A 114,992-nucleotide genomic window follows, 5' to 3' on the forward strand; every position below is an offset into this window, starting at 1 on the left:
GACAACCTCTACTCGATCGAGGACCCGGCGGCCTACACGTACTCGCTCGGCGTCGGCGTCGAGTCCCGGATCTACGCGGAGAACAACTTCTTCCGCGTTCCGGCCACGCTGCCGCTGGGGCAGCTGGTGCACTACTGGAAGGGGACCGTGCTGCACGCGACCGGGACCCTGGTGGCCCAGGGCGGCCAGTGGCCGCGCGCGGTCGACCTGCTGGCCGAATACAACGCGGCCAACGACCCGGATCTGGGTGCCGACGTCGGCTGGAAGCCTGCCCTCGTCGAACGCCTCGACCCCGCGTGGGCGGTTCCGGCGCTGGTGCTCGCCGCGGCCGGGCCCGGTCGCTGAAACCTTCGACAGTTTCGGCGTTTTCTGAAAACGCACGCCGGCGGCGACCATCCGGGCGACATGCGCGGCGCTGCGGCGAACGACATTGACACTACCTGCCCGCAACCCGAAACTCAGGGTCGAGAAAGCGCTTTCACAACCCGGTCGGACGTTTTCCGTCAGCGCCGATTGAAGCTCAAGACCAGGGAGTGACGAAATGATTCCCCCAGCAATGTCCCGGATCGTCCGGGTGGCGGCGGTGGCCGCGCTCGTGGTTTCGGCGGCGGTCGGCACCGGCGCGACGGCGTCGGCCGCCTCCTGGCCGACGCCGAGCAGCAGCGTGCCGGTGGGCACGACGATCAAGGTCACCAGCGGCACCTACGACGGCGGGCTCAAGCGGTTCTACGGCACCGGCGACCTCGGCACCGGTGGCCAGGACGAGGACCAGGGCCCCCTCTTCCAGCTCGCCAACGGCACCACCCTGAAGAACGTCGTCCTGGGCAGCCCGGCCGCCGACGGCGTGCACTGCCTCGGCACCTGCACGCTGCTCAACGTCTGGTGGGAGGACGTCGGCGAGGACGCCGCGACCTTCAAGGGCACCTCCGCCTCCCAGACGATGACCATCGACGGCGGCGGCGCGCGCAAGGCGTCGGACAAGGTGTTCCAGCACAACGGGCCCGGCACCATGTACATCCGCAACTTCCAGGTCAACGACTTCGGCAAGCTGTACCGCTCCTGCGGCAACTGCAAGACGCAGTACAAGCGCAACGTCGTCGTGGACAACGTCACCGCGACCGTGCCCGGCAAGGCGCTGGCCGGCATCAACACCAACTACGGCGACACCGCGAAGCTGACGCGGATCACCATCGTCGGCGACTCCAGCCGCAAGATCGAGCCGTGCCAGAAGTACAAGGGCGTGACCAGCGGCGAGCCGACGAAGATCGGCAGCGGGCCGGACTCGACGAACTGCCTCTACACCGCGGCCAACATCACCTACCAGTAACCGACTCGCGCCGGGGGTACCGGCCGCCGTCCGGTGCCCCCGGCGCGTTCCACCGTGGAGGCGTCATGTTCAAGACCCTGCTCGTCGCGTCGGTGCTCGCCGGGGCCTCGCTGGCCGCTCCGCCCGCCGGGGCCGCGGCGGCCAACGTCGTCGTGGCCAAGGACGGATCCGGGAACTACACCACCGTGCAGGCCGGGATCAACGCGGTTTCGGCCGGCGGCACCATCTCGGTCAAACCCGGTACCTACCGCGAAGTCGTCTCGGTGCCGTCCGGCAAGACCGGGATCACCCTGCGCGGGACCACCGGGAAGGCCGCCGACGTCGTCATCGACTACGACAACGCCAGCGGGACGAAGAAACCCGACGGCTCGACGTACGGCACGTCCGGCAGCGCGACGGCCACGATCGCCGCGAACGGCTTCACCGCCACCGCGCTGACCTTCCGCAACTCCTTCGACCGCAATGCCCACCCGGAGATCAAGGACACCCAGGCGGTCGCGGTGAAGACCACCGGCGACAAGATGGTCTTCGACAACGTCACCTTCCTCGGCCACCAGGACACGCTGTACGCCGACACCGCGGCCGTCGGCACGATCGGCCGCCAGTACTACCGCAACTGCTCGATCAGCGGGGACGTCGACTTCCTTCTCGGCCGCGCGACCGCGGTGTTCGATCGGGCCACGATCACCGCGCTCGACCGCGGTTCCAGCAGCAACAACGGGTTCCTGACCGCGGCCAGCACCCGCCGGTCGAACCCGTACGGCTTCCTGATCGTCGGCAGCCGCGTGCTCAGCTCGGCGGCCAACGCGAGCTTCTACCTCGGGCGGCCGTGGCACCCGAGCGGGGACGTCGACGCCGTCGCCCAGGTCCTGATCCGCGAGACGTCGCTCCCGGCGGCGATCAAGCCGGCGCCGTGGACGGACATGTCCGGGTTCTCGTGGAAGGACGCGCGGTTCTCCGAGTACCGCAACACCGGACCGGGCGCGGGAACCGGAACCGACCGGCCGCAGCTGCCCGCCGCGCAGGCCGGGAACTACACCGCGCAGAAGTACCTCGCCGGTAGTGACGGGTGGAACCCCGTGCACTGACCCCGTCGTGAGTGGTAAGGCGGGTTCTAACCCGCCTTACCACTCACGACCGTCGCCGGGGCCGGTGCGGGGAAACCTCCGTCCGGCCCTTGACGCACCCGCCCGCGACCGCCGACCATGTGCCCGGCAGACCTTGTTAGCGTTAACAGCTTCCCGGATCAGCGCCGACCCCGAGGACACCCCATGAGCCTGCGCCGTCTCCCGGCCATCATTGCCGTCGCCGTCGCCGCCGCCCTGCTGAGCGCCCCCGCCGCGCAGGCCGCGACCTACCCCGACCCCGGTTACGTCACCGGGGACATCGAGGCGGTGCACGACCCGGCGATGATCCGCGCGGCGGACGGCAGCTACCTGCTCTACTCGACCGACCAGTACCTGCAGATCCGCCGCTCGACCGACCGGATCCACTTCACGAAGATCGGCTCGGTCTGGCCGAACGGCGCCCCGTGGACCGCGCCCTTCACCGACCCCGCCAAGCCGGAGTACCTGTGGGCGCCGGACATCTCGTTCCACAACGGCAAGTACTACCTGTACTACGCCGCATCGTCGCTGGGCTCCCGCAACTCGGCGATCTTCCTCGCCACCAGCCCGACCGGCCTGCCGGGCAGCTGGACGAACCAGGGCATCGTCATCCAGACGAGCACGAGCAACGACTACAACGCGATCGACCCCAACCTGTTCGTCGACTCCTCCGGCCGCTGGTGGCTGAGCTTCGGTTCGTGGTGGACCGGGATCAAGATGATCCGGCTCGACCCGGCCACCGGCAAGCGCAGCACCTCCGACACCGCGCTGCGCGGCATCGCCCAGCGCACGGGCAGCACCTCGGCGGAGGAAGCGCCCTTCATCATCCAGCACGGCAGCTACTTCTACCTGTTCGTCTCGTGGGATCTGTGCTGCCAGGGCACGAAGAGCACCTACCGCGTGATGGTCGGCCGCTCGACGTCGATCACCGGCCCGTACACCGACTCGGGCGGGGTCCGGATGACCGCCGGGGGCGGCACGCAGATCCTGGCGAGCCACGGCGCGGTCCACGGCCCCGGCCACGTGGCCGTCGTCCACGACTCCGACGCGGACGTGCTGGTCTACCACTACTACTACTCGGACGCGACGCCGCTCACGGGCAAGCTCGGCATCAACCTCATCGGCTACGACAGCGCCGGCTGGCCGTACGTGTACTGACTTCGGTATAACGATCTATACCCCGCCGATCGGAAAGTGTCGTCCATGCGCCGGTTCCTCTCGTTCCTCCTCGCACTGCTGGTCGCCACCGGGCTGGGTGCGGCACCGGCGTCGGCCACCCCGGCGGCGCGGCCGAAGCACCAGGTCACGTTCGACAAGTACTCGCTCATGCTGGACGGCAGGCGGCAGATCGTCTGGTCCGGCGAATTCCACCCGTTCCGGCTGCCGAGCCCGGACCTGTGGCGGGACGTGCTGCAGAAGATGAAGGCCACCGGCTACACGGCGGTCTCGATCTACTTCGACTGGAACTATCACTCGCCGGCGCCCGGGGTGTACGACTTCACCGGCGTGCGCGACATGGACCGCGTGCTCGACCTCGCCGCCGAAGCGGGGCTGTACGTCATCGCCCGGCCCGGTCCGTACATCAACGCCGAGGTCACCGGCGGCGGCTTCCCGGCGTGGCTGAGCACCCAGGCCGGCCGGGCCCGCAGCGACGCCCCCGACTATCTCGCCGCGTCGGACGAATGGCTGTCGCGGATCGACCGGATCATCGCCCGGCACCAGTACACCGACGGCCGCGGGCCGGTGATCCTCTACCAGATCGAGAACGAGCTGGCCGCCACCGGCACCGCACAGCGCAACTACATCGCCCACCTGTACGACAAGGTGCGGGCGGACGGGATCACCGTCCCGGTCTTCCACAACGACAAGGGCCGCAACGGCATCTGGGTGCCGCCGGGCTCCGGCGTGCCCGGGACCGTCGAAGGCAAGGTCGACCTCTACGCCTTCGACGGCTACCCCGGCGGCACCTGCCGGACCGACGCGACGCCGGGCACCCCGAACGCCGCCCCGGACTGGGGCACCTACGGGCCGGGCGGCGCCAAGGGCGGCGCGAGCGCGTCGCCGAACACGCCCGGGTTCGTCGCCGAGTTCGGCGGCGGCTGGTTCGACTACTGGGGCAGCAACGGCACCTACCCGTGCACCGCGGTCCGGCAGGGGCCGGGCTACGAGCGCGTCTTCTACGGCACGAACCTGGCGAACGGCCTGACCATCCAGAACTTCTACATGACCTTCGGCGGGACGTCGTGGGGCGGCCTGCCGGCGCCGGTCGTCTACAGCTCCTACGACTACGGCTCGGCGATCGACGAAGGCCGTCAGCTGCGGCCGAAAGCGCTGACGATGAAGGAGATCGGGTCGTTCCTGGCCACCGTCCCGGATCTGGCCAAGATGGACCGGGCGGCGCCGGTGACGCCGTCGTCGGCCGCGGTGAAGGTCTACCACAACGTCAACCCGGACACCGGCGTGCACTTCTACCTGCCGGTGCACTCGCCGTCGAACGCGACGACGGACGACTCCTTCACCTTCCCGCTGTCCACACCGGACGGTGACTACACCGTTCCGCTCCGGCTGACCGGGCAGGACGCCAAGTACCTGGTGGCGAACTTCGACGCCGCCGGCCAGCACCTGGTGTACTCGACGTCGGAGCTGATGGCCCAGGCCGCGGGCACCGTGCTGCTGCACGGACGGCCGGGCGAGGACGGCGAGACGGTGCTCCGGTACGCGACGCAGCCGCGCGTGGACGTCCTCGCCGGGAACGTCACGACCACGTGGTCGGGCCACGACCTGCGCCTGGACTACCGCCACGACGGGCTCGCGCGGGTCCGGATCAGCGGCGGCGGCCGCCCGGCCGTGACGCTGCTGCTCGCCGACGACCGCACGGCGGACACGTTCTGGGCCGTGGGCGGTCTGCTCGTGCGCGGGCCGGACCTGGTGCGGACCGCCCAGGCCGGGTTCGTGCTGACCGGCGACACGAAGGCGCCGAGGGACCTCGAGGTGTGGGGTGCCCGCGGCCCGCTGCTGTGGTGGAACGGCGCCCCGGTCCCGGCCCGGCCCACCGCGTCCGGCAGCCTGCTGGCGCTGCGGCCGCTGCCCGGACCCGCCGACCCGCGCCTGCCCGAGCTCACCGGCTGGCGCTCGGCGCCCGGCTCCCCGGAATCCTCGCCGCGGTACGACGATGCGGCGTGGCCGGCCGCGGACCGGACCACGACGAACAGCACCACCCCGCCGCCCGCCGGGCAGCCGGTGCTGACCGCGGACGACTACGGCTTCGGCGTCGGCGACGTCTGGTACCGCGGCCGGTTCACCGGGACGCCGGGGGAGCGGGTCAGCCTGCGCTACGGCGGCGGGGGCGCCGGGATGCTGCAGGCGTGGCTGGACGGGCAGTACCTCGGCCAGCACGTGCTCCCCGCCGCGCTGGCGGCCCCGCCGACGACGGGGACGGCAGAGTTCGCCGTGCCCGAAGGCCTGCGCGGCGACGGGCCGCACGTGCTGTCGGTGATGGTCCGCAACAACGGCCACAACGAGGACGGCGGCGTCAACGACGCCCACAAGGAAGGCCGGGGGCTCGTCTCGACGTCCCTGACCGGGGTGGCGTGGAAGCTGCAGGGCGGGACGGCGGATCCGGTGCGCGGCCCGCTCAACAACGGCGGTCTCGAGGGCGAACGCGCGGGCCGGCACCTGCCGGGCTTCCCGGACCGCGCCTGGGCACCGGCGGAAGTGCCCGCACCGGCGGCCGACCCGGGGACGACGTGGTACCGCACGACGTTCTCCCTGCGGGTGCCCCGGGACCAGGACACGTCGGTGGGCCTGACGATCGGCGACCCGGCCAAGCCGCGGTCGGGTGGCCGGTACCGGGTGCTGGTGTTCCTGAACGGCTGGAACGTCGGCCAATACATCGGGGACGTCGGGCCGCAGCACACGTTCGTGCTGCCGAACGGGATCCTCGACCCGCACGGCCGCAACACCCTGGCCCTCGCGGTGACCAGCGACGGCGGCCCGGGCAACGGCCTGGAGAAGGTGGTCCTGACGGACCTGGGCACGGCGCGCGGCGGGGTGCCGGTCCGGCCGGTGCCCTCACCGCCCTGGCGGCCGTGAGCGGGCCCCGGTCTTCGCTGCCCACGCCTTGAATGACTCATTCCTGACTGGGCTTGACCCGTTTGGGCGGACAGGGTTGATGAGTGGGGTCAGGCTAGCGCAGGTGTGGTAGCTGGCCGGGCTGTTGCTTCGTAGGCGGTGGGGCTGCGGTAGCCGAGGCTGGAGTGTCGGCGGCGGGTGTTGTACCAGCCTTCGATGTAGCTGAAGATGGCCTGGTGGGCCTGGGTTTTGGTGGGCCAGGGGCGGCGGTTGAGCAGTTCGGTTTTGATGGTGGCGAAGAACGACTCGGCAACTGCGTTGTCCCAGCATTGGCCTGTGCGTCCGACCGAGAGCCGGACTCCGCCCTGGGCGGCGGTGCGGGCGAACTGGGCTGAGGTGTACTGGCAGCCGCGGTCGGAGTGGAAGATCACTGCGGGGTCGGGGCGGCGCTGGGCGAGTGCGGTGCGCAGGGCTTGGTCGATGAGGTCGGTGCGCAGGTGATCGGCGGTGGCCCAGCCGACCACCTTGCGGGAGGCGATGTCGATCACGGTGGCCAGATACAGCCAGCCCTCCCCGGTGGGGATGTAGGTGATGTCCCCGCACCACCGCGTGTTGATGTTCTCGGGGTGGCAGGTGAAATCGCGGGTGATCAGGTCCGGGCGGCCCGGCGCGGCCGGGTCGGCGACGGTGGTGGTCCGCCATCGCTTCGGTGCCCGCCCGGCCAAGCCGGCCTGGCGCATCAGCCGGGCGATGCGTTTGCGGGAATGCCGATGGCCCTGGGCGTGTAGTTCGGCGTGGATGCGGGGTGCGCCGTAGGTGCCGCGGGACTCCTCGTGCACCCGGATGATGTTGGCGGTCAGCACGGTGTCGGCGCGGTCACGTGCCGACGGGCTGGGGTTGCGGTGGGCGTAGTAGGCGGCACGGGAGACCTCAAGCAGGGCGCAGGCACGCTTGACGGTGCCTGCGCCGCTGGCGTTCTCCGCCTCAATGAACGGGTAGACGTTCACCGGGTCTCCTTCGCGAAGAAAGCCGTCGCTCGCCGGAGGATCTCCACGTCCTCCTGCAATCGTTTGTTCTCCCGCCGCAGCGCGGCGAGCTCGGCCTTCTCGTCGCTGGTCAGCCCGTCGGTGCGGGTGCCGGCGTCACGCTCGGCCTGGATGATCCATTTCCGGACCACCGAGTCGGTCAGCTCGAAGTCCCGGACCACCTCCGGCACCGTCCGCTCGCCGCGTTGCACCAGCCCGACGATCTGGGCTTTGAACTCGGTGGTGAACACCCGCCGAGGCCGCTGCTGGGCACGAGGCTTCTTCTTCGCCATGCGATCCATGATGAGCGACATCCCTTCCAGGAGCTCCCGCCCCTGATCAGAGGTGTCCGCCAAACCGGGTCAAGCCCATGACGTCAGAAGCCAGGAATGAGTCATTCACTGCGTGCGGGCCGTTGGCCGGGGACGTGCCGCTTCAGCTCTGTGGCCGCGAGTCCGCCTGAGCGAGGCGCACTCACCGGCCCGGCGGCACGGAAAGAGCCCCGGACCGGTGGACGACGTGGCCTGCCTTGACGACCAGGTCGCGCGGCGGCCGCGTCACCACGGCGTGGGCCGTCGTCTCCGCGTCGAGGACCACGAGGTCCGCGGGCGCGCCCTCGGTGAGCCCGTAACCGGCGAGGCCGAGGGCGCTCGCGCCGCCGTAGGTGACCGCTTCCAGGGCGAGCTCGATGTCCTCGTCGCGGCGGAACGTGCTGCGGTAGGCCAGGTGCATCGCCCGGTCCAGGAGGTCGCCGCTGCCGTACGGGCTCCACAGGTCGCGGATGTCGTCGTGCCCGCACGCCACGTTCACCCCGGCCGCGCGCAGCTTCTTCACCGGCGGGACCGGGAAGTCGAAGACGGCGGCCGTGGTGATCGTGATGCCCGCCTCCGCGAGCTCCGCGGCCAGGCGGTCCTGCGTTGCGGCGTCGGCTTGGCCGAGCGCGTAGGCGTGGCTGACCGTCACCCGCCCGGCGAGACCGGCAGCCCGGGTCCGCTCGATGATCAGCTCCAGTTCGAACACGCCGAGCGTGCCGGGATCGTGCAGGTGCAGGTCGATCCGCACGCCGTGGCGTTCCGCGAGGCCGAAGACGACGTCGAGGTGGCGGACCGGGTCCCGGTCGAGCCCGGCCGGGTCGATGCCGCCCACCGCGTGCACCCCGAGCTTGATCGCCTCTTCGAGCAGCGCGGCCGTGCCCGGGTCGGTGAGGATGCCGCTCTGCGGGAAGGCGACCTGCTCGACGGTGATCCGCCCGGCCAGCCGGGCGGCCGTGTCGCGGACCACCTCCACCCCGGTGAGACCGGTGCCGGAGTGGACGTCGGTGTGCGTGCGGACGTGCGTGGTGCCGGCGGCGACCATGGTTTCCAGCAGCGCGCTGACGCGGGCCGGGTCGGGCAGTCCGAGTTCGGCGCGGCGGAGGCGTTCGTCGGCGATCCGGTCGGCGAGCGCGGGCCCGGCCGAGTGCGGCCGCCACGGTCCGCCGTAGAGCGTCTTGTCCAGGTGGCAGTGGGCTTCGACGAGGCCGGGCAGGACGAGCCGGCCGCCGAGCTCGACCACCTCGGCGTCCCCGGCCGCGATGCCGGGCCCGACCTCGGCGATGACCCCGTCCGAGATGAGCAGGTCGGCCGGGCCGCCGGTGTTCCAGGGACGGCCGTCGCGCAGCAGAAGTCCGGGCATCGTCGCTCCTCACGGTCGGTTCCGAGCTTCACACACTTCGGGCCGTTTGGTGTCCGCGGCGATGGGGTAAGAGGTGATCATTCACCGCTGATTTCCGTGGAAGGAGCACCTCGATGAGCGCCCTCGACCTGTCCGCGATGCTGCTGACGGCAACGACCGCGGAAACCGGCCCGGGAACGCTGCGGGTCACGGTCACGGGCGAAATCGACATGGCGACGCGCCCGCGCCTGGACGGGGAACTCGACCGCGCCGTCGCGGCGTCGCCCCGGCGGCTGGTGGTCGACCTGCTGGGCGTGGGGTTCTGCGGCGTCACCGGGGTGGCTTCGCTGGGCCGCCTGCGGTCCCGCTGCTCGGAAGCGGGGATCGACCTGGTGCTGAAGCCCTCCGGCGTGGTGCGCCGCGCCCTGGATCTCGCCGCGGTGGCCCCGCTGTTCCGGCTGGAAGGGTGGCGGGAGCAGCTCATCGCCCAGTAGCGAACGTCCGGGCTTCCTCGTCGGCCGCGGCCAGTTCGCGGTCCGCGGCCGCCGCATCGCCGGGTCTGCCGCGGCGGAGCAGGGCGTCGGCGTGGCGGCGCCGGGAAAACACCACCGCGGGCCAGTGCGCCAAGGCCAGGTTGTGCCGGACGGCGGCCCGCAGGTGCGACACGGCCCGGTCCGGATCACCGGCGGTGAGGGCCGTGGTCCCGAGCGGGTGGTGGACCGAGCCGAAGCACGCGATGCCCAGGCTCGCCATGGCGGGCAGCTGCGCGAACGGCGCCAGCAGCTCGTGGATCCGCGCCGCCGTCGCACCGTCGTCGAGCAGGTAGGCCGTTTCCGCGGCGCCGCACAGCGAAGTCAGCCAGGTGCTCGACCGCGGCAGCGCCCCCAGGTCTTCGCCGCAGAGGCGCGCCAGCGCGCCCGCGGCCGTGCGGCGGTCGCCCGCCGAGGCCGCCGCGACGGCGAGCGCCGCGTAGTACGAATTGTCGATCGGGCTGAGCGTCGGTGAGTGCATCAGCCCGTCCAGGACCGGCACGAGCTCTCCGAGGCGCCCATGGAACCACCGGATCGCCACCAGCTGCGCGCCGTACCAGCCGAGCGCGTCGAAGTCGCCCGCCGCCCGGCCGAACTCGGCGCAGGCCTGCGCCCCCGCTTCGGCCTCGCGGAAGCGGCCCGCGCGGATGGCCAGCATGACCTTGAGCGCGTCGGCCACGAACCCCGCCGCCAGGTGCTTGCGCTCGGCGAGTAGGTCGTCGAGCTCGCCGAGCCGGCGCTCGGCGTGCGGGTCACCGGCCAGGAACAGGTCGACGGTGTCCCACAGCACCCCCATCACCAGGTCGGTGCGCCGTCCCGAGCGGCCGCTCACCCCGACCAGCTCGGTCGCGAGGCCGTGCCGCAGCCGCGCGTGGTCCGGGCCGAGCAGGCAGTGGTGGGCCAAACTCAGCGCCTCGGCGTGCGCGACGGGATCGCCCGCCGCCCGCGTCCGCTCGGCCGCCGCGAGCACCCGGTCGTGCGTGCCCGCCTCGTAGTCCAGCTCCGCGGCGAGCCGGGCCTGCAGCCGGTGGCCCAGCGTCGAGCCGGGGTCGACCTGGTCGAGCGCGTGCCGCAGCCGGGTCAGCAGCGACGCCGCCGCGGCGGCCGTCCGGTGCTCGTGCACCCACACCCCGCCCAGGCCGAGGGCCGCGCGGGCGAGGGAGGTGGCGTCGCCGGCCCGCTCGGCCCGGACGTAGGCGGTTTCGAAGTGTTCCCGGCTGGTCCGCAGGTCGCCGTCCGCGAGCAGCGCGTGCTCGCCCGCGATGAGGGCGTCGTCGTCGGAGCCGGCCACCACCGCGGTCGCGCGGGTGGCGAGCAGCGCCGGGTGGTGGGCGAGCACCCGGCGGTGCACCTGCGCCAGCACCGGTGACGGCTCGACCCCGGACGCGGTGATCAGGCCGTGCCGGGCTCGGCGGAACGCTTCCAGCGCGTCGCTCTGCCGCCCGGCCCGGTAGAGCGCCGTCATCAGCTGGGCCCACAGCCGTTCGTGGCCGGGGAACGCGGCGGTCAGCGCCTCCAGCTCGGCGATCAGCCCGGTGTCCTCGCCGGTCGCGAGGTCGGCCTCGATCCGGTCCTGCACGGCGTTGTGCCGCAGCCGGTCGAGCCGCATCCCCTCCGCCGCCAGGGTTTCCACCTCGCCGAACTCCTCGTAAGCGGTGTGCCCGCGCCACAGGTCCAGCGCGGCGGCCAGGTGTTTCCGGGCGGCCGCGGGTTCCCCGGCGGCCAGCTCCCGGCGCCCCTCGGCGGTGAGCTGTTCGAACCGCGCGGCGTCGAGGGCCTGCGGCGCGAGGTGCAGCACGTAGCCCGGCGGCCGGGTGAGGATCGCCTCCGCGCCGAGCGTGCCGCGCAGCCGCGAAAGGTAGGTCCGCACCGTGCGGTCCGCGTGCGCGGGCGCCTCCTCGCCCCACAGCGCCCGCCCCAGCGCGCCGACGCTGACCACCCGGCCCGCCTCCGCCGCCAGCACCGCCAGCAGGGTCCGCAGGCGCGGGCCCCCGACGTCCCGCGGCTCGCCGTCCAGCCGCACCTCGAACGGTCCCAGCACCCCGAGGTCCACCCCGCCCATGCCCGCCCCTCCGCGACGCGGGTATCCCGCGCGCTCCGCGTACAGGAGCGGGCCGGGCCGCTCCGGATACGTCCGACGCCCGCCTGAATGTCCGTCGACGAGTTGTCGACGGACTGTCGACGGGCGCTGCGAGGCTCGGCCCGAGCGGACCGGAGGGGTCCGCGGCCACCGGTTCTTCGGGAGGAAGTCCATGAAACGCATGATTCGCGGTCTGGCACCGGTTTTCGCCCTCGCGGCGACGGGGGCGGCGGTGCTGACGGGCGCGCCGGCGGCGACCGCCGCACCGGCGCACAGCGCGGCGGTCCTCGAGGTGAAAAGTGCGACATGGGGCCAGCTGCACGTCGGCGACTGCGAGCAGGACAACGGCACCATGGTGATCCGGTCGGACGGCACGGGGGATTGGAGCGCGACGACGCTGACGTTCCAGACGCACTCCGGCGACGTCTGGCACTCGAGCTTCGACTTCAAGACCACGGCCGGGACGAAGCTGTTCTCCGCGGGCACGTTCGACAGCCCGCGGATGGACGACGGCAACCCGCCGCCGCGCTACTTCTGGACGAAGCACTTCACCTACGACGCTTCGCTCTTCAGCGCGGTCAACATCTTCAAGACGATCCAGCACTCGAGCTGCTGACACGGCGGTGACGAACCGCCCTGGGCCACGGCGTGCCGGGACCCAGGGCGGCGGCCTCGACGCCTAGCTGATCGGCACCGTCGCGGTGCAGGACGCCGCGCCGTTGTCGAACGTCGCCGCCGCGGTGCCCATCCCGGTGACCGGCACGGTCGTGGTGGTCGGCATCGAGAAGCTGGTGTTCCCGGTCGTCGGCAACGACTGCGAGTACACCGTGCGCGTCGTCGTTCCGGTGCGGTACGAAATCCGCAACGAGACCTTGCCCGCGACGTCGCCGATGTACGGTCCCGACGCGCTGTACCCGCCGAGCAAGCGGAAATCGAAGCCGGTGTTCTCGTACCGGAGGGTGAACGTGCCGCTGAATTCGCCGTCGTGGCAGGTGGCCGTTCGCTGGATGATCGTCGTCGCCTGGGCCGGGGCCACCAGCGCCGTCGTGCCGGCCAGCAGCGCCCCCAGCGCCACCATTCCGGCCTTTGCTGCAGTCTTCATATGCTTCCTCCCAGTCGCATTCACCGTCATCCTGCCCGGTACCGCTTCCGTTCCGCTTCCCCGTCACGCGGTGGTGCGGACCAGCTGGGCGGAGCCGCCGGGCTCGAGGAGTTCCTTCCGCGGGTGCGCGTGGACGACGACCTGCTCGACCCCGGCAACGATCGGCAACCCACCGGCGGTCATCCCCAGACTCTAGGCCCGCCCGCCCCCCATTTCCCGCCCAAATTTGCGCCCCACCCCACCAACTCGCGTACCCGAACGGACGACTCGCGTACCTGAAGGGTCGGCCTGCGTACCTGGAGGGTCGGCCTGCGTACCTGGAGGGTCGGCCTGCGTACCTGGAGGGTCGGCTGGCGTACCCGGAGGGATGACACGGCCGGACCCGGCTCGGGTCGCGAACCGACCGTCTGGGTACGCAGGTCGACCGTCTGGGTACGCGGGCCGACTGTCTGGGTACGCGCTGTCCGGTCGCGGGCTGGGCGGGGGTCGGGCAAGATCTGCCGTGGTCGCCCCGGTGCGAAGGAGGCCGATGGTTGTGGTCGTGGCGGCGGCGGTGCTCGGCCTGCTCGTCGGGTCGTTCCTCAACGTCGTGATCCACCGGGTGCCGCGGGGCGAGTCCGTGGTCCGGCCGCCCTCGCGCTGCCCCGGCTGCGGGCAGACCATCAAGGCCCGGCACAACGTCCCCGTCTTCGGCTGGCTCGTCCTGCGCGGCCGGTGCGCGGGCTGCGGCACCCGGATCAGCGTCCGGTACCCGCTGGTCGAACTCGGCACCGCGGTCCTGTTCGCGCTGCTGGCCCTGCGGCTCGACCCGCCGGAGCTGCCCGCCTTCCTCTACTTCGGCGCGATCGGCGTCGCCCTGGCCCTGATCGACCTCGACTGCCGCCGCCTGCCGAACCCGATCGTGCTGCCGTCGTACCCGGTCCTCGCCGTCCTGCTGACGGCGTCGGCCTGGTGGCGCGACGACTGGTGGTCACTCGCCCGGGCCGGGATCGGCGGCGCCGCCCTGTTCGCCTTCTACCTCCTCCTCGCGCTGGCGTACCCGGCGGGCATGGGCTTCGGCGACGTCAAGCTCGCCGGCCTCCTCGGCGGGATCCTCGCCTTCCTCTCCTGGCCGGCGTTGCTGATCGGGGCGTTCGGCGGGTTCCTGCTCGGCGCGGTCGCCGGCGCCGTGGTGCTCGCGTCCGGCAAGGGCGGCCGCAAGACCGCCCTGCCGTTCGGGCCGTTCATGATCGCCGCGGCCCTGGTGGCGGTCTTCGCGGCCGGCCCGCTCGGCGACGCCTACCAGCGCCTGACCGGCCTGGCCTGACCGGTCACCGGTTCCCCGACCAGCTCAGCACCGACACCTGACGCGCCCCCGGCACCGGGTTCGCCGGATCACCGTCCACATAGGCCACCCGTGCCCGAGCTACCGGGGCACCACCCGGGGCGCAGGTCGACGAACCCGGGCACACGTACGCGGACAGGTAGACGCCGAAGACGAACCCGGGGGAGTCGTCCGGCACCTCGATCACCGCCCCGGTGAACGTCACGCTCCCGGTTTCCTTCACCCACAACGACCGCGCGACGACGCCGAAGCGGAAGATCGGCTCGGTCGCGTTGTTCAGCGTGACGTCCAGGACCGCTTTCGGCGCGTACGTCGTCCCCTGCACGTAGAACCGGTTCCCGGAGTTGTTCACCGTCGTGACGAGCGCGCACGCGGCACTGCTCGGGTACATCAGCTGCGTACACCCGCTCTCCGAGCGCAGGGCGGGCGGCGTGTAGGCCAGGTCCAGCTGCAGCGCATCCACCAGTTCCGTGCCTTCGTGCTTGACGTTCACGGTGTACCCCAGCTGGCCGCCGGCGAAGGTGCCGTCGTACACCGCCTGGGCCAGCTGGCTCGTCACGTCGGTGACGTCGGTGACGGCCGAGCCGCCGCCGGGGCTGGACACGGTCAGCGAGATCGGCGAGCTCCCCGTCGGGGTGAACTGCGCCGTGCGGGTGTCCTTGTTCGTGCCCTGGTCGTTCCGGTGGGTCACGCGGAGCTTCGCCGAAGTCAGGATCGTCCCGGCGGGCGGTGCCGCGGCGGCGGCGAAGCCGGTGGCAGTCAGCGTGGCGCTGCCCCCGCTCTTGCCGGGCGAGACCCAGGTGGCGCCCAAACCATCCACTTTGGACAGCGAGGCGGTCGTCCCGCCGGTGAAATCACCCGTCACGGACGCGGGAACCAGTGTCGTGGTCACCAGCGACTCCGCGCCCGACGTCAGCCCGTACACGGCCACCGGCGGCCGTTCCGCGCTGTAGGTCCCGCAGATCTCCGCCTGTCCCGCCTTCACCGCCAGCCGGCTGTCGCCGCCGAAGACGAACTGGACGCCGACCGCCTTCGCGTCGTCGATCGGGTTGTCGCAGGCTCCCGGAATCTGCGCCGGGACCGGGGGCTTGGCGATGATCCGCCCGCTGCCGTCCACCGGCGTGCCCGCGACCAGGTAGCCGTTGTCGACCGTCCACTCGTCGGTGCCCGAGGGCAACGACGGCGGCCGGACCGACGCGCTGTTGTGGAAGTCGAAGTAGTACGTCCCGGGCGTGAACCAGAACGTGCTGTCCTTGCACTTGCTGCTGCTGGACATCATCGCCGACAGCCCGGCCGCGTCGTCGTAGTACCCGGGCTGGAACGTCACCAGCGAAGACGCCTTGGTGCACGGCGGCAGTGCTTGACGCGGCGGCACGGACGTCAGCGCCGGGGCGTACCCCGGGTCGGCGCCGAGGCTCGACCCGCCGAAGCCGCACGACGGCGTGGGCGTGCTCAGGATCGTGCCCGAGCAGGTGCCGCGCGCGTACACCGCGGTGTTCGTGTCGAGCGAGCCGTTGACCACCCGGATGTTCGAGTTCGAGTACACGATGCCGTGCACCTTGAACGACGAACCGGTCGGCTGCTGGATGTTGAGCCCGTCCTCGCCGCCGGTGCCGAGGGTGAGGATCGCGTTGCCCGGCCGGTTGCACACGCTCAGGGACGGACACTGGATCCGCACCTTCGCCGGGTCGGCGGTGCACGACACCGCGGCCGAGCCGGCGCCGCCGAAGTTCGGCAGGCTCAGCGTGTCGGACCCGCCGAAGCAGTGCTCACCGGCCGCGCCGGTGAACGTGCTGGTGCGGATCGCGTTGATTCCCGCCTGCAGCGCGCCGTCGGCCGTGTAGGCGGACGCGGCCTGGTCGCGCAGGTTCACCGTGGTGCGGACGCTGGTGTCGGCGAACGACAGCAGCGCACCGAGCACCACCGCGATCACCGTCACCAGGACGAGCACCAGCGGCAGCGCGGCCCCCGTGTCGTCGCCCTTCCACCGGCGGTTCATGTCTGCCTCCGTTGCCCGAACAGCGTGATGGGGTAGGGGTCGGCGTGGGGCGCCACGGCGGTGAAGGTGAACTTCACCCACAGCGGCACGGCCGCGGCGGTGCACGTGCTCGAGCAGGTGATCGCGGGCGTGCCCGGGTCGACGTGGTGCGCGACGACCGAGTCGGACGACGGCGCGGAATCCAGGCAGCGCAGGCGGTGCAGCTCGGTCCCGGCGAGGTAGTAGGCGACGACCGCGGTGCGCCGGGTCGCGGCCGGTGTGCCGGTGTCCCAGTCGTCGGACAGCAGCCGCACCACCGAAACCGGGGTCGCGGCCGTACCGCAGACCTGGCCGCCGCCGTCGTAGGCGGCGCCGAGCTGGATCGACGGCGAGTACGGGACCTGGCCGTTCGCCACCGCCCCCGAGTAGTCCCGCAGGCCGACCGCGGCGACGTCCTGGGCGAAGAACGCCGAGCTCTGCTGGGCGTCGTGGGAAACGGCCAGCCGGGCCGAGGTGGCGTCGGTGTTGCGGATCGAGACGATCACCGCGTTGGCGATCGGCGCGGCGACCACCCCGAGGATGACGACGACGACCAGCAGCTCGATGAGCGTGAACCCGGCGTCGGACCGGCGGCTCAGCACAGCGCCTCCCCGAGCCCGCACCGCTTGCGCAGCACGACCTCCAGGCGTTCGCTCGCCCGCCCGTCGGTGCTGGCCACCTGCAGGGTCACCTGCTGCAGCCCGCTGTCGGTGCCACAGGTCGCCGACCACGCCGAGCCGGTCCAGTACTTCACCGACGTCACCGAGCCGGTGAACCCGGACGGCACGGTGAACCCGGCGGGCGCGGCGTACTTCGCGGGCGCGGCGCACGGGAAGTACCCGCCCGCCAGGACGGCCTCGCCGAAGTCGCGCACCCCGGCACCGGCCGTGGCCTGCTTGCGGTGGACGTCGGACAGGAACACGCTCACGCCGATCCCGCCGACGATCGCGAGCACGGCGATCCCCAGGATCGTCACCGCGACCAGCAGTTCGAGGAGGCTTTCGCCCCGGTCGTCCGTGCTCATCGGAGGCCGCCCATCAGAGGTGCACCTGGCCGAAGATCCCGTACATCGCCGAGACGAGCGCGACCGCGACGAACCCGACGACCAGGCCCATCACCACGATGACGGCCGGCTCGAACAGCGCGGTGAGCTTCTTCAGCCGGTAGTCCAGCTCGCTCTCGTAGTACTGGGCGGTGACCTGGAGTTGGGTGTCGAGGGTGCCGGTGTCCTCGCCGACGCGGATCATCTGCGCGGCGGTCACCGGGAACAGGCCGGAGCCGGTGAGCGGCCGGGCCAGGCCCTCGCCGTTGAGCACCGCCTGCGCGACCCGGGCCAGCGCGCGCATGAACACGCGGTTGCGCAGCGAGTCCGTCGCCACCCGCAGGGCCTCCGGCAGCGGCACCCCGGCGCTCACCATCGACGACAGGATCCGGCAGAACCGCTCGACCAGCGCGTGCCGCACGGTCGGGCCGATCGCCGGGACGCCGAGCAGCGCGCGGTCGCGGGCGTACCGGCCACCGGGCGTGCGCACGGCGAGGACGGACAGCGTGATGACGGCGAACAGCCCGGCCAGCAGCGCCCACCACCACTGGCCCAGGAAGTCGGTGACGGCCAGCAGCATCCGCGTCGGCAGCGGCAGTTTCGCGTTGAGGCTGGCGAAGAAGGACTTGAACCGCGGTAGGACGAAGGTGGCGAGCACGACGACGGTGACGACCGACATCAGCGCGATCATCGCCGGGTAGATCAGCGCGGCCTTGATCTTGCGCCGGGCTTCCAGGTCGCGTTCGAGGTAGCCGGCCAGCTGGTCGAGCACGACGTCGAGCTGCCCGGTGAGCTCCGCCGAGCGCAGGATCTCGCGGTAGAACTCGGGGAAGATCTTCGGGTGCCGGTCGATGCAGTCCGACAGCCGGTCGCCGCCGCGCAGGCCCTGTTCGACGTCCCGCAGCATCCGGGTCACCGACGAGTTCGCGGCCTCCTCGCCGAGGATGTGGACCGCGTCGATCAGCGGCAGCCCGGCCCGGACGAAGGCGCCCAGCTGGCGCGAGAGGTGCATGACGACCTCGCGCTTGACCCGCGGCGCGGTCAGCTCCAGGCTCAGCACGCTCTTCTTCTCGGTGACCTCGATGTCCCGCAGCTCGCGCTCGTACAGCGCGAGGACGGCCGAATCGGCGTCGGGCGCCTTCTGTACCCCGCGGGTGCGCAGCCCGTCCGGGCCGGTGGCGACGTAGGCGTACCGGTTCATCGCGCCCCTCCGGTGAGGTAGATCGACCGCAGCACCTCGGCCGGGGTGGTGACGCCCTCGGCGACCAGCCGGAGGGCCTCGTCCTGCAGCGTCCGCATGCCTTCCTTGCGGGCCAGTTCGTGCACCTCGCGGTGCGGCGCGCTGTCCAGCACGAGCGTGCGGATGCCTTCGCTGACCGGCATCAGCTCGTACACGCCGGTGCGGTCCAGGAACCCGGTCTGCGCGCAGAAGTTGCACCCGGCCCCGCGGACGAACCCGCCCGCCGGGCCGTCCGAGCCCAGGGCGTCCAGAAAGGACATTTCCTCGGCCGTGGGCTGGTAGTACTCGCTGCAGCGCGCGCAGATCCGCCGCACGAGCCGCTGGGCGAGCACCGCGGTGACCGAGGACGCGACGAGGAAGTTCTCGATCCCCATGTCCAGCAGCCGGTGCAGCGCCGACGCGGCGTCGGTGGCGTGCAGCGAGGAGAGCACGAAGTGGCCGGTGAGCGCGGACTGCACGGCGATGCGCGCGGTGTCGACGTCCCGGACCTCGCCGACGAGGATGACGTCCGGGTCCTGGCGCAGGATGGACTTGAGGCCGTCGGCGAAGGTGACGCCGGTCTGCTCGTTGATCTGGATCTGGTTGATCGAGGACATGGTGTACTCGACCGGGTCCTCGATGGTCATGATGTTGCGCTCGCTGCTGTCGAGCTCGCCCAGCGAGCCGTAGAGCGTCGTGGTCTTGCCGCTGCCGGTGGGCCCGGCGCAGATGACCATGCCGTAGGGCGACTGCAGCACGGACGTGTAGCGCGCGGCCATCTCCTCGGGCATGCCGAGCTGGCGCAGCCGGAACAGCGGACGGCTCTTGTCCAGCAGCCGCAGCACGACCTTCTCACCGCCGACGACCGGCGTGCTGGCCACCCGGATGTCCACCGGCCGGTCTTCGACGTCCATGCTGATCTGGCCGTCCTGCGGGCGGCGGCGCTCGACGATGTTCATACCGGCGAGGATCTTGATCCGGCTGGTCACCGCGGGCCCCATCGAGCCGGGCAGGTCGAGCACGTCGTGGAGCACGCCGTCGATGCGGTAGCGGACGCGGATCCGCTCGGCCTGCGGCTCCACGTGGATGTCGGAGGCCCGGTCGCGGAGCGCCTGCTTGATCATGAGGGCGACGACGTGCACGACGGGGGCGTCGTCGTTCGCGGTGGCCGGCGCCTCGGCGCGGGCCGCGTCGCGCCGCACGGCGTCCCGGGCCTCGAACGCCTTGACCTGCTGGTCGACGCCGGTGAGGGCGCGGTAGGTGCGGCCGATGGTGGCCAGGATGTCCGCGCGGGCGGCGACGGCGACGGTCACCGGGCGGCCGAGCGCCGCCTGCAGCGCCGGGGCGGTGGCCGCGTCGGCGACCGCGACCAGCACGGCGTCCTCGCGAACGGCCAAGGGAATCGCGCAGAGTTCGCGGGCTTTCGCCTCGCCGAGCAGGTCCGCGGCGGCGCGGTCCGGGGTCACCGTGCGGAGGTCGACGGTGCGCGGCTGGGTGCGGAGTCTCATGCCGGCACGCTCCGGGGGAGCGGCCGCGGGTCGATGTCCCGCGGGTGCAGGCTGCGCGCGGCGGCGTCGGCCGGGGTGACCAGCCCGGCGGCCACGAGCTGGGACAGCGACTGCTCCAGGGTGACCATGCCCTCGCGGCGTCCGGTGACGAGGGCGTTGCGCAGCTGGTGCGGCTTGCCTTCCTTGATGAGGTTGCGGACGGCCGTGTTGGCCACGAGGACCTCGAAGGCGGCGACGAGCCCGCCGCCGATGCGGGGGAGGAGCCGCTGGTACACGATCCCGGTGAGCGCGGCGGCGAGCTGCACGCGCACCTGCTCCTGTTGCCCGGCCGGGAAGACGTCGATCATCCGCGCGAGGGACTGCGCGGTGTCGTTGGTGTGCAGGGTGGCGAAGACCAGGTGCCCGGTCTCGGCGATGGTGAGCGCGAACCGGATCGACTCGAGGTCGCGCATTTCGCCGACCAGCAGCACGTCGGGGTCCTCCCGCAGGGCGCTGCGCAACGCGGCGGGGAAGGATTCGGTGTCCGTGCCGACCTCGCGCTGGTTGACCGCGGACCGCCGGTGGTCGTGGACGTACTCGATCGGATCCTCGACGGTGAGGATGTGGCAGGCGCGTTCGGAGTTGATCCGGTCGATGACGGCGGCGAGCGTGGTCGACTTCCCGGAGCCGGTCGGCCCGGTGACGAGGACGAGACCCTGGTGCTGTCGCGCGAAGTCGGCCAGGACCGGCGGCAGGCCGAGGTCGGCCATGCCGGGGATGCGGCGCGGGATCATCCGCAGCGCGACGACGGTCTCGCCGCGCTGGGTGAAGGCGTTCCCGCGGACGCGCGCTTCGTCGCGCCAGCCGAAGGAGAAGTCGAATTCGCGGCTGGTGCGCCAGGCGGCGGCCTGGTCGTCGGTGAGGAGCTCGGCGAGCAGGGCGCGGGTGTCCTCACCGGTGAGGACGGGGTGGCCGGGGACCGCGGAGAGGTCACCGTGCACGCGCAGCTGGGGCGGCAGTCCGGCGGTGAGCAGCAGGTCGGTGCCACGCGCCTGCCACAACGCCTCGAGCAGGCCGTCGACGCGGCTGCCGATCCGGGTGGGCATGGTTTCCTCCGGGCGGGCTGGGTCCGCGGGGTGGGTCGCCCCACCCCGCGGACGGGATCAGTGGGTGCAGGCGCCGGAGGCCGTGACGACACCGGCGGTGATGGCGATCGTGTAGCCGTTGGCGGTCGACGGCTCGTCCTTCAGGTAACCGGCGGACTTCAGCGCGGCCGGGCTCGCGGCGTAACTGCCGGTCTTGGCGTAGAAGGCCTCGTTGGCGGTCTCGACGCTCTTCCAGTCCGCGTTGCACGCGGCGGCCTTGCCGTCGCCGTTGAACGCCTGCACGGCGAACACGACGACCCCGGCCAGCACGCCCAGGATCACGACGACGATGAGCAGTTCGATCAGGGTGAAGCCGTCCTCGTTCGCGCGGGCGGCACGCAGTCTTTCCAGCATGGGTTTTCCTTTGCGTTGCAGGGCTTTCAGGGGTGTTCCGGGATCAGCAGGCGGCCACCTCCGGAGATCGGGGGCCCCGCCAGGCGCCGGCGGTCGCGCGCACGCTCACGTACGTGGTCTTGTTGCTGGACAGGGCGACGGTGGCCGAGGTGGTCGTGGTGGTTCCGGCGCTCGTCACGGGACCGTTCTTCGCGGTCGCGGTGAACACCTCGAAACCGGGCGGAAGGGGCGCCGGGTAGCTCCAGTGCACCGTGGCCGTCGGGCCGGAACCGCCGTTGTTGCACTTCGCGTCGTCGAGAACCGGCTGGCCGGGCGTCTGCAGTTTGGCCGCCACCGCGTAGCCGGTGCCGGAGCCGGACTTCTGCCAAGCCGCCTCCGCGACCAGGCCGCTGATCACGGTGGTCCACGCGGCCGCCACCATCGCGGCGGCGAGGACCACCCGGCGCGTGCTCATCCGCTCACCACCGTGACCGTCACCGGGATCGCGAACAGCGCGCCCTGGCAGCCGTCGTCGGACGCCGTGCTCATCGAGACCGCGCCCGCCAGCGTGAGGGTCGCGCTGCCACCCGCGGCCACCGGTGCGTTCGGCGACTGCGCGGTCCAGCTCACGCCGGTCGTCGTGCAGGTGCCCGTCCCGCCGGAGCCGGCCGGCGTCCCGTTCGCCACGATCGTGCTGACCTTGACCGGGTACGGATTCGGGTTGTTCACCAGGATCTTCGCGTCGCCGGCCGGTCCGCCGGGGTAGAGCAGGCCGCTGGTGAAGGCGGCAGCGGCCACCGTCCCGGTCGTCGGTGCGGCCGCCGTTCCGGCCTTCGCGTTCGCGGCCCCGGAACCGGAGCTCGTCCACGCGGCGACGGCGATCCCGCCGCCCAGCGTCGCGCCGACCACCGTGGTGACCACGAGCACGCGGCGCAGGGTCGGGTTCTTCATGGCTTGACCGCCGTTCCTGTGTACGTCAGGGGAAAGGTGACCGACCGGCACGCGTCGGGTGCGCCGGGCAGCATGTGGCTGGTGAGGGCGATGTCGGCGGTGCCGTTGCCGGGGACGGTCACCGGCCGGGGGAGCGCGTCGACCCGGACCGAAGACGCCGGGCAGGCGGGCACCGGACGGCCACCGCGGTCGACCGGTTTGCCGACCGCGGCCGTCACGGTCTGGACGAGAATGGGGAAGTTTTCGGCGTTGGCCAGCCGGATCCACCGCGTCCCGGTCGCGCCGGGGAACAACGCGGTGGCCCGGCCGGGCACGTCGGCGATGCCGAACTGCTTGATGCCGTTGCCGTTCGCGGTGCTCGCCACCGGCGCGGGGCCGAGCGCGAACCACGTGACCACGACGGCCGCGAGCGTGCCGGCCGGAACGGAGATCCGCCACCTGGACATCGGGGCGCCGTCCGGTGCGGATCAGGCGTTGGACGCGAGCGTGGCGGTCAGCGGCAGCACGAAGGTCTGGCCCTTGCAGGCGTCGGTGGCGCCGCCGCTCATCGTCGCGTGCAGGGTGTAGGTGCCGCTGCCCTTGGCCGCGATGGTGCCCGGGGTGGTCCCGGGAACCGCGCTGGTGACGGTCCCGGCGGCGCAGCCGTTGACCGCGTCCGAGGAACCGGCGCTGATCGCGGTGACGACGACGGGGTAGTCGTTGGGGTTGTTGATGGTGACGGTGAAGTCGGTGCCCCCGCCCGGGTAGAGGGCGCTGCCCGAGCCGGCGGGGGTGATTTTCGAGTCGACCGACGTGGTCGAGGAGACCGAGCCGGTGCCGGCGCCGGAGCTGGACCAGGCGGCGTAGGCGACCCCGGCGACGACGACCACCCCGGCGGCGCCGAGGACGACCGCGGACCGCTTGCTGATCTTGCGCATGTGTTTCTCCTGGGACTGGATCGGGAAGCCGGGGCCGGCCCGGCGTGGTCCGAGCGGACCGTCACGAAGAGTGTGCGAATTCCCGGGCGATCTTTCTCCCGGGCGACCGGCCCGACTGCGAAGGCCGGAGGTCCCTTGCCCATTCCGCCCGGACCTGTTACGCGCGCGGGATCGAGCCACGGCGGCGTCGTTTCACCGGGAAGAAGTTCCGATGCGTGACTGTGACCTGTGGTTTTCTCTACCCGATCGGCCGAATGGCGGAGACTGGCCCGTGATCTTCTTGACGGCTCTTGCCGATCTTGAACGGCCTCGTGTGGTGGCGTTCCGACGTCTCCTTCGGGTGATGACTTTCGGTGATAATTGAACGTGTTCAACTCTTGCGATACCGTGGGAGCGGTGAAGGGGGTGGCCATGAAGATCGTGATTCCGGGCGGCACCGGGCACCTGGGACGGGTGCTCGGCCGGGCGCTGGCCGAGCAGGGGAACGAGGTCGTGGTGCTGACCCGGCGGGAGACCCGGCCGGAGCCGGGAACGCGCCACGTCCGGTGGGACGGCCGCGGCCCGGGCCCGTGGACGGCGGAGATCGACGGCAGCGACGTCGTGCTCAACCTGGCGGGCCGCTCGGTGAACTGCCGGTACACCGAGGCGAACCTGCGCGAGATGCTGAACTCCCGCGTCGACTCGGCGAGGGTGGTCGGCGGCGCGATCGCCCGCGCGGCCCGCCCGCCGCGGGTGTGGCTGCAGATGAGCACGGCGACGATCTACGCGCACACGTTCGCCGCGCCGAACGACGAAACCACCGGCGTCCTCGGCGGCGACGAGCCGGACGTCCCGGCCTACTGGTCCACCAGCGTCGACATCGCCAAGGCGTGGGAGCGCGAGCAGCGGCTGGCGGCCACCCCGGACACGCGCAAGGTGGCGCTGCGCACGGCCATGGTGATGAGCCCCGAGCCCGGCGGAGCGTTGGCGATGCTCCTGCGCCTGACCCGCCTGGGCCTGGGCGGCCCGGTAGCGGGCGGCGGCCAGTACATGTCCTGGATCCACGAGGACGACCTGATCGACGCGATCGGTTTTTTGATCGGGCACGAGGAGCTGAGCGGTCCGGTGAACCTGGCGGCCCCGGAACCGTTGCCGTACCGGGATTTCCTGCGCGCCCTCCGCTCGGCGGCGGGGGTGCCGGTGGGCCTGCCGGCCACGAAGTGGATGGCGGAGCTCGGCGCGTTCGTGCTGCGCAGCGACACGGAGCTGCTGTTGAAGAGCCGCCGGGTGATCCCGGGGAGGTTGCGGGAGGCGGGATTCGAGTTCAGGTACCCGGAATGGCCGCCCGCGGCGGAGGATTTGGTGCGGCGGTCACGGGAGGCGCTGCGGCCGGTCGGGTGAGGACTGAGCAGCGCGAGCATTTCGGGTCCGGGTGCGCTCGGCTGAATCCCGGGCGCCCGAGGGTTTCGCGACCGGGGTTCGGCTGCGGCCAGCCGGAGCCGGTGAGGCCGAACACCCTCGAGTTTCGGGATCGGGCCGCGGTTGCGGTCGGTCGGGGTCGGCTGAGTCTTGAGCACCCCGAGGCTCGGGGGCGGGGCCTGGTTGCCGTCGGCCGGGCGGCTGAGTCCTGAGCGGCCCGCGGGTTCCGCGACCGGCGCTCGGCCGCCGTCAGCCGGGGTCGGTGTTGTCCCGTAGCCGGCGCAGGACCAACGCCAGGTGAAGCCGGAAGCGGCCCGCCGGGGAGTCAACCTCGAAGCCCAGTACCGCTTCCGCCCGCGCCAGCCGGGCCGGCATCGTGCTGTGGTGGCGGTGCAGCGCCGCCGCCGCTTTGCGGGCCGAGCCCGTGGCGCACAACGCGTCCAAGGCCGCCAACGTGTCCGCGCCGTGGGGTTCGGCCGCCAGCCGGTCCAGCGCGCGGACGTCGGCCAGCTCCGCGAGTTCCGCCGGCGCGAGCTTGTCCGCGAGCGCGGCCAGCCCGCCGAGCCGTTCCCACCAGACCACGGGCTCCGCCGCCGAGGTGAATCGCAGGGCCGTCCGGGCCGCGGCCCACGAACGAGCCACCTCGATGGCCGGTCCCTCCGGGCCGATGCCCGCGCGGGCGCCGTCCGGCAGTGACGCCACCTCGCCCGGCAGCAGCACCGCCCGCACCCCGCCCAGCCGCGCCGAACGGCCCGCGAGCGCGTCGACGCCGGTGCCCGCGAGCACGCGTAGCCGGGTCGCCGGGCCGAAGCCGAGCAGGTGCAGGGCCCGCGACCGTTCGACCGTGCCGGTCTCCTCCGACAGCACCAGCTCCACCAGCGCCGGATCCCCGAGCTCGGGCCGCGGCACGCCGGAGTGCTCCAGCAGAATGGCGGCGGCGATGGCGAACCGCTCGAGCAGCATGTCGTCGAGCGGGACGGGCGCGCCCGCCCGGGCCACCCACACGGCCACGCCGCCTTCGAGCGTCCGCGTGGCCGCGCCGAGGGGCGCCGCACCGGTGGTGACGGCGTCGTCCCCCGGCTCAGCGCGCAACGACAGGCCCTGACCGGGAGCGTGCACGCCGACCGGGCAGCCGGCCAGGTCCGCGGTGCTGCGCACGAGGACGTCCAGCCCCGCGCGGCCGGCGATCAGGCGGTCGAAGAACCCGATCACCCGCACGGCGTTCTCGGCGTCGGCGTCGAGCCCGGACAGCCGCAGCAGCAGCCCTTTCATCCCGCCACGATAGGCGCGCCGTCGACCGGATGGCGAGCAGCGCCCGCACCCCGGCGAGGATGAGCGCGGGAAGGCGGTCCGGGCGGTGAACGGTGGCCGGCTCGTGAGTGGTAAGGCGGGTTCTAACCCAATGCCACTTAGCTTGTGTTGATCATGCGGCGGTGGTGAGGGTGATGGTGGCGGGTCCGTTGTGGTGGGTGCCGGTGTCGGTGGGTTTCTTAATCCGGTATGCGGTGTGGCGGGCTCGTTTGACCACGCGTGGGTAGGTTCTGTGCCGGCGTTGCGGGTTGAGGTGACGGCGGGTGGTGATGGCGGTGGTGAGTGTTCTGGTCTGCTGGTTAGGGGGAAAAGGGTCTGCCCAGGGTCTGGTTGACACCTCACCTGTGAGGCTTCAGCCTCACCTGGAAGGATGTCACCGTGCCCAAGCCCTACCCCCGCGAGTTCCGTGACGACGTCATCGCCGTGGCCCGTCGCGGCGAGGCCCCGTTGAAGCAGGTCGCCAAAGACTTCGGGATCTCCGAATCGTGCCTGGCCAACTGGCTGCGCTCGGCCGACGTCGAGGACGGCGCGCGGCCCGGCGTAACCCGGGACGAGTCCGCCGAGCTGCGGGAACTGCGGAAGCGGAACCGGCTGCTGGAGCAGGAGAACGAGGTCCTGCGCAAGGCCGCAGCCTATCTCGCGCAGGGCAACCTGCCGGGAAAATAGCGTTCCCGCTCGTCCGTGAACTGGCCGCGGCCGGCGCCCCCGTGCGGGTGCCGGTCGCGGTGACGTGCAGGGTGCTGGGGTTCTCCCGGCAGGCCTACTACCAGTGGTGTTCGTCCCCGGTCTCGCAGCGCGACTTCGACGACGCGCATCTGATCAACGCCGCCCTGAAGATCCATGCCGATGACCCGGCGGACGGGTACCGGTTCATCGCCGACGAGCTCGCCCGACAGGGCTTCGCCGCGTCGGAGAACCGGGTGTGGCGGATCTGCTCGATGCAGCAGATCTTCTCGCTGCACGCCAAGAAGAAAGGCCGTACACGTCAGGCGGGGCCGCCGGTGCACGACGACCTCGTCCGCCGCGACTTCACCGCCGCCGCACCGAACACCAAGTGGCTGACCGACATCACCGAGCATCCCACCGGCGAGGGCAAGCTGTATCTCTGCGCGGTCAAGGACTGCTACTCCAACAAGATCGTCGGGTACTCCATCGCCGACCACATGCGAGCCTCACTCGCCGTTGGCGCGCTGCGCAACGCCATCGCACTGCGCGAGCCACACGGCGTCGTGGTCCACTCCGACCGCGGAGCCCAATTCCGATCAGCGGCCTACCGGCGCCTGCTGCACGCTCATGGGCTGACCGGGTCGATGGGGCGGGTCGGTGCGTGCGGTGACAATGCCGCGATGGAATCGTTCTTTTCATTGCTGCAAAAGAACGTTCTCGATACCCGGCGGTGGCGCACCCGGGAGGAGCTCCGGTTGGCGATCGTGTCCTGGATCGAGACGAAATACCACCGCAAACGCCGGCAACGCGCCCTGGGCAAGCTCACCCCAGTCGAGTTTGAGACCATCTACACAGCCGCAGCAGCGGCCTGAAAATAGTCAGCTCCGGTGTCAACCGAAGTCTGGGCAGCCCCAAAGGCCGCCGGGCCGGAGGTGGTCTGGCGGCGAACGAGGCGGACGGTGCGCAGGAATTTGACCCGGTCGGGGTCGATGTCGGCTTCGGTGGCGGCTCGGCAGATCAGTGTGCTGATGGCGTAGTGGGTGAGCAGGTAGCCGTAGATTTCCTGGCGGATCATGTCCGGGCTTTTCGATCGCAGGACCCGGCCGGGGCCGCGGAGGTGGGTTTTGAGCTGGTCGTTGCCGGTCTCGTGCTCCCAGCGCTGGTGGTAGGCCTGGGCGAGTATCTCGGCCGGGGCGTCGGCGGGATCGCCGATGGTGGTGATCACGCGGATCACCTCGTCCGGGTCGGGTCCGCGGTCGGGCACGGTGTACTCGATCACGCGCACCACGGTCGCCTCGGCGGGGTCGAGGTCACCGCCGTCGCGGGCGGTCTGCAGGATCTCGGCGCGGCGGGTGGTGCTGCGCACGGTCTTGTTGATCAGTACCGACAGGTAGGATCCGTCGTCCAGATCCATCAGCTTCGGGGTCTTCACCGTGGCGGGCAGCCGCCAGAGCAGGGCCGCGCCGGTGGCGGCCGCCTTGCTCCAGTCCTGGTAGCTGTAGAAACCGGAATCGGCGATCAGCAGCCAGTCCTCGGCCAGTGCGGGCCAGAGCCGGCGGGCCAGGGTCTGTTCGCCCTGGCGCTTCCCGCCGGTCCCGCGCCCGCCGATCCGGGTGGCCACGACTGCGTGGGAGGCGCACTCGGCGATGGTCAGTACCCGAACCTTTGCAAACGCGGATGCTTTCTCGCCGGTGCCGCCGGAATACCCGAACTCGGCGACGTTGGCGTCGGTGTCGGGGGCGTCCCACTCGAATCCGTCGATGCTCATCAGCCGCCATGGCCCCAGAAACGCGCCCTGGGTCAGCTCATCGGCTACCGGGACCGCGACCGTGTCGAACACCTCCGCCAGCGGCTCGGCGCCCAGCCGCTGGCGGGCCTGGGTGATCCCGCCTGTGGTGGGAATGTCCCAGCCCGGATCCCAGCATCCCCACGAGGCCAGCGTGCCGGCGAGGCGGGTCATGACCTCTTCGTAATCGTCGTCGGCGAACAACGACAGCGCCATCGCGTAGTACACCATCACGTGCGGGGGCAGTTTCCCGCCGGAGCGCTTCGCGCCCCGGCGGGTCACCGCGATCGCAGTGTCCACCGCGTCCCGTGGCACCGCCGTGGCCAGCACCCCCACCGACATCGAGTCCGCCCACCCGCCACCAATCCCGCTCACGGCAGCGACACTAACCAGCCAACCGACACCGCCAGAAGCACCACACCGACCAGCACAACATCAACTTAAGCTAAGCGGCATTGGGTTCTAACCCGCCTTACCACTCACGACCGGGGGCCAGGGTCCGGTGGTGTCCGGTGAAGCGGCTGGATGGCCGGGCCAAGCGGCGGCCCGGCAAGTCGGGCCCGCACCCGGCACACGTCCGCCGCCGGATGGCGAGGATTCCGGCGGCAACGCCCGCCGCCTGGCGGTGGCCCCGGTCACTTGACGCGGCCGATGATCGGTCCATGACCTACGCGATCGATCCCGAGCTGCTGCCCTGGCTGGACATGCTCCCCGCCGTGACCCTCACCGACCACGAGTCCCTGCTGGCCGCGCGCTCCTCGATGGCGCAGCTCAGCCAGGTCCTGCCCGCCTACGAACCCGCCCGTCCCGTCGACGTCCGGAACGTCTCCGTGCCCGGGCCGTCCGATGCCCCGGACGTCCCGGTCCGCGTCTACGCCCCCGCGAACCGGACCGCTGCCGTGCCCGGCCTGCTGTACATCCACGGCGGCGGGTTCGTCATGGGTGATCTCGACACCTTCGACGCGCACGTGCTGCGCCTGGTCGACGAGCTCGGCATCGTGATCGTATCGGTGGACTACCGGCTCGCCCCCGAACATCCCTTCCCGGCGCCGGTCGAGGATTGCTACGCGGCCCTGACCTGGGCGGCGGCCAAGGCGGACGAGCTCGGCATCGACCCGGCCCGCCTGGGCGTGGCCGGCGAAAGCGCCGGCGGTGGCCTCTCGGCCGCGGTGGCGCTGCTGGCCCGCGACCGCGGCGGCCCGCAGTTGTGCTTCCAGTACCTCGGCATCCCGGAACTCGACGACCGCCTGGACACCCCGTCGATGCGGGCCTACACCGACACGCCGATCTGGAACCGGCCGAACGCGGTGCACAGCTGGACGAGCTACCTCGGCGCGGAACCCGGCGGCGAGGACGTCTCGCCCTACGCCGCTCCGGCACGCGCGACCGACCTGGCCGGGCTGCCGCCCGCGTTCGTGACGACCTGCCAGTTCGATCCCCTGCGCGACGAGGGAATCGCCTACGCGCAGCGGCTCGCGCACGCGGGTGTGCCCGTCGACCTGCGCCTCTACCCGGGCACCTTCCACGGCTCCAGCCTGGTCGAGACGGCGGCGATCTCCCGCCGGATGTTCGCCGACGAGCTCGACGCGCTGCGCCGCGGCCTGGCCTGTTGAGCGGCGGTGGGCGGCCCGGGAAACCGGGCCGCCCACCCGTCAGTCCGCGGGACCGACGTCGATCAGCACCTTCCCGGTGATCCCGTCCTCCGACGCCGCGTGGGCTTTCGCCGTTTCCGCCAGCGGGAACCGGTGGATCGGCACCCCGCGGTCCTCGCCGAGCCGCAGCGCGCCGTCGGCCATCGCCGCCGTGATGTCCTCGGCGCCGGCGCGGAGCTTGTCCTCGCCCACCGTGTACAGCACCAGGAACTGGTAGCGCGCGTTCAGCCACAGGTTCGTCCCGAAGTCCAGACTGATCGTCCCGGTGCCCCGGTCGTCGCCGTAGGTCGCGACCGTCCCGCGCGGGCGCAGCACCTCCGTGTGCAGCTTCGCGTTGACCCCCATCGCGACCTCGACCACCACGTCCACCCCGTCGGGGGCGATCGAGCGGATCCGCGTGCCCAGCGACGGGTCGGGGTAGCGCAGCACGTGCTGGGCGCCGGCGGCCCGGGCCAGCGCCTCCTTCTCCGCGCTGCTGACCGTCGCGATCACCGTCGCGCCGGCCCAGCGGGCGAGCTGGACGGCCGCGTTGCCGACCGCGCCCGCCCCGCCGCTGACGAGCACCGTGCGGCCGGCCAGCGCGCCGGGGGAGAGCCGGGACGGACCGTCCTCGGCGACCGTGAGCGCGCGGTGCGCGGTCAGCGCCGGGATGCCGAGCCCGGCGCCCTCGTCGAAGCCCGCTGCGTCGGGCAGCCGGACCAGCTTCGCGGCCGGCAGCACCGTGTACTCCTGCGCGGTGCCGGACGCGGGGCCGTAGGTGCCGGCGGTGATCAGCCAGACGCGGTCGCCGGGCGCGAAGCCGTCGACGTCCGGGCCGACCGCGTCGACCACGCCCGCGCCGTCCTGGTGGGGGACCGTTTCCGGGATTTCGGCCCCCGGCTCGGCGCGGAGGCCGCTGCGGGCCTTCCAGTCCGTGGGGTTGACCGCGGACACGACGACCCGGACGCGGACCTCGCCCGGCCCCGGGTCCGCGACGGCCCGTTCCGACAGTTCCAGCACCTCGGGTCCGCCGTGGCGGCGGTAGACGACTGCCTTCATGCCGGGTGCAATCCGCGACCCGCCCGGGATATTCCCGGCGATCGCGGAAATGCGCGCCGGAAATCGTTTTTTCGACGCCGGGAAAGCGGGAAAACGAGATCCCCCGGCCGGGCGATTTTCGGCGCTCGTGTCGGCGAAATCGGCGGCCGTCGCAGAAACTGGGCGCGTGGGAGAGGAAAAGGGCAGCCCGGGGGACGAGCGGCCGAAGCGCGACGACGGTGAGCCGACGCCGATCTTCGACGCTGTGTTCGATGCGACGCGCGCGCAGGCGAATACGCCGAACCCGCCGCCGGAGCCGGGCAAAGCCGAACGGTGACGGACGGCGGGGTGGCCGACGCGGCCACCCGCGCCTAGATCGCGCGTTCCCCCTTGCCCAGCACGACGATGCCGCCTTCGCTGACGTGGTAGTGCCCGCGGTCGCGGGCCAGGTCGACACCGATGTGCGCGCCCGCCGGGACCACGACGTTCTTGTCCAGGATCGCCCGCCGCACCACCGCGCCGCGGCCGACGCGAGCGCCGTCGAGCAGGACCGAGCCCTGCACCACCGCGCCCTGCTCGACGATGACGTCGGGGGAGAGCACCGAGTCGACGACCTGCGCGCCGGAGATGATGCAGCCGTTGCTGACGATCGACTGATTCGCCGAACCGCCCTCGACGAACTTCGCCGCCGCCCGCTGGCCGGGGTGGGCGAGGATCGGCCACCGCCGGTTGTAGAGGTTGAAGATCGGGTGCGTCGAAATGAGGTCGGTGTGCGCCTCGTAGTAGCTGTCGATCGTCCCGACGTCGCGCCAGTAACCGTGGTCGCGTTCGGTTTCGCCGGGCACGACATTCGTGTTGAAGTCGTAGACGGCCGCTTCGCCCGATTTGACCAGCGCCGGGATGATGTCACGCCCCATGTCGTGGTGCGACGCGGCGTTTTCGGCGTCGGCGTAGAGCGCTTCCAGCATCACCTTCGTGGTGAAGATGTAGTTGCCCATCGACACGTACGCCTCTTCGGGCGAGTCCGGTAGGCCCGGCGGGTCCGCCGGCTTCTCCATGAAGGCGTCGATCATGAGCCCGTCGGTGGTCCGGATGACCCCGAACGAGCTCGCCTCCTTCCGCGGCACCCGGATGCCGGCGACCGTGACGCCCGCGCCGGAGGCGATGTGGGCCTCCAGCATCTGCCGCGGGTCCATCCGGTAGATGTTGTCCGCGCCGAACACCGCGATGTACTCGGGGTTCTCGTCGTGGACGAGGTTGAGGCTCTGGTGGATGGCGTCGGCGCTGCCCTGGTACCAGCGCGGGCCGAGCCGCTGCTGCGCGGGCACCGGGGTGACGTACTCGCCGGTCAGCGAGGACAGCCGCCAGGTCGTCGAGATGTGCCGGTCGAGCGAGTGCGACTTGTACTGGGTCAGCACGCACAGCCGCCGGATGCCGCCGTGCACGAGGTTGGAGAGCACGAAGTCGATCAGCCGGTGCGTGCCGCCGAACGGCACCGCCGGCTTCGCCCGGTCCGCCGTCAGCGGCATCAGGCGCTTGCCCTCCCCGCCCGCGAGCACGATGCCCAGGACATGGCATTCGCTGTTCACAGCGACCTCCCGCACGCCTCGTAGAGGGCGACCGTCCGCTCGGCGATCGCCTTCCAGCCGAACTCGCCGACCGCGCGCTCGCGGCCGGTGGTGCCCATGGCGGCGGCCCGGTCCGGGGAGCCGACCACCTCGTTCAGCGCGGCGGCCAGGCCCGCCTCGAACCCCTGCGGGTCCTGTTCGTCGTAGTGCACCAGCAGGCCGGTCCGGCCGTCGTCGACCACCTCGGGGATGCCGCCGACGTCGCTGGCCACCACCGGCGTGCCGCAGGCCATCGCCTCGAGGTTCACGATGCCCAGCGGCTCGTAGACCGACGGGCAGGCGAACACCGCCGCGTGGGTGAGCAGCTGAACGACCTCGGCGCGCGGCAGCATCTCCGGGATCCAGCGGACGCCGGTGCGGGTCTTCTCCAGCTCGGCGACCAGCCCGCGGAACTCCGCGTCCAGCTCCGGGGTGTCCGCGCCGCCGGCGCACAGCACCAGCTGGACGCCGGGGTCCAGCGAAGCGCCCGCCCGGACCAGGTGCGGGACGCCCTTCTGCCGGGTGATCCGGCCGACGAACAGCACGTACGGCCGGTCCGGGTCGATGCCGTGCTTCGCCAGCGCCTCGGTGCCCGGGTCGGGGCGATAGAGCGTGGTGTCGATGCCGTTGTGGATCACATGGACGCGCTCGGGCGGCACCGCGGGGTAGGCGTCGAGGACGTCCCGGCGCATCCCGCCGCTGACGGCGACGATCGCGTCCGCGGCTTCGTAGGCCTCGCGCTCGATCCACGACGAGACGCGGTAGCCGCCGCCGAGCTGCTCGGCCTTCCACGGCCGCAGCGGCTCCAGCGAGTGCGCGGTGACGACGTGCGGGATGCCGTGGGTCATCTTCGCCAGGTGCCCGGCGAGGTTCGCGTACCAGGTGTGGCTGTGCGCGAGGTCGTGGCCTTCGAGGGCGTTCGCCATGGAGACGGCGATGTCCATGGTCGTGAACGCGGGCTGCCGGTAGCCGTGCGGGTCGGTGTGCCCGGTGGCGTCCGCGCGGTCCGCGCCCCAGCAGTGCACGTCGAGGTCGACCAGCGGCCGCAACTCCCGGGCGAGGAACTCCACATGGACCCCGGCGCCGCCGTAGACCTCCGGCGGGTATTCGCGGGTGAGCAGACCGACCTTCATGATGCGAACCCTAGGGCCTGACCGGCCCGTGGCGCAGTCTGGCGGACAGGGGAATTCCGCGAGTTTTCCGTCACTGCCGGGGTGATCGCGTGCTTCCCGGGGACCGCGCCCCCGCCGCCGACCGGACCAGCCGGTGCGTCCGGTCCGCTTGGCGTCCCGCTGATCAGCGGTTTCGCGGTCCGGTCCGCTCCACTGTGGACGACCCGTGGCCCGGCGCGCGGCCGGGCCACGGGCGGAGGTCAGCGCTGGTACCGCAGCGCCCAGTCCTCCCCGCAGTACCAGCAGGTCCCCACGGAAACGGCGCCCTGGTCCGCGTCGACCGCGCGCCAGCCCGCGACCCGCACGCGGTACGGGCCGGCCGGAACCGTCCCGAAGGCCACGTGCCCCTGCGCGTCGGACACGGCGGTCGCGGTGACCGAGCCGTCGACCCGGTCGACCAGCTCGACCGCCGTACCCGAGATGGCCTCGCCCGCGTCGACGGTGTAGTTGGCGTTGTCGTCGTGGTAGACCACGCCGGCGGTGGTGCCCGGCGGGGCCGGCACGCGGGCGGCGGAATCGACCGTGGGCCGTCCGTCGAGGGGACCGGATTCGGGCCCGAAGTCACAGGAGAGGCGGAATCCCCCGTAGGTCGTGGCGGCGGTGGGGACGGTGCCGGTCTCGGTGAAGGTCCGCGTCTCGCCCGCGGCCAGGTCGAACGCGCCGGGCGCGGTGATGTCGTCCCAGGCCTCCCACCCGAGCAGGTGGTCCGGGGACCCCCCGACGCGGTCGCACCCCGCGGAGATCCCGTGCAGGTCGCCGCCGCTGACGTTGGTCAGGGTCAAGGTGACCTGGACCGTGTCGCCCACCTGGTAGGTGCCGCGGTCGAACGAGCCGGTCGCGTGCAGCTTCTCGGAGAACGGCCGGACCGCGCGCAGTGCCACCGACGGCCCGGGGTCGCTCCCGTCGACGTCGAGGCGCTGCTCGGTCGCGGCGTCGTAGATCCAGCCGTCCGGCAGCTTGGTGGTGGAGATCCCGTAGCGCTGGGCCGGTAGGTCGGTGAAGGTGAACCGGCCGTCGGCGTCGGTGGTCGTCTCGATCGGGTTGCCGGAGCTCGTGCCGAACAGGGAGGCGGTGGCGCCCGGTAGGCCCTCACCCGGGTCGAAGGCGCCGTTCTCGTTCCGGTCGCCGTAGACGACACCGGAGCCGGCCCCGTGGGTCGTCGTCGGGTCGATCAGCGGCACGACCAGCTCTCCGCCGGGCGTCCAGTCGGCGCGGAACCGCTCGTGCGGCACGCCGTTCCAGGTCCAGACGGCGGCGGTGATCGTGAACGTCCGGGTGGCACCCGGGTCGAGCGTCACGCCGGCCTGCGGGCTGCCGCCGAGGCCCGCCCAGTCCTGGACCGACAGCCAGGAGCCGGAGAGGTGCTCGTCCCACAGCGTGACCTTCGTCAGCGGCTGGTCGGTCGTGTTGGTGAGCGTCAGCGTGATCGGGAAGGGCTTCCCGATCAGCTGCGGTTCGGCGCCGACCGAGGCGGTGATGAGCAGCGACGGCCCGTCGGCGTGGGCGGCCGGTGTGACGAAGGCGCCGGTGGTGAGCACGGCGGTGAGCACGGCGAACAGCCGTCTCACCCCGCGAAGGGGTGTTCTGGACACGGTGGATCCCCCTGGAACGGCCGGACCGGCGGCTCCCCGCGGCGCCGCCCGGCGATGGCGCAGAAGACTGCGATCACCGTCAAGCTAGCGAACCCGGACGTGCCGGACCAGGGCCGACGGGGTGATCGGCGGCCGCTCGGGGGTTTCGGGTGGCTATCGTGGGGCGAAGGTCACGACCGCCCGGCCGCGACGGCCGCGTGGGCGGTGTCGGGCCGGCTGTGCAGCGGCAACAGCCGGTTCAGCCCGAGGATCTGCAGTGGCCGGGCGACGGCGGCCTGTCCGGCGGCGATGGCGTAGGGCACGTTCCGCGCGGCGGCGTCCCGGTAGGCCTCGACCAAGACGCTGAAGACGGTCGAGTCGCAGAAGGTCGTCTCGGTGAGGTCCGCGACGACCCCGCGGGCACCGGCGTGGACGGGTTCGAGCAGCGCCTTCCGCAAGGCGCGGGCGCTGCTCAGGTCCAGCTCGCCCGCGCAGCGGACGGTCACCACGCCGTCGTCGGTCGTGACGGTGATGTCGGCGGTGTGGTGGTCGGTCATCGCTTCTCTCCTCCTCGGGGCACCCCGGTCGAAAATACCCACCCGGACGCAAGATCACTCGCCGCGGCGGCGGCCACCCGCGTCCGGCAGCGCTGCACAACCGTTGCGGGACGGGTCCGCGGCGGGGGCGATCCGGCTCGCGCGGACGGGACCGCCGACGCCGGTCAGCCCGTCGCCCCCGCGGCCACGGCCTGCGTGTCTTCGGCGTGGGGCCGCCCGTGGGATCGCTAAACTGCGTCGGTTCGCGGTTGGTGAGGCGAAGGGGCACGGTGGAACCCGACAACGACGCGCCGCCCGGCGCCGGGGCCTGGGCGCCCGGCAAGGTGGCCGAGCTGCTCGGGGTGTCGCCGGTGACGCTGCGCAGCTGGAGCGCGCGGTACGGGATCGGCCCGCCCGCCGGTGCCGGGCGCCACCGCCGCTATTCCGACGCGGACGTCCGCCGCCTGCAGCACATGCAGCGCCTGGTCGCCCGCGGGATGCCGGTGCGGGAGGCGGCGGAGGCGGCGTTCGGCCGCTCACCGGCCGGGCTCGAGGTGCCGGCGTCCCGCCGCGCGCGCGAGCTCACGGAGGCCGCGGACGAGCTCCGGTACGCCTCGGTGGCGGGGCTGCTGGACGAGACGCTGGGCACCCTCGGCCCCGCGGCGGCCTGGACCGAGGTGCTGGCCCCGGTCCTGCGCGGCCTCGGTGACCGCTGGCAGCGCGGTGACGTCTGCTTCGCCTCGGAATGGGCGCTGGCGTCGGAGATCTCCCTGGCGTTCGAGCGCTTCAGCCGCCGGTTCCCGGCGGCGGTGCCGGGCCGCCCGGTGCTGCTGGCCTGTTGCCCGGCGGAGCGGCATTCGCTGCCGGTCGAGGCGCTGCGGGCCACCCTGGCCGAGGCGGCGGTCCCGGTGGCGTACCTGGGGCAGCTGGTCCCGGCGGAGACGGTGGCGGACCTGGCGGCCCGGCTGGACCCGGTGCTGGTGGTGCTGTGGTCGACGGCCCCGGCGACCGCCGACGACCTCCTGGCGGCCCGCATCCGCGCGCTGGGGTGCGCGGTGGGCACGGCCGGGCCGGGCTGGGAGCACCTGGGGGACCGCGGCTTCCGGTGGGTGAACGACCTGGCTTCGGCCGTGGAGCTGGCGGTGGAGCACGCGGGCGCCTAAGGGCCGTTGGGGCTGTTGGCGGGTGATTCCTGCGTCGGCGGGTGTTACTTTGCGGCCCCGCTTGCGGAGGCGTGAGGTCTGCCGGCGGCGCGATCCCCGCTCCGGCGAGGCTGGCCGGGCCTGACCCGTTTGCTTTCCCCAGTCCCGCGCTGCGAAATCGCGGCAAGTTCGTTGCGATGCTCTCTTGTACCGCTCACCGGAGCAGGTCGTCGACATCGATGTCATTTCTCCGAATTCTTGTCCTCCTTGTCTTCTTGACGGTGTCGGCGGCCGCGGCGGAAGCTTCCTGGCAACGTTGTCAGCCCCTCGGCGCCCCACCCCGCCAGGTCCGGCTGCCGCTTTTGGAGAACGGAGTCCGCATGGCGGAGAACGAGCGCGTGGAGGCGGCGGCCGTGTCCCGTCGGCACGTCCTGGCCGCCGGGAGCGGCCTGCTGGCCGGGTTCGGCCTCGCGGCCGTCCTGCCCGGTGTCGCGTCGGCTGCCCCGGCCGCGTCCGAGAGCCGCAAGAGCGATCTCGCGCTGTTCCGGCCGGTCCAGGTCTCCTCGACCGCCTACGCCGCCACCCCCGCCGAGTTCGCCGTCGACGGGCTCGCCCAGGTCGGTGTCCGCGGCTCCGGCTGGCGCGCCGCCCAGGGGGACGGCCAGTGGATCGTCGTCGACCTGCAGGCGCCCTGCGCCATCGAATCGGTCGTGCTCACCTTCGAGGCCCGGCCCGGCGACCCGGCTTTCGACGCCGGCGCCTCCCGCTCCCGCACCAGCGGCTTCGAGATCCAGTCCAGCTACGCGACGGCGTTCGACCTCGACGTCTCCGGCGACGGCAAGGCGTGGCGGACCGTGCACCACACCGACACCGGCACCGGCGGTGTCGTGACGATCCCCGTGGCCGTCACCGCGCGCTGGGTCCGCTTCACCGCGAGCCGGCGCTCGACGGCGAACCCCCTGGGCCTCAACGGCTTCCAGGTCTTCGGCACCACCCGCGACGCCCGGCCCGCCGTCCGCGGCTGGACGAGCTTCCCGGTGCGTCCGCACGACGACCCGCCGTCGCTCGCCGTGGCGGCCGACGGCACCGTGCCGCTCGAATCCGGCTGGGTGCTCACCATGGACGACTGGGCACCCACCGGCGACGGCAAGACCCTCTCGGGCGCCACGGTGGACACCCGCGGCTGGCTCCCGGCGACCGTGCCCGGCACCGTGCTGGCCTCGCTCGTCGAGCAGGGGCAGCTGCCCGATCCGGTGGCCGGGATGAACAACCTGCACGTCCCGGAAGCGCTTTCCCGCCACGCCTGGTGGTACCGCCGCCGCTTCGCCCTGCCGCGAGGTCTGGACACCTCCCCGGGGCGGCACGTCTGGCTGGAGTTCGACGGCGTCAACCACGAAGCGCAGATCTGGCTCAACGGCGCCGAAATCGCCACCCAGAGTCACCCGTTCGGCCGCGGCGTCCACGACGTCACCGCCGCGCTGCGCCGCACCGGCGAGCAGGTCCTGGCCGTGAAGATCTCGCCGATGCCGCGGCCCGGCAGTCCCGGCGACAAGGGCGCCGACGGCAGCTCCTGGGTCGACGCGGGCGGCACGATGTTCGACAACTCGCCGACCTACCTCGCCGTTTCCGGCTGGGACTGGATGCCCGCGGTGCGCGACCGCGCGTCCGGCCTCTGGGACCACGTCCGCCTGCGCTCCACCGGCGCGGCCGTGCTCGGCGACGTCCGCGTCGACACGAAGGTGCCCGACGGCCGGACCGCCGAGGTGACGCTGACCGTCCCGGTGCGCAACGCGGCCGCGACCGCCCAGCGCGTCAAGGTCACCGCCGCGTTCGGCCCGGTGAACCTGACGGCCACGGTGACGATCCCGGCCGGGCAGAGCGCCGACGTCGTGTTCCCGAAGCAGCGGGTCGAGAACGCGAAGCTGTGGTGGCCCAACGGCTACGGCGACCCGAACCTCTACGACCTGACGCTGACCGCGGCGATCGGCGCCGCCACGAGCGACCGCCGGACGGTCAAGATCGGCCTGCGCGAGATCGGCTACCGGTACGAGCAGCCCATCGTCATCTCGGACAGCCGGGCCACCCAGACCGTCGAGCTGGGCCCGCAGAACGCCCGGTTCGTCCGGATGCAGGGCCTCAAGCGCGCGACGAGCTGGGGTTTCTCGCTCTGGACGATGTCCGTGCTGAACGGCTCGGGTCCCGACCTGGCCCAGGGCAAGCCGTCGTCGTCGCAGTCGGTGGCCGACGGGAACCCGCCCGAGCGCGCCTTCGACGGTGACCCGAACACGCGCTGGGCGTCGGAGTACAGCGACAACCAGTGGCTGCAGGTGGACCTCGGCGCCGCGACGGCGTTCGACCGGGTGGTGCTGACTTGGGAAACCGCTTACGCCGCGACCTTCAAAATCCAGGTGTCGCAGGACGGTGACACCTGGACCGACGCGGCGTCGGTCGACAACACCCCCAAGCCGCTGACCTTCCTCGTCAACGGCGTCAAGATCTTCGCCCGCGGCGGCAGCTGGGGCTGGGACGAACTGCTGCGCCGGATGCCCGCCGAGCGGGCCGACGCCGTCGTCGCGATGCACCGCGACATGAACTTCACGCTGATCCGCAACTGGGTCGGGTCGTCGTACCGCCAGGAGCTGTTCGACGCCTGCGACAAGTACGGCATCCTGCTCTGGAACGAGTTCTGGGACGGCTGGTCGACCGATCCGGCCAACCACGACATCTTCCTGGCGCAGGCGAAGGACACCGTGCTGCGCTACCGCCACCACGCGTGCGCGGTCGTCTGGTTCGGCTGCAACGAGGGCACCCCGCCGGCGGTGATCGACAACGCGCTGCGCGACCTCGTGCACACCGAAACCGACCTGCTCTACCAGGGCAACTCCGCCGGCGGCGTGATCACCGGCGACGGGCCGTACTACTGGCAGGACCCGAAGCGGTACTTCACCGGCGAAGCGACCGGCGGGAAGGCCGGGTTCTGGAGCGAGATCGGGCTGCCGACGGTGTCGGTCGTGGAAAGCATGCGCAACCTCGTCGGCGCGGGTGATCCGGGCTGGCCGATCGGGGCGCCCTGGTTCCTGCACGACTGGTCCACCAACGGCAACCAGTCGCCGCAGAGCTACCTGGCGGCGATCGACGCGCGGCTGGCGCCGTCGACGAGCCTGGCCGAGTTCTGCCGCAAGGCGCAGTTCGTCAACTACGAGAGCATGCGCGCCATCTTCGAGGCGTGGAACGCGAAGCTGTGGAACGACGCCACCGGCGTGCTGCTGTGGATGTCCCACCCCGCCTGGCACAGCACGGTCTGGCAGACCTACGACTATGACCTCGACGTCAACGGCAGCTACTACGGCGCGCGCAAGGGCTGCGAGGCCACGCACGTCCAGGCCGACCTGACGACGTGGCAGGTGCGGGTGGTCAACCACACGCCGGGCGCGCTGACCGGCGTGACCGCCACGGCCCGGCTGCACGGCCTCGACGGGGCGGCGCTCGGGCCCGCGCAGCAGCAGAAGCTCGACGTGGCCCCGGTTTCGGCCGCGGCCGCGTTCGCGGTCCCGTTCGACGGCGGCCTGCCCGACCTGCACCTGCTCCGGCTGACCCTGACCGACGGCCGGGGCACGGTGCTGTCGGAGAACACGTATTGGCGGTACCGGACGGACACGGCGATGCGCGCGCTCAACCAGCTGCCGGGCGCGCGCCTGACGACGTCGCTGAAGTCCGACGGTGACGCCTACACCGCGACGATCCGCAACGACGGGCGCACGGTGGCGGCGATGATCCGGCTGTCGCTGCGGGAGAAGAACGGCACCGACCGCGTACTGCCGACCCGCTACGGCGACAACTACTTCTGGCTGCTGCCGGGGGAGACCCGCACGGTCCGCGTCGAGCCGCGGCGGCGGGTGCCGAACGCGAAACTGCTGGTCGAGGCGTACAACGTGGCGGCGAAACTGATCTAGCCGCGGTTTTGTCGGACCCCGCCGTTAGGCTCGCGGGGCCTGCGAGCGAGGAGTGCCGGTGCGTGGCTGCGGGTCGCGATCCGGAGCGTGTGGAGGGGCGCGTGCAGCCCCTCACCGTCCACCGACGACCAGCCCGGAGCCGGTCCTGGTCTCGGTTCTCCTCGCTCGCGGGCCCGACGTGGGGGAGGGGCGGTCATCGAAGAGCTGTACCGCACGGTGCTGGCCAGGGCGGCGTACCAGGACGCGTTCTTCGCGTGGCCGGTTCCGGAGCGGGAGAAGTACGTGTCGCTGCTGCGGGCGGCGGATCCGTCGTGGGCGCCGGGGTTTCTGCAGTGGCTCCGGACGGAGACGGGGATGCGCTACCCGGTCCTGGTCGGAGCGGCGGCGTTCGTGGCCGGGCGGCTGGACCGGGGCGAGCACGGGGTGTCGCGGCAGGTGATCGCCTCGGTGCTGCGCCGGGCGCACGACCCGGGGCATCTGCTGGCGTACTGGAGGTTTGCGTATGGGCGTTCGCTGCCGAAGCCGGTGAAGCGCGGCGTGGCGGACGCGGTCACGCGGCTGTACGACGAGCCGGCCCTGCTGGCCTTCGACGACGGCGGCCACCACTTTTCGCTCGGGTTCGTCCGCGCCGACCTCCCGCGGCACGGCGGCATCGGCACCCCGCGGCCACTGCGGTTCGGCGAGGTGATCAGGCTGGTCCACCCGCGCGCCCGCGACCGGGCGCAGGGCGATCTGTTCCGGTACGCACTGGCCCGGCGGCAAGGGAGGGTGGGGGCGGTTCCGGAGACGCTGCCGCTGGTGCGCACCTGGACCGGGGCGGGGGACTTGGGCGGGCAAGGCGCCGAGGTTCCGGGCGTGCCGCCTCGGGAGAGTGTGGTGGCCGGGCAGGCAGTTCCGGAGGTCGGGAAGTCGGCCGCGCACCGGGGGAGTGCGGCGGCGCTGCCAGAGAGCCCGGCCGCTGAAGTGGGGACCGAACCCACCTCACTCGCCGGACCGCTGAAGCTCGTGGCTGCCGCCCGGTCGCGCGGCGGCCACCCGCCACCCGCGCAATGGCTCGCCCAGCTCCGCCGCGCCGGCACCCGTCCGCACGCCGAAACCCTCCTCGCCGCCCTCCCGCTCGTCGACCTGCTCGCCCGGCCGGACGGCCTCGCCCGCCTGGAACCCCTGATCCCGCACCTGCCCCTCACCACCCTCCTCGCCCACCTGCGCCGCCTCGACGCGGCCGGGATCGGGTTCGAGACCGCGATGGCCATCGCCGCGCGGATCGCCGATCCCGCCGAAGTCCGCGCTTCCAGCGCCGGGCCGCTGCGGTTCGCCGCGGCCTGGCTGGGCGTGGACAGCCGTCGGTGGGAACCCGCCCTCGCCGCCGGGGCGCGGCACAGCCTCGACTCCGTCCCGCGGCTGCCCGGACGCACCCTCGTCCTGATCGAACCCGGCAGCGACACCCGGATCGTCTTCGGGCTCGCCCTGGCGCAACGCTGCGAAGACGCCGACGTCGTCCACCCCGCCGGTGGGCGGTTCCCGCTCGAACCGGGTGAATCGCCACTGCACGCGCTGATCCGCTGGCACTCCGCGCACCCGCGCACCCCGGCGCCCACCGGGCACGACCGTGTCGTCGTCCTCACCGAGCAGTACGGCGAGGACGTGCGCACCGAGGCCCCGCTCTACGTCTGGGAGACGCGCCGCCACAGCTCGCACGAGCACGAGCCGGAGTTCCCGGCCGGTTCGCGGGGCCTCTTCCTCCGCGGGCTCGGCGACGCCTCCTTCCTGATCATCCCCTGGTGGGAGGAGTTGGTCGCCGACGACCAAAGGACATACTGAATTCGTCCGCCGCGACGAACCACGCCGGCGGCGGCGCGCCTAGCTTCAGGAGGTGCTCGTTTCCGTGAACCTGCGCTCGCACACCGGCCTGGGCCGCGTCCTCGACGACCTGGGCGGCACGCTCCTGGACCTGGTGCTCGGCGACGGCGACCGCCCGGGCGGCATCGGCGGCGTCGCCATCCACGATCCGCTCGACGAGCCCGCGCTGCCGCAGAACGCCCTGGTGCTGGGCGTCGGCCTCGCCGAACCGGACGAGGTCGTGCGGCAGCTGCGGACGCTGGCCCGCCACGACGCCGCCGGGCTCGTGGTGCGCGCCCCGGTCACGGTGACCGCGGCGGTCACGGCCGCCGTCGAGGAGACCGGCGTCGCCCTGCTGAGCCTCGCCCGGGGCGCCTCCTGGGCCCAGCTCGCCGCCATGCTGCGGTCGCTGCTGGCCGAGGGCGACGTCGGCGACGCGCAGCCGGAGACGCTGGCCGGGCTGCCGTCGGGTGACCTGTTCGCCGTGGCGAACGCGATCGCCGCGCTGATCGACGCGCCGGTCACCATCGAGGACCGGCGCTCCCGCGTGCTGGCCTTCTCCGGGCGGCAGGACGAAGCCGACCCTTCGCGCGTCGAGACCATCCTGGGGCGGCAGGTGCCCGAACGGTTCTCCCGGATGCTGGCCGACCGCGGGGTGTTCCGCGAGCTCTACCGCAGCGACCAGCCGGTCCACGTGGACCTCTCCCCGGACATCCCGGAGGGAATCTCGGTGCCGCGGGTCGCGGTCGCGGTCCGGGCCGGCGACGAGGTGCTCGGCTCCATCTGGGCCGCGGTGCGCGAACCGCTGACCGCCGACCGGACGCAGGCCCTGTGCGACGCGGCCCGCGTGGTGGCGCTGCACCTGCTGCGCGTGCGGGCGGGCGCCGACGTCGAACGGCGGCTGCGCGCGGACCTGCTGAGCACCGCCCTCGAAGGCGGGCCCGCGGCGCGCGAGGCGCTGAGCCGGCTCGGCCTGGCCGACCAGCCGGTCGTCGTGCTGGCCCTCGCGGTGCTCGGCAACGGCACGGCCGACGCGGAGCTCGCCGCCGACCGGCAGCGGCTCAGCGACGGGCTGGCGATGCACCTGAGCGCGGTGCACCCGCGGTGCGCCGCGGCGCTCGTCGGCGACACGGCGTACGGGCTGGTGCCGGTGACCCGCGACTCCGGCGCCGAGCAACGCGCCCTGCGGATCGCCACGGACTTCCTGGACCGCGTCGGCGACCGCGTCCGCGCGGTGGTCGGCATCGGCCCGGTGGCACGCAGCGCGGCCGAGCTGCCCGAAGCCCGCGGCAGCGCGGACCGGGCGTTGCGGGTCCTCCGGTCGGGCAGCGGCGCCGGCCGCCGGGTCGCGCTGCTGGCGGACGTGCACGTCGAAGCCCTGCTGCTGGAGCTGCAGGACCTGGTCGCCGCCCGCGGCGACCGCCCGACCGGCACGGTCGCCCGCCTCCTCGACTACGACGCGCAGCACCACGCCCACCTGGTCGAGACCCTCCGGGCCTGGCTCGACGCCTTCGGCGACGTCATCGCGGCCTCCGCGGCGGTCCACGTGCACCCGAACACCTTCCGCTACCGCCTGCGCCGCCTCGCCGAGGTCGGCGGCTTCGACATGACGGACCCGGAAGCCCGGTTCGCCGCCATGCTCCAGCTCCGCGTGGTCGCCCCATCACCCCGTGAGCAGAAGGCCGACACGCGTGATTGAGGGGTCGACACGCGTGATCGGAGCGACGACACGGCGGAGCCCGGGGCCGCCCGGCGTGTCGTCCCCACTCTCACGCGTGTCGGCTTCCTGATCACGCGTGTCGACCTCCCGCGCACAGCGAAAATGCGTTGGCGGGCGGGGTGAGCGTCGCTAGCCTTCGGCGGAACCTGTCCACCGCGGCGATCGAAGGGAGCCGGACGTGCGTTGTCGCGTTGCTGTCGCTCCCCGGTCGCGGTCCGAGGTGATCCTGGTGTCTCCGCGTTCCCGGTGCCTGCCGCGCGGCTCGCACCGGACTCCGTGACGTCCTCCTGAAAAGACCGTCGCGGGGAATCGCGCCGCCCTGATCACTTCGTCCGCAAAGGACAAGCTCGTGCGCATTCACCTCGTCCGCAACCTCGGCATCCTCGCCCACGTCGACGCGGGCAAGACCACCGTCACCGAACGGATCCTCCACCGCACCGGCGCCACCCACAAGACCGGCGAGGTCCACGACGGCACCACCGTCACCGACTTCGACCCGCAGGAACGCGACCGTGGCATCACCATCTTCGCCGCGGCCGTCAGCTGCACGTGGGCCGGCCACCGGCTCACCCTCATCGACACCCCCGGCCACGTCGACTTCACCGCCGAGGTCGAGCGCTCCCTGCGGGTGCTCGACGGCGCCGTCGCCGTGTTCGACGGCGTCGCCGGGGTCGAGCCGCAGAGCGAAACCGTGTGGCGGCAGGCCGACCGGCACGGCGTGCCGCGGATCGCGTTCGTCAACAAGCTCGACCGCGCGGGCGCCGACCTCGACGCCGCCGTCGCTTCGATCCGGGCGCGGCTGCACCCGGCGCCGCTGGTCGTGCAGCTGCCGATCGGGCGCGAGGACGGCTTCACCGGCGTCATCGACCTGCTGCGCTTGCCGGAGGACGCCTCGGCCGAGGCCCGGCGACGGCGCCGGGTCCTGGAGGAGGCCGTCGCCGAGCTGCACCCGGTGGCCCTCGACGAGTTCTGCGCCACCGGCACCATCACGGCGGAGACCCTCGAAAAGGCGCTGCGGGAGCTGACCCTCAGCGGCGAGGGGCTCGTCGTGCTGTGCGGCGCGGCCTACCGCGACCGCGGGATCGAGCCGCTGCTCGACGCCGTCGTCGCGTACCTGCCCTCGCCCGCCGACGTCCCGCCGGTGCGGCCCGACCGGCCCGCCGACCCGGCGGCGCCGCTGGCCGCACTCGTGGTCAAGGTCGTCTCGACGGCCACGGGACGGCTGACCTACCTGCGGGTGTACTCGGGAACGCTGCGGAAGGGAGACCACGTGACCGATGCGGGACGCACCGAACGCGTCGCGCGCGTGCTGCGGGTGCAAGCGGCTCGGCACTCCGAAGTGGACAGTGCGGTGGCCGGCGACATCGTCGCGGTGGCCGGGCCCAAGGCGGCGCGCGTCGGCGCCACCCTCTGCGCGCCCGGCGCCCCGGTGCTGCTGGAGCCGCCGGTGACGGCGGACCCGGTGGTCTCGGTGGCAGTCGAGGCCCGGCGCGACGGCGACCGGCTCACCTCGGCGCTGGCCCGGCTGGCCGAGGAGGACCCGTCGCTGGTCGTGCGGGTCGATCCGGAGACCGGGCAGACGGTCCTGTCCGGGCTGGGCGAACTGCACCTGGAGGTGGCGGTGGAGAAGCTGCGGCGGGACCGCGGCCTCGAGGTCGCGGTGGGCCGTCCTTCGGTGGCGTACCGCGAGACGGTGGTCAGCGGAGTGACCGGGCTGGTCTACCGCCACGTCAAGCAGGACGGCGGGGCGGGCCAGTTCGCCCACGTGGTCCTCGACGTGGCCCCCTTGGAGGGGGGCTTCGAGTTCGCCTCGGCGGTCGTCGGCGGCCGGATGCCGCGGGAGTACGTCCGCGCGGTCGAGGCCGGCTGCCGGGACGCCCTGGAAGAGGGACCGCTGGGCGGGCACCCGGTGACGGGCCTGCGCGTGACGCTGACCGACGGGGCGACGCACCCGAAGGACTCGTCGGACCTGGCGTTCCGCACGGCGGGCCGGCTCGGGCTGCGGGAAGCGCTGCGGTCGTCGGTGCTGCGGCTGCTCGAGCCGGTGGCCGAGGTCGTGGTGACGGTTCCGCCCGACGCGGTCGGCGGCGTGCTCGGCGACCTCGCGGCCCGCCGGGGCCGGGTGGCCGGTTCGGTGGTCCGCCAGGGCACGGCGGTGGTGACGGCCACGGTGCCGGTGGCGGAGCTGTTCGGCTACGCGACCCGCTTGCGCAGCCGCACGCAGGGCCGCGGCACGTTCACGGCTCGCCCGGTGGGCTTCGCGCCGGTGCCGTGAGCCGAGGGTGGCGAGCTGGAAGTGGGTCCAGTTCGCCACCCGTCCTCAGCCGTGCGCGAGTCACGTCCACGGCTCGCCCGGTGGGCTTCGCGCCGGTGCCGTGAGCCGAGGGTGGCGAGCTGGAAGTGGGTCCAGTTCGCCACCCGTCCTCAGCCGTGCGCGAGTCACGTCCACGGCTCGCCCGGTGGGTTTCGCGCCGGTGCCGTGAAAGCCAGGGTGGCGAGCCGGGAGAAACCCCGGCTCGTCACCCGCCTTCAGCCGCGCGGGAGCGACGCCACCCCGGCCAGCAGCCGGTCCACGTCGTCCTCGGTCGTGTACGGGGCGATCCCCGCCCGCACCGCCCCCGCGTCGCCCAGCCCCAGGTGCCGCGAACACTCCAGCGCGTAGAAACTCCCCGCCGGAGCGTTCACCCCGTGCGCCCCCAGGTGTTCGTACACCGCCTGCGACGCCACGCCGTCCACCGAGAACAACACCGTCGGGGTCCGGTGCCGCCCCGGCGCCCCGTACCGCGTGACCCCCGGCAACGCCGCCAGACCACCGTCGAGCCGGGCCAGCAGCGCGTTCTCGTGCGCCTCCAGCTCCGCCATCGACGCCCGCAACCGCGACCGGCGCGATCCCGTTCCCGGCACGAGCCCGGCGAGAAAGTCGATCGCCGCGGTGGTGCCCGCCAGCAGCTCGTACGGCAGCGTGCCCAGCTCGAACCGCTCCGGCACCGCGTTCGTCGAGGGCAGCAGCTTGTCCGGGTGCAGCGTCTCGAGCAACGCGGGCGCCGCCGCGACCACGCCGAGGTGCGGCCCGAGGAACTTGTACGGCGAGCACGCGTAGAAATCCGCTCCGAGCGCCGTGATTTCCACGAAAGCGTGCGGGGTCAGGTGGACGCCGTCGACGTACAGCAGCGCGCCCGCCGCGTGCACCTCGGCCGCGATCGCCGGGATGTCCGGGCGGGTGCCCAGCAGGTTCGACGCCGCCGTCACCGCGACCAGCCGCGTCCGGTCCGACAGCAGCCCGCCGAGCGGCGCGAGTTCCCCGGTGGCCGAGTCGAAATCCGCCCAGCGCACGGTCGCGCCGGCCGCCGCCGCGGCCTGGACCCACGGGCGGATGTTGGCGTCGTGGTCGAGGCGGGTCACCACGACTTCGTCGCCGGGACCCCACTTCTGGGCCAGCGTCCGGGAGAAGTCGTAGGTCAGCTGCGTCATGCTGCGGCCGAAGACCACGCCGGCCGGGTCGGCGGCGAGCAGGTCGGCGACGGCGTGGCGGGCTTCGGCCACGACCGCGCTCGCCCGGCGCTCGGCCGCCGTGACGACGCCGCGGTTGGCGATCGCCGCGCACAGCGTGCCGGCCACCGCGTCCCCGACGACGTCGGGGACCTGCGAGCCGCCCGGTCCGTCGAAGTGGGCCGCGCCGCCGTCGAGGGCGGGGAAGTGCGCACGGATCGTCTGAACGTCGTAGGTCACGCCGCCAGCATGCCGAACGGCGGCCACCCGCCTCAAGATCCCGGGGTGGTCAGCGGTTGCGCGGGTGCTCCCGCGCCCGGCGCTCGTTGCCGTGCTTGTAGTTGCCGGTCGCCCGGGCCATCAGCAGCTGCTGGTCGTCACCCCGCGCCACCGCCGCGAGGAACCGGGCGGCGGCGGCCCCGCGCAGCGTGCCCGCGGGACGGCCGTGGTGGGTGATCGTCACGGTGCCGCGTTCGTCGCGGTAGGCGAAGCCCGCCGGTGTCCCCATGCGCCCAGGGTGGCACGCGCGGCAACCGGTTTTCCCGGGGTCGCTTCGGGGGTTTCCCGGATGGTGCCCGGGCCGGGACCCGACAGAATGCCAGGGTGACCGGAGGGGGAGCACGGGTGCGGGCGTGGCTGGGGAACAAGTACGTGCCGGCGGGTGCGCAGCTGCTGGTGCTGGCGGCGGTGCTCGTGTCGTACAACGGCGGCCGGTGGCGCTTCCCGGCCTACCGCGTCGACCTGGACGTCTACCGGCTCGGCTCGACGGCGCTGCTGCACGGCCAGGCGCTGTACGGCACACTGCCGCCCACCGGTGACGGCCAGTCGCTGCTGTTCACCTACCCGCCGTTCGCGGCGATCGTGCTGGCCCCGCTGGCGCTCCTGCCGTACTGGGCCGCCTGTCTCGGCCTCACCCTGCTGACGCTCGGGGTGCTCGCGGCGGTCCTGGTGACCGTGCTGCGTGCGCTCGGCGCGCGGTGCGACTGGCGGCGGGTCGCGGCGCTGCTGCTGGCCGCCGAGGTGCTGGAGCCGGTGCTGCGCACGCTGTACGCCGGGCAGCTCGACCTGCTGCTGCTGGCGCTGGTCGTGCTGGACGTACTGGGGGACCACCCCCGCCTGCCACGTGGCCTGCTGATCGGGCTCGCCGCGGCGGTGAAGCTGACCCCGGCGGTGTTCCTGCTGTACTTCCTGCTCCGCCGGGACACCCGGGCCGCGGTGACCGCCGGGGTGACCTTCCTGGCCGCGACGGCGCTGGGCTTCCTGCTCGCCGGCGCCGACTCGGTGCGGTACTGGACGGGCGCGCTGTGGGACACCGGCCGCGTCGGCGAGCCGACCTACGCCGGCGACCAGTCGCTGCTCGGGCTGCTGGCCAGGGCGGGGGTGCCGGCGGAGGCGCGGACGGCGTGGTGGCTGCCGCTGGTGGCGGTCGTCCTCGTGCTGACGGCGTGGGGCATGCGGCGTGCGCTGGCCACGGGGGAGCGGACCGTCGCGCTCGGTCTCAACGCGCTCGCCGGGCTGCTGGTCTCGCCGATCTCCTGGACCCACCACTGGGTCTGGGCCGTGGTCGTCCTGCTCGGCTGGGCGGAGCTGGCCCGCCGCACGCGGCGGCGCGGGCTGGCGGTGCTGGCCGGGACGGGTGCGGTGCTCTTCGTCGCCGGGCCGCAGTGGTGGTGGCCGCGGGGCGGGGAGGTGGAACGGCACTGGAACTCCGTCCAGCAGCTCACCGGCAACGGCTATGTCCTCTTCGGACTCGCGGTGCTGCTCACGGCGGTGCTGGTGCGGTTCCCGCGGCGGGACGAGCCGCTCAGCGACGTCGTGCCGGCCCGCGCCGGAGCCAGCCCCCTCCCAGGATGAGCATGGCCGTGCCGAGCGCCAGGTCGAGGCAGACGCCGGCGGTGTTCCACGGGAGCGTGTCGGTGATCGCCGACGGCAGCGGGAGCAGGCCGGCGAAGCCGGCCACGACGTAGCAGGCACCGGCGACGACCAGGAACCGCGCGGCCCAGCGCGACGAGCGCGTGCAGAACACCGCGGCGGCGCCGGTCAGCAGGTGCACCAGCGTCCACACCCCGGAGACGGCGAGCACGCCGAAGAGCACGCGCGGACCGCCCCCGTCCGCGACCCCGGCCATCAGCTCCAGCGCGGCGAGGACGAGGAAGAGCAGGCCGATCAGCATGCCCATGCCCTGCACGGGGGCGGGGCCCCGCCGGGGTGCCCGGGTCTCGGGTTCGGTGGCCGTCATGCCTTCGGGGTTCCCCGCGCGAACCCTTTTAATGCACCGCATCAGGGGTATCCGGGCACGATTCCGACGACGAGGAGTGAAAATGACCGAGTACCGCCACAGCGCGACCGCCGACATCCCCGCGGACGAGCTGTTCGCGTTCCTGAGCCACCCGGAGAACCTGCCCCGGTACTTCCCGCAGATGAAGGTCGCCGAGCCGCAGGGCGGGGACAGCGTCCACGTCGAGGCCGAGGTGCACGGCCACCGCGTCGCGAGCGAGGCGTGGCTGCACACCGACCCGGGCACCCGGTCGCTGACGTGGGGTGCCGAAGGCCCCGACGACTACCACGGCGAACTGCGCATCCGCGAAGACAGCCCGGCGACCTCGGAAATCACCGTGACGCTGCACAGCGTCCGCGAAGCCGACGGGGACGAGGTCCAGCAGGGCCTCGAGCGCACGGTCGCCGCGATGACGCACGCGGCGTCCGCCGACGCCGACGTCGAGGCCGCCGAAGGCCAAGGCGGCTGGACCTCCTACGACGACAAGAGGGACTCGTCGAGCTGAGGCGGGAACGGTCCGTACGCGTTGCCGCGGGCGCCGCGGGTCCGCACCGCGGGCACGGCGAACAGGTACTTGAGCAGCTTCGGCGGCGCGGTGCCCCGGCCGCGGGCCCTGGCGGCGGCCGCCCGCCGCTCGACCCGCACCTGGTCGGCCTGGACCCGCTCGATCGCGCGGATCCGGTCGGCCTGGACGCCCGCGAGGTCGGCCGGGGTGACGCCGCCGCGGCGGAAGGCCGGGACCAGCCGGTTCGCCGCGGCGACGGCGTCCTGGATCGCCATCAGGATGCCGTTGCCGCCGACCGGGGAGATGACGTGGGCGGCGTCGCCGAGCAGCAGGAGGCCGGGGCGGTGCCAGCGGTCGACGCGCGAGATGTCGACCGACAGCAGCGTCGTCTGCGAGAAGTCCGTGAGCAGGTGGGCCCGGTCGGCCAGCCACGGCACGCGTTCGCGCACGAACGCCCGGATCGGCTCGACCCCGCGTTCGCGCAACGCCGGGTACGAGCCCTTATCGATGCTGTAGCCGACCTGCCAGTCGCGGACGCCGCCGAGGACGCCGATGTAGGCGTCGCGCCCGAAGTAGAGGTCGAGGTCCGCGTCCGGCGGGTCGCCGGGGGAGCGGGGCAGCCGGAACCAGAGCAGGTCGGTGGTGGCGCCCAGCGGCCGGGCTTCGAGCCCGGCCAGGCGCCGCACGGTGGAGAAGCGGCCGTCGGCGCCGACGACGACGGACGCGGTGAGTTCGCCGCCGCGGTGGCGGACGCCGGTCACCACGCCGTCGTCCTCGAGCAGCCCGGTGACCTTGGCGTTGGTCCGCAGCGTGAACGAGGGGAGCTCGCGCGCGCGTCCGGCGAGGAAGTCGAGGAACCGCACCTGCGGCATCAGGGCGATGTACCCGAACGGGGTGCGGAGGCGGTCGTAGTCGGCGGCGCGGTAGACGCCGTCCGGGGTGTGGAAGCGGAACGAGCGCGCCTTGAAGTGGTCGAGGGCCAGCAGGTCTTCGGCCAGGCCGAGGCGGTCGAGCAGTTCGAGGGTGTACGGGTGCAGCGAATCGCCGCGGAAGTCGCGGTCGAAGTCCGACCGCGCCTCCAGCACGGTGACCTCGATCCCGGCGCGGGCGAGCAGGTAGCCGAGCAGCAGCCCGCCGGGACCGCCGCCCGCGATCGCGACGCTCACGAGACCGCGGCCGACAGGCGGAACACCGCCATGCCGGGCAGGTGCTCGAGGATCTGCGCGGGGGTCGCGTCCTGGGGGACCGGGAACGCCCGGATCGCCCACGGCACCGACATCGCGGCGAGGTATGCGGCGACCACCGCGGCCGCCTCCTCGCCGGCGGCCGGGTCCGCCCGGCGCTCCTCGCGGTGGCCGCCGGACAGCAGCGCGCACTCCGGCGTGGCCAGGAGGTTCTCCACCCAGTCGCGGTCCCGGACCGGCGAAACGAGGTACTGACCGCCGTCGTGCGCCACCACGGCCAGGGGTACGCGGCGCGGCTCGCCGGAGCGGCGGCCACGGGTCTCGACGACCCGCAGGGCGTACCCGCCGTCCGGTGGGGTTTCGGCGGGCGCGTCGATCAGCTTCGCGGTCATTTCGGCGTTCATCGCTCGGACGTCCACGAAGTCCACGGTAGCAAAACTAGCTAGATTGTCTAGCTAACTTAAAATGACCGGGTGGAAGACAGTCCCGTCGCCCTGCGGGTGAACCTGGCCCTGCGTGAGCTGCTCGCGCTCGCCCACGACGTGCAGGTCGCCCTGGCCCGGCGGCTCGGTCTCGGGGCGACCGACGTGCAGGCCCTGCAGCACCTGGCGGCCGGCACGCCGATGGGCACCGTGGACCTCGCCCACGCGCTGAAGATCCGGTCCGCGTCGGCGACGGTCCTGGTCGACCGGCTGGAGGCGGCCGGGCACGTCCGCCGCGACCCGCACCCGCGCGACGGACGGCGGGTCACCCTCGTCGTCAGCGAACCGGCGCGGGCCGAGGTCCGGGCCGCGCTGGCCCCGCTCGTCGACGCCATCACCCGGTTGACGGACGGATTGCCGCCGGGGCAGGCGGAGGTGGTGGCGCGGTTCCTCGGTGACACCACGGAGATCCTCCGTGCTTACGCTGCGGAGCCGCCGGAAGCGGGTTAGCGTTCGGCGCATGCGAGACGAGCCCGCGCTGTGGCTGTTCGCCGACCAGCTCGGGCCGCACTTCCACGGCACACCCGGCCACCGGAACCGGGACGTGCTCCTGATCCGGTCGGCCGCGGCCTTCGCCGCGAAACCGTTCCACCGGCAGAAGCTGCACCTGATCCAGGCCGCGCTGTACCGGCTCGCCGCCGACCTCGGCGACCGCGTCACCCTGATCGACGCGCCCGACTACCGCACCGGGTTGCGCCGCTTCGGGCGTCCGGTGGTGGTGCACGAGCCGACGTCGCACGCGGCCGACGCCTTCGTCCGCCGGCTGCGCGACGAAGGTACCGTCACCGAAATCCTGCCGACGCCCGGGTTCGTCCTGTCCAAAGAGGACTTCGCTGCCTGGGCGGCGGGGCGCACCCGGTTCGTCATGGAGGATTTCTACCGCGACCAGCGCCGGAAGTTCGGCGTCCTGCTCGAAGCCGACGGCGAGCCCGCGGGCGGGCGGTGGAACTACGACCACGACAACCGGCAGCCGCCGCCGAAGGTCACTCGGCTCGACGTGCCCGCGCCCTGGCACCCGCGGGAGAACGAGATCGACGAGCGGGTCCGCGCCGAACTCGACGCGGCCGAACGCGCCGGGAGGATCCACCCGGTCGGCGTGGACGGGCCGCGGCAGTTCGCCGTCGGGCACGGCGAAGCGAACCGGGCGCTGCGCCGGTTCCTCGACCACCGGCTCCCCGCCTTCGGCCCGCACCAGGACGCGATGCTGACCCACGACTGGGCGATGGCGCACGCGCTGCTTTCGGTTCCGCTGAACCTCGGGTTGCTCGACCCGCGCGAGGTCGTGCGGCGGGCCGAGCAGCGGTACCGGGCCGGTGAGGCACCCCTGAACAGCGTCGAAGGGTTCGTCCGGCAGGTGCTGGGCTGGCGGGAATGGGTCTGGCACCTGTATTGGCACCAAGGGCCGGACTACCTGCGCCGCAACGCCCTGAACGCCCACCGCGAACTGCCGGGTTGGTGGCGGACGCTGGACGCCGACGCGGTGGAGGCGGCGTGCCTGCGCACCGCGCTGGCCGGCGTCCGCGACCGCGGCTACGCCCACCACATCGAACGCCTGATGGTGCTCGGCAACCACGGGCTGCAGCGCGGGTACGACCCGGCCGAGCTGACCCGCTGGTTCGCCACCGCCTTCGTCGACGGCTTCCCCTGGGTGATGCCGGCGAACGTGGTCGGCATGAGCCAGTACGCCGACGGCGGGCTCGTCGCGACCAAGCCGTACGCCGCCGGCGGCGCGTACATCAACCGGATGAGCGACCACTGCGGCGGCTGCGTCTACGACCCGAAGAAGCGGACGGGCCCGGACGCGTGCCCGTTCACCGCGGGGTACTGGGCGTTCCTGGACCGCAACGCCGGACGGCTGCGGGGGAACCACCGGATGCGCCGGCCGTTGAGCGGCCTCGAGAGGCTCGCGGATCGCGCCGAAGTCGTCGCCCGCGAAGCCGAGCGAGAGCACTTCTGATCGTATAACGGCCTATACGGCCACGGTCGAGCGAAACCAAAGTCGCCAAGGTGAACAAGCCACCGGCAACGGCCGCGGCGGCCTGGACGCTCGCGGTGCAGGCCGCCCGGGCCGCCGCGAGGAGCTCGGCCGCCTGCGCCAGCCCGTGCGACGCCGCCTCCGCCTGGGCCGGACCGGCCAGTGCCAGCCGGTGCACCGCGTCCGGCACGCCGGGCGGCACCACCAGGTGCGCGGCGTAGACGGCGGCGGCCAGCGAGCCGAACGCCGTCGTGCCCAGGCCGGCGCCCAGCTCGTACCCGGTCTTCTCCACCGCGGCCGCACCACCCGCCCGGTCGGCCGGGGCGGCCGACAGGAGCGTGTCCGTGCTCGACGTCACCGCCAGAGCCATGCCCAGGCCCGAGCCGACGAGCGCGCCGCCCAGCCACCACGGCGACGGCAGCCCACCCGCCGCCGGGATGGCGAGGGACGCCGCCGCGAGCGCGAACCCCGCCGTGCGGACGCGGGTGTTGCCGAACCGGTCCAGCAGCCGCGGAGCCACCACGCTGCCCACCGCGGACGCGCCGAGCACGAGCAGCAGCCGTTCCGCGGCGGCCACCGGGGAGAGGCCGAGCACGACCTGCAGGTACTGGGCGAGCAGCAGGCCGAGCCCGACCAGGGTGCTCATCACCAGCAGCACGCCGGCGGCCGCGCCCGGCACACCCGGCCGGCCGAACAGCGTCAGATCCAGCAGGGGAGCTTCGGCTCTCCGCTGGCGCCGGACGAACAGCCCGAGGAGGACGCACCCGGCCGCTCCCGCCGCGAAGCCGCCCCCCGACGGCCCGACGGCGAAGGCGAGGCCGAGCACGCCACCGGCCGCGAGCACCGCGCTGAGCGCGTCCCACGGCTCGCCGCCCCGTGGGCTGCGCGGCAGCCACCGCAGCGCCGCCACGACCGCGGCCAGGATCACCGGCGGGTTGACCAGGAACGTGGCCCGCCAGCCCCACGCCTGGACGAGCAGGCCGCCGAGGACCGGCCCGAACACCGACCCGGTGCCGGCGATGCCGCTGCACACCGCGATCGCCGTGCGCCGCCGCCGCCGGTCCGGGAACAGCTGCCGCAGCAGCGCCATCGTCACCGGCATGATCAGCGCGCCGCCGACGCCGAGGGCCGCGCGGGCGGCGAGCAGGGCCGGGACGCCGGGGGCGAGCGCGCAGGCGAGCGAGGCCACCCCGAACACCGCGTAGCCGGTGACGAGCACCCGCCGCCGTCCGAAGCGGTCGCCGAGCGTGCCGGCCGGCAGGAGCAGCGGCGCCGCGGTGAGCGGGTAGATCGCCACGATCCAGACCTGGGCGGCGGCGCCGGGCCGCAGCTGCCGGACGAGGTCGGGCAGCGCGACGTGCAGCACGGTGGCGTCGACCGCGACCAGGAAGAGCCCGGCGCCGAGCACGGCCAGCAGCGGCCCGGTCCGCGTCACGGCCACAGCCGGTCCGCCAGGTGCCGGGCGACGACGTCGACGTGCGGCGGGTCGACGACCGACAGGTGGTGGGCGGGGACCGGGACGATCTCCAGTCGCGGGCACAGCGGCGCCCACCCGGCCGCGAGGTCGGTGCGGGAGTACCGCGGTTCCATGGCGAGCCCGGCGGCGTAGAGCTCGGTCGCCCGGTACAGCACCACGCGGCCGTCGTAGGGGCGCGGTGTCCCGCGTTCCGCGGCCAGAGTGTCCAAAAAGGACTGGCGCTGGTGGCGGAGGACGCCGGGGCTCAGCAGCCCGGCTTCGGCGACCCGCCGCATGGTGAGTTCGATCTGCTGTTCTTCGGGCAGGGGCGCGAGTTCGTCGTGGCCGAGCCGGACGGTCCGGCCGTAGGTGCCTTCGACGTAGCCGGTGAAGCGGAGGAACCGCCGGGCCGACGACGCGCGCGGGTCGAGGTCCGGTTCGGGCAGCGGCAGCATGGTGTCGATGAGCGCGACGAGCTCGACCGGCTCGCCCTCGTCCGCGAGCCGGGTGGCGAGGCCGTAGGCGAGGGCGCCGCCGAACGACCAGCCGGCGAGGCGGTAGGGGCCGTGGGGCACGCGGGCGCGGACGAGGGGCAGGAGCCGTTCGACACGTTCTTCGATGCCGGCGCCGGGCACCCGTTCGAAGCCGACGCAGGGCACGCCGGCCGGGAGCCGGTCGAGCAGCGGGCGGTAGACGGTGCAGGTGCTGCCACCGGGGTGGAACAGCAGGAGGGGCGCGGTGCCGGCGTCGCCGGGTTTGAGCAGGTGCACGGGCCCGCGTTCTTCCCGCGTGTCGAGCAGCGCACGGGCCACGTCGGCGACGGCGGCGAGGGAGTCGTGCCGGAGCAGGTCCGCCGGGTCGACGGGCGTGTCGAGTTCGGCGGCGAGGCCGTCGGCGAGCAGCCGGGCCAGGCGGTCCGGATCGGCGGTGCCGGTGAGCCGCACGTGCGGGCCGGCGGCATCGGTGCCGGTGTGCTGCCGCCAGAGCCGCAGCACGAGCCGATCGGCGGCGTCCCAGGCCCGGCCGCGAGCGGGCGGTTCGTCGCCCCGGGGAGCGAGATCCCGGTTGAGGTCGGCAAGAGTGGCCCCGCGCAGCACGGCGGCGGGATCGGGTTCGGCGCCGAGTTCCCGGCGGACGGCTTCGCGGATCCGGTTCGCCATGAGCGAGTCGAGCCCGAGTTCGACGAGGGGGACGTCGGGGTCCAGGCGGTCGGGGGCGAGCCCCATGATCGCGGCGACGATGCCGGTGAGCCGCTCGGCCGGGGACGGTGTCGCGGGGGCGGTGGTGCCGCTCGGCGTTGGCGCCTGGGCGGCGGTTGGTGCCGCCGGGGGTGCGGCGGCTTGAGTGGCTTGGCTTGGTGTTGCCGCGAGTGCGGCGGTGTCGCCCGGTGCTGGCGCCGGGGCGGCGGCTTGAGTGGCTTGGCTTGGTGTTGCCGCGGGGACGGCGGCGCCGCTCGGCGTTGCCGCCGGAGGTGCGGCGGTGAGGTGGCTGGCCCGGGTTGGCGTGGCTGCCGGGTCGGCGGTGCGTGCCGCCGTCGGTTGCGTGGCCTGGCCCGGTGCTGCCGCGAGCCCGCTGCGCGCCGCCGTCGTGGCCGGTTCGGGCTCGCCGCCGTCGGCCGTTCCGGTGGGGCGCAGGCCCGTCTCCGTGTACCAGTGCCGCTCGTGGCGCCACGGCATCGGCGGCACGTCCGTGAGGCGGGCGCCGTCGTCCGGGTGCGTCAGCGTGATGCGGGTGCCCGCGCAGTACAGCGTCGCCGCGGCGGCGGCGAAGGCGCGGACCTCGTCCTGGCCGCGGCGCAGGGTGCCGGTCACCACCGCGTCCGCGATCCCCGCCGCTTCCAGCGTCCGGGTCAGCGAGCCCCGCAGGATCGGGTGCGGGGCGATCTCGACGAACACGCGGTGGCCGTCCGCGGCCGCCGCCGTGACGGCCTGCCTGAACCGGACCGGGCGGCGCAGGTGCGCGGCCCAGTAGCCCGCGTCGAAGTCCGGGAGCTCGCGCGGGTCGGTCAGCACGGTGTCGTACCAGGGCACCAGCGGCCGCCGTCCGCCCAGCTCGGCCAGGGCGTCACGCAGGGCACCGAGGACGGGTTCGACGCCCGCGGAATGCCCGGCGACGCCGACCGGCAGCCGTCGCGCGCTCCGCCCGGCGGCTTCGAGCTCGGCCACGAGCCGGTCGAGCACGAGCGCGTCGCCCGCGACAGTCACCTGACCCGGCGCCGAGTCCACGGCCAGCTCGACGCCGGGGTGCGCGTCGAGTTCGCCGGGCGTCAGTTCCACCGCGGCCATCGCGCCGCCCGGCTCGACCGTGCCCAGCAGCCGGGCGCGGGTGGCGACCAGGTGGACGGCCTCGTCCGCGGTCAGCACCCCGCCCACGACGGCGGCCGCCGCGGACCCGAGCGAGTGCCCGAGGACGGCGGCGGGCCGGACCCCGAGCGCCTCCCACCGCGCGGCCAGCGCGACCTGGGTGCCGAAGATCGCCAGCTGCGTTTCCGCCAGCGACCGGGGAGCGGCGCCGGTGAGCAGCGACCGCAGCGACCGGCCGCCGTGCTCGGTGAAGGGATCGCCGAGCTTGTCGACCTGGGCGGCGAAGGCGGGTTCGGCGGCCAGCAGGTGACGGCCCATCCCGGCCCATTGCGACCCGTGCCCGGAGAAGACGAAGACGGGCCCGTCCCCACCGACGGCGACACCGGCGAAGGCACCGGCGGGCAAGGGATCGGCCCCCTCGCCGAGGGCCCGCAACAGCCCGGCGAGCTCCCGATGATCCGCGGCGACGACGGCCGCCCGGTGCCGCCCGGAGTCATCCCGGCGGAAGAGGGTGTGGACGACATCGGCGAGCGAGCTGCGACGCCCGGCGGGCGAGTCCAGCCACGTGGCGAGCTGCGCGGCCCGTTCGGTGAGCCGGTCGCGGGTCCGGGCGGAAAGCACCCCGATCCGAACCCCGTCGGCGGGAGCCGGGATCTCGGCTCCCCGCTCGCCGCGCCCAGCCGGGATGTCGGTCACCTGCGGCCCGGTGTGCCCTGTGGCGCTCTGCGGCCGGGCGTGGTTTGCCGGGGCGGCGGCCCGAGGCCCGCCGCGGCCTGCGGGAGCTGCCGCGGCCAGCGGCGCGCCGTCCCGTGCAGACGCTGCGGTCCCCTGCGGCCCGCCAAACCCTCCCGGGTCCGCGGCAGCGCGCCGCTCGCCGTGGTCCGGGGCCGGGGGTGTCGCCTCCTCCAGCACCACGTGCGCGTTCGTCCCGCCGAACCCGAACGCCGACACGCCCGCCATCGCGCGGCCGGTGTGGCGGGGCCACCGGGTCGGCTCCGTCACCACCTTCAGGCCCAGCGCCTCGAACGCGATGTGCGGGTTCGGCTCCGCGAAGTGCAGCTGCGGCGGCAGCACGCCGTGCTTCAGCGCCAGCACCACCTTGATCAGCCCGGCGATCCCCGCCGCCGCCTCCGCGTGGGCGATGTTCGTCTTCACCGAGCCGATCAGCAGCGGCGCACCGGCCGCGCGGTCCGCTCCCAGCACCGCGCCCAGCGCCCGCGCCTCGATCGGGTCGCCGAGCAGCGTTCCCGTCCCGTGTGCCTCCACGTAATCCACAGTGGAGGGACGCACGCTCCGGTACGCCTCCCGCAGCATCTCCTGCTGCGCCACCGGGTTCGGCGCCGCCAGGCCGTGGGACCGGCCGTCGGAGTTGACCGCCGAGGCGCGGATCACCGCCAGGACGCGGTCGCCGTCGTATTCGGCGTCCGCCAGGCGCTTGAGCACCACGACGCCGCAGCCCTCCGCACGCGCGATGCCGTCCGCGGCCGCCGAGAACGTCTTGCACCGGCCGTCGCCCGCGAGCAGGCCCGCCGCCGCGAACGCCGCCGTCGGGCCCGGCAGCAGCATCAGGTTGACCCCGGCCGCCAGTGCCAGGTCCGCGTCGCCGTCGCGCAGCGCGCGCACCGCGTGGTGCACCGCGACCAGCGAAGACGAGCACGCCGTGTCCACCGCCATGCTCGGCCCGCGCAGGTCGTAGACGTACGACAGCCGGTTGGCGGCGATGCTGCCCGCCGCGCCCGTGGCCGTCCACAGGTCCGGTGCGCCGCCGGTCATCGTGAGGTGGCCGTAGTCGTGGGTCGCGATCCCGGTGAACACGCCGGTCCGGCTGCCGCGCAGCGACGACGGCGCGATGCCGGCGTCCTCCAGCGCCGCCCAGGTGACCTCCAGGAGCATCCGCTGCTGCGGGTCCATCGTCGCCGCTTCGCGGGGCGTGATGCCGAAGTGCTCGGCGTCGAACCCGGTGACGTCGTCGAGGAACCCGCCGAGCACCGGGGCGGCCTCGGCGCTCCAGCGGCCCGGTGGCGCGGTCCGGACGGCGTCCCGCCCTTCGCACAGCAGGTCCCAGAACTCGCCGGGCCCGTCCGCGCCGGGGAACCGGCAGCCCAGGCCGACGACGGCGACCGGGTCGGTCCCGCGGCGGTCCGTGCTCCGCGGGACGTCCGGCTCGGCGGACCCGGTGAGGCTGCGGACGAGGTGGTCGATGGTCGGGCTTTCCCACAGGAGCGTGGCCGGCAGCCGCCGGCCGAGGCGTTCCTCGAGGTCGGCGGCGATGCCGACGGCCTGGCGGGAGGACAGGCCGTAGTCGCCGAGCGGGCGGTCGGGCTCCGCCGTGACGCCGGTGTGCTCGGCGACGGTGTCCAGGAGCCAGCGGCGCAGGGTCTCGTTCATCGCGCCAGTGCCTTTCCGTAGTCGCCGGCGAGGTAGCGGTCGCGGCAGGCGCCGCGCGCGATCTTGCCGCTGGACGTGCGCGGGACCCGCCCGGACGGCACGAGCAGCACGTCCCGCAGCGCGAGCCCGTGCGCGTCGGAGACCAGCCGCCGGATCGCGGCGGTGAGGGCGCGTTCGGCGGGTTCGGCCAGGTCCGCGTGCGCACGGTGTTCGGCGACCACGACGACGGCCTCGGTGTCGCCGCCCGCGACGGCGAAGGCGGCGACGCTTCCGGGGCGGATCCCGGGGTCGGCGGACGCGGCGGTCGCTTCGACGTCCTGCGGGTAGTGGTTGCGCCCGTCGACGATGATCAGGTCCTTGATCCGGCCCGCGATGTACAGCTCGCCGTCGTGGCGGACGCCGAGGTCGCCGGTCCGCAGCCACGGCCCCTCGGGCAGGCCGCCGGCCAGCCGCGCGCCGAACGTTTCCGTGCTGTCCAAAGGTTTCTGCCAGTACCCGTCACCGACGTTGGGCCCGTGCACCCAGATCTCGCCGACCGAGCCGTCGGGCAGCACGGCCGCGGTGTCCGGGTCGACGAGGGCGACGAGCTGCCCGGCCGGGGTGCCGCACGCGACGAGCCGGACGCCGTCCCCGGCCGGGCGTGCCGTGCCGGTCGCGAGGGCGTCGCGGTCGAACGTGGTGATGCGCGGGGCCGCGGCCGGGCCGGTGGTGACGAACACGGTGGCTTCGGCCAGGCCGTAGGCCGGCCGGGTCATCTCCGGCCGGTAGCCGGCGCCGGCGAAGGCGGTGTGGAACCGGTCGAGGACGTCCGGGTTGATCGGCTCGGCGCCGTTGACGATCGCGGCGACGCGGCCGAGCCGCAGCCGTGCGCGGTCGGCCTCGCGGATCCGGCTCGCGCAGTAGTGGAAGGCGAAGTTCGGGGCGGCGCTCCAGCTGCCCGCGTGGTCGCCGAGCAGCTCCAGCCAGCGCACCGGCCGCTCGATGAACGCCAGGGGGTCCATCAGCACCGAGCGCAGGCCCAGCGCCAGTGGCGTGAGCAGGCCGAGGACGAGCCCCATGTCGTGGAACAGCGGCAGCCACGAAACCGTGGTCGCCGCGGCCGGGTCGAGGCCGAGGCCGCGCACGGCCTGGGTGACGTTGGCGAGCACGTTCGCGTGGGTCAGCACCACACCGGCCGGGCTGCGGGTCGAACCGGAGGTGTATTGCAGGTAGGCGACGTCGCCGGGCGCCGGGGTGGGCGCCGGCCACGATGACACCGGGTCCGGGCGGTCGACGGCGACGACGGCGACGTCCCGGCCGAGGAACTCCTCGACGCCCGGCCGGGCGGCCGCGGTGGTGACGACGGCCGTCGGCGCGCAGTCGGCGAGGACCGCGGCGAGCCGGCCCGCGTGGCCGGGCAGGCCGGGGTCGAACAGCGGCACCGCGATCGCGCCCGCGGTGATCGCGGCCAGGAACCCGACGACGTAGTCCGGGCTCTGCGGGCAGAGCACGGCGACGCGGTCGCCCGGCGAGACCGGCAGCGCGCCCGCGGCGGCGTCGACGCGGTCGGCCAGCTGCCGCCAGGTGAGGCTGCGGCGCCGCCCGGCGGGGTCGGTGGCGAAGTCGGCGAAGGTCAGGGCGGGGGCGTCGGGGGTGGTCGCCGCCCAGTGGCGCAGGCACGCGGTCAGGGTGTCGCCGCCCACCGCCGGGAAGGTCTCCTGGGACATGGGGTTCTCCTTGCTAGCGGCCCAGCCGTGGGGCGGCGTGCTGCCACGCGGCGACGGCCAGGGTGTCGAGGTCGAGGTCGGTCGCTCCGGCGTCGCGGAGCAGGACCAGCACGCCGTCGGCGGCGATGGCGACGGTGCGCAGGCGCAGGCCGGGTTCCGGCCGGCCCGGCAGGGTGAGGACCTGCTGGTAGGACAGGGTTTGCGCGCCGGGAACGGCCGGCCCGGTGCCGACGGTCGTTGTCGATTCCGTGGGCAGGTCCTGGTCGTCGACGGTGACGCGCGCGCAGCGGCGTGCCTGCGCGGCCCAGGCGGTGAGGTCGGGCGGGTGCGGGGTGCGCGCGACGAGCTCGGACAGCTGCCCGCCGGGTACCGCCGTCTGGAATCCCTGGCCGCTGACGCCACCCGGGCTCAGCAGCCGGCCGTGGACGACGTCGGTGCAGCCCCCGTCGTCCCGTCGGTCCGAAGTGGACAGCGCGGTGGCGACGTCGAAGACGTCGCGCGCCGCGGGAGGCGCGGGGATCGTCTCGGTGGGCAGCAGCGCGGCCGGGGGCACCGCCGGTGGCGGGGGAGCGGGGACCGCCGTGGCGGGTTTCGCCGGGGAAATGGAGACCACGGCCGCGGCGGCGATCAGGATCGCGACCGGGGGAAAACGAATTCGGGCAGCCATGAATAACCCTTCCGGGAGCATTCTCGAGGGAGGTGCGGCCCCTTGCGCTGGAACCCTTCGCCGGGGCGCCTTTTTGTGAGGTGGTTCACGGCCTTGGCGGCCGCGGGGTGCGTGCTGCCCGGCGCCCCCGCCGCGGCCGCCGTCACGGACACCAGGGCCGACGACGGCTCGCACGTCGTGGCCCAGACCACTGTGGACGGTGACCCGCGAGTGCTGGATCTGACCGTGCGCTCGGTCGGGGTCGGGGGGTACGCGATGGTCCGGCTGATCCTGCCGGAGCACTGGGCGGACCGGCGCTGGCCGGCGATCTACCTGCTCGCCGGGGAGACCCGGCTGCAGGACTACCGCGGCTGGAGCGCGAACACCGACGTCCGGCGGCTCGCCGACGACGCCGGCGTCCTGGTCGTCATGCCCGGATCGGGGTCCGCGGGGTTCTTCAGCGACTGGTGGAACGACGGCAAGGACATCGCGCTCAACCAGTGGGAGACGTTCACCGCCGTCGAGCTGCCGCAGCTGATCGACCGCGGCTACCGGGGAGACGGCCGCCGCGCGGCCGCCGGCCTGTCCCTCGGCGGGTACGGCGCGATCGAGCTCGCCGCGAGACGGCCGGGGGTGTTCCGCTACGCGGCCTCCTACAGCGGCAACCTGAACCCGGCCGGTCCCACCGGCGAGCTGCTGACGAGCGCGATCATCGCGTCGGCCCGCCTCGACCCCGAAGCGCTGTGGGGCGATCGGCGGCGGGAGGCGGCACGCTGGGAAGCGCACGATCCGGTGGTGAACGCGGACCGCCTGCGCGGCACCGAGCTGTACCTTTCGGCGGGCAACGGGCTGCCGGGCCCGCTCGACGCGAAGCTGCCGATCGACGTGCTGCCCGGCGCGATGCTCCTGGAGTTCCTCTGCGGCGCCCAGACGACGGCGATGGCCGGCCGGCTGCGCGCTCTCGGCGTCCCGGCGACGGTGGATCTGTACGGGCCGGGCACGCACCAGTGGGCGTACTGGCAGGAGCAGCTGCACAAGACGTGGCCCAGGATGCTGCAGGTGCTGGCGTCGTGAAACCGTCCTATGTGGTCACGGGCGCGGCGGGCGGCATCGGCCGCGCGTGCGTGGCGGAGCTGGTCCGGCGCGGCGCGCACGTGTGGGCGAGCGTGCGGACCGACCACGACGAAGCGGAACTCTCGCGTGCCTACGGCGAAGCCGTCACGGTGCTGCGCATGGACCTGCGCGACGCGGAGTCGATCGCCCGGTGCGGCGAGCGCGTCGCGGCGGCGGGACCGGTGCGGGGCCTGGTGAACAACGCCGGCCTCGCGCGGCCGGGGCCGTTGGAGCACGTGCCGCTGGAGGCGTTCCGGGAGCAGCTGGAGGTGAACGTGACCGGCCAGCTGGCGGTGACGCGCGCGATGCTGCCCGCCCTGCGGCGCGCGGAAGCGGCCCGGGTGGTGACGATCGGCTCGATCGGCGGCCGGATCGCGGGGCCGATGGTCGGGCCGTACCACACGTCGAAGTTCGCGCTGGTCGGGTTGACCGACAGCCTGCGCGCGGAGCTGGCCCCGGAGGGCATCCGGGTGGTGCTGGTCGAGCCGGGAGCGGTGGCGACGCCGATCTGGCCCCGGGCCCGCGCGGCGGCCGAGCAGGTCCGGGCGGGCCTGTCGCCGGCGGCACTGGAGAGGTACGGAGAGCAGCTGGCGGCGGCCGAGCGCAGCGCGGCCCGGTCGGCGCGAACGGGGGTGCCGCCGAGGCGCGCGGCGGAGACGGTGGTCCGGGCCCTGACGACCCGCCGCCCGGCACCGCGCTATCTGGTGGGTGCGGACGCGCGGTTCGCGGCGGTGCTGGCCAGCCTGCCGTTCCGCTTGAGGTACCACCTGACGGCGGCGAAGCGGTGAACGGGCAGGTCGCGGGCCGCTGGTCGTCCGGGGTCGCGGTGGCAAGTCCGTCGTTCCGGTCGCGGCACCTCCTGAAGGCGGCGAAGCGGTGAGCCGCCTGGTGGTGATCGTCGCGCCCGGTTCGCGCGGTGATGTTCAGCCCTGCGTGGCCCTCGGGCGGGGTCTGGCCGCCGCCGGGGATCGGGTTCGCGTGCTGGCCGCTCCCGGGTTCCGGAGCCTCGCCGAATCGCACGGGCTCGGCTTCGCGCCCCTCTCCGCCGACCCCGCCGCGATCCTCGGCTCCGCTGCCGGGCAGGCCTGGACCGCCGGGCCCCGACGGCGGTTCCTGTCCGGGCTGCGGGCGGTCCTCCGGCCCGTGCTCGACCGGCTCCTCGCCGATGTCCACGCCGGTGCCGCCGGGGCCGAGCTCGTGCTCGCCCCTTCACTCGGCTTCCTCGGCGCGCACCTCGGCGCCCACTTCGGCGTGCCCCATGCCGAACTGCACTACCAGCCCAGCGTCCCCACCCGAGCCTTCGCCCACCCGCTCCTGCCCGGCGCCGCCCGCCTCGGCCCGTGGGGACGCCACCTCAGCTTCACCGCCGTCGACACCCTCGCCTGGCAGGTCCTGCGCCCCGAGATCGACCGCTGGCGCGCCGAAACGCTCGGCCTCCCCAAAGCCGGGCCACGCGGGCCGCAACGACGATCACCCGTGCTGTGCGGGTTCTCCGACGCCGTCGTCCCACGGCCGCCGGACTGGCCCGCCCGCGTGCACGTCACCGGCTACTGGTTCCTCGACACCGCGAACCCGCGCCCGGACCCCCGGCTGCGCGACTTCCTCGCCGCCGGGCCGCCGCCGGTGTACGTCGGCTTCGGCAGCATGCAGCCGGAAAACGCCGAGCGCACGTTCGACGTGGTCCGGAAAGCGTTGCGCCGGACCGAGCTGCGCGGCGTCCTCGGCGCCGGGGTCGACGACGATGACCTGCTGGTCGCCGGGGACGTCCCGCACGAGTGGCTCTTCCCGCGCACCGCCGCCGTCGTCCACCACGGCGGGGCCGGGACCACCGCCGCCGGGCTGCGGGCCGGGGTGCCCACGCTGGTCTGCCCGGTCTTCTCCGACCAGCCCTATTGGGGCGACCGGGTGGCGCGGCTCAGCGCCGGCCCGAAACCACTGCCGCTCGCGCACCTCGACGTCGACGTGCTGACCGCGCGGCTGCAGGAGCTCACGGAAAACCCGCTGTTCCGGCGCGGCGCGCAGTACGTCGGTGCGCGCCTGCGAGCCGAGGACGGCGTCGCCCACGCGTGTTCGGTGCTCGGATAGTCAGGCGAAGAGCGCCAGCGCGAGGCCGCCGCCGACGATGAGCACGCAGGCCGCGATCGTCGTGCGGCGGTAGTGCAGGATCAGGGCGGCGAACTCGCGCAGCAGCGCGCTCGGCAGGAAGTACCGGGCCGTCGGCGAACCCGTGGCCTGGAACGGCAGGCCGAGCCGGCGGCACTCCACCGCCGTGCGGAACACGTGGTAGTTGCTGGTCACCGCCACCACGCGACGTGCGCCCTCGGGCAGCAGCGCGGCCGAGAACCGGAGGTTCTCCTCGGTCGTGCGGGCCCGGTCCTCGCGGCGGATCCGGTCGTCCGGCACGCCGCGGTCCCGCAGGTAGGCGTGCATCGCTTCGGCTTCGGTGACCGTCTCGCCCGGTCCGCGCCCGCCGGAGACGACCAGCAGCGGCGGCACCGGTTCCCGGGCTTGGAGCCGCAGCGCGCGTTCGAGGCGCCCGGCGAGCAGCGGCGGCACGCGCTCGCCGTCCAGGCCGCAGCCGAGCACGATGATCGCGTCGAAGCCGCTGCGGCGCCCGATCCGGCTGTACACCACGGAGTACACCAGCAGCGACAGGAACAGGAACCCGAAGTAGCCGGCCAGCACGGCCGCGATGGCGACGAGCGCCGAGCCCCACCGGCCGAGCGGCGCGAAGGCCAGTGCCTCCAGCGCGAGCAGCCCGGCGCCGAGACCCAGCGAGAGCAGGTTCCCGGCGCTGCGCCCTTCCCGCCGCCACATCCGCACGCCGTTGGCGATGAGGGCGGTGGGCAGCACGAGCGCGACGAGCACCGCCACGACACCGAGTAACCCGGCCAGCACCGGCGTCAGCCACTCCAGGTGCAGTGCCGCGCGCAGCAGCCACAACGCGGTGAGCAGCAGCGCCAAGCCGAGCCAGACGGCGTTGCCCAGCCGCCGCGGTTCGCGCGCCAGCCGGGCGGCGAACACGACGAGGGCCACCCCGGCGGCGACCGGCAGCACCGCACCGGCGACGTTCACCCCGGCCTCCTCCCCATGCGGGCTCCAACCTAGCCGGACGGCCCTCGGAAGGGTGATCTGGCATGGTGGACGGCGTGACCGATCGTCGACCGGCGTTCGTGCTGCACGAGCACTTCCGCCCGCGGCACCACTTCGACCTGCGGCTGGAAGAGGACGGCGTGCTGCGGTCGTGGGCGGTGCCCCGCGGTCTGCCGCCGGATCCGGCGGGCGACCGGCTGGCGGTCGCCGTGCCCGACCACGCCCTCGACCACCTGGCCTACGAGGACGAGACGAAGAAGATCGCCGACACGGGCTGGTGGGAGGAGCACGACCGCACGGCCAAGCGCATCCTGTTCACGCTGCACGGCCGGTCGGGCGCGGTCCGCTACGCGCTGATCCGCACGGCGCGTGACTGGCTCCTGCACCGCACCCGCGACCAGCCCGGCCCGGTTCGCTGACCGGAACCGGCGTGATCCGAGCCGGGACTCGCGTGATCAGACCCGTAACTGGCGTGACTGGAGCCGGAAGTGGACTCCGGTCGGCATCGCCCGGTGGGCCCAGTACCCCAGGACAGCCAGCAGCACGATCTCCAGGACCATCATCAGCCGCTCCACCAGGCCCGTCGCCACCGTCGGGAGGTGGCCGCCGAAGATGACGTTCACCGCGAACGGGACGATGAACGGCAGGTAGAACGGGATCGCCGCCAGCGCCAGCCGCCGCGACCACGTCGCGAACCGCCGCCAGCGCGGGTCGTCGCGGTGGCGGCGGCCGAGCGCCCAGCCGACCACCGGCAGGCTCAGGCACGTCACCGCCGAGGCGTACAGGTGGATCTTGCCCGTCGCGGTGATCGCCCCGCCCTGCGGGTCCTTCGCGAACACCGCGACCGCCAGCAGGCTCACGCACCACAGCGCCTTCGCCGCCACCAGCGCCGGGTTGGCCAGCAGGCCCCGGCGGTGGAGCGCGACCAGCAGCAGCGCCGAGCCGGTGCTCGTGAGCAGGAGCGCGCCGTCCCACAGCCAGCGGCCGCGGCTCAGCGCGTAGTCGCTGAGCATCGTGGTGACCGGGTCGAGGGGCGCGAGCCGGCGGTCGACGTGCAGCACGGCGAGCAGGACGACGGCGCCGAGGAACGCGGTGAGCGCCCCGGGGACGAGCAGGCGGGCGCGCAGGCGGGGACGGACGGGTGCGGGACACAGCATGTAGGGAGACACTCCGGGGCGGTTCGGCTGGTTCAGGCGCAGCCGCGCACGCTACCCGTGACCTTTCCGTGACCATGGCCGACGCGCCCGCGCTGTGACGCAGCACACCGTCAGTGGTCGCCGTCCTGGGGGATTTCGGCCGAATCCGTGAGCCGCAGCTTGCGCCGGGCACGCTGGTAGAACGTCGTCATCCCGAGCCGGACCACCCGCGCGGCGCTGGGCCGGCCGCGCAGGTCGAGCCGTTCGCCGGGGGAGACGTACCCCTCGACCTGGCCGTCGACCTCCACGGCGAGCCGTCCGCTGGTGGGCAGCAGCTCCAGGGTGACCTCGTCGTGCACCGAGAGCACCACGCCCCGGCTGTACGCCGAATGCGGTGCCGCCGGCGTGACCAGCAGCGCTTCCACCGACGGGCTCGTGATCGGGCCGCCCGCCGAGAAGCTGTACGCCGTCGAGCCGGTGGGCGTCGCCACGACCACCGCGTCGGCCGAGTAGCTCACGAACGGCTGACCGCCGACGCGGACGGCGACCACCGCGCTGCCGTCGCCGGGCACCCGCACCACCGCGATGTCGTTGAACGCCGTGATCCGGCGCCCCTGCAGCACCGCGTCCACGGCCAGCCGCGGCTCGACCGTGAACTGGTGGCCGTCGATGGCCGAGAGCGCCCCGGGCAGGTCCGGGACGTCGACCTCGGCCAGGAAGCCGAGCTTGCCGAGGTTCACCCCGAGCACCGGCGCGCGCTGCCCGTCGGCCAGCCGCATGGCCCGCAGCATCGTGCCGTCGCCGCCCAGGCTGACCAGCAGGTCGGCCCGCCGCCCGAGCTCTTCGGCCGACACGCCCTTCGCCGCGCAGTTCAGCCGGACGATCTCGTCTTCGATGCCGAGGATTTCGATGTTCCGGTTGCCCGCCCAGCCGAGCACGGCTTCGACGGCGGCCGCGGAGTCGCGGCGGGGGTGCAGCACGAGTCCCGCGGAGTGCATGTCAGCGGCCCCGGACCGGTGTTGAGAGCGTCATGCGCTCAGTCTGCCCCCTCCTGCCGCCGGTCGCCGCGAGAAGCGCAGCGCGCCGTCGTCGATCCGGCCGTGCCGCAGCTTGACCACGTCGTGCGCGTAGCTCATGCCCAGCTGCCACGGCGCCCGCGAACCCGCTTTCGGGAACTCGTCGATCGACCGCAGGACGTACCCGGCGTCGAAGTCCAGCAGCGGCCGCTCGGTGACCGCCGGGTCGTCGTTGACCGGCACGCACTGGTCGTAGCCGTGGCGGTCGAGATGGCGCAGCAGCCGCACGACGTACTCGCCGACCAGGTCGGCCTTGAGCGTCCAGGACGCGTTCGTGTAGCCGATCGTGAAGGCGAAGTTCGGCACGCCGCTGAGCATCATGCCCTTGTAGGCCATGGTTTCCGGCAGCTTCACCGGGGCGCCGTCGACCGCCAGCTCGATGCCGCCGAAGGCCAGCAGCCGCAGCCCGGTGGCGGTGACGACGACGTCCGCCTCGAGCTCGTCGCCCGATTCGAGCCGGAGGCCGGTTTTCGTGAAGGACGCGATCCGGTCGGTGACGATCGAGGCGTCACCGCGGCGCAGCGACCGGAACAGGTCACCGTCCGGGACGAGGCACAGCCGCTGGTCCCAGGGCTGGTACCGCGGCTTGAAGTGGGTGTCGACGGCGAAGCCGGGCGGCAGCTGCTTCACCGTGGCCTTGCGGATGAGCGCCTTCACCACGCCCGGGCGGCGCCGGCTGAGCTGGTAGATCAGCGTGCTCACCGCGACGTTCTTCCAGCGCGCGATCGGGTACGCCAGCCGGGGGCCGAGGAGCCCGCGCAGCCGGTTGGCCAGCGCGTCCTCCGACGGCAGGGACAGGATGTAGGTGGGGGAGCGCTGCAGCATCGTCACGTGCGCGGCGCGGTCGGTCATCGCCGGGACGAGGGTCACCGCGGTCGCGCCGCTGCCGATGACGACGACCTTCTTGCCGGTGTAGTCGAGGTCTTCGGGCCAGTGCTGCGGGTGGACGACCGTGCCGCCGAAGTTCTCCAGGCCGGGGAACTCCGGCGTGTGCCCGGCCGCGTAGTCGTAGTAGCCGCTGCACAGGTAGAGGAACTTCGCGGTGAACTCGGCGGATCGGCCGTCGTGCTCGGCCTCGACCGTCCACAGTGCGTCCTCGGTGGACCACGCGGCCCGGACCACCTTGTGCCCGAAACGGATGTGGCGGTCGATGCCCGCGTCGGCCGCGGTGTCGCGGACGTACTTCAGGATCGACGGGCCGTCGGCGATGGCCTTCGCGTCGGTCCACGGCCGGAACCGGTAGCCGAGGGTCTGCATGTCCGAGTCGGACCGGACCCCCGGGTAGCGGAACAGGTCCCAGGTGCCGCCGATCGCGTCGCGGGCTTCGAGGATCGCGTACGTCTTGCGCGGGAACGCCGTGCGCAGGTGGTGGGCGGCGCCGACGCCGGACAGCCCGGCGCCGACGATCAGCACGTCGAGGTGTTCGGTCACGTCAAACCGCCTTCGTCCGCCGGGCGCGCCGCAGCACGCGGGTCAGCACGGTGTTGTAGTGGGTGGGGGTGATCCGGGCGAGCGCGTCGAACAGGTGGGCGTCCGGGCCGACCAGGATGCGGGCCTTCCCGCGCTCGACACCGGCGTGGATGATCTCCGCCGCCTTGTCCGGCGACGTCATCGTCATCGCCTCGAACTGCGCGGCCATCTGCTCGTGGCTGCGGCCCCGTCCCTCGGGGTCGCGGCGCACCCGGGCGTTGCGCGCGATGTTCGTCGTGATGCCGCCCGGGTGCACGGTGATCGCGCGGACGCCGGTGCCGCGCAGCTCCTGCCGCAGCGACTCGGTGAAGCCGCGGACGGCGAACTTCGCCGCGCAGTACGCGCTCTGGTACGGCACCCCGAGCAGGCCGTAGACGCTGGAGGTGTTCACGATCGCGCCTTCGCCCTGCTCGACGAGGATCGGCAGGAACGCCCGCGTCCCGTGCACCACGCCGTGGAAGTTGATGTCGTGCAGCCAGTCGTCGTCCTCGGGCACCGCGTCGAGCACGGACGAGGTCACCGCGACACCGGCGTTGTTGAACACCGCGGCCAGCGGCGCCGGGAGCCACTCGCGGACCTCGGCGGCGAACCGCAGCTGGTCTTCGGCGTCGCGGACGTCGAGGACGCGCGTCAGCACCTTGCCGGGCAGCGCGGCCGCGGTGGCCTTCAGGCCGTCTTCGTCGACGTCGGCGAGCGCGACCGGCGAGCCGAGCCGGGACAGCCGGGTGGCCAGTGCCCGGCCGATGCCCGACGCCGCGCCGGTGATCACGACCGGGCGGCCGGTCAGGCCGTGCCGGTCACGGGGTCGTGACATCGCTGCTCCTCGCGTGCCGGTCGATCAGGTCGAGGATCGTCGGCCAGGCGTCTTTCGGCAGGTCGTGGCCCATGCCGCGGACGGTCTCCAGCCGGGCGCCCCGGATGGCGCGCGCGGTGGCCGCGCCGCCGGTGGGGTGCACCATCCGGTCGCGGTCGCCGTGGATGACCAGCGTCGGTGCGGTGATTTTCCGCAGCAGCGGCGTCCGGTTGCCCGACTTCATGATCGCGGCGAGCTGGCGGCCCACCCCACCGGACGTCGGGTCGCGGTCCCAGCCCGTTCCGGCCAGCTCGCGCACGAACTCCTCGTCGAACGGGAAGCCGTGCGAGCCGATGTGGCGGAACATCCGGACGGCGCTTTCGACCGCCTCTTCGCGGGACTTCGGCGGCTTCGCGCCCATCATCCGCAACGTCGAGAGCGCGGGGCGGCCGAGCAGGCGCGACCCGGTCGTCGACATGATCGACGTCAGGGTGCGGATCCGGTCCGGGTACAGCGCCGCGGTGGTCTGGGAGATCATGCCGCCCATGGAGACCCCGGCGATGTGGGCGGTCTCGAGGTCGAGCGCGTCGAACAGGCCGATGGTGTCGGCGGCCATGTCCGTCAGGTCGTACTGCTGCGCGGGGAACCGTCCGGCCAGCATGCCGAGCAGGCTCGGCGGCCGGAACCGCGGATGCGTCGAGCGCCCGGCGTCGCGGTTGTCGAACCGGATCACCTCGTACCCGCGCGCGGCGAGTTCCGCGCAGAAGGCGTCCGGCCAGCTGTGCAGCTGCTGGCCCAGCCCGGCGACGAGGAGCAGCGGCTCGGCGCCGCTGTCCCCGATCCGTTCGTAGGCCAGGGAAATGCCCCGGCCGGCGTCGGCGATCTCTTCGGTCACGAGTTCCCTCCGGTGGTGCGGCGGCGCACGACCGCGCGGCCGCCTTTGGCGGGGGCGTAGGCCACGCCCCGCGAGTGCCAGCGTTCGCCGGGCGCTTCGGTCGGTACCAGCGTGAAGTCCCGCAGCAGGGTCCGCAGCACGACGGTCATCTCCATGGTCGCGAACGCGGCGCCGAGGCACCGGCGGGTGCCGCCGCCGAACGGGATCCACTGGTAGAGATCCGGGCGTGCCCCTTCGAAGCGGTGCGGGTCGAAGGTGGCCGCGTCCGGGAAGACGGCGTCGTCGTCGTGGATGAGCGCGATGCTGACGAGGACCGCGTAGCCCTTCGGCAGCGTCCACCGGCCCAACTGGAAGCCGTCCTGCTTGACCTGCCGGGCGGTGAGGTCGATGACCGGGCGGGTGCGCTGGACCTCGAGGATGGTGGCGTCGAGCAGCTTGGTGTCCTCCGCCTCGGTGAGTTCCGCCAGCAGAGCGGGGTGGCGGCGCAGCCGTTCGACGGCCCACGCCAGCGTGGTCGCCGTGGTTTCGTGGCCGGCGGTGAGCAGGGTGAGAAGCTGGTCGGAAATCTCTTCGCGGCTCAGTCCCGACCCGTCGTCGTAGCGGGTCTGCAGCATCATCGACAGGACGTCGTCTTTGCTTTCGGCGCGGGCCTTGGCGATGAGGCGGTCGACGATGGCGTCGTACTCGCGGCGCATCCGCTCGAAGCGGCGCCACGGGTTGAAGCGGCCCTTCTTGGAGATGGGCAGCACGGCCAGCCGCGACCCGAGGGTGACGAACGGCGGGAGCAGTTCGCGCAGCTCGGCGAACTCGGCCCCTTCGGCGCCGAAGACCGCGCGGAGGATGGCGTTGAGGGTGATCCGCATCATCGACGGCAGCGTGGCGAAGGCGGTGTCTTCGGGCCAGCTCGCCAGTTCCCGCACGGTTTCTTCCTCGACGATCTTCTCGTACGCGGCGAGGCGGCGGCCGTGGAAGGGCGGGACGAGGAGCTTGCGCTGCCGTTTGTGCTCGTCACCGGACAGAGCGAACATCGACCGCGGCCCGAGCACGCGCCCGAGGTTGACCTCGAGGTTGTCGACCAGTTCGGGCCCGGAGGTGAACAGCTGCTTGATCTCGGCGGGGCTGCTGATCACCACGGCGTTGCCGAAAATCGGCACGTTGACGGTGAAGGCATCCCCGTAGCGGTCCTTGAGCCGCCGCATGCCGCGCAGCGGCTGGGTCAGCGCGTAGGCGCCCTGGACGGCGCGGGGCGCGGTCGGCCCCGGCGGCAGCGTCGCGGGGCGTGTCATGGTCGTCATCGACCCTCCCGGAAGGTGGTACGCGAGCGTACCGTCGGTACGGTACGCCGGTGTACCATCCGGTTTCAAGAGGGGAGGTATACCTTGACTTCCGTGGACGTCGACACCCGCCGGCACCGGCAGCGCCTCCTGGACGGGCTGGCCGAGTCGATCACCTCCGGCGGTTTCCGCGACACGACGGTGGCCGACATCGTCCGCCGCGCCCGCACGTCCCGCCGGACGTTCTACGAACACTTCTCCAGCCGCGAAGAGTGCCTCATCGCGCTGCTGGCCGACGCGAACCGCTCGATGATCCGGCAGATCTCCGAGGCGGTCGACCCCCGCGCGCCGTGGGCGGTCCAGGTGCGCCAGGCGATCGAGGCGTGGATCGCCTGCGCCGAATCCGAGCCGGCGATCACGTTGAGCTGGATCAGGGACGTCCCCGCGCTGGGCGCGGCGGCCCGTGATCTGCAGCGTGACGCGATGGAGGGGTTCATCGCGATGACGCAGCGGTTGACGGACACCCCGGAGATGCGCGCGGCGGGGATCAGCCCGCCCTCCCGCCAGCTGTCGATCATGCTGCTGGGCGGCTTGCGCGAGCTGATCGCCACGACGGTGGAAGACGGCGGCCGGGCGGGCGACGTCACGGAGGTCGCGGTCCGGGCGTCGATCGCCCTGCTCGGCCCGGCCTGAACGTCGTGAATGACTCATTCCTGGCATTCGACGCCAGGAATGAGTCATTCACGACGTTGAGCTCAGGCGTCCAGGTCCTGGGCGATCAGTTCCGCCAACGCGTCGACCGAGGTCTGGGCCTGGTCGCCCTCGGCGGACAGCTCGACCTCGTCCCCGAAACCCGCGCCCAGGGTCATCAACCCGAGGACGCTGGCGGCATCGACGGCGTCGCCCGCGACGCCTCCGGTGATCTTCGCGATACGAACCTTCGCGGGCTGGCCGGCCGCGGTGCGAGCGACCAGGCCCGCGGGCCGGGCGTGGAGCCCGACGCTGCTGGCGACGAGCGTGCGGCGTTGGTACACAGTGGACTCCTTCACGCGTTCACGGGCTGACCGGAGACAGCGGCCGAGCGTTCGGCCGCCCGGAACCGCACCTGCTTGAGCGCGATCACCGACCCGGCGGCGACCAGCGTCCCGGCGATCAGCGCGACCAGGAACAACAGCGGGTTGCCGATCAGCGGGACGACGAAGATCCCGCCGTGCGGGGCGCGCAGCGTCGCGCCGAACGCCATCGACAGCGAGCCGGTGACGGCCGAGCCGAGCATGATCGACGGGATCACGCGGAACGGGTCCGCCGCCGCGAACGGGATCGCGCCCTCGGTGATGAATGACGCCCCGAGCAGCCAGGCCGCCCGGCCGTTCTCGCGCTCGGCCTCGGTGAACAGCTTCTTGCGGACCGTGGACGCCAGCGCGAGCGCCAGCGGCGGCACCATGCCCGCGGCCATCACCGCGGCCATGATCTGCAGCGACGCCGTCGCGCCGGTGGTCAGGCCGCCGACCGCGAAGGCGTACGCCGCCTTGTTGACCGGGCCGCCCATGTCGAACGCCATCATCAGGCCGAGCAGCGCGCCCAGCAGCAGCGCGCTGACGCCGCTGAGGCTGTTGAGCCAGCTGGTGAGCCCGGTCGTGGCGGCCGCGATCGGCTTGCCGACCACGACGTACATCAGCACACCGACCACAATGGACCCGAGCAGCGGGTAGACGACCACCGGCATGATCCCGCGCATCGCCTTCGGCACCTGGATCTTCTTCAGCGCCAGGACGACGCCACCGGCCAGCAGGCCGGCGACCAGGCCACCGAGGAAGCCGGCGCCCACGGTGACGGCGATCGCGCCACCCACGAAACCGGGCGCGATGGCCGGGCGGTCGGCCATCGCGAAGGCGATGAACCCGGCCAGCACCGGCACCAGGAAGTTGAACGCCGCGCTGCCGATCTGGAACATCAGCGCGGCCCAGCCGACCACCGAACCGGCGTCGAAGTGCTCGGTGACCTTCGGCGCGTCGACGATCTGGTAGCCGCCCAGCGCGAAACTCAACGCGATGAGCAACCCGCCCGCGGCGACGAACGGGATGAGGTAGCTGACGCCGGTCATCAGCCACTGGCGGATCTTGGTGCCGGTCTTGTCGTTCGCGCCGACCTTCGACGTGAGCTCCGGGGTGGCGGGCGCGGCGGCGACGGGCTCGCGGGCCGCGGCCTTGGCGCGTTCGAACAGCCCGGCGGCGTCGTTGATCGCGGCCTTGACCGGCGCCTCGACGATCGGCTTCCCGGCGAAGCGGTCGCGGCCCTGCACGGCAAGGTCCGCGGCGAAGATGACGGCGTCCGCGCTCGCGATGTCCTCGGCGGACAGCGGCTGGGAGCCCGCCGAACCCTGCGTCTCGACGACGATCTCGTCGCCGTTGGCCTTGGCGGTCTGCTCCAGCGATTCGGCCGCCATGTAGGTGTGGGCGATTCCGGTGGGGCAGGCCGTGATGGCGACGAACTTCATGATCAGGCCACCTCCTGGCGGATGTATGCGGCGAGGGCGGCGGGGTCGGCGGCGTCCAGCAGGTGCTGCTTGAACTCCGCCCGGACCAGCCGCCGGGCGAGGGCGGCGAGGACCTTGAGGTGGTCGCTGCCGCCGCCTTCCGGTGCGGCGATGAGGAAGATCAGCTTCGCCGGGCCGTCCGGCGCGCCGAAGTCGATGCCCGCGTCGCTGCGGCCGAACGCCAGCGTCGGCGCGGTGACCGCGGCCGAGCGGCAGTGCGGGATGCCGATGCCGCCTTCGAGCCCGGTGGCCATCTGCTCCTCGCGGGCGGCGACGTCCTTCAGGAATACCTCGAGGTCGGTCACCCGCCCGGCGTCGACGAGCCGCTGCGCGAGGCCGCGCACGGCGGCCTGCTTGTCGCTCGCGTCGAGGCTCAGGTCGACCAGGTCGGCGGTGATCAGGTCCAGGGTGGTCATGCGGCGGCTCCGCTGAGGGTGAAGGTGGGGTCGGCTGGGAGCACGCGCACCTGGTCGGGGTGCACGTCCTGCGGGGTGGGCATGCGGCTGCCCTCCTGCGTGACCGCGGCGGTGCCGTAGGCGACCGCGGTCCGCAGGGCTTGGGGGCCGGTTCCGCCCGCGTGGAGGAACCCGGCGAGTGCGGCGTCTCCGGCGCCGACGGTGCTGCGCACGGCCACGAGCGGGCCGAGCGCGTGGTGCGTTTCGGTTTCCTCGACGAGCACCGCGCCGCGCGCCCCGAGGCTGACCAGCACGCGGCCGACGCCGCCGGAGATCAGGTCCCGGCAGAACGCGACGACGTCGCCGAGCCGGGGCAGCGGGCGGCCGGCGAGCTCGATGAGCTCGTCGAGGTTCGGTTTGAGCAGGTCCGGGCCGCCCGCGCAGGCGGCGGCCAGCGGCGCGCCGGAGGAGTCCACGGCGACCTTCGCCCCGGCTTCGCGGGCGAGCTTCGTCAGCCGCGCGTAGAAGTCGCCGGGCACGCCGGCCGGGAGACTTCCGCAGCACACCAGCCATTCGCCGCGCGCGGCCAGTTCGACGGCGCGGCGTTCGAGGGTGGCGAGTTCGGCGGGGGAGATCTCCGGGCCCGGCTCGTTGATCTTCGTGGTGGTGCCGTCGGCTTCCACGAGCGTGATGTTGCTGCGGGTCGACCCGGCGATCGGCACCGCGACGACCGGAACGCCTTCGGGCGCGAGCAGGTCGGCCAGCCGCTCGCCGACCGGGCCGCCGGCGGGCAGCAGCGCGACGGTCGGGGTCCCGGCGGCGGCCAGCGCGCGAGCGACGTTCACGCCCTTGCCGCCGGGATCGAGCCGGACGGCCTCGGCGCGGTTCACCTCGCCGCGGCGCAGCTCGGCCAACCGCGCGGTCCGGTCGAGGCTCGGGTTGGGGGTCACGGTGACGATCACGCCAGCACCACCTCGGGGCCCGCCTCTTCGAGTTCGGCCACCGCGCCCGCGTCGATGCCGCTGTCGGTGACCAGCACGTCGATCTCGGCCAGCCGCGCGAAGCGGCTCAGCTGGTCGGTGCCGTACTTGCTGTGGTCGGCCAGCAGCACCCGCTTGCGGGCCGCGGCGACGACGGCCGCCTTCACGGCGGACTCGGCCATGTCCGGCGTCGTGCAGCCGTGCTCGGCCGAAAAGCCGTTGGCGCCGAGGAAAGCGACGTCGACGAGCAGGCCTTCGAGCGCGCGCAGCGTCCAGGCCTCGACCGCCGCGAGCGTCGTCCCCCTGACCCGGCCGCCCAGGATGTGCAGCGTGATGCCCGGGCGGGTGGCGAGGATGGAGGCGACCGGGATCGAGTTGGTGATCACCGTCAGCTCGCGGTCGGCCGGCAGGAGCGTCGCGAGCCTGCTGGTCGTGGTGCCCGCGTCGAGCAGGATCGAGCCGCGGTCGGGCACCAGGTCCAGTGCGGCCCGGGCGATCGCGTCCTTTTCCGCCGCGTTGGTCTGGTCCCGCTGCGCGACCTCGGGTTCGAAGTCGAGCCGCTCGACGGCGACCGCGCCGCCGTAGACGCGGCGGACCACGCCCTGGCGTTCGAGGACGCCGAGGTCGCGGCGGATGGTCTCGGGGGCGACACCGAGTTCGGCGGCGACGTCACCGACGTCGACGCGGCCGTCGCGTCGTGCGCGTTGCGCCAGGAGCTGGTGCCGTTCGGCGGCGTACATGCCCGTTCCTCTCCGATGTTTGCCCGTTGCCGTTTGATTGTGCCCGTTGTTACCGTACTGTCAATCCCCAGTTACGCGATCCCTTGCTCCCGGAGGTCCTTCCATGCAGCTGTCCGGAGTCGGCGTCAGTCCTGGCCGGGTCGACGGTCCCCGCGTCCCCGTGGCCGCTGACCTGCCGGAACCCGCTTCGTCGCCCGCTCCTGCGGATCTCGAAGCCGAAGCGGGCAAGATCGGGCAGGCGGCGGCTTCGGTGGCGGCCGCGTTGTCCGATCGTGCCCGTTCTGTGTCCGGAGATGCCCGGTCAGTGCTGGAGACGACGGCCGCGATGGCGGCCGATCCGGCGTTGGCGGCGTCCGCGGAGAAGCTCGTCCTCGAGCGCTCGCTTCCGGCACCACGAGCGGTGTGGGAGGCGGCCGGGGAGTTCATGGCGGCGCTGCGGGCCGCAGGCGGGTACATGGCCGAACGCGCGCGGGACGTCGCGGACGTGCGCGACCGGATTGTCGCCGCGTTGCTGGGGGTGGCCCCGCCCGGCGTGCCGGACCTGACGTCGCCGAGCGTGCTGGTGGCGCGGGACCTCGCCCCGGCCGACACCGCGGGCCTTGACCCGGACCTGGTCCTGGCGCTGGTGACGGCCGAAGGCGGCCCGACGAGCCACACCGCGATCCTGGCGCGGGCGCTGGGGATCCCGGCGGTGGTGGCGTGCGCCGGAGTTCTGGAGCTGGACAGTCCGGGGCTCGCGGTCGACGGTGCGGCGGGCACGGTGGTCCCCTCGGACGGCACCGTCCGGGCGCCGGCCCGGACCGCCCGGCCGACGTGGGACGGCGTCGGCCGCCTCGCCGACGGCCACCGCGTCAAGCTCCTCGCGAACGTCGGCTCGGCGGCGGACGCCGCTGCCGCCGCCGCGGCCGGTGCCGAAGGAGTCGGGCTGTTCCGCACCGAATTCTGTTACCTCACCGCGGCTTCCGAGCCGACGGAGGCCGAGCAGCGGGCGGCGTACGCGGCGGTTCTCGCGCCGTTCGCGGGAAAGCCGGTCGTGGTTCGCACGCTGGACGCCGGCTCCGACAAGCCCTTGGAGTTCCTGCCGATGGGCGAGGAACCCAACCCGGCACTGGGTGTCCGCGGGCTGCGGGTGGCGTTCGACCGCCCGGAGTTGCTGGACCGCCAGCTCACGGCGATCACGGCGGCGGCCGCGGACACGGGAGTCGAGCTGTCGGTGATGGCCCCGATGGTGGCCACGGCAGCGGAAGCGGAGTGGTTCGCGTCGCGAGCCCGCGCGGCGGGCATCGCCCGGGTGGGCGTGATGATCGAGGTTCCCGCGGCGGCGTTGTGCGCCGACGCGATTCTCGCCGTCGTCGATTTCGTTTCGCTGGGAACCAACGACTTGACGCAGTACGTCTTCGCCGCGGACCGCCAGCTGGGCGCGGTGGCGGCGTTGAACGCCCCGGACCAGCCGGCGCTGCTGCGGCTGGTGGGGATGGTCGCGGAAGCCGGTGCGGCGGCGGGAAAGCCGGTGGGCGTGTGCGGCGAAGCGGCGGCGGACCCCGCCTTGGCGCCCGTGCTGGTGGGCTTGGGCGTGACGTCGTTGTCGATGAACGCGGTGGCGCTGGCGGGCGTGGGATCGGCGTTGCGCGAGGTGGACCTGGCAGCGTGCCGCGCCCGGGCACGGCCGGATCGCGGGTGAGCGCGGTGGCCGGTCCCGGATCCGGGACCGGCCACCAGAATCAGTCCGCTTCGGGGAAGTGGATGTCGGCGACGTGGACGTCGACGACCTCGACGTCGAGCCCCAGGTACTGCTCGACGGCGTCGATCACCGCGACGCGGATCTGCTCGCCCAGCGCCTTGACGGCGTGCCCGAACTCGACCACCACGGGGATGGTGACCCAGGCGACCTCGTCGGCGAGTTCGACGGTGATGCCGTCGCCGGCGACGCTGTGCACGCCCTCGGTCTGCGCCGCGATCCGCGTGACGATCTTGCCGACCACGCCGTCGGCCACGGTGGTGCTGCCGCGGCTGCCCGGCGCGGGGCGGGTCGCGGGCGCGTCGGCTTCGGGCTCGGTCACCGCGACCGGCTCGGCGACGGGCTCCGCCTCGACAGCTTCGGCAACCGGCTCGGTCTCCGCGGTTTCGGCCACCGGGGCGGTTTCGGCGGTCGGCTCTTCGTCCGCCACTTCGGCCACCGGCTCGGTGTCCACAGCTTCCGCAACCGGCTCGTCGTCCGCCGCTTCGGCAGCGTCTTCGGTCTCGTCCGTGTCGTCCTCTTCGGCGTCCTCGGCGACCGCCTCCTCGCCGGCTTCCGCGGTGTCTTCGGCGGTTTCCGTGGCGGTGTCCGCCTCAGGTGCGGAATCGGTTTCCTCGACCACGGCCGCCGCCTCGGTCGCGGGTTCGGGCTCGGCAGTCCCGTAGGAGTACCCGCCCGAGCCGGCGGTTTCGTTCTGGGGGCGGCCGAAGATGCTGTTGATGACGTCGGACATGGTTTCCCTTTCCGGGAGCGACGACTACCTGTGGGGACAGCAGACGGCGACATGGTAGGGGAGAGCCCGTGACGTGCGTCACGGGCCCCCGCCTTCGAGACTCGCTTGTGTCCCAACAGATATCCGGCTGATCACCGTCCGTCAGGCCGCGTTCGGCGGTCGGTGATCAAGCGGGGAATCACGTCCTTGAATTGCCTTCTTTTTGCCCAGTGGACATTTCTAGTCGTTCCGGAAAAGGCCGGCCGGAACGCTCGAGCCCAGTGCCTGGTAACCCGCCGGGTTCAGGTGCAGGTGGTCGCCGACGTCGTACGCGGGCCGCAGCTGGGACGGCTTCGCGGGGTCGCGGGTCACCTTGTCGAAGTCCAGCAGTGCGTCGAAGTGACCCGGCTGGCGGATCCACGCGTTCACCCGCTGGCGGGCCTCCTCCCGCGCCGGGTCGTCGTAGGCGGTGTTGCCGCCGAACGGCGTGATCGTCGCGCCGTACACGCGGATGTCCTGGGCGTGCGCACGGACGATGATCTGGTCGTACGCGTCGATCAGCTGCGCCGCCACGTCGCCGGCGGCCGCCGGGGTGGCCGTGCCGATGTCGTTGACGCCCTCGAACACGATCGCCCACGAAACCCCGCTCGTGGACAGCAGATCGCGGTCCAGGCGGGCCAGCACGTTGGGGCCGAGGCCGTCCTGCAGGACGCGGTTGCCGCCGGCCGCCTCGTTGACCACGGACACGCCGTGCAGGCGCGCGGCCAGCACGTTCGGCCAGCGGTCGTTGCCGTTGGTCGTCGAGCCGCGGCCGTCGGAGATGGAGTCGCCGATCACCGCCACCGCGGACGCCGGGGACAGCACCTCGATGCCGCTGAGGAAGTACCAGTGGTCGACCGGGGTCGCGCCCGGCAGTTCGAGATCGGAGACGTGGTTGCCGGAGAGCAGGTACGACGTCGTGCGGGAGCCCGGGTGCGAGGTGATCGACGTCGAAGCCTGCCCGTGCGCGAGGTACGCCGTCACGGCGATGTTCTCCAGCGACCGCACCGGGAAGGGCAGCGGGTCGGACACGACCTGGGCGCCCTGCGGGACCGTCGTGGACGGCTTGCCGTGGAAGGTCACCGGAAGGACGCTGCCCGGCACCACGGAGGAGACGCCGGCCGCGCCGGACACCGGGCGCGCGACCGACACCGCGGTCAGCGGCAGCGGTGCCCCGCCGAAGGCGTTGGAGAACCGCAGCCGGATCCGCGGGCCGCCGACCGTCACCTGCGCCGTCTCGCGCAGCGACGCGTTGTCGAGCACCCGGTCGGTGCCGGTGAACGGGGCCGGGGGCAGGTTGCCCGGCTCGGTCAGCTGGGGCATCGACGTCCACGTCGCCACCCAGTGCGACGGCGCGGGCCGGGCGGACGCGCCCACGAACAGCACGGTCAGCACGGCCAGGATGGAGATCACCAGAGGACGTTTCATAACGAGAACTCCGGGGTCAGGACCCGGTCGGCGCCGACGACGCGGCGTGGCCCGGTCAGCGTGCAGTGCAGGGTCGCGACGATCTGTTCACTCGAGGTGCCGACCCGCAGCTCGACGTCACCGGGGTCGACCTGGCGCTGCCACGCCCGTCCGGTGTAGGACGTCAGGTCGGCGTGCAGGGCGATCTCCAGGACGCAGGTCTGCCCCGGCGGCAGGGAAACCCGGCGGGCGGCGATGAGCTGACGCTCCGGCCGCGCCACCTCGGCCACCGGGTCGTGCAGGTAGACCTGCACGACTTCGGACGTCTCGCGCCCGTGGTCGTTGCGCAGCGTGACCCGCACCCGGCAGACGCCGTCGGTCGGCCACAGCGACCCCGTCGCGCTGACGTCCAGCCAGGTCGCCGGCGCGTAGGAGAGGCCGTGCCCGAACGGGAACAGCGGTGAGGGATCCACTGTGGACACCTCGCTGCGCCGGCCGAGCGGCGCGGCGAGGTAGGTCGACGGCTGGCTCGCCCCGGCCGCCGGGAAGCTCACCGGCAGCCGTCCGGCCGGGTTGATCCGTCCACTGAGGACGTCGGCCAGCGCGCCCGCGCCTTCTTCGCCGGGGTAGAAGCCGCAGACGACCGCGGCCAGCCGCGGCAGCTGCCGGGACAGCTCGTACGGCCGCCCGGAGAGCAGGACCACCACCACCGGCTTGCCGGTGTCGAGCAGGGCGTCGAGCAGCTCCTCCTGACGGCCCGGCAGCCGCAGGTCGGCCGCGTCGCAGCCTTCGCCGGACGTCCCGCCGCCGAACAGCCCGGCCCGGTCGCCCAGCACGGCCACGCACACCGACGCGTCCGCGCAGGCCGCCACCGCTTCGGCGATCCCTTCGTCGTCCCCGCCGGTGACCGGGCAGCCCAGTGCGTAGGTCACGTCGTAGGCCGAGCCCAGCGCCTCGAGCACGGTCGGCACGGAGACGCCGAACGGGACGTCGGGGTGGTGCACGCCGACGTGCAGCGGGAAGGAGTAGCAGCCGAGCATCGCGCCGGGTGTGTCCGCCCGCGGCCCCACCACCGCGACCCGGCTACCGGGGGCGAGCGGAAGCGTGCCGTCGTTGTGCAGCAGCACGATCGAGCGCTCGGCCACCTCGCGCGCCAGCGCCCGCGACTCGGCGTCGTCGAGGTCGATCTCCTCGGGGACCTCGGGTGCCCAACCGGCGTCGAGCAGCCCCAGTTCGCACTTCTGGCGCAGCACCCGTTCGAGGGCGCGGTCGACGGCGGCGACATCGACCGCGCCCCCTTCCACCGCGGCGAGCAGTGGCTCGCCGTAGCAGTCCATGGTCGGCAGCTCGACGTCGATGCCCGCGGTGAGCGCCTGCCGGGCGGCGTCGGCGCGGTCGGCGGCGACACCGTGCAGGCGGTGCAGGAACGCCACCGAGAAGTAGTCGGCGACCACCGTGCCGTCGAACCCGTAGGTGTCCCGCAGCAGGTCGGTCAGCAGGCCCGGGTCGGCGGCGGACGGGAGGCCGTCGGTGTCGGTGTAGGCGTTCATCACCGACCGGGCGCCCGCGCGCAGCGCCAGCTCGAACGGGGGCAGCAGGACGTCGGCGATCTCCCGCGGGCCGGCCGAAACCGGCGCCAGGTTGCGCCCGGCGCGCGAGGCGGAGTACCCGACGAAGTGCTTCAGCGTGGCGACGATGCCGGAGGATTCGAGCCCGGCGACGTACGCGCTGCCGATCGTGCCGACCAGGTAGGGGTCCTCGCCGATGGTCTCCTCGACCCGGCCCCAGCGCAGGTCGCGGGCCACGTCGAGGACCGGGGCGAGCCCCTGGTGCACGCCCAGTTCGCGCATGGTCCGCCCGATCTTCGCCCCCATCCGGCGCACCAGGTCCGGGTCGAACGTGGCGCCCCACGATAGCGGCGCCGGGTAGATCGTCGCCTGCCACGCGGCCAGCCCGGTCAGGCACTCTTCGTGCACCACCGCCGGAATCCCGAACCGGCCGCTGGCGACGATCTGCCGCTGGGTGCGGGCGAGGCTGTGCGCGCCGATCACCGGGTCGACCGGCCGGGTGCCGAAGGCGCGGGTCAGCTGCCCGATGCCGTGGCGGACCAGCTCGTCGAAGTCCACCGCCGCGTCGACGAACTCGTGCTGGTGCGGGGCCATTTCGCCGCCGGAGTCGATGCCCACCCAGACCCCGTAGAGCTGGGCGAGCTTCTCGCGCAGGGTCATCCGGGCCATCAGGGCCCGGACGCGTTCGCCCGGGTCGGCCGCGGGGTCGCGCCACGGCTCTCCGGCCGTGGTGGGCTGCGTGGTCAAGGCTTTCCGCCCTTCGTCTGGGGAGGAGTGGGGAAGAGGAGACGGTTCAGGGGAGTGCGCGGGTGGAGCGCCGCACCACCAGGCCGGTGTCGAGCGTGACGTGGGTCCGCTCGACCTCGTCGCCGTTGATCAGGGCGATGAGCATGCGGATGGCGCGGTGCCCCATCTCGCGGATCGGCTGGTCCACAGTGGTCAGTGGCGGGCTGCAGAGCGCCGACTCGGGCACGTTGTCGAAGCCCACCACGGAAAGGTCGTCGGGCACGGCCAGCCCGAGTTCGCGGGCCGCGTCCACGGTCGCGATGGCCGAGATGTCGTTCGCGGCGAACACCGCCGTCGGCCGGTCCGGCCCGGTCAGCAGGGCGTGCGCCGAGGCCGCGGAGACTTCCGGGTCGTAGGCGCCGATCCGGATCAGGTCTTCGTCCGGGGTGATGCCCGCGGCCGTCAACGCCCGCAGGTACCCCGTCTTCCGCAGTTCGGCCGACTGCAGATCCGGCCGGCCGGCGAGGAAGGCGATCCGCCGGTGCCCCAGGTCGAGGAGGTGCTCGGTGGCCAGCTGGGCCCCGCGCAGGTTGTCGGAGTCGATCGTCGGCAGGTGCGAGGGCCCGGTGTGCGGGTCGACGGCGACGACCGGCGTGCCCGGGACGACATCCAGCGAAACGGTGGGGGTGACCAGCACGGCGCCGTCGACCAGGGTGCCGCTCAGCCGGGACAGGTAACGCTTTTCCCAGCCCAGCGGATCCCCGGTGCGCCCGCCCGCGGAGTAGACGACGAGCTCGAAACCGCTGCCGCGGATGGCGTCCGCCGCGCCCTTGAGCAGCTCCGTCGAGAACGGCTCCAGGTCGGCGACCAGGATGCCGATGACGTTCGTCCGGTGGTTTCTCAGGCTCTGCGCCACCAGGCTCGCTTCGTACCCGAGCTCTTCGATCACGGCGCGGACTCGCGCGAGCGTCGCGGCGGAGACGCCGTAGCGCTCGTTGATCACCTTCGAAACCGTGGCCACCGAGACGCCGGCCCGAGCGGCGACGTCACGGATGGTCACCCTGGAACTGGGCTGCATCGGCTCAGACTAACCATAGAAAACGTTATCGACAACGATTGACACGGCATTTGTCCCGGAGCAGACTCTTCGCCAACCCGGGCGCGGAAGCCGCCCCGTCCAACTCGGCCGAAGCTGTCAGGAGTGGACCCACGATGTTTGTGAAACGCCGCAATACCGTTCTCGCCGCCCTGGCGGCCGTCGTCCCGCTCGCGCTCGCCGCGTGCAGCGGTGGTGGTGGCGAGACCGCCGCTCAGCCGAGCGGGCCGGTCACGTTGACCTGGTGGCACAACGGCACCACCGATCCGATCAAGTCGGTCTGGGCGCAGGTCGTCGCCGATTACCAGAAGGCGCACCCCGAAGTCACGATCAAGGCCCAGCCGCTGCAGAACGAGGACTTCAACACGAAGGTGCCGCTCGCCCTGCAGTCTCCCGAGCCGCCGGACATCTACCAGTCCTGGGGCGCGGGCGACCTGTCCGGGCAGATCACCTCGGGCAAGGTCGCCGACATCACCGGCGACACCAAGGCGTGGATCGAGCAGGCCACCGGCAAGTTCGGCGAGAAGTGGCAGGTCGACGGCAAGCAGTACGGCGTGCCGTTCACGCAGCACTTCGTCGGCTTCTGGTACCGCAAGGACCTGTTCCAGCAGGCGGGGATCACCACCCCGCCGAAGACCATGGACGAGCTGAACGCCGCCGTCACGGCGCTGAAGGCCAAGAACATCGCGCCGATCTCGGTGGGCGGCAAGGACCGCTGGCCGGATGCCTTCTACTTCAACTACTTCGCCATCCGCGAATGCTCGACCGCGGTGCTCCAGCAGTCGGTGAAGGCGGTCAAGCTCGAGGACCCGTGCTGGACGAAGGCCGGGCAGGACCTCAAGAACTTCCTGGCCACCGAACCGTTCCAGACCGGGTTCGCCGGCACGCCCGCCCAGCAGGGCGCGGGCAGCTCCGCCGGTCTCGTCGCCAACGGCAAGGCCGCGATGGAACTGCAGGGCGACTGGGAGCCCGGCACGATGTCGTCGCTGACCGAGGACAAGGACCTGGACTCAAAGCTCGGCTGGTTCCCGTTCCCGACCGTGGCGGGCGGGCAGGGCGACCCGGCGGCCGCGCTCGGCGGCGGTGACGGTTTCGCTTGCACCACCCGTGCCTCCAAGGCGTGCACGGCCTTCCTGCAGTACCTGGTCAGCGAGCCGGTCCAGACCGAGCTCGCCGCGAAGGGGACCGGCCTGCCCGTGAACGCCGCGGCCGCGAAGTCGCTGAAAACCGACGTGCTCCGGCAGGTCAACGACTACGGCACGAAGGCGCCGTACGTGCAGATGTACTTCGACCGGGCCTTCCCGACGGCGGTCGGCGCCGCGCTGAACGACGCGGTGGCCAACATGTTCGCCGGCCAGGGCACCCCCGAAGGCATCGTGACCGCCGTCAACCAGGCCGCGGCGGGCAACAAGTGACCACGGCGACGACTCCGGCGCGGGCGGCGGCGCGGCCGCCCGCGCCGGCGGTCCGCGCCCGGGCGAAACGCTCCGGCCTCGGCAAACGCCTGGAGCTGGTGGTGCTGCTCGGACCGGCCCTGCTGGTGTTCGCCGGGTTCGTCCTGGTGCCGATCGGCATCGCCGCCTTCTACAGCCTGTTCAAGTGGAACGGCTTCGGCGCGCTCGACGACTTCGTGGGCTTCGACAACTACGCCGACGCGTTCACCGGCACGGTGTTCCAGAGCGCCATCGTGCACAACCTGATCATCGCCGGGTTGTCGATCGTGGTGCAGCTGCCGCTGTCGATCGGGCTGGCGATGCTGCTCAACCGGAAGCTGAAGGGCCGCGCGGTGCTGCGCGCCCTGGTGTTCGCCCCGTACGTGCTGTCCGAGGCGATCACCGCGGTCATCTGGTCGCTCATGCTGCAGCCGAACAGCTTCGCCGACCAGGTGCTTAAGAGCGCCGGGCTCGGCGGGCTGATCCACAACTGGCTGGCCGACCCGGGCATCGTGCTCTACACGCTGTTCGCGGTGATCACCTGGAAGTACATCGGCTTCGGCATCATCCTGCTGCTCGCCGGCCTGCAGGGTGTGCCCGCCGAACTGCGCGAAGCTGCGGCGCTCGACGGCGCTTCGGCGTGGCAGACCACCCGGCACGTCGTGCTGCCGCTGCTCGGCCCGACGATCCGGATCTGGATCTTCCTGTCGGTGATCGGCTCGCTCCAGCTGTTCGACGTCGTCTGGATCATGACCACCGGCGGCCCGGCGAACGCCTCGACGACGATGGCGAGCTACCTGATCGACCACGGCTTCAAGCGCTATGAGTTCGGGTTCGGTTCGGCGGTGGCGGTGATCCTCTTCGTCATCTGCTTCCTGTTCGCCCTGCTGTACCAGCGGTTCGCGCTCCGCCGGGACACCCAGGGCGCCCTGACCAGGATGGTGGGCTGATGCGGTCCGGCAAGTTCGGCCTGTCGATGGGCTACCTCGCGGCGATCGTCATCGTCGGCGTGACGGTCGTGCCGCTGCTGTTCGTCGTGCTCGGCGGGTTCCGCACCAACGCCCAGATCAACACCGACCCGGCCGGGCTGCCCGGCCCGTGGGTGACCGACAACTACGCCTCGGTACTGGGCTCGAGCGCGTTCTGGACGTTCCTGGGCAACAGCGCGCTGATCGCCGTGATCGCGACCGCGCTCGCGGTCGCGCTCGGGTCGATGGCCGGGTACGCCCTCTCGCGGTACCAGTTCAAGGGCCGGGAGGCGTTGTACACGCTGTTCACCATCGGCCTGCTGTTCCCGCTGACGGTGGCGACGCTGCCGCTGTACCTGTGGCTGCGCCAGCTGGGCATGCTCGAGAGCTTCTGGGGGGTGGCGATCCCCGAAGCGGCGTTCTCGCTGCCGGTGACGATCGTGATCCTGCGGCCGTTCATGCACGCCATCCCCGGCGAGATCGAGGACGCGGCCGTGCTCGACGGCGCCACCAGGCTCGGGTTCTTCTGGCGGATCCTGCTGCCGCTGTCGACGCCGGCGCTGACCACGGTCGCCGTGCTGGCCTTCGTCACCAGCTGGAACGCCTACCTGCTGCCGCTGCTGGTGTTCAACGACTCCGGGCACTTCACGCTCCCGCTCGGCGTCGCGATGTTCCAGTCCCAGTTCTCCCAGGACACCGCCAGGGTGCTCGCGTTCACCGCCCTGTCGGCGATCCCGGCGCTCGCGTTCTTCGTGCTCGCCGAACGGCGCATCGTCGGCGGGCTGACCGGATCCGTGAAGGGCTGACTCAGGAGGTCTCCCGTGCCGTCCGAGGTACATCGTCGTGCCTTCCTGCACTTGGTCGCGCTGGCCGGGGCCGGGTCCGTGGCCCTGCCGGGCCTGGCCGAAGCCGGGACCGGATTCCCGCTGGTGTCGCGGGGGAAGGCCGCGACGATCGTGGTCGGCTCGGGCGACCTGCCCGGGGTGCGGCGGGTCGCCGGCGACCTCGCTGCCGACGTCGAACGCGTCACCGGCGTGCGGCCCGCGGTGTCGTTCGACGTCGTGCCCGCGCACGGCCCGGTCGTCGTGGTCGGCACCCTGGGCCACAGCCCGCTGGTCGACGACCTGGTCGCCGCCGGGAAACTCGACGTCACCGGCATCGCCGGGAAGTGGGAGACGTCGCTGAGCCAGGTCGTCGACGGACGGCTCGTCCTCACCGGCAGTGACCAGCGCGGGGTGATCTACGGCGTCTACGAGGTCTCCCGGCGCATCGGTGTCTCGCCCTGGTACTGGTGGGCGGACGTGCCGCCGCGGCGGCAGCCGGAGCTGCACCTGCCGGGGGAGCGGTTCAGCCTCGGCACCCCGCACGTGAAGTACCGCGGCTTCTTCATCAACGACGAGAACCCGGCGCTGGGCACCTGGGCCCCGGCCTACTTCGGGCCGGGCCAGGCACCCGGTTTTCCGAACGGCTTCAACCACCTGTTCTTCGCCAAGGTCTTCGAGACCATGCTGCGGCTGCGGGCCAACTACCTGTGGCCGGCGGTGTGGGGGCGCGCGTTCGCCGAGGACGACCCGCTCAACCACGCCACGGCCAAGGAATACGGCATCGTGATGGGCACCTCCCACGAGGCGCCGATGATGCGCGGCATCGAGGAATGGAACCGGCACGCGGTGCCCGCGGTCCGCGACGCGGCCGGGAACATCACCACCCCGGGGCACGATCCGTACGGCGGCACGGGGGAGTGGAGCTTCCGCCGCAACGGCGAAGCGATCAAGGCCTACTGGACCGACGGGATCCGCCGGATGGTCCGGGAGGACTTCGAAGGCGTCGTCACGCTCGGCATGCGCGGCAACGGCGACGTCGGCCTCCCCGACGGCGACGGCATCGAGCTGATGCAGGAGATCATCGCCGCCGAACGGGAGATCCTCGCCAGGGAGACCGGCCGCGACCTCACCACGGTGCCGCAGGTCTGGACGCTCTACAAGGAAGTCCAGCGGTACTGGGCCAAGGGCCTGCGGCCGCCGGACGACGTCATCGTCGTGTTCACCGACGACAACTGGGGCAACATCCGCAAGATGCCCGACCTGTCCCTGCCGCCGCACCCGGGTGGTTACGGGCTCTACTACCACTTCGACTACGTCGGCGGCGGCCGCAATTACAAGTGGGTCGACACCGCGTTGCTCGCGAACACGTGGGAGCAGCTGCACCAGGCGTACGCCTTCGGCAACGACCGGCTGTGGGTGGCCAACGTCGGGGACATGAAGGGCAACGAACTGCCGCTGCAGTTCTTCCTCGACTACGCCTGGGACCCCGCCTCGCTGCCGGCCGAGCGACTGTCCACCTGGGAGCGTCAGTTCGCCGCGGAGAACTTCGGCGCGGCCCTGGCGGCGGACATCGCCGGAGTGCTGCACGACTACGGGCGGCTGCAGTCCCGCCGCAAGCCGGAGCTGCTCAACCGGCGGATCACGGTGGACGCGGCCGGCGCGATCACCTACGACGACCAGATGACGCCGTTCAGCCTGGTCAACTACCGCGAGCTGGACCGCGTCACCGACGAGTGGCACGACCTCGCGGCGCGGGTGGCGAAGATCGGCGCGCGGCTGCCCGCGGCGTTCCAAGACGCCTTCTACGAGCTGGTCCAGTACGCGGCCCAGGCGACGGCGAACCTCTACGCGCTGCGGCGGGCCGAGTTCACGAACCTGCTGTACGCCGCCCAGGGCCGGGCGTCGGCGAACGCGCTGGCCGCCGTCACCGAGGCCCGGTTCGCCGACGACCTGGCGCTGGCGGAGAAGTACAACACGAGCATCGCGGGCGGCAAGTGGAAGGGTTTCCAGACCCAGCCGCACATCGACTACGGCGACGTCGCCCGCTACGGCCCGAACGCGCCGTGGCAGCAGCCGGAGAAGGACAACGTCGCCCTGCCGGACGTGATCTTCCCGGCGGTCCGGCGGGTGGACGTGCCGGCCGCGGCCGCGCTGGGGGTCGCGGTCGACGGCTCGCCGGACGCGTGGCCCGGCGCCGCGGGACGGCCGGCATTGCCCGAGTTCAGTCCCTACCAGAGCGCGCCACCGCAGTACGTCGACGTCTTCAACCGCGGCCGGACCCCGTTCCGCTGCACCGTTTCGCCCGGTGCGCCGTGGGTGCTGGTCGAGCCGCGCGGCGGCCGGGTCACCGAGGAGCTGCGGATGACCGTCCGGATCGACTGGCGCCGGGCCCCGAAGGGCACCACGACGGTGCCGATCACGGTGTCGGGCGCGGGGAGCTCGGTCGTGGTGGACGCCGTCGTGCGCAATCCGGTCTCGCCGGTTCGCGGGTTCGTCGAAGCCGGCGGGTACGTGTCGATGGAGGCCGACCACTGCAGCGCGAACGTCGGCGCCGGCGAGGTGGCGTGGCGGCGCATCCCGGACATCGGACGGACCGGGGCGGGGATGACCCCGTTCCCGGTGACGGCGGCGAGCCGCGCACCGGGAGCGGGGCCGCGCCTGGAGTACCGGACGACGCTGTTCACGACCGGGCCGGTGACGGTGTGGGCGTACTTGTCCCCGCGCAGCAACGTGCTTGCGGGCGACGGGCTGAGGTACGCGATCGCGTTCGACGACGCGGAACCGCAGGTCGTGAACATCACGAAGGCCACGGGCGCGGACGACACGTCCATGAACCGCCAGTGGGAGCGGACCACTTCGGACAACGTGAACCTGACGGCGACGCAGCACGTGATCGGGGCGGCGGGACCGCACGTGCTGAAGTTCTGGATGGTCGACCCGGCGGTGATCGTGCAGAAGCTGGTGATCGACACGGGCGGGCTGCGGCCGAGTTACCTGGGGCCGCCGGAAAGCGTGCGGTGGCCGTGGTGAGGGAGCTTGCCGGAGAGCACGGGGCGAGCGAGCTCGCCGAAGCAACTGAACGACAGCCGGCGCCGCGCCCGCCGGCCGTGGATCAGCCTCGATCCCTACCTCGCTCCGCCGGTCAGCACCCGGTAACCCCGGTGCGCCGGGGCCGCCGTGCTGTGGCGGACCACCAAGCTGGTCGCCAGTTCGAGGCGGTGGCTCTCCGGGTCCACGCCGCGGGCCAGCGAAATCGCCAGCCGGGCGCCGGCCGCCGCCATCTCCTGCAGGGGCTGGCGGACCGTGGTCAGCTCCGGGGTGAGCCAGCGGGCGATCGGCAGGTCGTCGAAGCCCACCACCGAAAGGTCGTCCGGGATGCGCAGCCCCGCGTCACGCGCCGCCTCGTACACGCCGAGGGCCTGCAGGTCGCTGCCGGCGAACACCGCCGTCGGCCGGTCCGGGAGGGTGAGCAGTGACGCCAGCTCCCGGTAACCGGCGCGGACGTGGAAGTCGCCGCGGCGCACCAGCGCCGGGTCGAACGCCAGGCCGGCCGTCTCCAGCGCCGTGCGGTACCCGTCGATCCGGGCCCGGCTGCACAGGACCCCTTCCGGCCCGCCGATCATCGCGATCCGGCGGTGGCCCAGGTCGATCAGGTGCCGGGTGGCCGTCAGCCCGCCCTGCCAGTTCGTGGCCCCGATCGAGGGCGTCTCCGGCCCCGGCGCGCCGGCCGGGTCGACCACGACCAGCGGGATGTCCCGGGCCCGGAGCTTCGCCAGCTGCCCGCCGGTGAAGTCCGAGCACACCGAGACGATGCCGACCGGCCGCCGGGCGAGGACGCTCTCCAGCCAGCTCTGCCCGGGCGTGTGCCGGCCCGACGAATCGGCCAGCACCACCGCCATTCCGTTTTCGCGGGCAACGCACTCGACCCCGCGGATGATTTCAAGAGCCCACGTGCTTTCGAGTTCGTGGAACATCAGTTCCAGCAGCCGGGAACGGCGGGAACGTTCGTCGGCCCGCCGCCGGTACCGGTATTTCCCGATCACGGCTTCGACGCGGGCGCGGGTGCTTTCGGCGACGTCGGGACGGCCGTTCAGCACTTTCGAAACTGTCGGGACGGAGACACCGGTCTCGGCGGCGATCCGGGCGATGGTCACCCGGGACTCGGTCGGCTCGAGCTCGTCAGACTTCGTTGTCATGACGGAGATTCTAGGTCATCGAAACCTGATTTGAAACGGTTGGAAAGTTTCGGAACACCATTGTCTCACGGAGGGTGAAGATGTCGGGAAGAATTCCTAAGAAACGCGTCCTCGCGACGGTCGCGGCCGTCATGGGTATTGCCGCGTGGCAGGCGCCCGCCGCGTCGGCGTCGGTGCCGCTGCAATACACCACGAACCGTTACGTCGGCAGCGCGGTGGCCGCGGCGTACCTGGCTTCGGAAACCGATTACCGGGCGGTGCTCACGCGCGAATTCGACAACGTGACGCCGGAGAACGAGATGAAGTGGGGGACGATCGAAGCCGTGCGGGGCCAGTACGACTGGTCCGGCGCGGACGCGATCGTCCAGTACGCGCAGACGCACCACAAGACCGTCCGCGGGCACACGCTGGTCTGGCACTCCCAGCTCCCGGACTGGGTCGGCGCGCTGCCCGCCGACGAGCTCCGCCGGGTCCTGCGCGACCACGTCACCACGGAAGTCAAGCGGTACAAGGGGAAGATCCGCGCCTGGGACGTCGTCAACGAGATCTTCAACGAAGACGGCACCTGGCGCGACACCGTCTTCCACCAGAAGCTCGGCGAGGGCTTCGTCGCCGACGTCTTCCGCTGGGCGCACGCGGCCGACCCGCACGCCAAGCTGTACATCAACGACTACAACATCGAAGGGATCAACCCGAAGAGCGACGCGGTGTACAACCTGGTGAAGACGCTGCGGCGGCAGGGCGTGCCGATCAGCGGCGTCGGCATCCAGGGCCACCTGTCCATCCAGTACGGCTTCCCCGGCCAGTACCGCGAGAACCTCGCCCGGTTCGCCAAGATCGGCGTGGAGACCGCGGTCACCGAGGCCGACGTCCGGATCCCGACCCCGCCCGACGCGGCCAAGCTCGCCACCCAGGCGAGCTACTTCGGTCAGCTGTGGGACGGCTGCCACGCCGTCCGCAAGTGCGTCGAGTTCACGACGTGGGGCTTCACGGACCGGCACTCGTGGGTGCCCGACGTCTTCCCCGGCGAAGGCGCGGCCTGCCTGTTCGACGAGAACCTGCGCCCGAAGCCGGCGTACTTCGCCCTCAACCCCTGACCGGACCGGGGCGCAGCCCGCGCTCGGTGAGCGCGGCGAGGATGCGGGGAACCGCAGCGAGGGTGGCCGGGCGGCCTTCGTGCATCAGCACGACGCCGCCCGGCTGCGCTTGCCCGGCCGCGGCGACGATCTCGTCCGCGGAGCACCCCGCCCAGTCGCGGGTGTCGACCGTCCACAACACCTCGGTCAGTCCTTGTGCCGCAACGGTTTCCGCGACGGCGGGGCCGGTGTCGCCGTAGGGCGGCCGGAACAGGACCGGGCTGGTGCCGGTGAGCTCGGCGAGGAGGTCCTGCGTGCGCCGGACCTCCTCGTCGCGCGCCGGACGATCGAGCGTGGTCAGCCGCGGGTGGGTCCAGGTGTGGTTGCCGATCTCGTGCCCGGCCGCGGCGATCGCCCGCACCAGCGCGGGGTGCGCCTCGGCGTGCTCGCCCCACAGGAAGAACGTCGCCCGCGTGCCGTCGAGGGCGGCCAGCAGCGCCGGGGTCGTCTCCGGGTACGGGCCGTCGTCGAAGGTCAGCGCGACGGTGTCCATCAGCGGGCCAGCGCGGCCAGCCGCTTCGCCGTCGGCCAGCGGACGTTCCACGCCCAGCCCAGCTTCTCGAACACCCAGATCACCCGGGCGGAGACGTCGAGCTGGCCGCGCAGCACGCCGTGGCGGGCCGACGTCGGGTCCGCGTGGTGGGTGTTGTGCCAGGACTCGCCCATCGACAGGATGGCCAGCGGCCAGAAGTTCGCCGAGCGGTCGCGGCTGGCGAAGGGGCGTTCGCCGATCATGTGGCAGATCGAGTTGACCGACCACGTCACGTGGTGCTGGAAGGAGATCCGGGCCAGGCCCGCCCACAGGAAAGCGGTCAGCGCGCCCCACCACGACAGCGTGATCAGGCCGCCGAGCAGCGGCGGGAGCAGCAGGCTCACCACCACCCACAGCGGGAAGAGCCGGTCGACGACGCGCAGGTCGCGGTCGGCGGCCAGGTCCGGGGCGAACCGGTCGACGTTGGTCTTGTCGCGGCCGAAGAGCCAGCCCATGTGCGCGTGCCAGAACCCGCGGGCGAGCGCCACCGGCGAGGTCCCGAACAGCCACGGCGAGTGCGGGTCGCCCTCGCGGTCGGAGAAGGCGTGGTGCCGGCGGTGGTCGGCGACCCAGACGAGCACCGGGCCCTGCGCGGCGAGCCCGCCGGCGATGGCCAGCGCGATCCGCAGCGCCCGTTTCGCGCGGAAGGAGCCGTGGGTGAAGTAGCGGTGGTAGCCGACGGTGATCCCGAGCGTCGAAACCACGAAGAACGCGCCGGCGATCGTGAGGTCGAGCCAGCTGACGCCCCAGCCCCAGAACACCGGGACGGCGACGGCCAGCGCCACGAACGGGACCAGCAGGAACGTGCGGATGGTGATGAGCTCGGGGATCGTCTGCTTGCCGGAGAGCACCGGTTTCGGGGCCGGCCGGGCAGCCTTCACGGAGGCGGTCATGCACTACTCGATTCGAGGTCTACGCCGCGCGGGGCGCGGAAGGCCGGGGGCGGGAACACCCGGCGGTCAGTGGTCTGGCGGGTGGCCGGGCGGGTCGCCGCTCCTGCCGGCGATCGGCCTCGAGGCCACGGTACGAGAGTGAGACCGGCCGGACGCCGGCATACGGGGGGTGCTCTCGTACCCCACCCACGTTACCGGACCGTTGTGAATCCGCAGTGTGGCGGCCGACGAGAAAGGCCCCCGCCCCTGGTGGGGCGAGGGCCTCAGGCTGCCTCGTGGCTCAGATGACGCTGACGCGCTGGGCCTGCGGGCCCTTCTGGCCCTGGCCGATTTCGAACTCCACGCGCTGACCCTCGTCGAGCGACTTGAAGCCGCTGCCCTGGATCTCGGAGTAGTGGACGAACACGTCCGGACCCCCGCCGTCCTGCGCGATGAAGCCGAAGCCCTTTTCGCCGTTGAACCACTTGACACTGCCCTGAGCCATACCCATACCTACTCTTTGTTGTGAGCCTGGATGTCCCATTCGGACACCGGTCTCGCCACCATCCTCGCATCACCCGCCCCCGCGTGGCCACCCCCGGTGGTCAAACTCCCCAATCGGGGCGCAGCGGCATGCCCATCCCGCCCTCGCTGTCGGTCCGCACGCCGAGGATGTGGTGCAGCTCGATCTCGCGGCGTTCGAAGGCCAGCCGGCAGGCCGCGAGGTAGAGCGCCCACACCCGGCTGCGCCCGGCACCGGCCTCGGCGACGGCTTCGTCCCAGTGCTCGTCGAGGTTGGCGCACCAGCCGGCCAGCGTCTTCGCGTAGTGCTCGCGGAAGTTTTCCGAGTGGCGCACCTCCAGTCCGGCGTCGTGCATGGCCGTCATGAGCTCGCCCGGTGCCTCCAGCTCGCCGTCCGGGAAGACGTAGCGGTCGATGAACCCGCGCGAGCGGTGCGCGACGCTCGTGTCCGGGTTGGTGATGCAGTGGTTGAGCAGCCGTCCGTGCGCCTTGAGCTTGCCGGCCAGGAAGCGGAAGTAGCCGGGGACGTTGCGGGCGCCGATGTGCTCGGTCAGGCCGATCGACGAGATCGCGTCGAACCCGGTCTCGGTGACGTCCCGGTAGTCCTGGTGCCGGATCTCGGCGCGGTCGGCGATGCCGAGCGCGACGATGTTCTTCTGCGCCCACTGGGCTTGTTCACGCGAAAGGGTGACGCCGATGGCCTCGACGCCGTAGTGCCGGACGGCGTGTGCGACCATCCCGCCCCAGCCGCAGCCGACGTCGAGCAGCCGCATGCCGGGCTTGAGGCCGAGCTTCTTGCAGACGAGGTCGAACTTGTGCGCCTGGGCCTCCTCCAGCGTGGCGCCCTCATGGGGGAACACCGCGCACGTGTAGGCCATCGACGGGCCGAGGACCAGCTCGTAGAACCGGTTGGACACGTCGTAGTGGCTCGAGATGGCTTCGCTGTCCCGCTCCTTCGAGTGCCGCAGCGCGGTCATCCCGCGCCGGAACCGGCTCGGGTGCTCCTCGGCGGGCGGCTTCACCAGCCGCAGGTGCCGCGGGCCGAGCTTGCGCAGCAGCCATAGCCGGTCGGCCGGGGTGAGCTGGTCGACCTGCGTGGCCAGCGCGCGCAACGCCGTGTAGAGGTCGCCCCGCACCTCGAGCGCGCCGGCGACGTACGCGCGGGCGAGGCCGAGGTCGCCGGGGGAGGACATCAGGTAGTCCAGCGCCAGCGGCGAGCGCACCTCGATGGCCACCGGCGCGTCGGCCGGGCCGCTGCGGCTGCCGTCGTAGGCGGTGATCGACACCTCGGCGCGGGGGCCGAGCAGCCGTTCGAAGACGGCGCCGACGGTGATGCTTTCCTGGGTCACGTTCGTTCCTTTCACCGGCGGCGGACGCATTTTTCGTAGAGGCCGAGCAGCCGCTCGCGCGGGTCGTAGGTGCGCTTGAGCTCCCGGTAGGCGTCACCGTTGTAGAGCCGCCAGAACTCGTCCTCGGTGTAGAAGCTGTCCGAGTAGAGCGACTTGTGCCCGCCGAGGCGGGTGACCTCGGCTTCGATCATCCGGTTGTGCACGCCGTCGCGCTCGCCCGGGTCCAGGGGCACGGCCGACCAGAACCCGAAGTTGACGTAGAGCTCGTCGGGGTCCAGTTCGTACAGCGGCCAGCGGACACCGCCGGGCCGCTGGCGCAGCGGGCAGATCCAGACCGGGCTGATCGGGATCTCCCGCTCGAAGAACTCGAGGAACTCCGCGGCCCGGTCCAGGGGGACCTCGATGTCCTGCACGATCGTCTCCTCCGGCGGGAGGCGCCGGAGCTTCAGCAGCCGTTCGGCGATGCGGAACCGGCGATCGAGCGCGACGGCCTTCCAATACACCGAGGACCGCAGGAACCGGCGGCCGAGCAGCAGCCGGGGCAGCCGGTGCTGGACGCCGAACGCGCGCGAGCACCAGAACCAGTCGGTGTCCCAGCGCCAGAGGTAGTCCCGGGTGGTGAGGTGGTCGGTCTCGCGCCGCTGGATGGAGCGGTAGTAGATGTCCAGCCAGGTGTAGTCGCTCGTGGCGGGCGCGGTGTCGCGGAACGTCCCGAGCGTCAGGTACAGCTCGTCCGGGCCGAAGACCGTTCCGTCGACGAAGTCGTGCTCGCCGCTGTCACAGGCTTCGCGCAGGGCACCGAAGTAGGTGTCCCGGTCGTGGAAGCGGACGTGCCGGAGCTCGACGAACGGTTTGACCGGTTCCAGCAGGATCTTCAGCCGCAGCGCGTAGCCGAGGGTGCCGTAGGAGTTCGGGAAACCGTGGAACAGGTCGCGGTGCTCGTTGTCCGGCGTGGCCAGGACGATCCGGCCGTCGCCGGTGAGGATCTCGAGCTCCAGCACCGACTCGTGCGGCATCCCGTTGCGGAAGGACGAGGACTCGATGCCGAGGCCGGTCACCGCGCCGCCGAGCGTGATGGTCTTCAGCTGGGGCACGACCAGCGGCATCAGCCCGTGCGGCAGGGTGGCGTCGACGAGCTGTTCGTAGGTGACCATCCCTTCGACGTCGGCGGTGCGGGTCTCGGGGTCGACGTGCAGCACGTGGGTGAAGCCGGAGACGTCCAGCCCGGGGTGCTTCGCGGCGGCCCGGGAGCGGAACAGGTTGGAGGTCCGCTTCGCGAGCCGGACGGTCGCTGCGCCGTCGATCGCGGTGAGCTGCTGTCTCAGTGCGTCGACACGGGCTTCGTGCTCGGGGAACGCCGGGGCGGCCGGCGCCCCGGCCTGATCGATGGTCACGAACTCGATCCTGCCTCACGCGGACGGCGGACGCACTGCGCCGCCAGGGCACGGTTTTGCCGGCCGTCCCGGGTGGTGGGAACGGTTCAGGCGACGGCACGGAGCGGAGCTTGCCCGTCGAGGAGCGACTCCGCGTCGGCGAGGAAGGCGTCGATCTGCCGCAGCCGATCGGCGGTGCGCCGCTCGATGGCGGCCAGCCGGTCGGCGCGCCGCCGGGCGTCGTCGACGATCCGGTAGGCCCGCGCGCGGGCGTCGGCGGTGCGCCGGTCCGCGGCCTCTTCCGCGTCCCGGATGATCGCGGCGGCCCGCTCCCGGGCCGTCTCGACGATCCCGCGGGCTTCCGCGTGCGCCAGTTCGAGCAGGTGGCGGACGCGGTCCCCGACGGCGGCCGGGTCGGCGGGCGTGCGGCACAGCCGGTCGGCGCGGGCGCTCAGCTCGGCGTGGTCGGCGCGGGCCCGTTCGAGCTGCCGCGCGAGGTGTTCGGCCTCGGCGACGGCCGCGTCGCGGTCGGTGGTGAGCAGGCGGATTTCGGCGAGGAGCTCGTCGATCCGCTCGTCGACCTGCTCGCGGTCGTAGCCGCGGAACGTCAGCGCGAAGCTCTCGGGCAGGGGCAGTGGCGCCGTCATCGGGCGGCGGCGGGCCGGCGCAGCAGCGCGGCGAGCGTGGTGGCGTCGCCCGCGCTCCGGAGCTTGACCGGGTCGGGTTGTCCCACGGTGTGGTCGTCTTCGTGCAGGGCGGTGACGAACCGCGCGACCCGGTGCGGCGACGGCGCGACGGTGGGGCCGCCGAGGTAGCGCAGGACGATCAGGTCCTCGCCGGAGTGCGTCTCGATCGCCGCGGCCCAGCCGCGTTCCTCGTCCCACAGCAGGGCCACGTCCCGGTCGGGGTAGTGCGGCAGCCGGGCGTCGAGGGCGACGTAGGCCGAAACCGGGCCGTCGTGGTCGAGGGTGCACGACTCGAGGCCGATCCCGAGCTCGGCGGTGACGTCGCGGAGGTAGTCGAGCAGCGCGGGGACGGCGGGGTGCTGGTAACCGGTCGGGAGTTCGATCGATGCGGTCACGGGGGTGTGTCGCCTTTCTCTCTTCGGATACTCCGGTTCTAACATGTCGTCGTTTCGATGACAAGTGAGATGTCGCCGGATAGACGACGTTACTGTCCGGTTTCCCGGGATTGAACAGCGTGTAACCGGGGTACCCGATCGGGGGACCGCGGAGGATCCCGCGGCCGGACGGGGAAAGCGAGGCGGCGTTGAGCATTCTGATCGACTTCGGGCGCGACACGGAGTTCTCGTTCGAGCGGCGGCTGCGTGGCTACGTGGGGGCGGTGGCCCGGGCCGTGGGAGTGGGGCTCGAGTCCTGCACGCTCGACGCGGGCACCCCCGCGGCGGCCTACATCGCCCTCGACTGGCGCCTGTCCCGCTTTCCCGGCCACGACCTGGCCCTGGTCTGGGACGAAGTCCACGGCTGGGCGGCGGCGATCGAAGACGCCACCGGCGCGACGGTCCTGAGCTACCTCGGCGGGGAAGCCTGCCCGGAACCTCGCGCGGTGGTCCGGTTCCTGGCGGCCGTCCGCGCGGACGACCCGGACGCGGGGACCCCGGAGCCCCCGGTGCTGCGCGAAGCGGGCGACCACGAGCGGCTGCTGGCGATGGTCCCGGAAGCGAGGCCCGCCGGGCGCGGCTGATGGCAGACTGGGGGCATGGGGGAGCTGACGGCGGACGCCGTGGTCGACCGGATGGTGCCGCAGGCCCCGCGCGTGTCCCCGGACGGCCGCTGGGTGGTCTACGCGAGTGCGCCGGTGGGCCGGGCGGGGAAGTACCCGGAAAGCGGGCTGTGGATCGCGCCCGCGGACGGCCGTGAACCGCCCCGGGAGCTCGCCGCCGCCGCGGCGGACGATCGGGAGCCGAGGTGGTCGGCCGATGCGGCGTGGGTGTACTTCCTGTCCGACCGGGTCGATCGCGGGACGCCGCAGCTGCATCGGGTCCGCCGCGAAGGCGGCGAGCCGGAGCAGCTGACGGACTGGCGCTCGGGCATCCAGGAGTACCTGCTGCTGCCGGAAGGTGAAGCGGTGGTGCTCGTTGCGCCGGAGGAGCACGCGGCGCCCGCCGACCCGCGGGTACGCGTGGTCCGGCCGGCCGTCGACGCCGGTGCGGCGCGCCCCGAGCCGGTGCCGACGGGGGCCGGTCACCCTGCCTGCAGTCCCTGGGACTCCGTCGCCCCGGCCCACCGGCTCTGGCGCCTCGACCTGCGAACCCGCGCTGTCGATCCGCTCGGCGACTTCGGGAGGCGGCACGTCGTCGAAGCCGCCGCGCGGCCGGATGGCCGCGCTCTCGCCGTCTTCACCTGGTCCGTCGCCGACCGTGAGCCCGGGCGGTTCGACCCCGGGCTGCACCTCGTCGACCCCGCCACGGGCGCCCGGCAGGACCTCGGCGTCCCGGCGCACGAGCCCGAACAGCTCACCTGGTGGCGCGACGAAGCCGGCTGGCACCTGGCCTACCGCGGCGTCACCCCGCCCGGCTTGATCGGCGGCAACGCGATCTTCGAGGCCCGCGGCCACCGGAACCTCACCGCCGGGATGGACGTCTGCCCGACCGAACCGGCCGAGTCCGGCGACGGCTCGTTGCTGGCCTTGTTCGCCGAAGGTCTCGACACGACGATCCGGCGCTTCGACCCCGCCGCCGGCGCCTTCACCGAGCTCGCGCGTGCGACCGGAAGCCTGCATGGTCTTAGTTCGGGCGGCGGCCGGATCGCCGTCGTCGCGAGCACGGCCACCGAGCCGGACGCCGTCCACTGCGGACCACCCGGCGGCCCGTTCACCCGGCTCGGCGCGCCGCAGCTGCGCGGGATCCCCTGGGGCGTCCAGGAACGGCTGTCCTACCGGGCCGAAGACGGCCTGGACCTCGACGGCCTCCTGATCCTCCCGCCCGGCCGGACCCGCGCCGACGGGCCCTTCCCGCTCGTCACCCTGGTCCACGGCGGCCCGTACGACCGCTGGGAAGACCGGTTCCAGCTCGGCTGGTTCCGCTGCGGCCAGTGGCTGGCCGCGGCCGGGCTGGCGGTGTTCCTGCCGAACATGCGCGGCGGCCTGGGCCACGGCCACGCCTTCGCGGCGAGTGTCGCGGGCGACGTCGGCGGCGCGGAGTTCACGGACCTGCTCACCGGAATCGACCTCCTCGTCGAAGCCGGTGTCGCCGATGGAGAACGGCTCGGCATCGGCGGCGGCAGCCACGGCGGGTTCGTGGCCGCCTGGGCCGTCACGCAGACGGATCGCTTCAAGGCGGCCCTCGTCAACGCGGGCGTCATCGACTGGCCCTTGCTCGCGGCGACCGGCGAGCACGGCCGTTACGATCGCGCCCTCGGCGGCCGGGAGAACAGCCCGATCACCTACGCGGACCGCATCGCGACCCCGGTCTTGATCCTGCACGGCGAAGACGACACGAACGTCCCGCTCTCCCAGGCCGAACTCCTGCACACCGCCCTCGGCGACCGGCCGCACGAGTTCGTCGTCTACCCGCGGGAGGGCCACTCGCTCCGGGAACGCGCGCACCAGATCGACTTCCTGCACCGGACGCGAGACTGGTTCTCCCGGCTGCTCGCTTAGGCGCGGGGAGTGTGAGGGCCGGGCCGATCGGGCACTCCGCCGGCATGACGAGGACCCGGGTGTACCGCGACGGCGTGCTGCAGAAGGAAGACTTCCCGATCGCCGACGTATCGGACTTCCTGGCCGAACCGGACACCACTGTCTGGGTCGACCTCTGCGCGCCGACCGAAGCGGACCTGGCCCAGCTCGCCGGCGAACTCGGCCTGCACCGCCTCGCGGTCGAGGACGCGGTCGCCGAACACCAGCGGCCCAAGCTCGACCGCTACGACGGCCACGCCTTCCTCGCGGCCTACGCGGTGCAGTTCGACGCCGCCACCGGCCGCGTCACCACCGCCGAGTTCGGCGCCTTCGTCACGCCGCGGGCGCTGGTGACCGTGCGCAAGGACGACGGCTTCGCCATCGAGCCGGTCGTGCGCCGCTGGGACCAGGCGTCGGAGCTGGCGAAGTCCGGCGTGCCGTTCCTGCTGCACGGCCTGCTCGACCACGTCGTCGACGGGCAGTACGAGGCGGTGCAGGCGCTCGACGACGAAGTCGAAGCCCTGGAGGACCTGGTCTTCGCCGACCGGCCGGACTCCTCGGAACTGCAGCGCCGCTCGTTCCGGCTGCGCAAGAGCCTCACCGCGCTGCGTCGCGTCGTGCTGCCCATGCGCGAGGTGATCAGCTCCCTGATGCGCCCGGACCTGCGGCTGGCCGACGAGCTGACCCGCCCGTACTTCGAGGACGTCCACGACCACGCCCGCCAGGCCGCCGAGCAGACCGAGGCCCTGCGCGAGCTGATCGCGACCGTCCGGGAGACCCAGCTGAACCTGCAGGGCAACCGGCTCAACCTGATCATGAAGAAGGTCACCGGCTGGGCCGCGGTGATCGCGGTGCCGACCGCGGTGACCGGGTTCTACGGCCAGAACGTGCCGTACCCGGGCAACGGGACACCGGCCGGGTTCTGGACGTCGACGGCCGTGGTGCTGGTGCTGTCGCTCGGGCTGTACGGGATCTTCAAGAAGAAGGACTGGCTCTGACCCCTCCCCGCCGGCCGACCCTCCAGGCGCGCAAGCCGACCCTCCAGGTACGCAAGCCGACCCTCCAGGTACGCAAGTCGACCCTCCAGGTACGCGAGTTCCGCGTTCCATACCCGGGACTCGCGTGCTCAGAGGCCGAACTCGCGTGATTGGGGGCGTAACTCGCGTGACTGGAGGGGTATCTCGCGTGATTGAAGGGGCATCACGCGTGATTGAGGGGGCATCACGCGTGATTGAGGGGGCAACACGGCCTGTGGGGGTAACCCGGGTCTTTCCACAATGGAGTGTCCACAGCGGACGTTGGTTCCGGGCGCGCCGGAACCGGCGACGGCGTCGGCGCGCACGTCACCAGAGCCCGGGACGGCGTTCAGCCGAACGGGGCAATGCGGCCGGATGGCCTGCGGGAGAAGGAAAGGCTTTCGAGCACCGCCTGGGAGCGCACGTGGACACCGGCGCGGCTGGTTGCTCAACCGTTGCCGCTCAGCATAGTGCAGCTGCACTATGCTGAGCCATCCGGTGTGCACGCAGCGGGACAACCGAAGAAACGGGTGGCGGATGAGCGGGGCAATGGTCGAAGGGACGCGCCCGGGTGCGGGGGCGGACGCTTCGGGCGTGGGCGTGGGCGAGGCGGGTGAGCAGGAGCTGCGCCGCCTGCTGGCCGGCCTGACCGCGGTCCGCGACGGCGACTTCGGCATCCGGCTGCCGGGCGGGGCCGACGGCCTGCTCGGCGAGATCGCCACGGTCTTCAACGGCATGGCCGACCAGCTCTCGCTGTTCACCTCCGAGGTCACCCGCGTCGCGCGGGAGGTCGGCAGCGAGGGGCAGCTGGGCGGGCAGGCCAAGGTCCCCGGCGTGTCCGGCACGTGGAAGGACCTCACCGACTCGGTGAACGCCATGGCCGGCAACCTGACCACCCAGGTGCGTGACATCGCCCAGGTGGCGACCGCGGTGGCGAAGGGCGACCTGTCGCAGAAGATCGACGTCGACGCCCGCGGCGAGATCCTCGAGCTGAAGGACACCGTCAACACGATGGTGGACCAGCTGTCGTCGTTCGCGGACGAGGTCACCCGGGTCGCGCGCGAGGTCGGCAGCGAAGGCCGCCTCGGCGGCCAGGCCCAGGTGCCCGGCGTCGGCGGGGTGTGGCGCGATCTCACCGATTCGGTGAACTTCATGGCCGGCAACCTGACCGACCAGGTCCGCAACATCGCCCAGGTGACGACGGCGGTGGCGAAGGGCGACCTGTCGCAGAAGATCACCGTCGACGCCCGCGGCGAGATCCTCGAGCTCAAGAACACGATCAACACGATGGTGGACCAGCTGTCGTCGTTCGCCGACGAGGTCACGCGCGTCGCGCGAGAAGTCGGCACCGAAGGCAGATTGGGCGGCCAGGCCGACGTCAAGGGCGTCTCGGGCACCTGGCGCGACCTCACCGACTCGGTGAACTTCATGGCCGGCAACCTGACCGACCAGGTCCGCAACATCGCCCAGGTCGCCACCGCGGTGGCCAAGGGCGACCTCTCGCAGAAGATCAACGTGACCGCCCGCGGCGAGGTCCTGGAGCTCAAGGACACGCTGAACACGATGGTGGATCAGCTGTCCGCGTTCGCGGACGAGGTCACCCGGGTGGCGCGTGAGGTGGGCACCGAGGGCAGGCTGGGTGGCCAGGCGGACGTCAAGGGCGTCTCCGGCACCTGGAAGGACCTCACCGAGTCGGTCAACGTCATGGCCGACAACCTCACCGCGCAGGTCCGCTCGATCGCGCAGGTCACCACCGCGGTCGCCCGCGGCGACCTGTCCCAGAAGATCCGCGTCGACGCCCGCGGCGAAATCCTCGAGCTGAAGGACACCATCAACACGATGGTGGATCAGCTGTCCGCGTTCGCGGACGAGGTCACCCGGGTGGCGCGCGAGGTCGGCACGGAGGGCAACCTCGGCGGCCAGGCCACCGTCCGCGGCGTGTCCGGGACCTGGAAGAACCTGACCGACAACGTCAACGTGATGGCGTCCAACCTGACCGGCCAGGTCCGCTCGATCGCCCAGGTCGCCACCGCGGTCGCCCGCGGCGACCTGTCGGGCAAGATCACCGTCGAGGCCAAGGGCGAGGTCGCGGCACTGGCCGACGTCATCAACACGATGGTCGACACGCTGTCCGCGTTCGCGGACGAGGTCACCCGCGTGGCCCGCGAGGTCGGCACCGAGGGCATGCTCGGCGGCCAGGCGCGGGTTCCGAACGTGGCCGGGACCTGGAAGGACCTCACCGACAACGTCAACTCGATGGCGAACAACCTCACCGGGCAGGTCCGCAACATCGCCCAGGTGACCACCGCCGTCGCGCAGGGCGACCTGACCCGCAAGATCGACGTCGACGCCCGCGGCGAGATCCTGGAGCTCAAGACCACGATCAACACGATGGTCGACCAGCTCTCCGCGTTCGCCGCGGAGGTCACCCGCGTGGCCCGCGAGGTCGGCAGCGAGGGCCGGCTCGGCGGCCAGGCCGAGGTCGAGGGCGTGTCGGGCACCTGGAAGCGGCTGACGGAGAACGTCAACGAGCTGGCCGGGAACCTCACCCGCCAGGTCCGCGCGATCGCCGAAGTGACCAGTGCGGTCGCCGAGGGCGACCTGACCCGCTCGATCACCGTCGACGCCTCCGGTGAGGTCGCCGAGCTGAAGGACAACATCAACTCGATGGTGGAGTCCCTGCGCGAGACCACCCGGGCGAACCAGGAGCAGGACTGGCTGAAGTCCAACCTGGCCACGATCACCGGCCTGATGCAGGGCCGCCGGGACCTCGCCGTGGTCGCGGCCGCGGTGATGGACGAGCTGGTCCCGCTGGTCAACGCCCAGTACGGCGCCTTCTACCTGGCCGACGACACGGCGGACGTGCCCGAGCTGCGGCTCGTCGGCGCCTACGGCCACCCGGACGACGGCGACGGCCCGGCGGTGCGGTTCCGCGTGGGCCAGTCGCTGGTCGGGCAGGCCGCCCGCAGCCGCCGCGCGATCGCGGTCGACGACGTCCCGCCCGGCTACGCCACGATCTCCTCCGGCCTGGGCAGCACCGCGCCGGCCAGCCTGATCGTGCTGCCGATCGTGGTCGAGGACCAGGTGCTCGGCGTGATCGAGCTGGCGTCGGTGCACGGGTTCACCACGGTGCACCGCGCGTTCCTCGAACTGCTGATGGAGCAGATCGGCGTCAACGTCAACAGCATCGTCGCCAACGCCCGCACCGACGAGCTGCTCGGCGAGTCGCAGCGGCTGACCGCGGAACTGCAGGCCCGCTCGGAGGAACTGCAGGCCCGGCAGGAAGAGCTCCAGTCGTCCAACGCCGAACTGGAGGAGAAGGCGGCGCTGCTGGTCACGCAGAACCGCGACATCGAGACGAAGAACCTGGAGATCGAGCAGGCCCGCCAGGAGCTCGAGGCGCGGGCCCAGCAGCTCACGCTGGCGTCGAAGTACAAGTCGGAGTTCCTGGCCAACATGAGCCACGAGCTGCGCACCCCGCTCAACAGCCTGCTGATCCTCGCCCAGCTGCTCGCGCAGAACCCGACCCGCAACCTCACCGCGAAGCAGGTCGAGTACGCGGGCATCATCCACTCGGCGGGCTCGGACCTGCTGCAGCTGATCAACGACATCCTCGACCTGTCGAAGGTCGAGGCCGGGAAGATGGACGTCACCCCGGAGCAGGTGTCGCTGCGTCAGCTCATCGACTACGTCGAAGCGACGTTCCGGCCGATGACCTCGCAGCGCAACCTGGACTTCCGGATCACCGTCGCGCCGGGCTCGCCCCCGGAGCTGCTGACCGACGACTCGCGGTTGCGGCAGGTGCTGCGCAACCTGCTGTCCAACGCGGTCAAGTTCACCGAGGTCGGCGGGATCGAGCTGCACATCGAGCCGGTCGACCCGGACACCCTGCCGCGGCCGCTGCGGGCCCACGGGCCCGCGCTCGCCTTCCGGGTCACCGACACCGGCATCGGGATCGCCGAGCACCAGCTCGAGTCGATCTTCGGCGCGTTCCAGCAGGCCGACGGCACGACCAGCCGCAAGTACGGCGGCACCGGGCTCGGCCTGTCGATCAGCCGCGAGATCGCGCAGCTGCTCGGCGGCGTCATCAGTGCCGAAAGCACGCTGGGCGAGGGCAGCACCTTCACCTTCACGCTGCCGGTCGCGCGCCCGGACTTCGCGCCGCTGCCGGCGGGGGAGCACCCCGGCGCAGCGGTGGTGCCTGCCGACGCCGGTGCGGTCGTCCCGGCGTCCGGCCCGCGCGCCCACCGGCGGCTGCTGGTCGTCGAGGAACGCCAGCACGGGCTGCTGACGCTCGTCGCCGAGAGCGCGGCGGCGGACCTGGCCGACAGCCGGGACATCGGCCTCTCGCCCGCCGACGTCGAAGTCGTGACGGCGGTCGGCACGCAGGAGGCGGCCGCCGCGCTGGCCACCGACGCCTACCACTGCGTGGTGCTCGACCTGGACCTGCCGGACCGGACGGCGTTCACCTTCCTCGACGCGATGGAAGGCGACAGCGCGCTGCGGCTGGTCCCGGTACTCGCGCACAACAGCCGCCGGCTCGACGGCGAGCTGGAGCAGCTGGTGCAGTCCCGCGCGGACATGCAGTCCCTCGAAGTGCTCTCCGGGCTGGACGAGCTGCGCGAGCGGATCGCGCTGCACCTGTCGGCCGAGGAACCCGGCGCGGTGCTGCCGCTGGTCCGCCAGGACGAGCCGGCCGCGCCGGTGCGGGCGGCCGACGTCGACACGACGCTGGCCGGGCGCACGGTGCTGATCGTCGACGACGACCCGCGCAACGTCTACGCGCTGACCGGGATCCTGGAACTGCACGGCATGCACGTGCTGCACGCCGAGGACGGCCGCAAGGGCGTCGAGACGGTCGCGTCGCACCCCGGCATCGACCTGATCCTGATGGACGTGATGATGCCGGAGATGGACGGCTACACCGCGACGGCGAAGATCCGCGCGATGCCCGAGCACGCCGGGATTCCGATCGTCGCGGTGACCGCGAAGGCGATGCCGGGCGACCGGGAGAAGAGCCTCGCCTCGGGCGCGACCGACTACGTCACGAAACCGGTCGATGCGGACGACCTGATCGCCCGCATCAAGCGGCACGTGACGGCGTGATCGGCGACGAGCGGTTGCCCGCCGAAGACCAGCCCGTCCCCGTGCTGCCCTCGCCGGCCGAGGTGTCGGCCAACCTGGCCCGGCTCGCCGACACCGTCGCCCGCCTGCGCGGCGAGGTCGACCACGCGCACGCCGTCGCCGACGGCCGCGGGCTGATCGAGCTGGCCAAGGGCGTGCTGATGGAACGCCTGCACTGCACGCCGTCGGACGCGGCGAAGCAGCTGGAGTCGCTGGCCGAGCGCTCCGGGATGACGCCGCTCGAGTTCGCGGCGGACGTCGTCGGCGAGGCGGCCGAGGATCGCATCACCGAGGTGACGCAGGAGTTCCTGGCCCGCGCCGAAGGCGAAGAGTCGGTCGCGGTGCGGCTGCGGACGGCCGAGAGCGGGGTGCTCGCGGCGGGCGACACCCAGCGCGTGGCGGAGTCCATTCTGGAGCACGCGCTGCGGCCGCTCGGCGCGACCGCCGTCGCGGTGTGGCTGGCCGGGCCGGACGGGTCGCTGACGCTGGCCGGTTCGGCCGGCTTCTCCGCCGAGGAGGCGGCGCGCTGGTGCTACGTCCCGCCCGGCGTGGCGACGCCCGCCCGCAGCGCGCTGATCGAGCGCGACACCGTCTGGTTCCCGACCCTCTCCGGCGGCGGGCTGCCGTCGATCGGGCAGCACACGCTGTCCGGCGGCGGCCGCGTGACGGTCCCGACCGGCACCGGCGGCCGGATCATCGGCGTCGTCGAAATGTGCTGGCCGGAGCCGCTGCCCGCGGAACCGGGCCGCCAGCGCCGTCAGCTGGAGGCACTGGCCGAATTGTGCGCGCACACCCTGGACACCTGGGACGGCGTGGTCGCGCCGGCGCCCGGCGGCGACTTCCTCGGCGAGCTGGTCGACTTCATCGACGGCCTGCACGACCCGGCCGTGCTGCTGTCGCCGTGCATCGACGGCGGCGACCGGCTCAGCGACTTCCGCATCCACCACGCCAACGTCCGGTTCACCGATCCGGGCGGGCGGCCGCGCAGCCGGATCGTCGGCACCCGGCTGCTGGAGTCCTACCCGCTCGCGGCCGAAGAGAGCGGCCTGCTCGACAAGATCCAGCGCGTCTACGCCACCGGCGAGCCGTTCCGGGCGGAGAGCATGGCGGTCACCACCCTGGTCGACCAGGTTTCGCTGACCGTGCTCACCGACGTCAGCCTCACCCGCTTCGCCGGGAACGTGCTGCTGATCCTGCGCATCCAGGACGACGCGGCGAAGCTCGCGGTGCTGCTGCAGCACGCCCAGCGGCTCGGGCGGATCGGCGGCTTCGAGGAGAACGTCGTCACCGGGGCGATCACCTGGAACACCGAGCTGTTCGCGTTGTACGGCCTGCCGCCGAACGCCGCGCCGCTGTCGCTGCACGACCTGGCCGGGCACGCGCACCCCGACGACGCGCCGGCGATCGGCCGGTTCCTGCGGGCGGTGCTGCACCACAAGCGGCCGTCGTCGACCGCGTTCCGGCTGCAGCGCTCCGACGGCGTCGCCCGGCACATCCGGGTGGTCGCCGAGCCGGTCGTCGACGGCCGCGGCGAGCTGGTCGCGGTCCGCGGGGCGTACCAGGACGTTTCGGCGCAGCACTGGACCGAGGTGGCCCTGGCGGCAACGCGGGACAGGCTGGCCGAGACCGAGCAGCAGGCGATGGAGCGCAACCGGCTCGCGCTGCAGCTGCAGCACGCGATCATGCCGCCGGCCAAGGGCCCGATCGACATGCCGGGCCTGCGCGCGGCCGTCCGCTACCGCCCGGCGGAGAAGGAGCACCTGGTCGGCGGCGATTGGTACGACGCGGTCGCGCTGCCGACCGGCGAGGTCCTGCTGTGCGTCGGCGACGTCGCCGGCCACGGCATCGACGCGGCGACGGGCATGGTGAGCCTCCGCAACGCCCTGCGCGGCCTCGCCGCGACCGGCGCCGGGCCGGCCCAGCTGCTGACCTGGCTGAACCTGGTGGCCTACCACCTGACCGACCACGTGACGGCGACGGCGGTGGCGGCGGTCTACGACCCGGCGCACCGCAAGCTGCGCTGGGCCCGGGCGGGCCACCTGCCCCCGATCGTCCGCCACCGCGACGGAACGGCCACGACGTTGCCCCTGATCCGCGGCTCGCTCCTCGGCGCGGTCCGCGACGTGACGTACGAGGAGGACGAGCTCCAGCTGGCCGAAGGCGACATCCTGCTGATCTACACCGATGGGCTGATCGAGCGCCGCGACCGCCCGGTCCAGGATTCGGTGTCCCGCCTGGTGACGCTGGTCCACGGCCACGACGGCGGCCTCGAGCACCAGCTGGACACCCTCCTGACGTACAGTACGGCGGACACCGACGACGACACCTGCGTGGTCGGCATCGAAGTCACCACCGTCTGACCCGCTCTTGACGCAGTGAATGACTCATTCCTGGCATCCGACGCCAGGAATGAGTCATTCACTGCACTCCGCCGGGCCCGGGTCAGGGGTTGATGGCCAGGACCAGGAAGCCCGCCAGCAGGACCAGGTGCACGCCGCCCTGGAGGCGGGTGGCCCGGCCGGGGACCACCGTCAGGACGCTCACCACCACCGTCAGAGCCAGCAGGACGATCTGCGTCGAGCCCAGGCCGAGCAGCAGCTGGCCCGGCAGCCACACGGACGCCAGCGCGATCGCCGGAATCGTCAGGCCGATGCTGGCGATCGCCGAGCCGTAGGCGAGGTTGAGGCTGATCTGCATCCGGTCGCGCTGGGCCGCGCGCACCGCGGCCAGTGTCTCCGGCAGCAGGACCAGCAGCGCGATCACCACGCCGACGAACGACTGCGGGAACCCGGCCGCGCGCACCCCGGCCTCGATCGCGGGCGACTCCACCTTCGCCAGCCCGACCACGGCCACCAGGGCCACGAGCAGCAGCGCCAGGCTGCCCAGCGCCGCGCGGTTCGACGGCGGGTCGGCGTGGTCGTCTTCCTTGACCGCGCCGTCGGCCGCCACCGGGAGGAAGAAGTCGCGGTGGCGCACCGTCTGGGTGAGCACGAACGTCCCGTACAGCACGAGGGACGCCAGCGCCGCGAACGTCAGCTGCGTGGGGGAGAACGCCGGCCCCGGCGTGCTGGAGGTGAACGCCGGAAGCACCAGGCTCAGCGTGGCCAGCGTCGCGACCGTCGCCAGTGCGGCGCCGCTGCCTTCGGAGTTGAACAACGTCGAGCCGTAGCGGCGGGCGCCGACGAGCAGCGAGATGCCCACGATGCCGTTGGTGGTGATCATCACGGCGGCGAACACCGTGTCCCGCGCCAGCGAGCCGGTGTCCGGGCCGCCCGAAACCATCATCGTGACGATCAGCGCGACCTCGATGACGGTGACCGCCACCGCGAGCACCAGCGAGCCGAACGGTTCCCCCACCCGGTGGGCGACGACCTCAGCGTGGTGCACCGCCGCCAGCACGGTCGCCCCGAGCGCGACGGCGACGAGGACCACGAAGACCGGGCCGAGGTCGCGGCCCCAGGCGAGCGCCAGCACGAGCACGCCGAGCACCGGGGTGACGGAGGTCCAGGACAGCAGGAAGGATCTCAGCGCGGCGACCATGTCCTCCACCTTGACACACGAGCACGGGTTGCGCTGTCCCGCAAGGCACTTCTCACATCGTCCCATGTGGACGGTGCCGATCCGCCGGCACCAGCCGCGGCGCCGCGGCGACGACGTGACGGCGGAAGGTTTCGCTCAGCGGCGGCAGGTTCCGGCCCGCCGCCCAGGCGAGCCCGATGTCGCGCGCAGCGTCCACATCGGTCAGTTCGAGGTGTGGCGCCGGGAACTCCGCGGTGTGCGGCAGGGGCACCACGGACACGCCCAGCCCGGCGGTGACGAGACCGCGCAGCGTCTCCACCTCGTCGCCTTCGAACCCGACGCGCGGGGTGAACCCGGCCTCGGCGCACAGCCGCTCGGTCGTCTCGCGCAGCGCGTAGCCCGGGCGCAGGAGGATGAACGTCTCGTCCGCGACGTCGGCGAGGCGCACCCGCCGCCGCCCGGCGAGCCGGTGGTGCGGGGGCACCGCGAGCCGCAGCGGCTCGACGAGCAGGCGGGACCAGTGCAGCTGGGGGTGCCCGGGGTCGCCGCTGGTGATGACGAGGTCCGCAGTGCCGTCGAGGAGCTCGGCCTCGAGCCCGGCCTCGCCGTGCTGCCGCAGCTCGAAGCGGGCGCTCGGGTGGTCGCGCAGGAAGCCGCTCAGCACGGCGGGCACCAGCCAGGTGCCGAACGTGTGCAGGAACGCCAGCGGGACGACGCCGGTGTCCGGCGCGACGATCTCGCCAACCTCGCGCAGGCCCTGGTCGAGTTGGTCGAGCACGAGATCGACGTGCCGCTTGAAGGCGTGCCCGGCCGGCGTCAGCCGCAGCACCCGCCCCGACCGGCGGAACAGCTCGGCGCCGGCGTCGTGCTCCAGGCGCCGCAGGGCCCGCGACAGGGCCGGCTGGGTGAGGTGGGCCCGCGCGGCGGTCTCGGTGACGGTGGCGCCGCCCGCGACCGCGCGGAAGAGCCGCAGCGTCTGGACGTCCATGCGTCCAGTGTATGGATTTTCAGCCAATCAGGCATTGGACGCATCGATCATCCGGGGCCACCCTGGAGGTATGGCTACCGTGGCAGAACAACTGGTCAGGACCCTGCGCGACGCCGGGGTCGAGCGCATCTACGGCATCGTCGGGGACAGCCTGAACCCGATCGTCGACGCGGTCCGCCGCACCGACGGCATCGACTGGGTGCACGTCCGCCACGAGGAGACCGCCGCCTTCGCCGCCGCGGCCGAAGCGCAGGTCACCGGCAAGCTCGCCGTCTGCGCGGGCAGCTGCGGGCCGGGCAACCTGCACCTGATCAACGGCCTGTTCGACGCCCATCGCTCGGGCGCGCCGGTGCTGGCGATCGCGTCGCACATTCCGTCGAACCAGATCGGCACCGGGTTCTTCCAGGAGACCCACCCGGACCGGCTCTTCGCCGAGTGCAGCCACTTCAGCGAGGTCGTGGCGGACCCCGCGCAGCTGCCGCGCCTGCTGCGGATCGCCACGCAGGCCGCCGTCGGCAAGGGCGGCGTTGCGGTGCTGACCATCCCGGGCGACCTCGCCGACCGCAAGGCCACCGGCCCGCTCACCGAGCGCCTCCCGCTGGTGACGCCGTCGCCCGCGGTGCCGCCTTCGGAGACCGTGCAGGAGCTGGCGGATCTGCTGAACTCCGGCGAGAAGGTGATGCTCTTCGCGGGCGCGGGGGTCCGCGGCGCGCACGACGAGGTGATGGCGCTGGCGGAGAAGCTCGCCGCGCCGGTCGGGCACTCGCTCGGCGGCAAGGAGTGGATCCAGTACGACAACCCGTTCGACGTCGGCATGAGCGGCCTGCTCGGCTACGGCGCCTGCTACGACGCGATGCACGAGGCCGACCGGATCGTGCTGCTGGGCACGGACTTCCCGTACGACAACTTCCTCCCGCAGGCGCACACGATCCAGCTCGACCACGACGCCTCGCGGCTGGGCCGCCGCACTCCGCTGGACCTGGCCGTGCACGGGGATGTGAAGGAAACGCTGCGGGCGCTGCTCCCGCTGCTGCGGCCCCGGGGTGACCGGGCGTTCCTCGACCGGATGCTGCGCGAGCACGTGCGGAAGCTGGAGAAGGTCGTCGGCGCGTACACGACGAAGATCGAGCACCGCCGTCCGATCCACCCGGAGTACGTGGCTTCGGTGCTCGACGAGGTCGCGGCCGACGACGCGGTGTTCACCGTCGACACCGGCATGGGCAACGTCTGGGCCGCGCGCTACTTGACGCCGAACGGCCGCCGCCGCGTGCTGGGTTCGTTCCGGCACGGCAGCATGGCGAACGCGCTGCCGCACGCGATCGGCGCCCAGCTGGCCCAGCCGGGCCGCCAGGTCGTGTCGCTTTCGGGCGACGGCGGGCTCGCGATGCTGATGGGCGACCTGCTGACGCTGCCGGCGTACGACGTCCCGGTGAAGGTCGTGGTGTTCAACAACGCCACGCTCGGCATGGTGAAGCTGGAGATGCTGGTCGACGGCCTCCCGGACTTCGGCACCGACCACGCCCCGGTGAACTTCGCGGCGATCGCCGCGGCCTGCGGTGTGTTCTCCGAGCGCGTCGAGGACCCGGCCGACGTCCGCGGTGCG

95 protein-coding genes and 1 pseudogene (2 of these 96 only partly in view) are annotated in these 114,992 nt (G+C 72.7%); 38 read left to right on the forward strand and 58 right to left on the reverse strand.

Annotated elements, in window-relative coordinates:
• From ACFPLC_RS35660 to ACFPLC_RS35680, 5 genes are all read left to right on the forward strand, one after another.
• Positions 1-345, forward strand: partial view of a pectate lyase family protein gene (locus ACFPLC_RS35660; protein WP_378204332.1) — the end only. Its footprint begins 954 nt before the window's first position; only the last 345 of its 1,299 coding nucleotides appear in the window; the start codon falls outside the window, past its left edge; its stop codon occupies positions 343-345.
• Between the two features lie 211 nt (positions 346-556).
• Positions 557-1,327, forward strand: coding sequence for a pectate lyase (locus ACFPLC_RS35665; protein ID WP_378204352.1), 771 nt, complete (start codon positions 557-559; stop codon positions 1,325-1,327).
• Positions 1,328-1,392: 65 nt separating this feature from the next.
• On the forward strand, positions 1,393-2,415 hold the full coding sequence (locus ACFPLC_RS35670) for a pectinesterase family protein (RefSeq protein ID WP_378204335.1): 1,023 nt from the start codon (positions 1,393-1,395) through the stop codon (positions 2,413-2,415).
• A 183-nt stretch (positions 2,416-2,598) separates the two neighbouring features.
• Positions 2,599-3,591: an arabinan endo-1,5-alpha-L-arabinosidase gene (locus ACFPLC_RS35675; protein ID WP_378204337.1), complete on the forward strand. Its 993-nt coding sequence runs from the start codon at positions 2,599-2,601 to the stop codon at positions 3,589-3,591.
• A gap of 45 nt (positions 3,592-3,636) precedes the next feature.
• Positions 3,637-6,525: a beta-galactosidase gene (locus ACFPLC_RS35680; RefSeq protein ID WP_378204340.1), complete on the forward strand. Its 2,889-nt coding sequence runs from the start codon at positions 3,637-3,639 to the stop codon at positions 6,523-6,525.
• An 89-nt stretch (positions 6,526-6,614) separates the two neighbouring features.
• On the opposite strand, the gene ACFPLC_RS35685 is transcribed toward ACFPLC_RS35680, so the two are convergent.
• From ACFPLC_RS35685 to ACFPLC_RS35695, 3 genes are all read right to left on the reverse strand, one after another.
• Positions 6,615-7,511, reverse strand: coding sequence for an IS3 family transposase (locus ACFPLC_RS35685; protein WP_378236040.1), 897 nt, complete (start codon positions 7,509-7,511; stop codon positions 6,615-6,617).
• Entirely contained in the window at positions 7,508-7,822 is a 315-nt protein-coding gene (locus tag ACFPLC_RS35690) for a transposase (protein WP_378236041.1), read from the reverse strand. Before ACFPLC_RS35690 ends, ACFPLC_RS35685 begins: the two co-directional genes overlap by 4 nt.
• Positions 7,823-8,003: 181 nt before the next feature.
• Positions 8,004-9,203 carry an amidohydrolase gene (locus ACFPLC_RS35695; RefSeq protein ID WP_378207903.1) on the reverse strand — a complete coding sequence of 400 codons (1,200 nt, stop codon included), beginning with the start codon at positions 9,201-9,203 and terminating at the stop codon, positions 8,004-8,006.
• A 113-nt stretch (positions 9,204-9,316) separates the two neighbouring features.
• Between ACFPLC_RS35695 and ACFPLC_RS35700 the strand changes: the two genes are divergently transcribed.
• Entirely contained in the window at positions 9,317-9,676 is a 360-nt protein-coding gene (locus tag ACFPLC_RS35700; protein ID WP_378207906.1) for an STAS domain-containing protein, read from the forward strand.
• Here ACFPLC_RS35700 and ACFPLC_RS35705 read toward each other — a convergent pair.
• Positions 9,663-11,774, reverse strand: coding sequence for a BTAD domain-containing putative transcriptional regulator (locus ACFPLC_RS35705; RefSeq protein ID WP_378207909.1), 2,112 nt, complete (start codon positions 11,772-11,774; stop codon positions 9,663-9,665). The genes ACFPLC_RS35700 and ACFPLC_RS35705 overlap by 14 nt on opposite strands.
• Positions 11,775-11,964: 190 nt before the next feature.
• On the opposite strand from ACFPLC_RS35705, the gene ACFPLC_RS35710 reads away from it, so the two are divergent.
• On the forward strand, positions 11,965-12,408 hold the full coding sequence (locus ACFPLC_RS35710; RefSeq protein WP_191309384.1) for a DUF6294 family protein: 444 nt from the start codon (positions 11,965-11,967) through the stop codon (positions 12,406-12,408).
• Between the two features lie 63 nt (positions 12,409-12,471).
• Here ACFPLC_RS35710 and ACFPLC_RS35715 read toward each other — a convergent pair whose 3' ends face one another.
• Positions 12,472-12,894 (reverse strand): hypothetical protein, encoded by a 423-nt coding sequence (locus tag ACFPLC_RS35715; RefSeq protein WP_378207912.1) that lies wholly within the window; start codon positions 12,892-12,894, stop codon positions 12,472-12,474.
• A 529-nt stretch (positions 12,895-13,423) separates the two neighbouring features.
• Between ACFPLC_RS35715 and ACFPLC_RS35720 the strand changes: the two genes are divergently transcribed.
• A complete protein-coding gene (locus ACFPLC_RS35720; protein ID WP_378207915.1) occupies positions 13,424-14,200 on the forward strand; it encodes a prepilin peptidase in 777 nt (258 codons plus the stop codon).
• A 4-nt stretch (positions 14,201-14,204) separates the two neighbouring features.
• On the opposite strand, the gene ACFPLC_RS35725 is transcribed toward ACFPLC_RS35720, so the two are convergent.
• The 11 genes from ACFPLC_RS35725 to ACFPLC_RS35775 are packed head-to-tail and all read right to left on the reverse strand — an operon-like array spanning position 14,205 to position 23,329.
• Positions 14,205-16,217: a hypothetical protein gene (locus tag ACFPLC_RS35725; RefSeq protein ID WP_378207918.1), complete on the reverse strand. Its 2,013-nt coding sequence runs from the start codon at positions 16,215-16,217 to the stop codon at positions 14,205-14,207.
• A complete protein-coding gene (locus tag ACFPLC_RS35730) occupies positions 16,214-16,837 on the reverse strand; it encodes a prepilin-type N-terminal cleavage/methylation domain-containing protein (protein WP_378207921.1) in 624 nt (207 codons plus the stop codon). Before ACFPLC_RS35730 ends, ACFPLC_RS35725 begins: the two co-directional genes overlap by 4 nt.
• The gene (locus ACFPLC_RS35735) at positions 16,831-17,259 is read right to left on the reverse strand and encodes a type IV pilus modification PilV family protein (protein ID WP_378207924.1); all 429 of its coding nucleotides are present in this window, start codon (positions 17,257-17,259) and stop codon (positions 16,831-16,833) included. The genes ACFPLC_RS35730 and ACFPLC_RS35735 overlap by 7 nt, the downstream gene beginning before the upstream one ends.
• A 13-nt stretch (positions 17,260-17,272) precedes the next feature.
• Complete coding sequence (locus ACFPLC_RS35740; protein ID WP_378207927.1) at positions 17,273-18,478, reverse strand: type II secretion system F family protein; 1,206 nt, start codon at positions 18,476-18,478, stop codon at positions 17,273-17,275.
• Complete coding sequence (locus ACFPLC_RS35745; protein ID WP_378207930.1) at positions 18,475-20,004, reverse strand: GspE/PulE family protein; 1,530 nt, start codon at positions 20,002-20,004, stop codon at positions 18,475-18,477. The genes ACFPLC_RS35740 and ACFPLC_RS35745 overlap by 4 nt, the downstream gene beginning before the upstream one ends.
• Positions 20,001-21,089, reverse strand: coding sequence for a type IV pilus twitching motility protein PilT (locus tag ACFPLC_RS35750; RefSeq protein ID WP_378207932.1), 1,089 nt, complete (start codon positions 21,087-21,089; stop codon positions 20,001-20,003). Before ACFPLC_RS35750 ends, ACFPLC_RS35745 begins: the two co-directional genes overlap by 4 nt.
• Positions 21,090-21,146: 57 nt before the next feature.
• The gene (locus tag ACFPLC_RS35755; RefSeq protein WP_378207935.1) at positions 21,147-21,482 is read right to left on the reverse strand and encodes a competence type IV pilus major pilin ComGC; all 336 of its coding nucleotides are present in this window, start codon (positions 21,480-21,482) and stop codon (positions 21,147-21,149) included.
• 43 nt (positions 21,483-21,525) lie between these two features.
• Positions 21,526-21,936, reverse strand: a complete 411-nt coding sequence (locus ACFPLC_RS35760; protein ID WP_378207938.1) for a hypothetical protein — start codon at positions 21,934-21,936, stop codon at positions 21,526-21,528.
• The gene (locus tag ACFPLC_RS35765) at positions 21,933-22,412 is read right to left on the reverse strand and encodes a hypothetical protein (RefSeq protein ID WP_378207940.1); all 480 of its coding nucleotides are present in this window, start codon (positions 22,410-22,412) and stop codon (positions 21,933-21,935) included. Before ACFPLC_RS35765 ends, ACFPLC_RS35760 begins: the two co-directional genes overlap by 4 nt.
• Complete coding sequence (locus ACFPLC_RS35770) at positions 22,409-22,858, reverse strand: hypothetical protein (RefSeq protein ID WP_378207943.1); 450 nt, start codon at positions 22,856-22,858, stop codon at positions 22,409-22,411. Before ACFPLC_RS35770 ends, ACFPLC_RS35765 begins: the two co-directional genes overlap by 4 nt.
• A gap of 21 nt (positions 22,859-22,879) precedes the next feature.
• A complete protein-coding gene (locus ACFPLC_RS35775; protein WP_378207945.1) occupies positions 22,880-23,329 on the reverse strand; it encodes a hypothetical protein in 450 nt (149 codons plus the stop codon).
• 411 nt (positions 23,330-23,740) lie between these two features.
• Between ACFPLC_RS35775 and ACFPLC_RS35780 the strand changes: the two genes are divergently transcribed.
• Positions 23,741-24,709, forward strand: coding sequence for a TIGR01777 family oxidoreductase (locus ACFPLC_RS35780; RefSeq protein ID WP_378207948.1), 969 nt, complete (start codon positions 23,741-23,743; stop codon positions 24,707-24,709).
• A gap of 267 nt (positions 24,710-24,976) precedes the next feature.
• On the opposite strand, the gene ACFPLC_RS35785 is transcribed toward ACFPLC_RS35780, so the two are convergent.
• Positions 24,977-25,999 carry a helix-turn-helix domain-containing protein gene (locus tag ACFPLC_RS35785; protein WP_378207951.1) on the reverse strand — a complete coding sequence of 341 codons (1,023 nt, stop codon included), beginning with the start codon at positions 25,997-25,999 and terminating at the stop codon, positions 24,977-24,979.
• A 417-nt stretch (positions 26,000-26,416) separates the two neighbouring features.
• Here ACFPLC_RS35785 and ACFPLC_RS35790 point away from each other — a divergent pair.
• A protein-coding gene (locus ACFPLC_RS35790; RefSeq protein WP_378208302.1) for an IS3 family transposase occupies positions 26,417-27,576 on the forward strand; the annotation gives its coding sequence in 2 pieces (ribosomal slippage) (positions 26,417-26,695 and positions 26,698-27,576; 1,158 coding nt in all).
• Here ACFPLC_RS35790 and ACFPLC_RS35795 read toward each other — a convergent pair.
• Positions 27,552-28,865, reverse strand: a complete 1,314-nt coding sequence (locus tag ACFPLC_RS35795) for an IS4 family transposase (RefSeq protein ID WP_465251642.1) — start codon at positions 28,863-28,865, stop codon at positions 27,552-27,554. The two genes, ACFPLC_RS35790 and ACFPLC_RS35795, sit on opposite strands and share 25 nt — an antisense overlap.
• 287 nt (positions 28,866-29,152) lie before the next feature.
• Between ACFPLC_RS35795 and ACFPLC_RS35800 the strand changes: the two genes are divergently transcribed.
• Entirely contained in the window at positions 29,153-30,103 is a 951-nt protein-coding gene (locus ACFPLC_RS35800) for an alpha/beta hydrolase (protein ID WP_378192406.1), read from the forward strand.
• Between the two features lie 39 nt (positions 30,104-30,142).
• Here ACFPLC_RS35800 and ACFPLC_RS35805 read toward each other — a convergent pair whose 3' ends face one another.
• Positions 30,143-31,180 (reverse strand): NADPH:quinone reductase, encoded by a 1,038-nt coding sequence (locus ACFPLC_RS35805; RefSeq protein ID WP_378192408.1) that lies wholly within the window; start codon positions 31,178-31,180, stop codon positions 30,143-30,145.
• Between ACFPLC_RS35805 and ACFPLC_RS35810 the strand changes: the two genes are divergently transcribed.
• On the forward strand, positions 31,179-31,496 hold the full coding sequence (locus ACFPLC_RS35810; RefSeq protein ID WP_378192410.1) for a hypothetical protein: 318 nt from the start codon (positions 31,179-31,181) through the stop codon (positions 31,494-31,496). The two genes, ACFPLC_RS35805 and ACFPLC_RS35810, sit on opposite strands and share 2 nt — an antisense overlap.
• A 34-nt stretch (positions 31,497-31,530) precedes the next feature.
• Here ACFPLC_RS35810 and glgC read toward each other — a convergent pair whose 3' ends face one another.
• The 4 genes from glgC to ACFPLC_RS35830 form a co-directional block, all read right to left on the reverse strand.
• A complete protein-coding gene (gene glgC / locus ACFPLC_RS35815; protein WP_378192412.1) occupies positions 31,531-32,748 on the reverse strand; it encodes a glucose-1-phosphate adenylyltransferase in 1,218 nt (405 codons plus the stop codon).
• The gene (glgA, locus tag ACFPLC_RS35820) at positions 32,745-33,899 is read right to left on the reverse strand and encodes a glycogen synthase (protein WP_378192414.1); all 1,155 of its coding nucleotides are present in this window, start codon (positions 33,897-33,899) and stop codon (positions 32,745-32,747) included. The genes glgC and glgA overlap by 4 nt, the downstream gene beginning before the upstream one ends.
• 239 nt (positions 33,900-34,138) lie before the next feature.
• Positions 34,139-35,530, reverse strand: coding sequence for an SdrD B-like domain-containing protein (locus tag ACFPLC_RS35825; RefSeq protein ID WP_378192416.1), 1,392 nt, complete (start codon positions 35,528-35,530; stop codon positions 34,139-34,141).
• A 170-nt stretch (positions 35,531-35,700) separates the two neighbouring features.
• On the reverse strand, positions 35,701-36,066 hold the full coding sequence (locus ACFPLC_RS35830) for an STAS domain-containing protein (protein ID WP_378192418.1): 366 nt from the start codon (positions 36,064-36,066) through the stop codon (positions 35,701-35,703).
• 269 nt (positions 36,067-36,335) lie between these two features.
• Between ACFPLC_RS35830 and ACFPLC_RS35835 the strand changes: the two genes are divergently transcribed.
• From ACFPLC_RS35835 to fusA, 5 genes are all read left to right on the forward strand, one after another.
• The gene (locus tag ACFPLC_RS35835) at positions 36,336-37,208 is read left to right on the forward strand and encodes a MerR family transcriptional regulator (protein ID WP_378192420.1); all 873 of its coding nucleotides are present in this window, start codon (positions 36,336-36,338) and stop codon (positions 37,206-37,208) included.
• Positions 37,209-37,567: 359 nt separating this feature from the next.
• Complete coding sequence (locus ACFPLC_RS35840; RefSeq protein WP_378192422.1) at positions 37,568-41,140, forward strand: discoidin domain-containing protein; 3,573 nt, start codon at positions 37,568-37,570, stop codon at positions 41,138-41,140.
• A gap of 87 nt (positions 41,141-41,227) precedes the next feature.
• Positions 41,228-42,961 carry a hypothetical protein gene (locus ACFPLC_RS35845; RefSeq protein WP_378236042.1) on the forward strand — a complete coding sequence of 578 codons (1,734 nt, stop codon included), beginning with the start codon at positions 41,228-41,230 and terminating at the stop codon, positions 42,959-42,961.
• Positions 42,962-43,013: 52 nt separating this feature from the next.
• Complete coding sequence (locus ACFPLC_RS35850) at positions 43,014-44,678, forward strand: PucR family transcriptional regulator (protein ID WP_378236043.1); 1,665 nt, start codon at positions 43,014-43,016, stop codon at positions 44,676-44,678.
• Positions 44,679-45,048: 370 nt separating this feature from the next.
• On the forward strand, positions 45,049-46,974 hold the full coding sequence (gene fusA, locus ACFPLC_RS35855) for an elongation factor G (RefSeq protein ID WP_378192428.1): 1,926 nt from the start codon (positions 45,049-45,051) through the stop codon (positions 46,972-46,974).
• 254 nt (positions 46,975-47,228) lie between these two features.
• Here fusA and ACFPLC_RS35860 read toward each other — a convergent pair whose 3' ends face one another.
• Positions 47,229-48,428 carry a cysteine desulfurase-like protein gene (locus ACFPLC_RS35860; protein WP_378192430.1) on the reverse strand — a complete coding sequence of 400 codons (1,200 nt, stop codon included), beginning with the start codon at positions 48,426-48,428 and terminating at the stop codon, positions 47,229-47,231.
• A 49-nt stretch (positions 48,429-48,477) separates the two neighbouring features.
• A complete protein-coding gene (locus ACFPLC_RS35865; RefSeq protein WP_378192432.1) occupies positions 48,478-48,696 on the reverse strand; it encodes a hypothetical protein in 219 nt (72 codons plus the stop codon).
• Positions 48,697-48,791: 95 nt separating this feature from the next.
• On the opposite strand from ACFPLC_RS35865, the gene ACFPLC_RS35870 reads away from it, so the two are divergent.
• The gene (locus tag ACFPLC_RS35870; protein WP_378192434.1) at positions 48,792-50,042 is read left to right on the forward strand and encodes a glycosyltransferase 87 family protein; all 1,251 of its coding nucleotides are present in this window, start codon (positions 48,792-48,794) and stop codon (positions 50,040-50,042) included.
• On the opposite strand, the gene ACFPLC_RS35875 is transcribed toward ACFPLC_RS35870, so the two are convergent.
• The gene (locus ACFPLC_RS35875) at positions 49,993-50,427 is read right to left on the reverse strand and encodes a DUF4383 domain-containing protein (protein WP_229902662.1); all 435 of its coding nucleotides are present in this window, start codon (positions 50,425-50,427) and stop codon (positions 49,993-49,995) included. The genes ACFPLC_RS35870 and ACFPLC_RS35875 overlap by 50 nt on opposite strands.
• 82 nt (positions 50,428-50,509) lie before the next feature.
• Between ACFPLC_RS35875 and ACFPLC_RS35880 the strand changes: the two genes are divergently transcribed.
• Positions 50,510-50,971 carry an SRPBCC family protein gene (locus ACFPLC_RS35880; protein WP_378192436.1) on the forward strand — a complete coding sequence of 154 codons (462 nt, stop codon included), beginning with the start codon at positions 50,510-50,512 and terminating at the stop codon, positions 50,969-50,971.
• On the opposite strand, the gene ACFPLC_RS35885 is transcribed toward ACFPLC_RS35880, so the two are convergent.
• Both ACFPLC_RS35885 and ACFPLC_RS35890 read right to left on the reverse strand, forming a co-directional pair.
• Positions 50,941-52,137 carry an FAD-dependent oxidoreductase gene (locus ACFPLC_RS35885; RefSeq protein ID WP_378192438.1) on the reverse strand — a complete coding sequence of 399 codons (1,197 nt, stop codon included), beginning with the start codon at positions 52,135-52,137 and terminating at the stop codon, positions 50,941-50,943. The genes ACFPLC_RS35880 and ACFPLC_RS35885 overlap by 31 nt on opposite strands.
• Entirely contained in the window at positions 52,134-52,574 is a 441-nt protein-coding gene (locus ACFPLC_RS35890; RefSeq protein WP_378192440.1) for a nitroreductase family deazaflavin-dependent oxidoreductase, read from the reverse strand. The genes ACFPLC_RS35885 and ACFPLC_RS35890 overlap by 4 nt, the downstream gene beginning before the upstream one ends.
• Positions 52,575-52,628: 54 nt before the next feature.
• On the opposite strand from ACFPLC_RS35890, the gene ACFPLC_RS35895 reads away from it, so the two are divergent.
• Complete coding sequence (locus tag ACFPLC_RS35895) at positions 52,629-53,087, forward strand: MarR family winged helix-turn-helix transcriptional regulator (protein ID WP_378192442.1); 459 nt, start codon at positions 52,629-52,631, stop codon at positions 53,085-53,087.
• A gap of 10 nt (positions 53,088-53,097) precedes the next feature.
• A pseudogene (locus tag ACFPLC_RS35900) lies at positions 53,098-53,691 on the forward strand (cryptochrome/photolyase family protein); the annotation flags it as partial.
• Positions 53,692-54,448: 757 nt separating this feature from the next.
• Here the strand turns inward: ACFPLC_RS35900 and ACFPLC_RS35905 are convergent.
• The 4 genes from ACFPLC_RS35905 to ACFPLC_RS35920 are packed head-to-tail and all read right to left on the reverse strand — an operon-like array spanning position 54,449 to position 63,132.
• Entirely contained in the window at positions 54,449-56,053 is a 1,605-nt protein-coding gene (locus ACFPLC_RS35905; RefSeq protein WP_378192444.1) for an MFS transporter, read from the reverse strand.
• Positions 56,044-60,759 (reverse strand): beta-ketoacyl synthase N-terminal-like domain-containing protein, encoded by a 4,716-nt coding sequence (locus tag ACFPLC_RS35910; RefSeq protein WP_378192446.1) that lies wholly within the window; start codon positions 60,757-60,759, stop codon positions 56,044-56,046. The genes ACFPLC_RS35905 and ACFPLC_RS35910 overlap by 10 nt, the downstream gene beginning before the upstream one ends.
• Entirely contained in the window at positions 60,756-62,465 is a 1,710-nt protein-coding gene (locus ACFPLC_RS35915; protein WP_378192447.1) for a fatty acyl-AMP ligase, read from the reverse strand. Before ACFPLC_RS35915 ends, ACFPLC_RS35910 begins: the two co-directional genes overlap by 4 nt.
• Positions 62,466-62,478: 13 nt before the next feature.
• Positions 62,479-63,132, reverse strand: coding sequence for a hypothetical protein (locus ACFPLC_RS35920; RefSeq protein ID WP_378192449.1), 654 nt, complete (start codon positions 63,130-63,132; stop codon positions 62,479-62,481).
• Positions 63,133-63,207: 75 nt separating this feature from the next.
• Here ACFPLC_RS35920 and ACFPLC_RS35925 point away from each other — a divergent pair, with 75 nt between their 5' ends.
• From ACFPLC_RS35925 to ACFPLC_RS35935, 3 genes are all read left to right on the forward strand, one after another.
• Entirely contained in the window at positions 63,208-64,185 is a 978-nt protein-coding gene (locus ACFPLC_RS35925; protein ID WP_378192451.1) for an alpha/beta hydrolase, read from the forward strand.
• Entirely contained in the window at positions 64,182-65,012 is an 831-nt protein-coding gene (locus tag ACFPLC_RS35930) for an SDR family NAD(P)-dependent oxidoreductase (RefSeq protein WP_378192453.1), read from the forward strand. The genes ACFPLC_RS35925 and ACFPLC_RS35930 overlap by 4 nt, the downstream gene beginning before the upstream one ends.
• 88 nt (positions 65,013-65,100) lie before the next feature.
• Complete coding sequence (locus ACFPLC_RS35935) at positions 65,101-66,309, forward strand: glycosyltransferase (protein WP_378192454.1); 1,209 nt, start codon at positions 65,101-65,103, stop codon at positions 66,307-66,309.
• On the opposite strand, the gene ACFPLC_RS35940 is transcribed toward ACFPLC_RS35935, so the two are convergent.
• On the reverse strand, positions 66,310-67,299 hold the full coding sequence (locus ACFPLC_RS35940) for a YdcF family protein (RefSeq protein WP_378192456.1): 990 nt from the start codon (positions 67,297-67,299) through the stop codon (positions 66,310-66,312). It abuts the gene before it with no gap.
• Between the two features lie 74 nt (positions 67,300-67,373).
• On the opposite strand from ACFPLC_RS35940, the gene ACFPLC_RS35945 reads away from it, so the two are divergent.
• Positions 67,374-67,736, forward strand: a complete 363-nt coding sequence (locus tag ACFPLC_RS35945; RefSeq protein ID WP_229902665.1) for a DNA polymerase ligase N-terminal domain-containing protein — start codon at positions 67,374-67,376, stop codon at positions 67,734-67,736.
• Between the two features lie 36 nt (positions 67,737-67,772).
• On the opposite strand, the gene ACFPLC_RS35950 is transcribed toward ACFPLC_RS35945, so the two are convergent.
• The 6 genes from ACFPLC_RS35950 to ACFPLC_RS35975 form a co-directional block, all read right to left on the reverse strand.
• Entirely contained in the window at positions 67,773-68,474 is a 702-nt protein-coding gene (locus tag ACFPLC_RS35950; protein ID WP_378192459.1) for a DUF998 domain-containing protein, read from the reverse strand.
• Between the two features lie 110 nt (positions 68,475-68,584).
• Positions 68,585-69,451: an NAD(+)/NADH kinase gene (locus ACFPLC_RS35955; RefSeq protein ID WP_378192460.1), complete on the reverse strand. Its 867-nt coding sequence runs from the start codon at positions 69,449-69,451 to the stop codon at positions 68,585-68,587.
• A gap of 30 nt (positions 69,452-69,481) precedes the next feature.
• Positions 69,482-70,960 carry a flavin-containing monooxygenase gene (locus tag ACFPLC_RS35960; RefSeq protein ID WP_378192462.1) on the reverse strand — a complete coding sequence of 493 codons (1,479 nt, stop codon included), beginning with the start codon at positions 70,958-70,960 and terminating at the stop codon, positions 69,482-69,484.
• Position 70,961: 1 nt separating this feature from the next.
• Positions 70,962-71,813, reverse strand: a complete 852-nt coding sequence (locus tag ACFPLC_RS35965) for an SDR family NAD(P)-dependent oxidoreductase (protein ID WP_378192464.1) — start codon at positions 71,811-71,813, stop codon at positions 70,962-70,964.
• Entirely contained in the window at positions 71,797-72,687 is an 891-nt protein-coding gene (locus ACFPLC_RS35970) for an alpha/beta fold hydrolase (protein ID WP_378192466.1), read from the reverse strand. Before ACFPLC_RS35970 ends, ACFPLC_RS35965 begins: the two co-directional genes overlap by 17 nt.
• On the reverse strand, positions 72,684-73,982 hold the full coding sequence (locus ACFPLC_RS35975) for a cytochrome P450 (RefSeq protein WP_378192468.1): 1,299 nt from the start codon (positions 73,980-73,982) through the stop codon (positions 72,684-72,686). Before ACFPLC_RS35975 ends, ACFPLC_RS35970 begins: the two co-directional genes overlap by 4 nt.
• Before the next feature lie 84 nt (positions 73,983-74,066).
• Between ACFPLC_RS35975 and ACFPLC_RS35980 the strand changes: the two genes are divergently transcribed.
• Positions 74,067-74,654, forward strand: a complete 588-nt coding sequence (locus ACFPLC_RS35980; RefSeq protein ID WP_378192470.1) for a TetR/AcrR family transcriptional regulator — start codon at positions 74,067-74,069, stop codon at positions 74,652-74,654.
• Positions 74,655-74,716: 62 nt separating this feature from the next.
• Here ACFPLC_RS35980 and ACFPLC_RS35985 read toward each other — a convergent pair whose 3' ends face one another.
• The 5 genes from ACFPLC_RS35985 to ACFPLC_RS36005 are packed head-to-tail and all read right to left on the reverse strand — an operon-like array spanning position 74,717 to position 78,612.
• Positions 74,717-74,995: an HPr family phosphocarrier protein gene (locus ACFPLC_RS35985; protein WP_378192472.1), complete on the reverse strand. Its 279-nt coding sequence runs from the start codon at positions 74,993-74,995 to the stop codon at positions 74,717-74,719.
• 11 nt (positions 74,996-75,006) lie between these two features.
• Positions 75,007-76,458 carry a PTS fructose transporter subunit IIC gene (locus ACFPLC_RS35990; protein ID WP_378192474.1) on the reverse strand — a complete coding sequence of 484 codons (1,452 nt, stop codon included), beginning with the start codon at positions 76,456-76,458 and terminating at the stop codon, positions 75,007-75,009.
• A gap of 2 nt (positions 76,459-76,460) precedes the next feature.
• Positions 76,461-76,913, reverse strand: a complete 453-nt coding sequence (locus ACFPLC_RS35995) for a PTS sugar transporter subunit IIA (RefSeq protein ID WP_378192476.1) — start codon at positions 76,911-76,913, stop codon at positions 76,461-76,463.
• Positions 76,910-77,854, reverse strand: a complete 945-nt coding sequence (gene pfkB, locus ACFPLC_RS36000) for a 1-phosphofructokinase (protein ID WP_378192478.1) — start codon at positions 77,852-77,854, stop codon at positions 76,910-76,912. Before pfkB ends, ACFPLC_RS35995 begins: the two co-directional genes overlap by 4 nt.
• Complete coding sequence (locus ACFPLC_RS36005; RefSeq protein WP_310972861.1) at positions 77,851-78,612, reverse strand: DeoR/GlpR family DNA-binding transcription regulator; 762 nt, start codon at positions 78,610-78,612, stop codon at positions 77,851-77,853. Before ACFPLC_RS36005 ends, pfkB begins: the two co-directional genes overlap by 4 nt.
• A 103-nt stretch (positions 78,613-78,715) precedes the next feature.
• Here ACFPLC_RS36005 and ACFPLC_RS36010 point away from each other — a divergent pair, with 103 nt between their 5' ends.
• On the forward strand, positions 78,716-80,293 hold the full coding sequence (locus ACFPLC_RS36010) for a putative PEP-binding protein (protein WP_378192480.1): 1,578 nt from the start codon (positions 78,716-78,718) through the stop codon (positions 80,291-80,293).
• A 40-nt stretch (positions 80,294-80,333) separates the two neighbouring features.
• Here the strand turns inward: ACFPLC_RS36010 and ACFPLC_RS36015 are convergent, their stop codons facing one another.
• From ACFPLC_RS36015 to ACFPLC_RS36030, 4 genes are all read right to left on the reverse strand, one after another.
• Positions 80,334-81,083, reverse strand: coding sequence for an Asp23/Gls24 family envelope stress response protein (locus ACFPLC_RS36015; RefSeq protein WP_378192482.1), 750 nt, complete (start codon positions 81,081-81,083; stop codon positions 80,334-80,336).
• A gap of 219 nt (positions 81,084-81,302) precedes the next feature.
• Positions 81,303-82,529, reverse strand: a complete 1,227-nt coding sequence (locus ACFPLC_RS36020) for an SGNH/GDSL hydrolase family protein (protein ID WP_378192484.1) — start codon at positions 82,527-82,529, stop codon at positions 81,303-81,305.
• On the reverse strand, positions 82,526-84,823 hold the full coding sequence (locus ACFPLC_RS36025) for a beta-xylosidase/alpha-l-arabinosidase (RefSeq protein ID WP_378192486.1): 2,298 nt from the start codon (positions 84,821-84,823) through the stop codon (positions 82,526-82,528). The genes ACFPLC_RS36020 and ACFPLC_RS36025 overlap by 4 nt, the downstream gene beginning before the upstream one ends.
• 46 nt (positions 84,824-84,869) lie before the next feature.
• Positions 84,870-85,880 carry a LacI family DNA-binding transcriptional regulator gene (locus ACFPLC_RS36030; RefSeq protein WP_378192488.1) on the reverse strand — a complete coding sequence of 337 codons (1,011 nt, stop codon included), beginning with the start codon at positions 85,878-85,880 and terminating at the stop codon, positions 84,870-84,872.
• Between the two features lie 134 nt (positions 85,881-86,014).
• On the opposite strand from ACFPLC_RS36030, the gene ACFPLC_RS36035 reads away from it, so the two are divergent.
• The 4 genes from ACFPLC_RS36035 to ACFPLC_RS36050 are packed head-to-tail and all read left to right on the forward strand — an operon-like array spanning position 86,015 to position 92,153.
• On the forward strand, positions 86,015-87,313 hold the full coding sequence (locus ACFPLC_RS36035) for an extracellular solute-binding protein (RefSeq protein ID WP_378192490.1): 1,299 nt from the start codon (positions 86,015-86,017) through the stop codon (positions 87,311-87,313).
• The gene (locus ACFPLC_RS36040) at positions 87,310-88,281 is read left to right on the forward strand and encodes a carbohydrate ABC transporter permease (RefSeq protein ID WP_378236044.1); all 972 of its coding nucleotides are present in this window, start codon (positions 87,310-87,312) and stop codon (positions 88,279-88,281) included. The genes ACFPLC_RS36035 and ACFPLC_RS36040 overlap by 4 nt, the downstream gene beginning before the upstream one ends.
• The gene (locus ACFPLC_RS36045; protein WP_191309490.1) at positions 88,281-89,105 is read left to right on the forward strand and encodes a carbohydrate ABC transporter permease; all 825 of its coding nucleotides are present in this window, start codon (positions 88,281-88,283) and stop codon (positions 89,103-89,105) included. The genes ACFPLC_RS36040 and ACFPLC_RS36045 overlap by 1 nt, the downstream gene beginning before the upstream one ends.
• 15 nt (positions 89,106-89,120) lie before the next feature.
• Positions 89,121-92,153 (forward strand): glycosyl hydrolase 115 family protein, encoded by a 3,033-nt coding sequence (locus ACFPLC_RS36050; protein WP_378192494.1) that lies wholly within the window; start codon positions 89,121-89,123, stop codon positions 92,151-92,153.
• 95 nt (positions 92,154-92,248) lie between these two features.
• On the opposite strand, the gene ACFPLC_RS36055 is transcribed toward ACFPLC_RS36050, so the two are convergent.
• Positions 92,249-93,319, reverse strand: coding sequence for a LacI family DNA-binding transcriptional regulator (locus ACFPLC_RS36055; RefSeq protein ID WP_378192496.1), 1,071 nt, complete (start codon positions 93,317-93,319; stop codon positions 92,249-92,251).
• A gap of 80 nt (positions 93,320-93,399) precedes the next feature.
• On the opposite strand from ACFPLC_RS36055, the gene ACFPLC_RS36060 reads away from it, so the two are divergent.
• Complete coding sequence (locus ACFPLC_RS36060; RefSeq protein ID WP_378192498.1) at positions 93,400-94,416, forward strand: endo-1,4-beta-xylanase; 1,017 nt, start codon at positions 93,400-93,402, stop codon at positions 94,414-94,416.
• On the opposite strand, the gene ACFPLC_RS36065 is transcribed toward ACFPLC_RS36060, so the two are convergent.
• The 7 genes from ACFPLC_RS36065 to ACFPLC_RS36095 all read right to left on the reverse strand — a co-directional run bounded on the left by ACFPLC_RS36065 (position 94,406) and on the right by ACFPLC_RS36095 (position 100,184).
• Positions 94,406-94,999 (reverse strand): polysaccharide deacetylase family protein, encoded by a 594-nt coding sequence (locus ACFPLC_RS36065; RefSeq protein WP_378192500.1) that lies wholly within the window; start codon positions 94,997-94,999, stop codon positions 94,406-94,408. The genes ACFPLC_RS36060 and ACFPLC_RS36065 overlap by 11 nt on opposite strands.
• Positions 94,948-95,880, reverse strand: a complete 933-nt coding sequence (locus tag ACFPLC_RS36070) for an acyl-CoA desaturase (protein WP_378192501.1) — start codon at positions 95,878-95,880, stop codon at positions 94,948-94,950. The genes ACFPLC_RS36065 and ACFPLC_RS36070 overlap by 52 nt, the downstream gene beginning before the upstream one ends.
• A gap of 280 nt (positions 95,881-96,160) precedes the next feature.
• Positions 96,161-96,364, reverse strand: coding sequence for a cold-shock protein (locus ACFPLC_RS36075; RefSeq protein WP_004558414.1), 204 nt, complete (start codon positions 96,362-96,364; stop codon positions 96,161-96,163).
• Positions 96,365-96,464: 100 nt separating this feature from the next.
• Positions 96,465-97,760, reverse strand: coding sequence for a class I SAM-dependent methyltransferase (locus ACFPLC_RS36080; protein WP_378192504.1), 1,296 nt, complete (start codon positions 97,758-97,760; stop codon positions 96,465-96,467).
• Complete coding sequence (locus ACFPLC_RS36085; protein ID WP_378192506.1) at positions 97,742-99,124, reverse strand: FAD-binding oxidoreductase; 1,383 nt, start codon at positions 99,122-99,124, stop codon at positions 97,742-97,744. The genes ACFPLC_RS36080 and ACFPLC_RS36085 overlap by 19 nt, the downstream gene beginning before the upstream one ends.
• Positions 99,125-99,210: 86 nt before the next feature.
• Positions 99,211-99,750: a hypothetical protein gene (locus ACFPLC_RS36090; protein ID WP_378192508.1), complete on the reverse strand. Its 540-nt coding sequence runs from the start codon at positions 99,748-99,750 to the stop codon at positions 99,211-99,213.
• Positions 99,747-100,184 carry a DUF6292 family protein gene (locus tag ACFPLC_RS36095; protein WP_378192510.1) on the reverse strand — a complete coding sequence of 146 codons (438 nt, stop codon included), beginning with the start codon at positions 100,182-100,184 and terminating at the stop codon, positions 99,747-99,749. The genes ACFPLC_RS36090 and ACFPLC_RS36095 overlap by 4 nt, the downstream gene beginning before the upstream one ends.
• A gap of 188 nt (positions 100,185-100,372) precedes the next feature.
• On the opposite strand from ACFPLC_RS36095, the gene ACFPLC_RS36100 reads away from it, so the two are divergent.
• From ACFPLC_RS36100 to ACFPLC_RS36120, 5 genes are all read left to right on the forward strand, one after another.
• On the forward strand, positions 100,373-100,807 hold the full coding sequence (locus ACFPLC_RS36100; RefSeq protein WP_378192512.1) for a DUF6292 family protein: 435 nt from the start codon (positions 100,373-100,375) through the stop codon (positions 100,805-100,807).
• A 15-nt stretch (positions 100,808-100,822) separates the two neighbouring features.
• A complete protein-coding gene (locus ACFPLC_RS36105; RefSeq protein WP_378192514.1) occupies positions 100,823-102,724 on the forward strand; it encodes a S9 family peptidase in 1,902 nt (633 codons plus the stop codon).
• A 44-nt stretch (positions 102,725-102,768) separates the two neighbouring features.
• Positions 102,769-103,740, forward strand: coding sequence for a magnesium transporter CorA family protein (locus ACFPLC_RS36110; protein ID WP_378192516.1), 972 nt, complete (start codon positions 102,769-102,771; stop codon positions 103,738-103,740).
• A 567-nt stretch (positions 103,741-104,307) separates the two neighbouring features.
• Positions 104,308-108,864: a HAMP domain-containing protein gene (locus ACFPLC_RS36115; RefSeq protein WP_378192762.1), complete on the forward strand. Its 4,557-nt coding sequence runs from the start codon at positions 104,308-104,310 to the stop codon at positions 108,862-108,864.
• Positions 108,861-111,242, forward strand: coding sequence for a SpoIIE family protein phosphatase (locus tag ACFPLC_RS36120; RefSeq protein WP_378236045.1), 2,382 nt, complete (start codon positions 108,861-108,863; stop codon positions 111,240-111,242). The genes ACFPLC_RS36115 and ACFPLC_RS36120 overlap by 4 nt, the downstream gene beginning before the upstream one ends.
• An 82-nt stretch (positions 111,243-111,324) precedes the next feature.
• Here the strand turns inward: ACFPLC_RS36120 and ACFPLC_RS36125 are convergent, their stop codons facing one another.
• Positions 111,325-112,422: a calcium:cation antiporter gene (locus ACFPLC_RS36125; protein ID WP_378192520.1), complete on the reverse strand. Its 1,098-nt coding sequence runs from the start codon at positions 112,420-112,422 to the stop codon at positions 111,325-111,327.
• A gap of 52 nt (positions 112,423-112,474) precedes the next feature.
• On the reverse strand, positions 112,475-113,389 hold the full coding sequence (locus tag ACFPLC_RS36130) for a LysR family transcriptional regulator (RefSeq protein WP_378192522.1): 915 nt from the start codon (positions 113,387-113,389) through the stop codon (positions 112,475-112,477).
• Between the two features lie 70 nt (positions 113,390-113,459).
• Between ACFPLC_RS36130 and ACFPLC_RS36135 the strand changes: the two genes are divergently transcribed.
• Positions 113,460-114,992 carry the 5' portion of a pyruvate dehydrogenase gene (locus tag ACFPLC_RS36135; protein WP_378192524.1) on the forward strand. Its footprint extends 201 nt past the window's final position, so the window shows 1,533 of its 1,734 coding nt (coding positions 1-1,533); its start codon is at positions 113,460-113,462; its stop codon lies off the right edge, out of view.

Source organism: Amycolatopsis plumensis, assembly GCF_042652605.1.
Taxonomy (GTDB): domain Bacteria; phylum Actinomycetota; class Actinomycetes; order Mycobacteriales; family Pseudonocardiaceae; genus Amycolatopsis; species Amycolatopsis plumensis.

What these genes read in the sequence shown, in the direction of transcription:
- ACFPLC_RS36080 (WP_378192504.1), bottom strand. Translation starts at nt 97,760, where the DNA reads ATGCGTCCGCCGCCGGTGAAAGGAACGAACGTGACCCAGGAAAGCATC.
- ACFPLC_RS35965 (WP_378192464.1), bottom strand. Translation starts at nt 71,813, where the DNA reads ATGTCACGACCCCGTGACCGGCACGGCCTGACCGGCCGCCCGGTCGTG.
- ACFPLC_RS35690 (WP_378236041.1), bottom strand. Translation starts at nt 7,822, where the DNA reads ATGGCGAAGAAGAAGCCTCGTGCCCAGCAGCGGCCTCGGCGGGTGTTC.
- ACFPLC_RS35705 (WP_378207909.1), bottom strand. Translation starts at nt 11,774, where the DNA reads ATGGGCGGGGTGGACCTCGGGGTGCTGGGACCGTTCGAGGTGCGGCTG.
- ACFPLC_RS35725 (WP_378207918.1), bottom strand. Translation starts at nt 16,217, where the DNA reads ATGAACCGCCGGTGGAAGGGCGACGACACGGGGGCCGCGCTGCCGCTG.
- ACFPLC_RS36075 (WP_004558414.1), bottom strand. Translation starts at nt 96,364, where the DNA reads ATGGCTCAGGGCAGTGTCAAGTGGTTCAACGGCGAAAAGGGCTTCGGC.
- ACFPLC_RS35880 (WP_378192436.1), top strand. Translation starts at nt 50,510, where the DNA reads ATGACCGAGTACCGCCACAGCGCGACCGCCGACATCCCCGCGGACGAG.
- ACFPLC_RS35760 (WP_378207938.1), bottom strand. Translation starts at nt 21,936, where the DNA reads ATGAGCACGCGCCGGGTGGTCCTCGCCGCCGCGATGGTGGCGGCCGCG.
- ACFPLC_RS36055 (WP_378192496.1), bottom strand. Translation starts at nt 93,319, where the DNA reads ATGACAACGAAGTCTGACGAGCTCGAGCCGACCGAGTCCCGGGTGACC.
- ACFPLC_RS35670 (WP_378204335.1), top strand. Translation starts at nt 1,393, where the DNA reads ATGTTCAAGACCCTGCTCGTCGCGTCGGTGCTCGCCGGGGCCTCGCTG.
- ACFPLC_RS35695 (WP_378207903.1), bottom strand. Translation starts at nt 9,203, where the DNA reads ATGCCCGGACTTCTGCTGCGCGACGGCCGTCCCTGGAACACCGGCGGC.
- ACFPLC_RS35990 (WP_378192474.1), bottom strand. Translation starts at nt 76,458, where the DNA reads ATGAAGTTCGTCGCCATCACGGCCTGCCCCACCGGAATCGCCCACACC.
- ACFPLC_RS35805 (WP_378192408.1), bottom strand. Translation starts at nt 31,180, where the DNA reads ATGAAGGCAGTCGTCTACCGCCGCCACGGCGGACCCGAGGTGCTGGAA.
- ACFPLC_RS35720 (WP_378207915.1), top strand. Translation starts at nt 13,424, where the DNA reads ATGGTTGTGGTCGTGGCGGCGGCGGTGCTCGGCCTGCTCGTCGGGTCG.
- ACFPLC_RS35740 (WP_378207927.1), bottom strand. Translation starts at nt 18,478, where the DNA reads ATGAACCGGTACGCCTACGTCGCCACCGGCCCGGACGGGCTGCGCACC.
- ACFPLC_RS35800 (WP_378192406.1), top strand. Translation starts at nt 29,153, where the DNA reads ATGACCTACGCGATCGATCCCGAGCTGCTGCCCTGGCTGGACATGCTC.
- ACFPLC_RS36030 (WP_378192488.1), bottom strand. Translation starts at nt 85,880, where the DNA reads ATGCAGCCCAGTTCCAGGGTGACCATCCGTGACGTCGCCGCTCGGGCC.
- ACFPLC_RS35715 (WP_378207912.1), bottom strand. Translation starts at nt 12,894, where the DNA reads ATGAAGACTGCAGCAAAGGCCGGAATGGTGGCGCTGGGGGCGCTGCTG.
- ACFPLC_RS35770 (WP_378207943.1), bottom strand. Translation starts at nt 22,858, where the DNA reads ATGTCCAGGTGGCGGATCTCCGTTCCGGCCGGCACGCTCGCGGCCGTC.
- ACFPLC_RS35910 (WP_378192446.1), bottom strand. Translation starts at nt 60,759, where the DNA reads ATGAACGAGACCCTGCGCCGCTGGCTCCTGGACACCGTCGCCGAGCAC.
- ACFPLC_RS35920 (WP_378192449.1), bottom strand. Translation starts at nt 63,132, where the DNA reads ATGGCTGCCCGAATTCGTTTTCCCCCGGTCGCGATCCTGATCGCCGCC.
- ACFPLC_RS36090 (WP_378192508.1), bottom strand. Translation starts at nt 99,750, where the DNA reads ATGACGGCGCCACTGCCCCTGCCCGAGAGCTTCGCGCTGACGTTCCGC.
- ACFPLC_RS35775 (WP_378207945.1), bottom strand. Translation starts at nt 23,329, where the DNA reads ATGCGCAAGATCAGCAAGCGGTCCGCGGTCGTCCTCGGCGCCGCCGGG.
- ACFPLC_RS36115 (WP_378192762.1), top strand. Translation starts at nt 104,308, where the DNA reads ATGGTCGAAGGGACGCGCCCGGGTGCGGGGGCGGACGCTTCGGGCGTG.
- ACFPLC_RS36020 (WP_378192484.1), bottom strand. Translation starts at nt 82,529, where the DNA reads ATGAAACGTCCTCTGGTGATCTCCATCCTGGCCGTGCTGACCGTGCTG.
- ACFPLC_RS36125 (WP_378192520.1), bottom strand. Translation starts at nt 112,422, where the DNA reads ATGGTCGCCGCGCTGAGATCCTTCCTGCTGTCCTGGACCTCCGTCACC.
- ACFPLC_RS35675 (WP_378204337.1), top strand. Translation starts at nt 2,599, where the DNA reads ATGAGCCTGCGCCGTCTCCCGGCCATCATTGCCGTCGCCGTCGCCGCC.
- ACFPLC_RS36045 (WP_191309490.1), top strand. Translation starts at nt 88,281, where the DNA reads ATGCGGTCCGGCAAGTTCGGCCTGTCGATGGGCTACCTCGCGGCGATC.
- ACFPLC_RS35710 (WP_191309384.1), top strand. Translation starts at nt 11,965, where the DNA reads ATGAAACGCATGATTCGCGGTCTGGCACCGGTTTTCGCCCTCGCGGCG.
- ACFPLC_RS35995 (WP_378192476.1), bottom strand. Translation starts at nt 76,913, where the DNA reads ATGACCACCCTGGACCTGATCACCGCCGACCTGGTCGACCTGAGCCTC.
- ACFPLC_RS35680 (WP_378204340.1), top strand. Translation starts at nt 3,637, where the DNA reads ATGCGCCGGTTCCTCTCGTTCCTCCTCGCACTGCTGGTCGCCACCGGG.
- ACFPLC_RS36130 (WP_378192522.1), bottom strand. Translation starts at nt 113,389, where the DNA reads ATGGACGTCCAGACGCTGCGGCTCTTCCGCGCGGTCGCGGGCGGCGCC.
- ACFPLC_RS36070 (WP_378192501.1), bottom strand. Translation starts at nt 95,880, where the DNA reads ATGACCGCCTCCGTGAAGGCTGCCCGGCCGGCCCCGAAACCGGTGCTC.
- ACFPLC_RS35755 (WP_378207935.1), bottom strand. Translation starts at nt 21,482, where the DNA reads ATGCTGGAAAGACTGCGTGCCGCCCGCGCGAACGAGGACGGCTTCACC.
- ACFPLC_RS35700 (WP_378207906.1), top strand. Translation starts at nt 9,317, where the DNA reads ATGAGCGCCCTCGACCTGTCCGCGATGCTGCTGACGGCAACGACCGCG.
- ACFPLC_RS35780 (WP_378207948.1), top strand. Translation starts at nt 23,741, where the DNA reads ATGAAGATCGTGATTCCGGGCGGCACCGGGCACCTGGGACGGGTGCTC.
- ACFPLC_RS35975 (WP_378192468.1), bottom strand. Translation starts at nt 73,982, where the DNA reads ATGACGACCATGACACGCCCCGCGACGCTGCCGCCGGGGCCGACCGCG.
- ACFPLC_RS36010 (WP_378192480.1), top strand. Translation starts at nt 78,716, where the DNA reads ATGCAGCTGTCCGGAGTCGGCGTCAGTCCTGGCCGGGTCGACGGTCCC.
- glgA (WP_378192414.1), bottom strand. Translation starts at nt 33,899, where the DNA reads ATGAAGGTCGGTCTGCTCACCCGCGAATACCCGCCGGAGGTCTACGGC.
- ACFPLC_RS35785 (WP_378207951.1), bottom strand. Translation starts at nt 25,999, where the DNA reads ATGAAAGGGCTGCTGCTGCGGCTGTCCGGGCTCGACGCCGACGCCGAG.
- ACFPLC_RS35765 (WP_378207940.1), bottom strand. Translation starts at nt 22,412, where the DNA reads ATGAAGAACCCGACCCTGCGCCGCGTGCTCGTGGTCACCACGGTGGTC.
- ACFPLC_RS35735 (WP_378207924.1), bottom strand. Translation starts at nt 17,259, where the DNA reads ATGAGCACGGACGACCGGGGCGAAAGCCTCCTCGAACTGCTGGTCGCG.
- ACFPLC_RS35810 (WP_378192410.1), top strand. Translation starts at nt 31,179, where the DNA reads ATGCCGGGTGCAATCCGCGACCCGCCCGGGATATTCCCGGCGATCGCG.
- ACFPLC_RS36060 (WP_378192498.1), top strand. Translation starts at nt 93,400, where the DNA reads ATGTCGGGAAGAATTCCTAAGAAACGCGTCCTCGCGACGGTCGCGGCC.
- ACFPLC_RS35750 (WP_378207932.1), bottom strand. Translation starts at nt 21,089, where the DNA reads ATGCCCACCCGGATCGGCAGCCGCGTCGACGGCCTGCTCGAGGCGTTG.
- ACFPLC_RS36015 (WP_378192482.1), bottom strand. Translation starts at nt 81,083, where the DNA reads ATGTCCGACGTCATCAACAGCATCTTCGGCCGCCCCCAGAACGAAACC.
- ACFPLC_RS36035 (WP_378192490.1), top strand. Translation starts at nt 86,015, where the DNA reads ATGTTTGTGAAACGCCGCAATACCGTTCTCGCCGCCCTGGCGGCCGTC.
- ACFPLC_RS35865 (WP_378192432.1), bottom strand. Translation starts at nt 48,696, where the DNA reads ATGGGGACACCGGCGGGCTTCGCCTACCGCGACGAACGCGGCACCGTG.
- ACFPLC_RS35840 (WP_378192422.1), top strand. Translation starts at nt 37,568, where the DNA reads ATGGCGGAGAACGAGCGCGTGGAGGCGGCGGCCGTGTCCCGTCGGCAC.
- ACFPLC_RS35955 (WP_378192460.1), bottom strand. Translation starts at nt 69,451, where the DNA reads ATGCACTCCGCGGGACTCGTGCTGCACCCCCGCCGCGACTCCGCGGCC.
- ACFPLC_RS35915 (WP_378192447.1), bottom strand. Translation starts at nt 62,465, where the DNA reads ATGTCCCAGGAGACCTTCCCGGCGGTGGGCGGCGACACCCTGACCGCG.
- ACFPLC_RS36110 (WP_378192516.1), top strand. Translation starts at nt 102,769, where the DNA reads ATGACGAGGACCCGGGTGTACCGCGACGGCGTGCTGCAGAAGGAAGAC.
- ACFPLC_RS35665 (WP_378204352.1), top strand. Translation starts at nt 557, where the DNA reads ATGTCCCGGATCGTCCGGGTGGCGGCGGTGGCCGCGCTCGTGGTTTCG.
- ACFPLC_RS35830 (WP_378192418.1), bottom strand. Translation starts at nt 36,066, where the DNA reads ATGACCGACCACCACACCGCCGACATCACCGTCACGACCGACGACGGC.
- ACFPLC_RS36005 (WP_310972861.1), bottom strand. Translation starts at nt 78,612, where the DNA reads ATGTACGCCGCCGAACGGCACCAGCTCCTGGCGCAACGCGCACGACGC.
- ACFPLC_RS35745 (WP_378207930.1), bottom strand. Translation starts at nt 20,004, where the DNA reads ATGAGACTCCGCACCCAGCCGCGCACCGTCGACCTCCGCACGGTGACC.
- ACFPLC_RS36105 (WP_378192514.1), top strand. Translation starts at nt 100,823, where the DNA reads ATGGGGGAGCTGACGGCGGACGCCGTGGTCGACCGGATGGTGCCGCAG.
- ACFPLC_RS35950 (WP_378192459.1), bottom strand. Translation starts at nt 68,474, where the DNA reads ATGCTGTGTCCCGCACCCGTCCGTCCCCGCCTGCGCGCCCGCCTGCTC.
- ACFPLC_RS35875 (WP_229902662.1), bottom strand. Translation starts at nt 50,427, where the DNA reads ATGACGGCCACCGAACCCGAGACCCGGGCACCCCGGCGGGGCCCCGCC.